Origin of the sequence: Amycolatopsis heterodermiae, assembly GCF_034929455.1 — a bacterium.
Lineage (GTDB): Bacteria > Actinomycetota > Actinomycetes > Mycobacteriales > Pseudonocardiaceae > Amycolatopsis > Amycolatopsis heterodermiae.
On sequence record NZ_JAYFSI010000009.1, the window covers coordinates 283066 to 396687 of the forward strand.

The 113622-nt window shown below is 71.2% G+C and carries 99 protein-coding genes and 1 pseudogene (1 of these 100 only partly in view); 61 read left to right on the forward strand and 39 right to left on the reverse strand.

The genetic code is table 11. The annotated features are described in order from the left end of the window. The 3 genes in view from VA596_RS33565 to VA596_RS33575 are tightly spaced (each overlapping or abutting the next) and all read left to right on the forward strand, a layout consistent with a single transcriptional unit that may run on beyond the window. Positions 1-21: the 3' end of a toxic anion resistance protein gene (locus VA596_RS33565; RefSeq protein WP_323332323.1), read on the forward strand. Its footprint begins 1113 nt before the window's first position; only the last 21 of its 1134 coding nucleotides appear in the window; its start codon lies beyond the left edge, outside the window; its stop codon occupies positions 19-21. Further along, complete coding sequence (locus VA596_RS33570; protein WP_323332325.1) at positions 18-1637, forward strand: vWA domain-containing protein; 1620 nt, start codon at positions 18-20, stop codon at positions 1635-1637. Before VA596_RS33565 ends, VA596_RS33570 begins: the two co-directional genes overlap by 4 nt. Next, entirely contained in the window at positions 1634-2200 is a 567-nt protein-coding gene (locus VA596_RS33575) for a hypothetical protein (RefSeq protein WP_323332327.1), read from the forward strand. The genes VA596_RS33570 and VA596_RS33575 overlap by 4 nt, the downstream gene beginning before the upstream one ends. 106 nt (positions 2201-2306) lie before the next feature. Here VA596_RS33575 and VA596_RS33580 read toward each other — a convergent pair whose 3' ends face one another. The 3 genes and pseudogenes from VA596_RS33580 to VA596_RS33590 form a co-directional block, all read right to left on the reverse strand. Next, on the reverse strand, positions 2307-3107 hold the full coding sequence (locus tag VA596_RS33580; RefSeq protein ID WP_323332329.1) for a hypothetical protein: 801 nt from the start codon (positions 3105-3107) through the stop codon (positions 2307-2309). 1156 nt (positions 3108-4263) lie between these two features. Beyond that, complete coding sequence (locus VA596_RS33585; protein WP_247061574.1) at positions 4264-4518, reverse strand: hypothetical protein; 255 nt, start codon at positions 4516-4518, stop codon at positions 4264-4266. Positions 4519-4685: 167 nt separating this feature from the next. Next, positions 4686-5567, reverse strand: a pseudogene (locus VA596_RS33590) (ornithine cyclodeaminase family protein); the annotation flags it as partial. Positions 5568-5609: 42 nt separating this feature from the next. Between VA596_RS33590 and VA596_RS33595 the strand changes: the two are divergent. Genes VA596_RS33595 through VA596_RS33605 form a run of 3 tightly spaced genes read left to right on the forward strand, consistent with a single transcriptional unit; the run spans position 5610 to position 7562 of the window. Beyond that, positions 5610-6221, forward strand: a complete 612-nt coding sequence (locus VA596_RS33595; protein ID WP_323332331.1) for a pentapeptide repeat-containing protein — start codon at positions 5610-5612, stop codon at positions 6219-6221. A gap of 28 nt (positions 6222-6249) precedes the next feature. After that, positions 6250-6849 (forward strand): sulfite oxidase-like oxidoreductase, encoded by a 600-nt coding sequence (locus VA596_RS33600; RefSeq protein ID WP_323332333.1) that lies wholly within the window; start codon positions 6250-6252, stop codon positions 6847-6849. Next, the gene (locus tag VA596_RS33605; RefSeq protein ID WP_323332335.1) at positions 6819-7562 is read left to right on the forward strand and encodes a ferredoxin reductase; all 744 of its coding nucleotides are present in this window, start codon (positions 6819-6821) and stop codon (positions 7560-7562) included. Before VA596_RS33600 ends, VA596_RS33605 begins: the two co-directional genes overlap by 31 nt. Positions 7563-7999: 437 nt before the next feature. On the opposite strand, the gene VA596_RS33610 is transcribed toward VA596_RS33605, so the two are convergent. Both VA596_RS33610 and VA596_RS33615 read right to left on the reverse strand, forming a co-directional pair. Further along, positions 8000-10399 (reverse strand): helix-turn-helix transcriptional regulator, encoded by a 2400-nt coding sequence (locus VA596_RS33610; protein WP_323332337.1) that lies wholly within the window; start codon positions 10397-10399, stop codon positions 8000-8002. Further along, a complete protein-coding gene (locus tag VA596_RS33615) occupies positions 10396-11541 on the reverse strand; it encodes an Hsp70 family protein (protein WP_323332339.1) in 1146 nt (381 codons plus the stop codon). Before VA596_RS33615 ends, VA596_RS33610 begins: the two co-directional genes overlap by 4 nt. Before the next feature lie 299 nt (positions 11542-11840). Between VA596_RS33615 and VA596_RS33620 the strand changes: the two genes are divergently transcribed. The 5 genes from VA596_RS33620 (at position 11841) to VA596_RS33640 (ending at position 18143) form a co-directional block, all read left to right on the forward strand. Further along, the gene (locus tag VA596_RS33620; protein WP_323332341.1) at positions 11841-12839 is read left to right on the forward strand and encodes an IniB N-terminal domain-containing protein; all 999 of its coding nucleotides are present in this window, start codon (positions 11841-11843) and stop codon (positions 12837-12839) included. Positions 12840-12940: 101 nt separating this feature from the next. Next, on the forward strand, positions 12941-14725 hold the full coding sequence (locus tag VA596_RS33625; RefSeq protein WP_323332342.1) for a P-loop NTPase family protein: 1785 nt from the start codon (positions 12941-12943) through the stop codon (positions 14723-14725). Then, entirely contained in the window at positions 14722-15924 is a 1203-nt protein-coding gene (locus tag VA596_RS33630) for a GTPase (protein ID WP_323332344.1), read from the forward strand. Before VA596_RS33625 ends, VA596_RS33630 begins: the two co-directional genes overlap by 4 nt. A 126-nt stretch (positions 15925-16050) precedes the next feature. Then, positions 16051-17583 carry an acyl-CoA synthetase gene (locus VA596_RS33635; protein ID WP_323332345.1) on the forward strand — a complete coding sequence of 511 codons (1533 nt, stop codon included), beginning with the start codon at positions 16051-16053 and terminating at the stop codon, positions 17581-17583. Further along, on the forward strand, positions 17583-18143 hold the full coding sequence (locus VA596_RS33640) for a TetR/AcrR family transcriptional regulator (RefSeq protein ID WP_323332347.1): 561 nt from the start codon (positions 17583-17585) through the stop codon (positions 18141-18143). The genes VA596_RS33635 and VA596_RS33640 overlap by 1 nt, the downstream gene beginning before the upstream one ends. Here VA596_RS33640 and VA596_RS33645 read toward each other — a convergent pair. Then, positions 18118-18510, reverse strand: a complete 393-nt coding sequence (locus VA596_RS33645; protein ID WP_323332348.1) for a pyridoxamine 5'-phosphate oxidase family protein — start codon at positions 18508-18510, stop codon at positions 18118-18120. The genes VA596_RS33640 and VA596_RS33645 overlap by 26 nt on opposite strands. A gap of 150 nt (positions 18511-18660) precedes the next feature. Here VA596_RS33645 and VA596_RS33650 point away from each other — a divergent pair, with 150 nt between their 5' ends. Then, entirely contained in the window at positions 18661-19866 is a 1206-nt protein-coding gene (locus VA596_RS33650) for a glycosyl hydrolase family 8 (RefSeq protein ID WP_323332349.1), read from the forward strand. 134 nt (positions 19867-20000) lie between these two features. Here VA596_RS33650 and VA596_RS33655 read toward each other — a convergent pair whose 3' ends face one another. Further along, positions 20001-20987 (reverse strand): Gfo/Idh/MocA family protein, encoded by a 987-nt coding sequence (locus tag VA596_RS33655; RefSeq protein ID WP_323332350.1) that lies wholly within the window; start codon positions 20985-20987, stop codon positions 20001-20003. Positions 20988-21782: 795 nt separating this feature from the next. Between VA596_RS33655 and VA596_RS33660 the strand changes: the two genes are divergently transcribed. The 6 genes from VA596_RS33660 to VA596_RS33685 are packed head-to-tail and all read left to right on the forward strand — an operon-like array spanning position 21783 to position 28206. After that, positions 21783-22733 (forward strand): ABC transporter substrate-binding protein, encoded by a 951-nt coding sequence (locus VA596_RS33660; RefSeq protein ID WP_323332352.1) that lies wholly within the window; start codon positions 21783-21785, stop codon positions 22731-22733. Continuing rightward, entirely contained in the window at positions 22720-23598 is an 879-nt protein-coding gene (locus VA596_RS33665) for an amino acid ABC transporter permease (RefSeq protein WP_323332354.1), read from the forward strand. The genes VA596_RS33660 and VA596_RS33665 overlap by 14 nt, the downstream gene beginning before the upstream one ends. Then, positions 23591-24358 (forward strand): amino acid ABC transporter ATP-binding protein, encoded by a 768-nt coding sequence (locus VA596_RS33670; protein WP_323332356.1) that lies wholly within the window; start codon positions 23591-23593, stop codon positions 24356-24358. Before VA596_RS33665 ends, VA596_RS33670 begins: the two co-directional genes overlap by 8 nt. Then, positions 24355-26073, forward strand: coding sequence for an aminotransferase class V-fold PLP-dependent enzyme (locus VA596_RS33675; protein ID WP_323332358.1), 1719 nt, complete (start codon positions 24355-24357; stop codon positions 26071-26073). Before VA596_RS33670 ends, VA596_RS33675 begins: the two co-directional genes overlap by 4 nt. Positions 26074-26125: 52 nt before the next feature. After that, entirely contained in the window at positions 26126-26509 is a 384-nt protein-coding gene (locus VA596_RS33680) for an effector-associated constant component EACC1 (protein ID WP_323332360.1), read from the forward strand. A gap of 2 nt (positions 26510-26511) precedes the next feature. Next, positions 26512-28206 carry a caspase family protein gene (locus tag VA596_RS33685; protein WP_323332363.1) on the forward strand — a complete coding sequence of 565 codons (1695 nt, stop codon included), beginning with the start codon at positions 26512-26514 and terminating at the stop codon, positions 28204-28206. Here the strand turns inward: VA596_RS33685 and VA596_RS33690 are convergent. Then, on the reverse strand, positions 28194-29366 hold the full coding sequence (locus tag VA596_RS33690) for a macrolide family glycosyltransferase (protein ID WP_323332364.1): 1173 nt from the start codon (positions 29364-29366) through the stop codon (positions 28194-28196). The genes VA596_RS33685 and VA596_RS33690 overlap by 13 nt on opposite strands. Positions 29367-29639: 273 nt before the next feature. Between VA596_RS33690 and VA596_RS33695 the strand changes: the two genes are divergently transcribed. The 6 genes from VA596_RS33695 (at position 29640) to VA596_RS33720 (ending at position 35303) form a co-directional block, all read left to right on the forward strand. Beyond that, positions 29640-31217: an alpha/beta hydrolase gene (locus VA596_RS33695; RefSeq protein ID WP_323332365.1), complete on the forward strand. Its 1578-nt coding sequence runs from the start codon at positions 29640-29642 to the stop codon at positions 31215-31217. A gap of 157 nt (positions 31218-31374) precedes the next feature. Further along, entirely contained in the window at positions 31375-32283 is a 909-nt protein-coding gene (locus tag VA596_RS33700) for an ABC transporter ATP-binding protein (RefSeq protein ID WP_323332366.1), read from the forward strand. Then, complete coding sequence (locus tag VA596_RS33705) at positions 32280-33011, forward strand: ABC transporter permease (protein ID WP_323332367.1); 732 nt, start codon at positions 32280-32282, stop codon at positions 33009-33011. The genes VA596_RS33700 and VA596_RS33705 overlap by 4 nt, the downstream gene beginning before the upstream one ends. A 54-nt stretch (positions 33012-33065) precedes the next feature. Further along, positions 33066-33680 carry a hypothetical protein gene (locus tag VA596_RS33710; protein ID WP_323332368.1) on the forward strand — a complete coding sequence of 205 codons (615 nt, stop codon included), beginning with the start codon at positions 33066-33068 and terminating at the stop codon, positions 33678-33680. After that, positions 33677-33988, forward strand: a complete 312-nt coding sequence (locus VA596_RS33715) for a winged helix-turn-helix domain-containing protein (protein WP_323332370.1) — start codon at positions 33677-33679, stop codon at positions 33986-33988. Before VA596_RS33710 ends, VA596_RS33715 begins: the two co-directional genes overlap by 4 nt. Position 33989: 1 nt before the next feature. Continuing rightward, positions 33990-35303 (forward strand): DNA polymerase IV, encoded by a 1314-nt coding sequence (locus VA596_RS33720; protein ID WP_323332374.1) that lies wholly within the window; start codon positions 33990-33992, stop codon positions 35301-35303. A 3-nt stretch (positions 35304-35306) separates the two neighbouring features. Here VA596_RS33720 and VA596_RS33725 read toward each other — a convergent pair whose 3' ends face one another. From VA596_RS33725 to VA596_RS33745, 5 genes are all read right to left on the reverse strand, one after another. After that, on the reverse strand, positions 35307-36389 hold the full coding sequence (locus VA596_RS33725) for a glycoside hydrolase family 88 protein (RefSeq protein ID WP_323332375.1): 1083 nt from the start codon (positions 36387-36389) through the stop codon (positions 35307-35309). 72 nt (positions 36390-36461) lie between these two features. Then, positions 36462-37118, reverse strand: a complete 657-nt coding sequence (locus tag VA596_RS33730; RefSeq protein WP_323332376.1) for a FadR/GntR family transcriptional regulator — start codon at positions 37116-37118, stop codon at positions 36462-36464. Between the two features lie 2 nt (positions 37119-37120). Next, positions 37121-38155: an ABC transporter permease gene (locus VA596_RS33735; RefSeq protein WP_323332377.1), complete on the reverse strand. Its 1035-nt coding sequence runs from the start codon at positions 38153-38155 to the stop codon at positions 37121-37123. Next, positions 38152-39690, reverse strand: coding sequence for a sugar ABC transporter ATP-binding protein (locus VA596_RS33740; protein WP_323332379.1), 1539 nt, complete (start codon positions 39688-39690; stop codon positions 38152-38154). The genes VA596_RS33735 and VA596_RS33740 overlap by 4 nt, the downstream gene beginning before the upstream one ends. A gap of 62 nt (positions 39691-39752) precedes the next feature. Then, positions 39753-40727 carry a substrate-binding domain-containing protein gene (locus tag VA596_RS33745; protein ID WP_323332380.1) on the reverse strand — a complete coding sequence of 325 codons (975 nt, stop codon included), beginning with the start codon at positions 40725-40727 and terminating at the stop codon, positions 39753-39755. Between the two features lie 382 nt (positions 40728-41109). Between VA596_RS33745 and VA596_RS33750 the strand changes: the two genes are divergently transcribed. After that, positions 41110-42246, forward strand: coding sequence for a CapA family protein (locus tag VA596_RS33750; RefSeq protein ID WP_323332381.1), 1137 nt, complete (start codon positions 41110-41112; stop codon positions 42244-42246). A gap of 152 nt (positions 42247-42398) precedes the next feature. Here the strand turns inward: VA596_RS33750 and VA596_RS33755 are convergent, their stop codons facing one another. From VA596_RS33755 to VA596_RS33765, 3 genes are all read right to left on the reverse strand, one after another. Next, complete coding sequence (locus VA596_RS33755; RefSeq protein WP_323332383.1) at positions 42399-43427, reverse strand: family 2 encapsulin nanocompartment cargo protein polyprenyl transferase; 1029 nt, start codon at positions 43425-43427, stop codon at positions 42399-42401. Continuing rightward, entirely contained in the window at positions 43427-44815 is a 1389-nt protein-coding gene (locus VA596_RS33760) for a family 2B encapsulin nanocompartment shell protein (protein ID WP_323332385.1), read from the reverse strand. The genes VA596_RS33755 and VA596_RS33760 overlap by 1 nt, the downstream gene beginning before the upstream one ends. A gap of 178 nt (positions 44816-44993) precedes the next feature. Next, positions 44994-46406 carry a family 2B encapsulin nanocompartment shell protein gene (locus VA596_RS33765; RefSeq protein WP_323332388.1) on the reverse strand — a complete coding sequence of 471 codons (1413 nt, stop codon included), beginning with the start codon at positions 46404-46406 and terminating at the stop codon, positions 44994-44996. A 474-nt stretch (positions 46407-46880) separates the two neighbouring features. On the opposite strand from VA596_RS33765, the gene VA596_RS33770 reads away from it, so the two are divergent. From VA596_RS33770 to VA596_RS33780, 3 genes are all read left to right on the forward strand, one after another. After that, entirely contained in the window at positions 46881-47645 is a 765-nt protein-coding gene (locus VA596_RS33770; protein ID WP_323332389.1) for a bestrophin-like domain, read from the forward strand. Next, positions 47642-48925: a DUF6923 family protein gene (locus VA596_RS33775; RefSeq protein WP_323332390.1), complete on the forward strand. Its 1284-nt coding sequence runs from the start codon at positions 47642-47644 to the stop codon at positions 48923-48925. Before VA596_RS33770 ends, VA596_RS33775 begins: the two co-directional genes overlap by 4 nt. Before the next feature lie 205 nt (positions 48926-49130). Next, positions 49131-50699, forward strand: a complete 1569-nt coding sequence (locus tag VA596_RS33780) for an esterase-like activity of phytase family protein (RefSeq protein ID WP_323332391.1) — start codon at positions 49131-49133, stop codon at positions 50697-50699. A 3-nt stretch (positions 50700-50702) separates the two neighbouring features. On the opposite strand, the gene VA596_RS33785 is transcribed toward VA596_RS33780, so the two are convergent. After that, complete coding sequence (locus tag VA596_RS33785) at positions 50703-51719, reverse strand: autoinducer 2 ABC transporter substrate-binding protein (RefSeq protein WP_323332392.1); 1017 nt, start codon at positions 51717-51719, stop codon at positions 50703-50705. Positions 51720-51941: 222 nt separating this feature from the next. Between VA596_RS33785 and VA596_RS33790 the strand changes: the two genes are divergently transcribed. After that, a complete protein-coding gene (locus VA596_RS33790; protein WP_323332394.1) occupies positions 51942-52397 on the forward strand; it encodes a DUF4396 domain-containing protein in 456 nt (151 codons plus the stop codon). Positions 52398-52430: 33 nt separating this feature from the next. On the opposite strand, the gene VA596_RS33795 is transcribed toward VA596_RS33790, so the two are convergent. From VA596_RS33795 to VA596_RS33805, 3 genes are all read right to left on the reverse strand, one after another. After that, the gene (locus tag VA596_RS33795; RefSeq protein WP_323332396.1) at positions 52431-53666 is read right to left on the reverse strand and encodes a glucuronyl hydrolase; all 1236 of its coding nucleotides are present in this window, start codon (positions 53664-53666) and stop codon (positions 52431-52433) included. A gap of 329 nt (positions 53667-53995) precedes the next feature. Then, positions 53996-55213: a hypothetical protein gene (locus VA596_RS33800; protein WP_323332397.1), complete on the reverse strand. Its 1218-nt coding sequence runs from the start codon at positions 55211-55213 to the stop codon at positions 53996-53998. An 85-nt stretch (positions 55214-55298) separates the two neighbouring features. Further along, positions 55299-58223, reverse strand: coding sequence for an AfsR/SARP family transcriptional regulator (locus VA596_RS33805; RefSeq protein ID WP_323332399.1), 2925 nt, complete (start codon positions 58221-58223; stop codon positions 55299-55301). Positions 58224-58333: 110 nt separating this feature from the next. Between VA596_RS33805 and VA596_RS33810 the strand changes: the two genes are divergently transcribed. From VA596_RS33810 to VA596_RS33820, 3 genes are read left to right on the forward strand one after another with little or no spacing between them, the layout of a single operon-like run. Next, positions 58334-58990, forward strand: a complete 657-nt coding sequence (locus VA596_RS33810; protein WP_323332401.1) for a hypothetical protein — start codon at positions 58334-58336, stop codon at positions 58988-58990. A 33-nt stretch (positions 58991-59023) separates the two neighbouring features. After that, positions 59024-60595 carry an alkaline phosphatase D family protein gene (locus VA596_RS33815; protein WP_323332403.1) on the forward strand — a complete coding sequence of 524 codons (1572 nt, stop codon included), beginning with the start codon at positions 59024-59026 and terminating at the stop codon, positions 60593-60595. 23 nt (positions 60596-60618) lie between these two features. Further along, entirely contained in the window at positions 60619-61245 is a 627-nt protein-coding gene (locus VA596_RS33820; RefSeq protein ID WP_323332405.1) for a TetR family transcriptional regulator, read from the forward strand. 288 nt (positions 61246-61533) lie between these two features. Here VA596_RS33820 and VA596_RS33825 read toward each other — a convergent pair whose 3' ends face one another. Beyond that, positions 61534-62814 carry an MGH1-like glycoside hydrolase domain-containing protein gene (locus tag VA596_RS33825; RefSeq protein WP_323332406.1) on the reverse strand — a complete coding sequence of 427 codons (1281 nt, stop codon included), beginning with the start codon at positions 62812-62814 and terminating at the stop codon, positions 61534-61536. Positions 62815-62900: 86 nt separating this feature from the next. Here VA596_RS33825 and VA596_RS33830 point away from each other — a divergent pair, with 86 nt between their 5' ends. Then, the gene (locus tag VA596_RS33830; protein WP_323332407.1) at positions 62901-64046 is read left to right on the forward strand and encodes an ROK family protein; all 1146 of its coding nucleotides are present in this window, start codon (positions 62901-62903) and stop codon (positions 64044-64046) included. Between the two features lie 294 nt (positions 64047-64340). Beyond that, positions 64341-66272, forward strand: coding sequence for a S53 family peptidase (locus VA596_RS33835; protein ID WP_323332409.1), 1932 nt, complete (start codon positions 64341-64343; stop codon positions 66270-66272). Between the two features lie 48 nt (positions 66273-66320). On the opposite strand, the gene VA596_RS33840 is transcribed toward VA596_RS33835, so the two are convergent. Beyond that, positions 66321-67832, reverse strand: coding sequence for a sensor histidine kinase (locus VA596_RS33840; RefSeq protein WP_323332505.1), 1512 nt, complete (start codon positions 67830-67832; stop codon positions 66321-66323). A gap of 590 nt (positions 67833-68422) precedes the next feature. Here VA596_RS33840 and VA596_RS33845 point away from each other — a divergent pair. The 3 genes from VA596_RS33845 to VA596_RS33855 are packed head-to-tail and all read left to right on the forward strand — an operon-like array spanning position 68423 to position 71507. After that, entirely contained in the window at positions 68423-69796 is a 1374-nt protein-coding gene (locus tag VA596_RS33845) for a purine-cytosine permease family protein (protein ID WP_323332411.1), read from the forward strand. Between the two features lie 44 nt (positions 69797-69840). Further along, complete coding sequence (locus VA596_RS33850) at positions 69841-70515, forward strand: SDR family NAD(P)-dependent oxidoreductase (protein WP_323332413.1); 675 nt, start codon at positions 69841-69843, stop codon at positions 70513-70515. After that, positions 70512-71507 carry an S-adenosylmethionine:tRNA ribosyltransferase-isomerase gene (locus VA596_RS33855; protein ID WP_323332415.1) on the forward strand — a complete coding sequence of 332 codons (996 nt, stop codon included), beginning with the start codon at positions 70512-70514 and terminating at the stop codon, positions 71505-71507. Before VA596_RS33850 ends, VA596_RS33855 begins: the two co-directional genes overlap by 4 nt. Positions 71508-71521: 14 nt before the next feature. Here the strand turns inward: VA596_RS33855 and VA596_RS33860 are convergent, their stop codons facing one another. Further along, positions 71522-71923 (reverse strand): hypothetical protein, encoded by a 402-nt coding sequence (locus VA596_RS33860; protein WP_323332416.1) that lies wholly within the window; start codon positions 71921-71923, stop codon positions 71522-71524. 1 nt (position 71924) lies between these two features. After that, positions 71925-72353 (reverse strand): hypothetical protein, encoded by a 429-nt coding sequence (locus VA596_RS33865; RefSeq protein ID WP_323332418.1) that lies wholly within the window; start codon positions 72351-72353, stop codon positions 71925-71927. Between the two features lie 185 nt (positions 72354-72538). On the opposite strand from VA596_RS33865, the gene VA596_RS33870 reads away from it, so the two are divergent. The 5 genes from VA596_RS33870 to VA596_RS33890 all read left to right on the forward strand — a co-directional run bounded on the left by VA596_RS33870 (position 72539) and on the right by VA596_RS33890 (position 76563). Next, positions 72539-73597 carry an ABC transporter substrate-binding protein gene (locus VA596_RS33870; protein WP_323332420.1) on the forward strand — a complete coding sequence of 353 codons (1059 nt, stop codon included), beginning with the start codon at positions 72539-72541 and terminating at the stop codon, positions 73595-73597. 19 nt (positions 73598-73616) lie between these two features. Continuing rightward, positions 73617-74408 carry an ABC transporter ATP-binding protein gene (locus tag VA596_RS33875; RefSeq protein ID WP_323332422.1) on the forward strand — a complete coding sequence of 264 codons (792 nt, stop codon included), beginning with the start codon at positions 73617-73619 and terminating at the stop codon, positions 74406-74408. Next, complete coding sequence (locus VA596_RS33880; protein ID WP_323332423.1) at positions 74395-75294, forward strand: ABC transporter permease; 900 nt, start codon at positions 74395-74397, stop codon at positions 75292-75294. The genes VA596_RS33875 and VA596_RS33880 overlap by 14 nt, the downstream gene beginning before the upstream one ends. An 85-nt stretch (positions 75295-75379) precedes the next feature. Further along, positions 75380-75757: a DUF1761 domain-containing protein gene (locus VA596_RS33885; RefSeq protein ID WP_323332425.1), complete on the forward strand. Its 378-nt coding sequence runs from the start codon at positions 75380-75382 to the stop codon at positions 75755-75757. Continuing rightward, positions 75754-76563, forward strand: a complete 810-nt coding sequence (locus VA596_RS33890) for an SMP-30/gluconolactonase/LRE family protein (RefSeq protein WP_323332426.1) — start codon at positions 75754-75756, stop codon at positions 76561-76563. The genes VA596_RS33885 and VA596_RS33890 overlap by 4 nt, the downstream gene beginning before the upstream one ends. On the opposite strand, the gene VA596_RS33895 is transcribed toward VA596_RS33890, so the two are convergent. Together VA596_RS33895 and VA596_RS33900 are read right to left on the reverse strand one after the other, a co-directional pair. After that, positions 76550-76909, reverse strand: a complete 360-nt coding sequence (locus tag VA596_RS33895; RefSeq protein ID WP_323332427.1) for a hypothetical protein — start codon at positions 76907-76909, stop codon at positions 76550-76552. The two genes, VA596_RS33890 and VA596_RS33895, sit on opposite strands and share 14 nt — an antisense overlap. Positions 76910-77005: 96 nt before the next feature. Beyond that, positions 77006-78550 carry a DEAD/DEAH box helicase gene (locus VA596_RS33900; RefSeq protein WP_323332428.1) on the reverse strand — a complete coding sequence of 515 codons (1545 nt, stop codon included), beginning with the start codon at positions 78548-78550 and terminating at the stop codon, positions 77006-77008. 236 nt (positions 78551-78786) lie between these two features. Here VA596_RS33900 and VA596_RS33905 point away from each other — a divergent pair, with 236 nt between their 5' ends. Genes VA596_RS33905 through VA596_RS33925 form a run of 5 tightly spaced genes read left to right on the forward strand, consistent with a single transcriptional unit; the run spans position 78787 to position 82780 of the window. Then, positions 78787-80493, forward strand: coding sequence for an acyl-CoA dehydrogenase (locus VA596_RS33905; protein WP_323332430.1), 1707 nt, complete (start codon positions 78787-78789; stop codon positions 80491-80493). After that, positions 80490-80939 carry a nitroreductase family deazaflavin-dependent oxidoreductase gene (locus VA596_RS33910; protein WP_323332431.1) on the forward strand — a complete coding sequence of 150 codons (450 nt, stop codon included), beginning with the start codon at positions 80490-80492 and terminating at the stop codon, positions 80937-80939. Before VA596_RS33905 ends, VA596_RS33910 begins: the two co-directional genes overlap by 4 nt. Then, complete coding sequence (locus tag VA596_RS33915; RefSeq protein ID WP_323332432.1) at positions 80936-81697, forward strand: 2-keto-4-pentenoate hydratase; 762 nt, start codon at positions 80936-80938, stop codon at positions 81695-81697. The genes VA596_RS33910 and VA596_RS33915 overlap by 4 nt, the downstream gene beginning before the upstream one ends. A 45-nt stretch (positions 81698-81742) precedes the next feature. Beyond that, the gene (locus VA596_RS33920) at positions 81743-82357 is read left to right on the forward strand and encodes a VOC family protein (protein WP_323332434.1); all 615 of its coding nucleotides are present in this window, start codon (positions 81743-81745) and stop codon (positions 82355-82357) included. 9 nt (positions 82358-82366) lie between these two features. Then, positions 82367-82780 carry a hypothetical protein gene (locus tag VA596_RS33925; RefSeq protein ID WP_323332435.1) on the forward strand — a complete coding sequence of 138 codons (414 nt, stop codon included), beginning with the start codon at positions 82367-82369 and terminating at the stop codon, positions 82778-82780. Here VA596_RS33925 and VA596_RS33930 read toward each other — a convergent pair. Further along, on the reverse strand, positions 82716-83672 hold the full coding sequence (locus tag VA596_RS33930; protein ID WP_323332437.1) for an AraC-like ligand-binding domain-containing protein: 957 nt from the start codon (positions 83670-83672) through the stop codon (positions 82716-82718). The two genes, VA596_RS33925 and VA596_RS33930, sit on opposite strands and share 65 nt — an antisense overlap. A 116-nt stretch (positions 83673-83788) precedes the next feature. Between VA596_RS33930 and VA596_RS33935 the strand changes: the two genes are divergently transcribed. Continuing rightward, positions 83789-85243 (forward strand): benzaldehyde dehydrogenase, encoded by a 1455-nt coding sequence (locus VA596_RS33935; protein ID WP_323332438.1) that lies wholly within the window; start codon positions 83789-83791, stop codon positions 85241-85243. A gap of 75 nt (positions 85244-85318) precedes the next feature. On the opposite strand, the gene VA596_RS33940 is transcribed toward VA596_RS33935, so the two are convergent. Beyond that, a complete protein-coding gene (locus VA596_RS33940) occupies positions 85319-87718 on the reverse strand; it encodes a Tex family protein (RefSeq protein WP_323332440.1) in 2400 nt (799 codons plus the stop codon). 149 nt (positions 87719-87867) lie between these two features. Between VA596_RS33940 and VA596_RS33945 the strand changes: the two genes are divergently transcribed. The 3 genes from VA596_RS33945 (at position 87868) to VA596_RS33955 (ending at position 92716) form a co-directional block, all read left to right on the forward strand. Continuing rightward, entirely contained in the window at positions 87868-89343 is a 1476-nt protein-coding gene (locus VA596_RS33945) for a chitinase (protein ID WP_323332442.1), read from the forward strand. 185 nt (positions 89344-89528) lie between these two features. Beyond that, positions 89529-91262: a BTAD domain-containing putative transcriptional regulator gene (locus VA596_RS33950; protein WP_323332444.1), complete on the forward strand. Its 1734-nt coding sequence runs from the start codon at positions 89529-89531 to the stop codon at positions 91260-91262. A gap of 26 nt (positions 91263-91288) precedes the next feature. Further along, the gene (locus tag VA596_RS33955) at positions 91289-92716 is read left to right on the forward strand and encodes a hypothetical protein (RefSeq protein WP_323332446.1); all 1428 of its coding nucleotides are present in this window, start codon (positions 91289-91291) and stop codon (positions 92714-92716) included. 15 nt (positions 92717-92731) lie between these two features. Here VA596_RS33955 and VA596_RS33960 read toward each other — a convergent pair whose 3' ends face one another. The 3 genes from VA596_RS33960 to VA596_RS33970 all read right to left on the reverse strand — a co-directional run bounded on the left by VA596_RS33960 (position 92732) and on the right by VA596_RS33970 (position 97023). Next, entirely contained in the window at positions 92732-94390 is a 1659-nt protein-coding gene (locus VA596_RS33960) for a GMC family oxidoreductase (RefSeq protein ID WP_323332448.1), read from the reverse strand. Then, positions 94390-95847 carry a flavin-containing monooxygenase gene (locus VA596_RS33965; RefSeq protein WP_323332450.1) on the reverse strand — a complete coding sequence of 486 codons (1458 nt, stop codon included), beginning with the start codon at positions 95845-95847 and terminating at the stop codon, positions 94390-94392. The genes VA596_RS33960 and VA596_RS33965 overlap by 1 nt, the downstream gene beginning before the upstream one ends. Positions 95848-95931: 84 nt before the next feature. Next, complete coding sequence (locus VA596_RS33970; RefSeq protein ID WP_323332451.1) at positions 95932-97023, reverse strand: winged helix DNA-binding domain-containing protein; 1092 nt, start codon at positions 97021-97023, stop codon at positions 95932-95934. Between the two features lie 79 nt (positions 97024-97102). Here VA596_RS33970 and VA596_RS33975 point away from each other — a divergent pair, with 79 nt between their 5' ends. Further along, positions 97103-98158, forward strand: a complete 1056-nt coding sequence (locus VA596_RS33975; RefSeq protein WP_323332453.1) for an AraC family transcriptional regulator — start codon at positions 97103-97105, stop codon at positions 98156-98158. Here VA596_RS33975 and VA596_RS33980 read toward each other — a convergent pair. Continuing rightward, positions 98079-98750 carry a TetR/AcrR family transcriptional regulator gene (locus VA596_RS33980; protein WP_323332455.1) on the reverse strand — a complete coding sequence of 224 codons (672 nt, stop codon included), beginning with the start codon at positions 98748-98750 and terminating at the stop codon, positions 98079-98081. The two genes, VA596_RS33975 and VA596_RS33980, sit on opposite strands and share 80 nt — an antisense overlap. Positions 98751-98946: 196 nt before the next feature. Between VA596_RS33980 and VA596_RS33985 the strand changes: the two genes are divergently transcribed. Next, on the forward strand, positions 98947-99261 hold the full coding sequence (locus VA596_RS33985) for a hypothetical protein (protein ID WP_323332457.1): 315 nt from the start codon (positions 98947-98949) through the stop codon (positions 99259-99261). Here VA596_RS33985 and VA596_RS33990 read toward each other — a convergent pair whose 3' ends face one another. The 3 genes from VA596_RS33990 to paaI are packed head-to-tail and all read right to left on the reverse strand — an operon-like array spanning position 99262 to position 101542. Continuing rightward, on the reverse strand, positions 99262-99855 hold the full coding sequence (locus VA596_RS33990; RefSeq protein ID WP_323332459.1) for a TetR/AcrR family transcriptional regulator: 594 nt from the start codon (positions 99853-99855) through the stop codon (positions 99262-99264). Beyond that, positions 99852-101129 (reverse strand): phenylacetate--CoA ligase PaaK, encoded by a 1278-nt coding sequence (gene paaK, locus VA596_RS33995; protein WP_323332461.1) that lies wholly within the window; start codon positions 101127-101129, stop codon positions 99852-99854. The genes VA596_RS33990 and paaK overlap by 4 nt, the downstream gene beginning before the upstream one ends. Then, positions 101126-101542, reverse strand: coding sequence for a hydroxyphenylacetyl-CoA thioesterase PaaI (paaI, locus tag VA596_RS34000; protein WP_323332463.1), 417 nt, complete (start codon positions 101540-101542; stop codon positions 101126-101128). Before paaI ends, paaK begins: the two co-directional genes overlap by 4 nt. A 168-nt stretch (positions 101543-101710) precedes the next feature. On the opposite strand from paaI, the gene paaZ reads away from it, so the two are divergent. The 6 genes from paaZ to paaE are packed head-to-tail and all read left to right on the forward strand — an operon-like array spanning position 101711 to position 107338. Continuing rightward, a complete protein-coding gene (paaZ, locus tag VA596_RS34005) occupies positions 101711-103741 on the forward strand; it encodes a phenylacetic acid degradation bifunctional protein PaaZ (RefSeq protein ID WP_323332465.1) in 2031 nt (676 codons plus the stop codon). Then, positions 103738-104670 (forward strand): 1,2-phenylacetyl-CoA epoxidase subunit PaaA, encoded by a 933-nt coding sequence (paaA, locus tag VA596_RS34010; RefSeq protein WP_323332467.1) that lies wholly within the window; start codon positions 103738-103740, stop codon positions 104668-104670. The genes paaZ and paaA overlap by 4 nt, the downstream gene beginning before the upstream one ends. Then, positions 104667-104951, forward strand: a complete 285-nt coding sequence (gene paaB / locus VA596_RS34015; RefSeq protein ID WP_323332469.1) for a 1,2-phenylacetyl-CoA epoxidase subunit PaaB — start codon at positions 104667-104669, stop codon at positions 104949-104951. The genes paaA and paaB overlap by 4 nt, the downstream gene beginning before the upstream one ends. After that, positions 104948-105805 carry a 1,2-phenylacetyl-CoA epoxidase subunit PaaC gene (gene paaC, locus VA596_RS34020; RefSeq protein WP_323332471.1) on the forward strand — a complete coding sequence of 286 codons (858 nt, stop codon included), beginning with the start codon at positions 104948-104950 and terminating at the stop codon, positions 105803-105805. The genes paaB and paaC overlap by 4 nt, the downstream gene beginning before the upstream one ends. Further along, positions 105799-106287: a 1,2-phenylacetyl-CoA epoxidase subunit PaaD gene (gene paaD, locus VA596_RS34025; RefSeq protein ID WP_323332473.1), complete on the forward strand. Its 489-nt coding sequence runs from the start codon at positions 105799-105801 to the stop codon at positions 106285-106287. Before paaC ends, paaD begins: the two co-directional genes overlap by 7 nt. A gap of 1 nt (position 106288) precedes the next feature. Continuing rightward, entirely contained in the window at positions 106289-107338 is a 1050-nt protein-coding gene (paaE, locus tag VA596_RS34030; RefSeq protein ID WP_323332475.1) for a 1,2-phenylacetyl-CoA epoxidase subunit PaaE, read from the forward strand. A 664-nt stretch (positions 107339-108002) separates the two neighbouring features. On the opposite strand, the gene VA596_RS34035 is transcribed toward paaE, so the two are convergent. From VA596_RS34035 to ccrA, 4 genes are all read right to left on the reverse strand, one after another. Next, positions 108003-109109, reverse strand: a complete 1107-nt coding sequence (locus VA596_RS34035) for an adenylate/guanylate cyclase domain-containing protein (protein ID WP_323332477.1) — start codon at positions 109107-109109, stop codon at positions 108003-108005. A 2-nt stretch (positions 109110-109111) separates the two neighbouring features. Continuing rightward, a complete protein-coding gene (locus VA596_RS34040) occupies positions 109112-109564 on the reverse strand; it encodes a universal stress protein (RefSeq protein ID WP_323332478.1) in 453 nt (150 codons plus the stop codon). Between the two features lie 93 nt (positions 109565-109657). After that, on the reverse strand, positions 109658-110854 hold the full coding sequence (locus VA596_RS34045; RefSeq protein WP_410171948.1) for a coiled-coil domain-containing protein: 1197 nt from the start codon (positions 110852-110854) through the stop codon (positions 109658-109660). A 171-nt stretch (positions 110855-111025) separates the two neighbouring features. Further along, positions 111026-112366, reverse strand: a complete 1341-nt coding sequence (gene ccrA / locus VA596_RS34050) for a crotonyl-CoA carboxylase/reductase (RefSeq protein ID WP_323332481.1) — start codon at positions 112364-112366, stop codon at positions 111026-111028. Between the two features lie 203 nt (positions 112367-112569). Between ccrA and VA596_RS34055 the strand changes: the two genes are divergently transcribed. Both VA596_RS34055 and VA596_RS34060 read left to right on the forward strand, forming a co-directional pair. Further along, positions 112570-112938 carry an SPW repeat protein gene (locus VA596_RS34055; RefSeq protein ID WP_323332483.1) on the forward strand — a complete coding sequence of 123 codons (369 nt, stop codon included), beginning with the start codon at positions 112570-112572 and terminating at the stop codon, positions 112936-112938. A gap of 19 nt (positions 112939-112957) precedes the next feature. Then, a complete protein-coding gene (locus VA596_RS34060; RefSeq protein WP_323332485.1) occupies positions 112958-113530 on the forward strand; it encodes a TetR/AcrR family transcriptional regulator in 573 nt (190 codons plus the stop codon). Positions 113531-113622 lie beyond the last annotated feature (92 nt).

The window sequence follows — 113622 nt, forward strand, 5'->3', positions numbered from 1 at the left end:
TCGCACGAGGGGGAAGTATGAAGAAGCTCTTTCTGGTGGCCCTGAGCGCGGTGTTGCTCGCGGGTTGTTCCGACTCCGGCGCTTCGCCGTCCGCGCCGCTGGGGGACCCTGAGCCGGGCACGCTCAGGATTCTCGCGGGCAGCGAGCTGGCGGACATGCAGCCGGTGCTCGACGAGGCCGAGAAGGCCACCGGCGTCAAGGTCAAGTTCACCTTCACCGGCACGCTGGAAGGCGCCGAGTCGCTGGCGAACGGCAGCGTCGACGGCAAGTACGACGCTGTCTGGTTCTCGTCGAACCGTTACCCGGCGGGGATTCCCGAAGCGGCGAAGCGGCTGGGCAACCAGGTCAAGATCATGAGCTCGCCGGTGGTGCTCGGGCTGTCGGCGTCGTCCGCGCAACGGCTCGGCTGGACCGGCAAGCCGGTCGGCTGGGGCGAGATCGCCGCGCAGGCCGGCAAGAAGGCGTTCACGTACGGGATGACCGACCCGTCGGCGTCGAACTCCGGGTTCTCGGCGCTGGTCGGGGTCGCGTCGGCGCTGGCGGGCGCGGGCAACGCGATCGACGCCCAGCAGATCGCCGCGGTCACCCCGCAGCTGACGCAGTTCTTCAGCGCGCAGGCCCTTTCGGCCGGGTCGTCCGGCTGGCTGTCGGACGCGTACACGCGGCGCGCGACCGGCCAGGACCCCGGCCAGAAGGTCGACGGCCTGATCAACTACGAGTCCGTGCTGCTGTCGGCGAACGCGTCCGGGAAGCTGCCCGAGCCGCTCAAGGTGATCTACCCGAGCGACGGTGTCATCACCGCGGATTACCCGTTGACGCTGCTCGCTTCCGCGGGCGACGACGCCCGGTCGGCGCACCAGCGGCTCTCCGACTACCTGCGCACCCCGGACGTCCAGAAGAAGATCATGGACACGACGCAGCGGCGGCCGGTCGTGCCGGGCGTCGTGCTGGGGTCGCAGTTCGCGCAGCGCGACCTCGTCGAGCTGCCGTTCCCGGCGACGCAGCAGGCGGTGGATGCCCTGCTCCAGGCCTACTTCGACAAGATCCGCCGTCCGTCGCGGACCTTGTACGTGCTCGACACGTCGGGTTCGATGGAGGGGGAGCGGATCGACGCGCTGCGCACCGCGCTGGCCGGGCTGACGGGCGCGGACAACTCGCTCACCGGGCGGTACCGGCGGTTCCGGAGCCGGGAGGAGGTGACGATGCTGCCGTTCAACACCGGGCCCCAGGCGCCGCAGACGTTCACGGTGCCGGAACAGAACCCCGCGGCCGAGCTGGCCCGGATCAAGGCGTTCGCCGAAGGGCTCAACGCTCGAGGGGGCACGGCGATCTACGACTCGCTTGCCCAGGCCTACCGCGTGCTCGAGCCGTTGGCGGCGCGCGATCCCGACCGGTTCACCTCGATCGTGCTGATGACCGACGGGGAGAACGCGAACGGCTCGTCCCTGCCGGACTTCCAGGCGTCGTTCGGCTCACTGCCGCCCGCGATGAAGGGGGTGCCGGTGTTCACGGTCCTGTTCGGCGAGGGTTCGAGCGACGAGCTGACGCAGGTCGCGACCATGACCGGCGGCAAGGTGTTCGACGCGCGGAAGGTCCAGCTTTCCGACGTCTTCCAGGAGATCCGCGGGTACCAATGATGCTGCGTTATCTGGGCTCGACCAAGAACCTCGCCGGCTGCGTCGGCGGGCTCGTCGGCCTGGGGCTGTACCTGACCGGCGTGGTCGGCTCGATCTGGCCGGTGGTCGTGATCGCGCTGTACGCGGTGGGTGCGCTGCTCGCGCCGCCGGAGAAGGTCCGGCTGCTGCCCGACACCTCGGGGGAATTGCGCGCGTCGTTGCAAACGCTGGTCTCCTCGGTGTCCTCCCAGGCGTCGCGCATGCCCGCGTCCACTGTGGACACCGTCCGGCGGATCGCGGAGGTGCTGCACGACCTGCTCGCCCAGCCCGCGCGGCTGTCGGCCGATCCGGACCTGCAGCACTCCGTGGTCCGGCTGGTGCGGACCGACCTGCCGCTGTCGGTGGAGACTTTCCTGAACCTGCCGTGGTGGTTCGCTTCCCGGAGGGCCGGTGCGTCCGAAGAACTGGTGGCGCAGCTGGGCTTGCTCGAGGCGGAGACCCATCGGATCGCCGAGCGGTTCTACTCGGCGGACGTCGACCGGCAGGCGGACCACACGCGCTACCTGCGGGACCGGGACGCCTGATTCCCTTGCCGCGTCAGGGTTTCTCGGTTGTACCCGTGTGAGTGATGTGTTCGAACGGACGTTCGAGTACCTTCGTGGGAGTAGGTCGTCTCCGACGAAGGGAAAGCTATGGGCGCGTACCGAGTTTCGGCAGGGTCAGGGTCATCGCCGCGGTGGTCAGCCAGCTCAGCAGGTCGGTCAGGGGAATGCGGGAAAGCCGTTCCGGCCATTCCTCCGCCACGGTGTGGAGCACGAGTTCGTCGTGCCGCGGCTCCACTTTCGTCAGCTTCAGGCCGGGCGGGAGCTCCGGCAGCGGAAGCACGATGGGGCGGAAGCGCGCCGGTGGTTTCAGCTGCCGGCGTCCGATGTGGAGGGTGCGCGGCACGAGCACCACAGCGTCGTCCTCCACCTGGGCCTCCAGGGTCAGGTGGCCCCACTGCGGGCGCTTGGCCCAGTGGATCTGGAGCAGGCCGCTCCCGGCCGGCGCGGCGACGATCCCGGGGCGGACTGCCGCCACCCGTTCGCGCAGCACGTCCGCGGACACGGCGATCCGCAGCTCGACCCGCGCGGGAATGGCGGCCGGAGTGGGCAGCGACCGGAGGCGGACGTCCTCGGCGAGCACGGTGACCCGCTTGAGGAGGATGCTGCTCTGCTCGCCGGCCTCGTTCGGGGGTTCGGGCCAGTCGACGTCCTCGGCGACGATGCGCACGTCGCCGACGCGTCCGGTGGCCAGCCGGAGGGTATCGGCCGGGTAGTGAAGTTCGGTGAGCGTGAGGCCGACCTCACGGCCGTCAACCTTGGCGGTCAGCTGCCGCCCGACAAGCTGCTCGGTGACACTCCGCAGAACAGCGGCGGGCGTGACGGGAACGTTCGGAAGCAGCGAACGCCCAGCCGCAGCCCAGCCGTCGAACCATCTGCCGTCACTCATCCGACCAGTGTCGCCGAAACCCGCCCCGCCCGCTGAAGCCGGGTCACGGCAGAAAGGAGGCAAAGAAGGCCGACGCCGGAATCCGCGGCGCAAAGGGCCTTGATGACCAGCTCGAACGCTCCGGCTGGTGTTGTCGTCGCAACGAACGCTGCGGTCCCGGATGCGTCACACCGCTGGCATTGAGATGACGCGTGCGGCTCGGCTGTTCACCGCCACCCGAAGGTCCCAAAGGAAGGCCATGCTGCGAATTCCGCAGCGCCCAGTTCACCGCACTGCGGCTGTCCGTCATGTACGCGAGTCGCCGTCCGCACCTTGGCGCTGGAGGAGGTCGTCGTCAACAATCCGAACGCCGAGCCCGTCTCAGGCGCGCGATAACGCTGGGTTCTCGTCAACCGTCGGAACGCCGAGCGTGTGTCAAGGCGCGCGATAACGCTGGGGTCCTCGTCAGCGGTCCGAACGCCGTGCCCAGGTCTGGGCGCGATCACCAATGGTGTTGGAGGCCGGCGCCCGCGTGGATGAAGCAATCTGTCGCTGATGCCCGCCGCGGAACGGAGTCGTCCCATGGCAATTCGCTGAGCGATGCCAGTTCGCGGTTTCAGTGCCTCGGGCCACCGCGCTGTGGCTGTCGTCATGCCAGCGAGTCAAGGTCTGCACCCTTGGCGCTGGGGTTTCTCGTCAGCAGCCCAAACGCCGAACCCTGTGCCTAGGCGCGCGCGTCAACGCGTTGGGTACTCGCGTGGGTGAACAGCCTGCTGATGTCCGTCGCGGAACAGTACCGTCCCAAGGTAATTCATGAAGCGAAGCCAGATCACGGATCCCGCGCCCGGCCTACCGCGCTGCGGCTGTTCACGCAAGCAAGTCACCATCCGCACCATGGCGCGGGGACCTCGTCAACAGCCCGAACACCAAGCCCGGTGTCTGGGCGCGACCGCCAACGCTGTTGGGCACCCGCGCAGGTGAAACAGGCCCGCCGCGGAACAGCGCCGTCCCAAGGTAAGTCGTGAGGAGAAACCAGATCGCGAAATCACACGACCCAGCCACCCACACCATCGCCGTCGACCGTCAGGTGGTCACCCAAGTGGGGTGCCACCTGCCGTCACCGGAGGGGGCGGTGACGGCAGGTGGCCGTTCAGGGGTGTCGGCAGGCGACCGCCCATTACCGGCCGGCGAAGCGGGCGATGATGCCCGTGACGACCAGCCAGAACACCGCGGCCAAGCCGAAGTCCAGGATCACGGCGAGGCTGGGGTTGCTCACCGGGAACAGGCCGGGCCAGAACAATGCGAGAGGAACCGCCAGTGACTTGATGAAGACGAAGAAGGAGTTACCGGCATTGGCGCCGGCGAGCACCATGATCATGTAAAGAACTTCGATCCCCGCGAAGATCGCGCCGATCGCCGTGATGACCCGCACGGCCGTGTTCCGTCGAGTGGTGGTTCGCCAAGGAGACATGCCGCGGAAATTCCCGGATGGGGTGACCTGTCAAACGCTTCAAGGCCCAGATTGCGCCGTTTGGCCGCTGTTATTGCTCTCCGCTCGGTAACGAGCACGCTCAGTGAGCCAGGTTCAGCGTGACCTTTTTCGCCGAGCAAGCGCGCGATCGCCCAGTCCTGCACCGCGACCCCGACGGACTTGAACACCGTCCGCCCGCCGACCACCGGAGGCTCCTGAAGCGCCTTTCCCAGCTCCACCAACGAATCCCGCGAAAGCAGCCCGTTGTCCACGGCGTGGATCACCTCGCCGGCCTCCTCGAGGACGGCGTCGATCTGGTCCACCACAACACAGCCGGCCGTCGCGAGCAGCTCGGCGGGAAGCTCCCGCATGGACGGCAGGTACGAACCGATCGCGTTGACGTGGACGCGTTCCGGCAGGGCGTCGACGTCGAAGAGAGGAGTGGCCGATGAAGTAGCACAACACACGATCTCCGCGTCGGAGACCGCGTCCTCGACACTCGCCGCGACCCGCACGCCCGGGAACTCCTCACTCAGCCGGTCGGCGAACTGGGTGGCCCGAAGCCGGGAACGTCCGAACACCGTCACCTGCCGCAGCGGGCGGACCGCCGCCACCGCGCGGATCTGGTCCGCGGCCTGGGCGCCGGTGCCGAGCACGGCCAGCCGGCTCGCGTCCGGTGGCGCCAGCAAGTCGGTGGCGACACCCGACACCGCGCCGGTGCGCAACGTGGTCACCGCGATCGCGTCGGCGACCAGCTGTGCCTCGGGCGTGTTCCACACCAGTGTCCCGAGGATCATCGGGTCGCGGCCGGCGACGAGGCTGAGGGTCTTCACCGCCGTGCGGCCGGTGGGGGTGTGGCAGGCGCTCATGACGAGCGTCGTGCCGCCGTCGAACGACAGGCGTTGCGGCACCTCGAAGCGGCCCGCGGCGAGGTCGAGGAAGGCCTCGCGCACCGCGTCGACGGCGGCGGGCATCGGCACGGCCGCTCGGACGTCGTCGGCGTCCAGCATGCTTCGGCACCCCCTCGTCGTCGTGGCCGCTAGCCTGGCCGAGTGCCCGATACCTCGCAAGATCCACCCGTCGAAGACCAGCGGTTCTTCCGTGACGACTGGTACGGCGAGGAGATCACCGGGCGGCACTACACGCGGTGCGAGTTCCACGAGGTCGACCTCTCCGAGGCCGTCACCCGGAACTCGACGTTCACCGACTGCGTGTTCGGCAACGTGCGCTTCAACGCGTCGCGGCACGCCGACTCGGCCTTCACCGGGTGCGCGTTCAAGCGGTGCAACTTCTTCGACGCCGAGTTCACCGGGTGCAAGCTCGTCGGGGCCACGTTCCGCGAATGCGAGCTGCGGCCGCTGCGGGTGACGGGCGGCGACTGGTCGTTCGCCGGGCTGGCGGGCGCCGACCTCCGGTCGGCCGCCTTCCACGGCGTGCGGATGCGCGAGGCCGACTTCACCGGGGCGAACTGCGCCGACGCGGTGTTCGCCGACGTCGACCTGTCCGGGGCGATGCTGCACGCCGTCAAGCTGTCGCGCGCCGACCTGCGGGGCAGCGACCTGTCGTCGCTCGATCCGGTGAACGCCGAGCTGGCCGCGGCGATCGTCTCGCCGGAGCAGGCTGCGGTGCTCGTCACGTCGCTGGGGCTGCGGGTCCGGGCGTAGGCTCACCTCCAGCAGGAAGGAGTGCCGGATGGGTGTCGTGACACCGGGGTTCCAGGGCCGTGCCCGCAGCGGCAACCCGCGCCTGCCACCCGGCCAGTACCTGGCCGAGGACTTCCCGGTGCTGTCGGCGGGCCCGACACCGCGCGTGCGCACCGAAACGTGGGAGTTCACGGTCACCACCGAGTCCGGCGAGAAGCACGCCTGGAGCTGGGCCGAGCTGATGGCTCTCCCGAGCGAGAAGTTCACTGTGGACATCCACTGCGTCACCCAGTGGTCCAAACTGGACACGAGGTGGCGGGGCGTTCCGGTGGACACGCTGATCGGCGGCCTCGACACCGCGGCCGACTACGTGATGGTGCACTCCTACGGCGGCTACACCACGAATCTGCCGCTGGGTGACCTGCTCGACGGCCAGGCCTGGGTCGCCTACGAGTACGGCGGCAAGCCGCTCACCCCCGAGCACGGCGGCCCGGCGCGGCTGGTCGTGCCGCACCTGTACTTCTGGAAGTCGGCGAAGTGGGTGCGCGGGCTGGAGCTCAAGACCCGGGACGAGCCGGGCTTCTGGGAGAACGTCGGTTACCACGACTACGGGGATCCATGGCGCGAACAGCGGTATCAGGGCGACTAGCCTGGCGGGTCGCCCGCCTGGCCGAGTTCCGCGACGAGACCCCCACGGCCCGCACGCTGGTGTTCGACCTGCCAGGCTGGCCGGGACACCTCGCGGGCCAGCACGTCGACGTCCGCCTGACCGCCGCCGACGGCTACCGCGCGCAGCGCAGCTACTCGCTCGCCGCCCCCGCCGACGGTGACCGGGTTGAGCTGACCGTGCAGCGCGTCCCCGACGGGGAGGTGTCGGAGCACCTCGCCGGCCCGTACGCGATCGGCGACCCGGTCGAGATCCGCGGCCCGGTCGGCGGCTGGTTCGTCTGGCGCCCGGCCGACCCCGAACCGGTACTGCTCGTCGCCGGTGGTTCGGGCATCGTGCCGATCATGGCGATGATCCGCGCCCGTCGCGCGGCGGGCGCCCGCACCCCGTTCAAGCTGATCTACTCACTGCGCACCCCGGCCGAGCTGTACTACGCGGACGAGCTGCGCAAGCCGACCGCGGGCCTGGACGTCACGTACGTCTACACGCGCGAGCTACCGGACGGCCGCGAGGGAATCCCGCGCCGCATCGACGTGGCCACGCTCAACACGGCAGCCTGGCCCGCCGAGTTCGGCGCAACATCCTTCGTCTGCGGCCCAACGGGTTTCGTGGAGACGGTGGCGGACATCCTGGTCGCCCTCGGCCACGACCCCCACCGCATCCGCACCGAACGCTTCGGCCCCAGCCGCGACTGAACCACCGGGCGGGTGACCTGGCCGCGCCGCCACGCTCCCGCAACCGACCCAAGCTGTCAGGGACGCTCGACTAACCCAGCCACAGCAGGGCCAGCCGCGCTGAACCACCCGGCCGGCGCCTGGCCTGAGCGACCTCGCTGCGCCCTCTCTGCCGCGACTGACCGATGCTGTTGGCGCCGTGTGTCGGGGGACTCCCGGGTAATCCCGGTCGCGCCGAGCCCCATCCACGACGGAACCAGGCAGTCGGCGCCGAGGCGAGGGATGGCGAGCGACTTGGCCGCGCCATCACTCCGCCGCGACCGACCTAAGCTGTCAGCGCCGCGCGTCGGGGACACTCGAGTAATCCAGCTCCAGCCGCGACCGAGCAACCCGACAGCGCCGAACGCGCAATGCCCAACCGCAGCCCCAGGCAAGAACCAACCGACCCCCGCGAGCCCCTAGGGAGAATCAGGGCGAGACAGCAGTTCCCGCAGCGTCGCCAGCAGCTCCCGGCGATCCGCCGCGCCCAGTTTTCCGCGGATGCGGGCCATGTGGTGCTCCACCGTCTTGCCCGAGATGAACAGCTTGCTGCCCGCCTGCTTGTACGTCAGGCCCTCGACCACCAGGCGGGCCACCTCTAGCTCGCGCTCGCTCAAAGCCGCCAGGCCGGTGCCCGAGGTCGTCGGTTCCGTGGCTCCCGCCTCGCGGCGGAGGCCGGTTCCCTGGAACTGGCGGGCCGCCTCCAGCAGCTGGACCATCGCCTTGCGGTCGGACGTGCGGATCGCCGCCTGGCCGGCCAGGCGGGAGGCGTCCCAGCACAGTCCCAGGTCGTGCAGTTCCGCCGCGGCCGCCGAGATCTCGTCCGGGTCGAACGTGCCGCCGAGGACGCTGAGCCAGCCCTTCGCCGCCGCGGCCAGGGCGCTCGGGTGGCGGCCGCAGTGGGCGTGCGCGGTCAACGTCGCCAGGTGCGCCTTCGCGGCTTCGGCGTCCTCCAGCGTGATCGCCGCGTGCAGCTCGTGCCAGACCAGGGAAACCGTCCACAGTGGAGGCTCGCCGAGGCGGGTCAGCAGCGCGTGGGCGCGTTCGAGCTGGCCGGCGAGCTTCGCGTGGGTGCCCGTGCGGGCCGCCGCGATCGCCAGCTCGCCCAGCGGCAGCAGGGTGAACAGGTCCGTCTGCTGCCGCATCGACGCCTGGTACGCGCGCGCCCACGACCGCTGCAGCCCGACCAGGTCGCTGGCCCGCCGGGCCAGGCCGAGCTCGAGCGTCGCGAAGAACAGCTCGTCGCGCGCTTCCAGCGGGTGACCCGAGACGGCGTCGCGGTGTTCCGCGGCCGCCGCCAGGTCGCCCGCGGTCATCGCCACCCAGCCCAGCAGCAGCCGGTGCCGCACGGCGAGGAGGTCGCCGCCGATGCGGCCCTGCAGGGCGCGGCTCAGCACCGACTCGGCCAGCGCCAGCTCACCGGTGTGCAGGGCGGCGAGCGCGGCCAGCGCCGCGGGGCTATCCGGCAGCAGCGTGCCGCCCAGCGCCGGTTCCAGCATCGCCGCCGCGCCGAGCAGGGTGGACAACGTCTCGGTCGCGCAGCCGGACACCGAATCGGCGATGCCGCGGGCCATCCGGGTGGCCGCGCCGGCGAACAACGTCGGGGGGAGGCCGGGGGCGGGGGAGTCGAGCAGCCGGCGGGCACCTTCGACGTCGCCCGTGCCGACCAGCGCCGTCGCCGCGAACGCGTCGGTGCCGCCGCGGCCACTTGCGCCGTGGGTCGCGGCCCACTGGTAGAGCTCGGCGCCGCGGGCCAGTTCGCCGCGGTGGGCCAGCACGGTGGCCGCGATCTCGGCGCCGGCCGCGCGGCTCTCGGCGTCGGCCGCGCCGAGCATCCCGTCTCCGAGGCGCAACGCCGTGTCGAGGTCGCCGGACAGGCCGGCCGCGCGGGCCCAGCCCGCCGTGACGGCCGGGCCGCGGTCGCCCGCTTCGGCGGCGGCTTCGAAGAGCTGCGTCGCCAGGCGGGCGTCCGTCGGCAGGGCTTCGGCGGCCGCCGCGGCGAACGCGGCCGCCGCGGACGCGCCGGTGCTGCCGGTGCCGAGCAGGGACCGCGCCAGGTCGAGCACCGGGAGGCCGTTCGCCAGCTGCAGCTCGACCAGCCGCTGGACGGTGGTCAGGCGCCGGGCGGGCGGCCCGAAGTCGCGGACGGCGCCCGAAGCCAGCGGCAGCAGCGTGTCGTCCGGGGCGAGCAGCCCGGTCGCGCGGGCGCCGTCGACGATCCCGGGCAGCTGGTCCGGCGTGCGGTCCAGCAGCGCGCACAGCAGGTCGAGGTTGCGCCCCGCGCCGGCTTCGGCGGCGATCAGGTAGCGCAGGACGTCGTCGTCGAGCTCGTCGAGCTCGGGCCGGAACTCCTCCAGCCGCCCGAGCAGCGCGCGCTCGGCCAGCCGCGGCACACCACCGCTGGCGGCGTGCAGCTCGGCGATGGCGGCCGGGTCGGCGGGCCGGCCGGTCAGCGTCTCGACCAGCCGCGCGACGTCCTCGACGCCGAGCGGGCCGAGCTGCACCAGCGTCCAGCCGGGCGCGATCGCGGCCGGCCGGTGCGCGACGACGATCGGGCCCTCGGCACCCGCCAGGAGCTCTTCGAGCTGGTCGGCGCCGAGCCGGTCGGCGTCGTCGACGAGCAGGGCGTCCGCGCCGGCCTGCTGGTAGACGCGGGCGAGCGCGGCGAGCAGCACGCTCTTGCCGTAACCGCCGGGGGCGACGACGGCGACCCGCAGCGGTACGGCCGGGTCGGCGGCGACCTGGTCGAGCAGCTGCCGGGCCGCCGGGTGCACGGGGACGGGGTGAAGCGGGGCGGCCTGCGTGAGCAGTGTGTTCAACAGTGACCTTCACCGGAGGGGGCGCCGGGAGCGGCGCAGTGACTCGGGGTGGACTGGCTCGGGGCGTGGGACTGGTCGGGGCCGGCGGTGGCTTCGCGGGCGGTGAGGGTGATCAGCACGGCGGAGACGGCCGCGGCGAGCACGAGGACCGCGGCGGCGAGGGGGCGGCGGCGCCGGAACAGGTCCAGCGGGCCGCTGCGCTCGGGCAGTTCGAACGGCGTGATCTCGACCGGCGGCCGGGGTGGCCGCTCGCCGAGCTCACCGAGCGTGTCCACCCGGGGGAGCAGGGTGGTCTCGACGGCCGGGGGCTCCTGGGGGGTGGCCCGGTGGTCCGCGTGCAGCCCGGCGAGGGCGGCCGCGCCGAGCGCGGTGGTGGCCGGCGGAACCGGTCCCGCGAACATCGGGCACGGCGGCCGGGCGGGCAGCGCGTGCGGCGGGACGTCGCCGCAGAACACCACGCCGGCGAGCCCCTTCGGGGACATCGAAGCGGTGCCGGTTAGCGCGAACAGCGTGCTCAACGCGGCAGCCGGGGACACGCCCTCGGCGCTCGCCGCGATCTGCCAGCCGTTCGCGGCGGTCGGCGTCGCGAGGCTGACGTGCACGCCGTCGGTGCCGAACTCGCACACGCCGGCGGCGGTCACGCCCGGGCCGGGCACGGGCAGGTGCGCGCCGAGCGCCGCGATCGAGCCGGGGACCAGCGTCACCGCCGTGAACCCGGCGTCGGCCAAGGCCCTGCGCAGCAGGTCACGGCGGTAACCGCCCCAGTCGCCGGGGTGGGTCAGCACCAGGTGGCGCGGGCGGCCGCCGAACTGGTTCTCGGCGTGCTCCGCGATGCCTTCGACGAGTACCGTGGTCAGCGTTTCGGGCGGGAACGACTCGCCTTCGACGACCATCGGCACGTCGTCGCCGATCCGCCGGTGGAAGCCGGTGAGCAGCCGGGACGGGACCCGGGCGCCCGCCTGGGCCGCCGCGTCGCCGGTGAGCAGGTACCCCTCGTCGTCCAGGAACAGCGCGGACGCCGCGGCGGGGGACCGTTCGCCCAGCCAGAGGAGCTCGGGGTCACTCCAGCCGGTGCCGTGACGGTGGCAGATCGCGGCGTGGGTCCGGCCCTGTGCCACGTCGATCCCGAGGACGTAGGACAACGGCGCTTCCTCCTCACCTCGCGGGGCCGATCGGGGGCTCGAAATCCCCCTAGGGCTCGGGGCATCCTCACCCAAACGGGTTAGTCAATCAAGGGTCTGGAGGGATTTAACCCAACTGCGTGCGTCTCGGATGAGCCCCTAACTCCCTAACGATGACATATCGATCCCCTATCGGCTGAGCCGGTGGCGACTCGGAGTGATCACCGATGTGCGCCGGGGGTCCGCCTCCCTAACTTGGCCATGGACACCGGTCCCAGCGGCCGATGCCGTCCCCCGAACACCGGATCAGGAGAACCCCCATGGACTCCGTGCAGACGTTGCACGACTTCGCCCTCAACCTGCTCAACGACCCGACCGCCCTCGCGGCCTTCGGGACGGACCCGCAGCAGGCCCTCGCCCTCGCCGGCCTCGGCGACGTCAGCGCCGCCGACGTGCACGAGGTCATCCCGCTGGTGCTCGACTACGTGCCGGTCGACAGCCTCCCGGCCGTCGGCGGCCTCCCGCTGGTCGGCGACCTGTCCTCGCTGGGCACCGACACCACCGGCATCCAGGGCGCGATCGACCAGCTCACCGCCCTCACCGCAGGCCTCGGCCTGCCGGCCACCTCGGCGCTGCCGGGTGTCGGCGACCTCGGCGTCGGCGAGCTGCCGGGCCTGGGCGACCTGCCCGTCGGCGAGCTGCCCGTCGTGACCGACGTCACCAACTCCGGCAACGTCACCGCGCTCGCCGGCAACGTGACCAGCGTCATCATCGGCGGCGACCTGGCGAGCGGTCTCGACTCGGCCGCGCTGGCCAACCTGACCGCGGCCCCGGCGTACCTGACCGACGCCAACCAGATCGCGCAGCTGACGACGCTGGCCGAGCAGCCGCTCGTCGGCGGCGTGGGCACCGCCCACACCATCGGCACCGAGGTGCTGAGCGCCGTTTCCGGCCCGGTCGGCGACGTCACCTCGCACACCGGCGACCTGACCGGCGGCGTGTCGAACCTCACCGACGTCGCGTCCCACGTCGGCGACTTCACCGGCATCCTCAAGGGCACGAGCGACCTCGACATCAAGCACGTCACCACCGAGGTTTCGCACGTCGCGCACGGTGTCGGCGACGTCACGAGCACGGTGACCTCGGCCACCGGCCTCAACGTGGACCACAACGTCCTGAGCGGGGTCGGCGACATCGCCGGCGGCAACGGCACGGCCGTCCACGACGTGGTCTCCGATGTCACGGACGTCAGCCACAACGCGCTGGGCAACCTGCACATCGGCGACATCGCGTCCAACGACATCCACCTCGGGCACTGATTCCCGAACCGGTCACCGGTGCCCGTCCCGCGGTCTGGGTGCAGCCGCGGGACGGGCACCCGGTGTGCGTACGGGGAGTAAACCGGGGACACTCGTCCGCTGTGACCGCACCGGCTTGGCTCGAAGTGCTCAACGAGACGTTGGACGCGTGCCGCACCCACGGCCGCGCCGACCTCGCCGAGCGCCTCCGCAGACGTCGTGACGCCCCCGAAGGGCAGATCCGCCTCGGCGTGCTCGGATTCCCCAAACAGGGCAAGGGATACCTGCTCAACGCCATCCTGAACGCGCCGGTGTGCGCGGTCGGCGACGCCGCCACCCCGGCCGTGCCGACCGAGATCGCCTACGCCCCCGAACCCGCCGCGACCTTGGTCGCCCGGTCCCTCGAGCGGATTCCCGTCGCGGTCGACCGGCTGACCGGCGAACTCGGCGCCCGGCCCGCCGGCACGCTCAGCCGGGTCGAGGTCGGCGTGCCCCGCGAGCTCCTCGCGGCCGGGCTCGTCCTGGTCGACACCCCGCCGATCGGCGACCCCCGGTCGCCGCGCACGGCCGCCGCGCTCGACCTGCTGGCCGAAGCGGACGCGGTGATCATCGTCTCGGACGCGACCGCGCCGCTGAGCGCCGCCGAACTCGCGCTGGCCCGGCATGTGCGCACCTGGTGCCCGCACGTCGTGCTGGCGCTGACCAAGATCGACGCCAGCCCGGGCTGGCGCGCCGTCGCCGAGGCCGACCGCAAGATGCTCGCCGAGGCGGGGATCGACTCGCCGGTGCTGCCGGTGTCCGCGGTCGTGCGCCAGGCCGCGGCCAAGACGGGTGACGCGGATCTCAACTCCCGTTCGGGCTTCCCCGAGCTGCTCACCTGGATCACCGAGCAGGCCGCCCGGCCGCCGGAGCAGTCCCGCGCGCTGCTCGCCGCGGTCGGCGTGCGCGCCGCCGCGGCGGAACTGGTGGAGTCGCTGCGCGACCGCGCCGAAGCCGCGGGCCAGGACGCCGGGCTCGGCCAGGCGGCGCTGCTGCAGCGGGCGCAACGCCGGGCCGACGACCTGCGCCGGCAGAACACCCGGTGGCAGAACCTGCTTTCCGACGAGATCACCGACCTGCTGGCCGACGCCGAGTACGACCTGCGCGAGCGGACCCGCAAGATCGTCAACTCCATCGACCAGACCTTCGACGAGGGCGACCCGGCGAAGGTGTGGGACGACTTCGCGCCGTGGCTGGACGACGCGCTCGCCGACGCCGTCGAAACCAACTACGCGTGGCTGACCGACCGGTCCCAGTGGATCGCGCAGGCGGTCGCGACGTGTTTCGGCACGCAGTACGACCAGGCGCTGCCCGACCTGCCGCTCGACGGTTCGGGCATCGAAGACCTCGACGACGTCCGGCGGCCGAAGATCGAGAAGTTCAAGATCGGCCAGCAGGCGTTCACCGGCCTGCGCGGGTCGTACGGCGGTGTCCTGATGTTCGGCCTGGTCACCAGCCTGCCCTGGCTGGGGCTGCCGCTGATCAACCCGGTCTCGATCAGCGCCGGCGCGGCGTTCGCCGTGAAGACGATCCGCGACGAGGGCGGGATGCGGCTGCAGCGCCGCCAGGCCGTCGCCAAGCAGGCCGCCCAGCGGCACGTCGACGACGTCTTCCTGCGCTTCAGCAAGGAATGCCGGGACGCGGTCCGCATGGTGCAGCGGCGCCTCCGTGACCACTTCACCGGCCTCGCCGAGGAGCTCGCGGACGAGCTGACGCACGAGCGCGAGACGATCCTGGCCGGCACGGCCGAGCGCGAACGGCGCACGGTGCACATCCGCCGCGAGATCGACCGGCTCGCCGGCCTGCACCAGCGCGCGGGTGAGCTCGGCACGATCGCCGGACGGCAGCGGCGGGAGCTTTCGGCGTGACCCAGGACGTCCGCGACCTGCTGGCCGCCGCGGCCGGGCTCTACCGCGACGACCCGCGTGCGTCGGCGCTGCTGCTCGACTGCCAGCAGCGGCTGGACCAGCCACTGCGCGTCGCGTTCGCCGGGGCGCCGTCGTCCGGGAAGACGACGCTCGCGGCTACGCTGGGGGAGTGGCCGACGCGGGCGCTGCGCGACCTCGTGCTGCTCGACGACCCCGGCCCGGCCGACGACTTCCCGGACGCGACGGTCCGGCTCGTCCGCCACCTCGAGCCGGACGAGCTCGCCGCGGCGCACCCGCCCGGCGGCTCGGCGTTCGCGCGGCAGAGCGCGGTCAACTCGGTGCTGGTGCTGTCACGCGCCGACGAGGTCGGCGCGGGCCGGATCGACGCGCTGTTGACCGCGAAGCAGCTCGCGCGGCGGGCGTGGCGCGAAGACCCGCTGTGCACCGGGTTCCTGGGCGTGATCGCCGTCGCCGGGCAGCTGGCCTACGGCGGCCGGTCCCTGCGTGACGACGAGTTCGACCTCCTGGCCGCCTTCGCCGCGGTGCCGCGCGAGGAGCTGGAACGGCACGTGCTTTCGGTGGATTCCTTCACCGACCCGGCGTTCCCCGGCCCGATCCCGGTGGAGACACGACGGTCGCTGGTGGTGCGGTTCGGGATGTTCGGCGTCCGCCTGGCGCTGACGCTGATCCGCACCGGCTGCGACGACCGCGTCAAGCTCTCGGCGGAACTGGTCCGCCGCAGTGGCCTCGGCGAGCTGCGGGACACCCTGGCCGGGTGTTTCGTCGCGCGGGCCGAAGCGTTGAAGGCGCGCACGGCGGTGATCCGCCTGGAAGCGTTGCTGGCGGCGCAACCCCGCCCGGGCGGCGACCGCTTGGTGTCGCGAGTGGAGCGGTTCGCGGCGGCCGCGCACGACTTCCGCGAGCTGCGCCTGATCGCCGACATCCGCGGCGGCCGCACGGCGCTGTCCGGCGACCCGGCCGAGGAAGCGGTGCGGCTGCTCGGCGCCCAGGGCACCGCACCGGCCGACCGCCTCGGCCTGGAGCCGGACGCGGACCCGGGCGAGATCTACGACTCGGGCCTCGACGCGCTGCGCCGCTGGCGCCACGAGGCCGAGCGCCCGGACCGCCCGCACGCGGAACGCACCGCGGCGCACGTCGTGGTGCGCTCGACCGAGGGACTGCTGGCCCTGTTCGGCTGACGCGGCAAAGAAAACACCGACCCGTCGCCCTGCCCGGTGGTCCTTGTCCGGTCTTGACGCCCCGCTCGGGAGCGACGCACCATAGAGCGGTCTACGGTCCAGCGTCGGCCCGAAGGGAAACCCGCCATGCCCGAAGACCACCGCCCCCGGGTCCGGCTGTTCGGCGAGGTGCTCGCGCACTGGGCGCGGGAACGGCCCGCGGACACCGCGCTCGTCTACGGCGACCGCACCTGGACCTGGGCGGAGTTCGACGAGCGCGTCCGGCGGCTGTCGGGTGCGCTGGCGGCGGCCGGGGTCGGCCGGGGCGATCGCGTGGCGTTCGTCGACAAGAACCACCCGGCCTGCCTGGAGACGACCTTCGCGGCGGCCGGGATCGGCGCCGCGAACGCCGTGGTCAACTGGCGGCTCTCCGGCGACGAACTCGCGTACGTGCTCGCGGACGCCGGTGCCAAGGTCGTCTTCGTGGGCGCCGAACTCCTGCCCGCCGTCGAAGCGGTCCGGGACCGGCTGCCCGCGGTGGAGCGCGTGGTGGTCGTCGGGGACGAGTACGAATCCCTCCTGACCGCGGAACCCCTGGGGCCACAGGAACTCGACGAGGACGACGGTGTCCTGGTCATGTACACCAGCGGCACCACCGGCTTCCCCAAGGGCGCCGTGCTGACCCACCGCAGCGTCCTCGCCCACGGCATCGCCGCGGGCACCGCGTTCCCGATCGGGCCGGGTGACGTCAATCTCGTCGCGATGCCGCTGTTCCACGTCGGCGGCAGCTGCTACGCGGTTTCCGGCTTCCTGTACGGCGAACCGTCGTACCTGACGCGCGAGCCGGACGCCGCCTCGCTGTTCGCCGCGCTCAAGGCCGGGATCACGCACGCGTTCCTGGTGCCCGCCGTCGTCGCCGGGATCGCGCAGGCCGGCGAGCAGGCGATGCAGGCGTTCTCGACGATGAAGTACCTCTGTTACGGTGCTTCGCCGATGCCGCTTCCTTTGCTGCGCAAGGCGTTGGCCGCCTGGCCGGACGTCAGGTTCGCCCAGGTCTACGGCATGACCGAGCTGTCCGGCGCGGTCACCGCGCTCGACCCGGAGGCGCACCGCGACGAGTCCCACCCGGAGCGGCTGGCCTCGGCGGGCACCGCACTGTCCGGTGTGGACATCCGCATCGTCGACCCGGTCACGCTCGAGGACGCCGACGCTGGCGAGGTCTGGATCCGCACCGAGCAGCGGATGGCGGGCTACCTCGGCAATCCCGAGGCGACCGCGGAGACCATTGTGGACGGCTGGGTGCGCACCGGCGACGTCGGCCGCCTCGACGACGGCGGGTTCCTGTTCCTCGAGGACCGCGTCAAGGACATGATCATCACCGGCGGTGAGAACGTGTACTCGCCCGAGGTCGAGCGGGTGGTCGCGGAGTTCCCCGGCGTCGCCGAGGTGGCCGTGATCGGCGTCCCGGACGAGCGCTGGGGCGAGCAGGTCAAGGCCGTCGTCGCCGGCGAGCAGCTCGACGCCGACAAGCTCATGGAGTTCTGCCGCGAGCGCCTGGCGCACTACAAGTGCCCGCGCAGCGTCGACGTCGTGGAAGCGTTGCCGCGCAACGCGACCGGCAAGATCCTGAAGCGGTCACTGCGCGAGCCGTACTGGCGGGACCGCAGCCGGAACGTCTGATGCCGCCGGTCACGCGGCAGGCCTACTTCGAGGCCGCGCTGGAAGTGCTGGCGGAGCACGGGTTCACCGAGCTGAACGTCGGACGGCTCTGCCGCGACCTCGGCGTCACGAGCGGGTCGTTCTACCACCACTTCGGCGGCTGGCCGGGGTTCGTGGAGCAGCTCCTGGACCACTGGGAGAACCGGCAGGTGCGGATCCTGCGCGAGCGGGACTTCGGCACCGGCGGGCCGTCGGCGGACTTCGCCGCGTTGATGGACCTCACGCTGGGGCTGCACCACGAGGCCGAGGCGGCGATCCGAGCGTGGGCGATGAACGACGAAAGCGTGCGAGCGGCCCAGAAACGCGTCGACGAGGCCCGGCTGCGGACGGTCGGCAAGGCGGTCAAGGGCATCGTCGGCGACCGTGCGCTGGCCCGGACGCTGACGTCACTGGGGATGGCGATGCTCGTCGGGCACCAGCAGCTGACGTCGGCGGGGGAACACAGCGAGCTGACGGCGCTGCTGGCCGAGTACACGGGCCTGGTGCACTCCCGCGCTAAGCGTTGCCGAGAATCCGGTTGACGGCGATTTCGAGGACCACCCGCTGTGGGTTCGGCTTGGGTACGCGATACCGCGCCGCATAACGGTTCTCCGCGTCGCGCACGGATTCCGGATCGTCGCGCAGGATCGCGCGTCCCTCCAAAGTGGACCATGTGCGGCCCTCGACCTGGCAGACGGCGGCCGGGATCCCGCCGTCGCCCGCGGCGCGGACCAGGCGGGCCTTGACCGCCGAGGCGAACGTGATCACGCGGGCGAGGCCGGTCTCGAAGTCCACCGTCACACCGACCGCGGAGACGTGCGGGGTGCCGTCCGGGCGGACGGTCGTCAGGGACGCCAGGCGCCGTTCGGTCCAGAAGGCGCGGAAGTCCGCGTCGCGGTCGATCTCCATGCCCCCACGCTAGTCCGTCCGGGCGATCGGGGAAGGGTGAAACCACTCACGGTAATTGTAAGGAAAGTTTCCTAACAGTCTTGACCAGCTCTTGAACCTTCTGTCACGCTCTGAACCGCCATCGCCGCAGCCAACGATGTCGGAGGATTCATGAAGAAGATCGTCCGGGCGGTGGTGGCCACGGCCGCCTTGGCCGCCGGGCTGCTGAGCGTGCCGGCGACCGCGAACGCGGCCGGCACGCCGTACGTGCCGGGAACCCTGCGGCCCTCGGTCTCGCAGGCCACCCAGGACCAGGTGCTCCAGAAGTACTACGACTTCTGGAAGAAGAACTTCCTGACGACCAAGTGCGGCAGCGGCACCTACGCCGTGCTGTCCAAGGACGCCGACCACTCCTTCGTCGCCGAGGGCGAGGGTTACGGCGTGACGATCTCGGCCATGATGGCCGACAAGGACCCGCAGGCCCGCGCGATCGTCGACGGGATCGTGAAGTTCGTCAAGGCGCACCCGTCGGTCAACAACAAGGACCTGCACGCGGCCGAGCAGGATGCGAACTGCAAGAGCGTCAACGGCAGCGACTCCGCGACCGACGGCGATCTGGAGATCGCGTACGGCCTCCTGATCGCGGACACGAAGTGGGGCAGCACCGGCGCGGTCAACTACAAGGCCGAGGCCGTCCGGATCATCAACGCGATCAAGAAGAGCGAAGTCAACAACAGCACCAAGTTCACGCTGCTCGGCGACTGGGGCAACGACGCGGAGTACAAGAACAGCTCACGCTCGTCGGACTGGATGCCCGGGCACCTGCGGGCGTTCGCGAAGGCCACGGGGGACAGCTTCTGGGACTCGGTGCGGACCCACTCGGAGACCGCGGTGAGCCAGCTGCAGTCGCAGTACGCGCCGAACACCGGGCTGCTGCCGGACTTCGTGGTGAACACCAACTCGACGCCGAAGCCGGCGCCGGCGGACTTCCTCGAGGGCCCGTACGACGGCAAGTACAGCTGGAACGCCTGCCGCGACCCGTGGCGCCTCGGCGCGGACGCGATCACGGCCTCCGGCAGTGCCGCTAAGGCGCAGGTCGCCAAGATGAACACGTGGATCAAGTCGGCCACGGGCGGCGACCCGTCGAAGATCCAGAGCGGCTACTCGCTGTCAGGCACCAAGACCGAGAGCGGCCAGCACCCGTGCTTCACGGCACCGTTCGCGGTGGCGGCGATGACGGACCCGGGCAGCCAGGCGTGGCTCGACAAGCTGTGGACGTCGATCGCGTCGTTCTCCCCGGACTCGACGGACTACTACGGCACGGGCATCACGGTCCAGGTGCTGCTCATCCTGACCGGTAATTACGTGGCTGCTTGATCGTTCCGGCCGTCCCGCACCGGTATTTCGGGTGCGGGGCGGCCGGTTCGTGCTGGTCGAAGCGAGTCCTCTCGACCGGGTGCGGGGAATCGGCCTGGCCGCGGACCATCCGGAGGCCTCGCCGACGTCCGGGCTCAGCTCGGTTCGCGCAGCGGCAGCCCGGCGGCGCGGTAGATCGCGTCGATCACGCTCATCGTCTTCACGGCGTCCTCGGCCGACGTCTTCACCGGCGCGCCTTCGAGGACCGCCGCCGCGAAGGCGTCCAGCTGGTAGTCGTAGGACGCCCGCCGCGGGAGCCGCTCGACGCGGCGGGCGCCGCTGGTTCGGACCGTCAGGCGGTGGTACACCTGCGGCGACGCGGGGTTGAGCACGCTCAGCGACCCCTGCGAGCCGGTGACCTTCGCGCTGATCTTCAGCACGGCCGACGACCACATCGAGCACTGGACCCGGCCTGTGTGGCCGGACGGGTAGCGCAGCTCGGCCGTCATCGCGCGGTCGATCTTCGCGTCACGGAGTTTCGCCTGTGCCGAAACGACTTCCGGGGTCTCGCCGCCGCCGAAGGTGCGGGCCATGTGGACGGCGTAGCAGCCGGCGTCCATCGTCGCACCGCCCGCGAGGTCGTAGTTGTAGCGGATGTCGGAGAACTTGGGCAGCGGGAAGCACAAGGCGGTCTCGACGCGCTGGAGCTCACCCAGCTCACCCGACGCGACGATCTCTTCCACCCGCAGGGCGAGCGGGTGGTAGCGGTAGTGGAAGGCCTCCATCACGACGCGGTCCGAGCCGGCGGCCAGATCGGCGATCTCGCGGGCCTCGGCCGCGTTGGCGGTGAAGGGCTTCTCGCACAGGACGTGCTTGCCGGCTGCCAGCGCCGCTTTGGTCCACCGTCCGTGGAGACCGTTCGGCAACGGGTTGTAGACGGCGTCGACGTCGGGGTCGTCTAGCAGGGCCTCGTAGGAGGAGTGGGTCCGGGGGATGCCGTGCTTGGTGGCAAACGCTTGTGCCCGGTTGGCGTCACGGGCGGCCACTGCCACGACGTCGACGCCAGCGTTGGTTGAAGCGGGCTTGACCAGGGCGGTGGGTGCGATCCGGGCCGCACCCAGGATGCCGATCCGCAGGCTCATGGCGCGAAGCTAGCAGTGGTGGGTTTGGGTCTGGTTGTCAGCTGGGCGAACGGTCCTTTCGTGCTGTTTTGGTCGCGAACGGACCGTTCGTGCCTCGGCCGGGGGTGCGCGAACGGCCCGTTGGTGCGCTTGGGGGCGCGAGCGGGCCGTTCGTGGCTCGGCGGTGATGTCGCCGGTGGCCCGTTCGTGCCTTGGCGGAGCGCACCAACGGCCCGTTGGTGCGCTTTTGCTGCACTCGGATGGGCGCGAGCGGTCCGTTCGTGCCTTGGTTGTGGTCGCTGCTGGCCCGTTGGTGCGCTGGGGGCGGTCGCGAACGGGCCGCTCGTGCCCCTGCGGTGGTTGCGAACGGGCCGTTCGCGCACCCCCGGCCTCACCAGTGGACCGTTCGCGCCTCGCGCCGGTCGCCAACGGACCGTTCGCGCACGCCCGCGATCGCCAGAGGGCCATTCGCTCTCTGGCGGTGGGTCGCCAACGGGCCGTTCGCACCTCGGCGGAGGTACCAAAGGGCCGTTCGCATCCTTGGTGGTCACCAGTGGGCCGTTCGTGCCCGCAGTGGTCGTCATCAAAGGGCCGCTCGCGCCCCAGTGACGGTCGCGAACGGACCGTTCGTGCCGCAGCGGTGTCGCCAACGGCCCGTTCGTGCCCAGTGGCGTCACCAACGGGCCGTTCGAGCATCCCCGGCCGGGCACGAGCGGACCACTCAAGCCACCGTGACCAAGACAGATTTCAACAGCCAGTTGACCTCTTCAACAACGAGTTGTACCGTTCCGCCCAGCCGAACAGTGGAGGTCCGCTATGTCCCGTTCCCGTGCAGTCCAGGCGGTGTTGCTCGCGAGCCTGGCCGTGCTGGTGACCGCCTGTGGTGGTGGCCCCGACGGTGCCGGTGGGACCTCGCAGGCTCCCGGTGCGCCCGCTTCCGGCATTCCCGATACCGCCGCCATCGTCCAGGGTGTGCAGAAGGATGCCCAGCTCAATGCCGCTCTTCCGGCGAACGTCAAGCAGGCCGGGGTGCTGCACCTGGCGTCGAACCTGCAGTCCGCGCCCAGCAACTTCTACGCTGTCGATGGCAAGACGCCGATCGGGTACGAGGTCGATCTCGCCAAGGCGATCGCGGCCAAGCTCGGGGTGACCGTGACGCACCAGGACATGGCCTTCGGCTCGCTCATCACCAGCCTCCAGTCCGGCCGCATCGACCTCACCATGGCCGGGATGAACGACACCAAGGCCCGCCAGGCGCAGATCGACTTCGTCGACTACTTCACCTCCGGCATCACGATCATGACCCGCAAGGGCAACCCGGACGGGATCACCGGGCCGGACACGCTGTGCGGCAAGAACGTCGCCGTCGTGCAGGGGACCAGTCACCAGAAGTTCGCCGCGACGCAGAGCACGAAGTGCACCCAGGCCGGGAAGCCCGCGGTGAACGTCACGGCGACCGACAGCGACAACCAGAACCAGAACCAGCTGCGCACCGGGCGCGTCGCGGCGATCCTCAACGACCTGCCCAGCGCCGTCTACATCTCGCGGACGGCCGGCGACGGCAAGTTCTTCGAGGTCGTCCCCGGTGAGCCGATCGAGGGCGGGCCGTACGGCATCGGGGTCAACAAGCAGAACAAGCCGCTGACGGACTCCGTGCAGAAGGCCCTTCAGGCGCTCATCACCGACGGCACCTACGGCAAGATCCTGCAGGCCTGGGGTGTCGACCAGGGCGCCATCAAGGAGGCCGCGGTCAATGGTGGCTCCTGAACCACTGCCCATTGTCCGGCTCCGCCATTGGGGCCGGTGGGTCGCCGCCGTCGTGATCCTGGCGCTGCTCGTGCTGCTGGGCATCGCGCTCGGCAACGCGCAGATCGAGTGGAGCCAGGTCCCGGACTTCGTCTTCTTCAAGGTGATGGCGACCGGGCTGCTCAACACCGTCGTCCTCGCCGTTCTTTCCCAAGCCGTCGCGATCGTGCTCGGCATCGTCATCGCCCTGCTGCGCCGCAGCGCCAACCCGGTCGCCCGGTGGTTCGCCGCCGGCTACATCTGGATCTTCCGCGGCCTTCCGGTGCTGCTGCAGATCCTGCTCTGGTACAACCTGGCGCTCGTCTTCCCGGTGATCCACATCCCGTTCCTGGTCGACGCGCCGACGAATGTGCTGATCAGCGCGTTCACCGCGGCGTTCCTCGGCCTCGCGCTCAACGAAAGCGCGTACATGGCCGAGATCGTGCGCGCCGGGCTGAACAGTGTCGACAGTGGACAGACCGAAGCGGCGAAGTCGATCGGCATGACGCCCGCCGCGACGCTGCGCCGGGTCGTGCTGCCGCAGGCGATGCGCGTGATCATCCCGCCGACCGGCAACGACTTCATCAACATGCTCAAGGGCACGTCGATGGCGTCGGTGATCGGCGTGACCGAGCTGATCCACGCGGCCAACAACATCTCGTCGAACAACCTGCTCGTGATGGAGACGCTGCTGGCCGCGGCCGTCTGGTACATGGTCGTGGTGACCGTGGCCGGGGTCGGGCAGCACTACCTGGAACGCGCGTTCGGCCAGGCCGATCGCGGGCCGCTCGCCCGCGCCGGCAAGGCGTTGCGCGGCGTGCCGCTGGTGAGGAGTGCCCGTGTCTGAACCACTGCTGCGCGCGGTCGGCGTCCGGAAGTCCTACGGCCACACGGAAGTCCTCGGCGGCATCGACCTGGAGGTCCACAAGGGACAGGTCGTCTGCCTGCTCGGGCCGTCCGGCGCCGGGAAGAGCACGTTCCTGCGCTGCATCAACCACCTGGAGACGATCGACGCCGGCCAGATCTGGGTCGACGGCGAGCCGATCGGCTACCGGCAGCGCGGCGGCAAGCTGTACGAACTGCGCGAACGCGACGTCGCCCGCCAGCGCCGCGACATCGGCATGGTGTTCCAGCGGTTCAACCTGTTCGCGCACCGGACGGCGTTGGAGAACGTCGTCGAGGGCCCGATCCGGGTACTGGGCCTCAAATCGGACGAGGCGCGCAAGCAGGGCCTCGAGCTGCTCGACCGCGTCGGCCTCGCGCACCGCGGTGACGCCTACCCGGCGCAGCTGTCCGGCGGGCAGCAGCAGCGGGTCGCGATCGCGCGGTCGCTGGCGATGAAACCCAAGCTGATGCTGTTCGACGAGCCGACGTCGGCGCTGGACCCGGAGCTGGTCGGCGAGGTGCTCGAGGTGATGAGTACGTTGGCGGGGGAGGGGATGACGATGGTCGTCGTGACGCACGAGATGAGCTTCGCCGCGGAGGCCGCCGACGAGGTGGTGTTCCTGGCCGACGGCGCCGTCGTCGAGACCGGGCCGCCTGATCAGGTCCTGAGCGCGCCGAAGCACGAACGCACCCGGCAGTTCCTGGCGAGGATCCTCGCGTGACGCGGATTTCGCCCCGGTACCTGCTCCAGTTCGACGAGCCCGCCGGCTACCTCGACTTCGCCCGGTTCGGCCCGCCGTCCCACGCGGTGCTCGACACGACGGCCGCGCTGCTCGACCAGGCCACCACGGCCGGCCCGTCCACTGTGGACGAGCTGATGCGGCAGGAGATCCGGGCCAAGGCCGCGGCCGCGCGACTGTCCGGTTCGGACACCGACCACACGGTCCTGTTGCCGCACACCAGCTTGGGCCTGTTCCAGGCCGCGTTCAACAGCAGCGGTGACGTCCTGGTGTCGGCCGCGGAGTTCCCGGCCAACACCTATCCGTGGGCCCGCGCCGAGCAAGCGGGTCGCCTGCGCGTCCGGCGCCTGACCGGCGGTTACGTGACGCCCGAGCGGGTCGCCGAGGCGTTGACGCCCGAGATCACCACCGTCAGCGTGAGCGCGGTCGACTTCCGCACCGGGTTCCGCGCCGACCTCGCCGCCCTGCGCGACGTCGTGGGCGACCGGCTGCTGGTCGTCGACGGCATCCAGGGCTTCGGCGTGATCGAGGCGCCGTGGGAGGTCGCGGACGTCCTGGTCGTCGGCGGCCAGAAGTGGCTGCGCGCGGGCTGGGGCACCGGCTTCGCCGTGCTGTCGGACCGGGCGCTGGACCGGATGGACCCGGTGCTGTCGGGCTGGACCGGCGCGCGTGACCCCGGCCTGTTCGACGACGAGATCCACCCGCCGGACGTCACTGCGCAGGCCTGGTCGATCTCGAACCTCAGCCCGATCACGTCCGGCGCGTTCGCCGAGGCCCTGGAGCTGGTCGAAGACGCCGGGGTCGGGGCCATCGCCGCGCGGATCGCGGAGCGGATCGGCTCCTTCGAGGATGTCCTGGCCTCCTGTGGCGCCGAGGTCGTCTCGGCGACCGAACGGCGTGCCGGGATCCTGGCGTTCACGCTGCCCGGCCACCCGGCCGAGCAGGTCGGCGCGGCGCTGGCCAACGCGGGGATCGCCGCGACCGTGCGGCCCGAGCACGTCCGGCTTTCGCCGCACGCGTCCACTCCGGCCGCCGCCGCGGACCTGCTGCGGGAGGCGTTGGAGACGCTGACCAAGCCGCGGGAACCCCTGGCCGTCCCGGCCGCGGGCGCGACGACGCACGAGGTGCTGACCGCGCTGGTGCCGGCGATCCCGGGGCTCGCGGCGATGCTCGGCCCGGGCAACGAGGTGCTGCTGCACGACCTGAGCCGGCTGCCGGACTCGATCGTCGCGATCGCGGGCGACCTGACCGGCCGCAGCGTCGGCGGACCGATGACGGACCTGCTGCTCGGCCTGGTCCGCCGCGGCACCACCCAGGACCTGACGAACTACCGCACCCACGGCCCGGACGGCCGCGCGATCCGCTCGTCGACGCTCTTCCTGCGCGACGCCGACGGTGTCGCGGTCGGGTGCCTGTGCGTCAACAGCGTCGACACGGCCGCTTCGGCCGGGGGCAACGGAGAGCCGGAGACTTTCCCACCGGACGTCGACAGCCTGCAGCGGTTCCTGGTCGACCGGGCGGTCGGCAAGGCGGGGATTCCCGTTGACCTGATGAAGAAGCGGCACAAGGCCGCGGTGGTGCGGGAGCTCGACGAGGCGGGTTATTTTCTGATCAAGGACGCGGTCGACCACCTGGCCGGGCGGCTCGACGTCACCCGCTACACGATCTACAACTACCTCAACGAAATCCGCGCCTGAGGCTGCCCGATCGGACCTTGTCCGCGCCCGCGGCGTGGCGGACGATGTGCCGATGACCGAACCGGACACGCGGCGGGCGTTGCTGCGGCTGGAGGCGGAGGACGACGCCGACGCCGAAGAGCTGGACCGGCTCGCCCGGCGGTTGCGGGCCGAGCTGGGCGAGCTGGACGTCGACGTGTTCGCCGTCCCCGACGGGGAGCTGCCCGCGGGGGCGAAGGGCGCCGACCCGGTGACGATCGGCTCGCTCGTGGTGGCCTTCAGCGCGGCCGGCGGCGTGTTTCCGGGCCTGGTCGAGACGTTGCGCGAGTGGCTCGGCCGCCAGCCGGGCAAGCACCGGATCAAGGTGACGGTCGACGGCGACACCGTCGAGCTGGAACGCGCCACGGCGGCCGAGCGGCAGCAGCTGATCGACGCCTTCGTCCGCCGGCACGGCTGACCGTGCCGGGGCGGCACGCGCTGCTGATCGCGACCGAGACGTACGCGGACCCGGCGTTGCGGCGGCTGACCGCGCCCGGCGGTGACGCCCGCGCGCTGGCGGAGGTGCTGAGCGACCCGGCGATCGCGGGCTTCGAGGTGACGACGCTGGTCGACCAGCCGCACCACGTCGTCGGCGAGGCCATCGGCGAGTTCTACCGCGGCCGGCGCCGCGACGAGCTGACGCTGCTGTACTTCACCGGCCACGGCGTGAAGGACGACGACGGGAGTCTCTACCTGGCGATGGCCAACACCCGCCGCGAGAGCCTGATGTTCACCGCGCTGGCGGCCGACCAGGTCGAGCGCGCGCTGGCGGGCTGTGCGTCGCGGCAGAAGGTGCTGGTGCTCGACTGCTGTTACAGCGGCGCGTTCCCGGCCGGGAAGCTGGCGAAGGCGGGCACGGACGTGCACACGCTGGAGCGGTTCCAGGGCCGCGGCCGCGCGGTGCTCACGGCGTCCGACGCGACGCAGTACTCGTTCGAGGGTGACGCGGTGGTCGGTTCGGCGGCCCGTTCGGTGTTCACCCGGCACCTGGTGGCGGGGCTGCGCGACGGCAGCGCCGATCTGGACGGTGATGGTGACGTCACGGTCGACGAGCTGTACAGCTACGTCCACGAGCATGTCGTGGCGGAGATGCCGCGGCAGCGGCCGAAGCACCAGTCCGATGTGGAGGGTCGCATCGTGCTGGCGCGCAACCCTCGGTGGACGTTGCCGGAGTACTTGAGGCACGGCTTGGCGAGCCCGATCGCTTCGGACCGGCTGACGGCGCTGGAGGGGTTGCGGCGGCTCAACCGGGTGGGGAACGAGGTGGTCCGGGAGCGCACATCGGCGGAGATCCGACGCTTGGTGGACGACGACAGCCGGACGGTCTCGGCGGCGGCTCAGGCATGGGTGGCGGCTGCTGAGATGTCGGTGGCTGAAATGTCAGTGGCTGAGCAGCCTGGGGTCGGTGGCGCGGCGGTGGCGGACGAGCCGCAGGTGGACAAGCCGTCGGCGGTGGCCCAGGTGTGGGCGACGGCCGGTACTGAGATGTCAGCTACTGAAATGTCAGCGGGTGATGTGCCGGTCACTGAAATGTCAGTGACTGAGCTGCCTGAGGTTGATGGCGCGGTGGTGGCGGACGAACTGCCGGAGAACGAGCCGCCGGCAGGGGACCCGGCCTGGGAGGGGCCCGGTAATGAGATGCCGGCGACTGAAATGTCAGTGAGTGATATTCCAGTTGCTGAAATGTCAGTGACTGAGGATTCAACGGTTGAAGCCTCGGAGAGCCAGGGCAAGTCGCCGGTGGATGTGGTGCCGGCGGCGGAGAGGGCGGTGCCTTCGGCTGTGCCGGTTGCGGAGCCGGAAGCCGTGTCCGAAGTTGCGCCATCCAAGGCAAAGCCGGTCTCGCCACCCGCGGCAAGGGCAACGCCCGCAATGGCCCGGGCGAGACCGGCGGGACCGTCCGGGAAACGGACAGCCCCGCCGGCTCCGGACCTACCCAGTAGCTCGGGTCGCGACACCCGGTTCTACCTGGGGACCGCCGTGTTGACCGCCGTTCTGGCGACCGGGATCCTGCTGAGCTTGCATGTGTTCAACTGGGTCGTCCTGCTCCTGCTGCTGCTTTTCGCGATCTTCCTCGGTCTTGGCCTCGCCGCCATCGGGCGTCAGTCCAAATAGGACTCCACCGCGTCCGCCGCCGCCGAGACTCCGCCGTGGCCGCGGACTTCTGCCTTCAGCGACGCCAGTCGCGCGGCCACCGACGGTGACGACGACACCCCGGTGACCGCTTCGCGCAACGACGCAGCGGTCACCGAAGAAGCCGGCAGGTGCCGTCCGACTCCGAGCGCCTCCAGCTGGGCCGCGTTGCCGAACTGGTCCGCGGCCTGGGGGATCGCCACCGTGGGGACGCCGAACCACAGCGACTCCGTCGCGCCGCCCATTCCCGCGTGCGTGATGAACGCCGAGGCCGCGGACAGCACCGCCAGCTGTGGCACCGAAGCGAACACCTCCACCGAAGGAGGCAATGGCCCGAGCGAAGCAGGTGAGACGTGCTTTCCCAGCGACATCACGACGTGCCAGTCCGCGGCGAACGCCTCGATGCAGGCCCGGTAGACGTCGAGCTGGTCGTTGTACGCCGTCCCGAACGACACCAGCAGCACCGGACGGCCCGACGACGGCGGCTGCCAAGACCGGTCGGCCAGCCGCGCTGGGTCCAGGCAGGGGCCGACGAACCGGACGTGCGGGCCGACGCGGTCCGCGTGTGGCTGCATTGCCCGGGGGATGAGCGACAGGACCCGCGCCGGGTGGCCGAGCCACGCCCACGCGTCCTTGGAGATTCCGTTCGCACGTAACCAAGAATTGTACGTCGCGGCGTAGTCCACTCCGGACGGTGACGCCTTGATCGGGTCCATCACCTCGGCCATGTCCTCGTCGTAGCCCTCCCAGGCGACCAGCGTCGGCGACAGCTGCACGGCGGGGACGCCGTACCGGTGCCCGAGCAGCGGCGCGCCCAGGCCGCCGATGTCGTGCAGCAGCAGGTCGGGCCGGTCTTCGTCGAAGACCGACGTCAAGCGCGGGTGGAGGGCGATCGCCTCGTCGAGGAAGACGCGCATCGCGTCGGCCGGGTCGTCCGGCCACGCGGCGGCCTCGCCGAGCGGGAAGATCGTCGGGTGCTCGACGACCGTGGCGCCGGTCGGGGCGACCAGCCCGGCCAGCGGCGAGCCGACGACGTAGGACACGCGGTGCCCGCGCCGCACCAGCTCGGTGATGACCCCCAGTGACGGGTAGACGTGGCTCGGCGCGGTGCAGCCGACCATGACGATGTGGTTGCGCAGCATGAGTCTCCTTCAGAAAGGACGAAGGGCAGACGGCGCGCAGAGGAGGGGGACCGGCCGGTACGCGGGCGGTCCTGCGGTCACGCCGTCTCAGACGCGGCGGGGGCGCACGAAGTAGATCATGACCGGCACCGTACGGGATGTCCGATTCGGCGCGCCACCCGATTTCCTCCTTTCGTAGGGCATTCGGGGACGGGCAACCGTTCGCGGTACCTCCGGCCCGGGCGCGGGTCTAGGGTTCACCCGCTTTCGTCGGAGCCGAAAAGGGAGAAAACAGTGAGACGTGCCGTAATCGCCGCGGTGGCCGCCGCCGCGCTGGCGTCCGCGCTCGTGGCCGCGCCGGCCGCGACCGCCGCGCCCGCGAGCCCGGCCAAGGCGACGATCGCCTGGGGGCCGTGTACCGATCCGACGCTGGTGGCCGCCGGCGCCGAATGCGGGTACCTGCCGGTCCCGCTCGACTACTCCAAGCCGAACGGCGAGCAGGTCCAGCTCGCCGTCAGCCGCGTCAAGCACAAGGTCGCGGACGCCCAGTACCAGGGCGTCATGCTGACCAACCCGGGTGGTCCCGGCGGATCCGGCCTGCTGCTGGCCACCCGCGGCCCGCGGGTGCCGAACCACGCCGGCGACGCCTACGACTGGATCGGCTTCGACCCGCGCGGGGTCGGCTCGAGCAAGCCCGCGCTGTCGTGCGACCCGAACTACATGACCTACGACCGGCCGGAGTACGTGCCGGTGACGCCGCAGCTCGAGCGCACCTGGCTCAACCGGGCCAAGGGGTACGCCGACGCCTGCGCCAAGAACAACTCGCGCGCGCTGCTGCAGAACATGAAGACGACCGACACGGTCAAGGACATGGACTCCATCCGGAAGGCGCTCGGCCAGAAGCAGCTGAACTTCTACGGCTACTCCTACGGCACCTACCTCGGCCAGGTCTACGGCACGCTGTTCCCGCAGAACGTGCGCCGGATGGTCCTCGACTCGACCGTCGACCCGCGCGGCGTCTGGTACGGCGACAACCTGAACCAGGACGTCGCCTTCGACGTCAACATCCGGATCTGGTTCGGCTGGCTCGCCCAGCACGACGACGTCTACCACCTGGGCAAGACGCAGTCGGCGGTGCAGCACCTGGTGAACGAGCAGCTGCTGAAGCTGGCGCTGCACCCCGCGGGCGGGGTCATCGGCTCGGACGAGCTGATCGACGTCATCCAGCAGGCGTCCTACTACCAGCTGCGCTGGACGCTGCTCGGCGACGCGCTGTCGAAGTTCGTCAACAACGGTGACGTGGCGACGATGAAGTCGCTGTTCGAGGCGTTCGGCGGCCTCGGCGACGACAACGGCTACGCGGTGTACCTGGCCGTCCAGTGCTCGGACGTCCAGTGGCCGAAGAGCTGGAACCAGTGGCAGGCCGACAACTGGAAGACCTTCGCCAAGGCGCCGTACTTCACCTGGCAGAACGCCTGGTTCAACGCGCCGTGCCTGTACTGGCCGGCGAAGCCGGGCACGCCGACGAAGGTCGACGGCCACGGCGTGCAGAGCGTGCTGATGATCGACGAGACCCTGGACGCGGCTACGCCGTTCCCGGGCAGCCTCGAGGTCCGCAGCCGCTTCCCGGGCGCGTCGCTGATCTCGGAGCCGGGGGGCACAAGCCACGCGATCACCCCGCGCGGCAACGCGTGCGTCGACAACAAGATCGCGGACTACCTGGCGACGGGCGCGCTTCCGGCCCGCAAGCCGGGCCGCACGGCCGACGTCGAGTGCGCGCCGCTGCCCCAGCCGACGCCCCCGGCGCCGGCTCCGGCCGCCGCGGCCAAGGCGGACACCCAGGGTCTGGTCTCGGGCCGGTTCGCCGGCTGACCTGCGCAAACCCTGTGTGACGGGGTGTCGGGCCCAGTGCCCGGCACCCCGTTTTTCGTGCTTTCCGACGCCGGGGGCTTTGTTCTTACGCGGACTTTGTGTTACAAAGTGCAGACCGACTTTGCGATGCAAAGTCCACGAACGAAGGGAGAGCGCCATGACCGGGGGACCGGCGTTCACACTCCACGGCCTGACGAAGCGATTCGGTCAGGTCACGGCCGTCGACGGGGTGACCGTCGAGGTGGCGCGCGGTGAGGTCGTCGCGCTGCTCGGGCCGAACGGCGCGGGCAAGTCGACCACCGTCGACATGCTGCTGGGCCTGACCAAGCCGGACGCGGGGGAGGTTGCGGTCGGCGGCGGAAGCCCGCGCGAGGCCGTCGACCGGGGGCTGGTCGGCGCGATGATGCAGAACGGCGCGCTGCTGCCGGACGTCACCGTCGGCGAGATCGTCGCGCTGGTCGTCTCGACGCACGCCAAACCGCTGCCGGCGGCCGAGGTGATCGCCCGTGCCGGGCTCGAGAAGCTCGTGAAACGCCGCTGCGGCAAGCTTTCCGGCGGCGAACGGCAGCGCGTCCGGTTCGCGCTCGCCCTGGCCGGCGACCCGCAGCTGCTCGTGCTCGACGAGCCCACCGCCGCGATGGACGTCGACGGGCGGCGCTCCTTCTGGACGTCCATCCGCGCGTTCGCCGACACCGGCCGCACCGTGCTGTTCGCGACGCACTACCTCGCCGAGGCCGAGGACTACGCCGACCGCGTGGTGCTGATGCGCCACGGCAAGGTCGTCGCCGACGGCCCGGTCGCCGAGGTCCGGGCCGCCGTGTCCGGGCGGGTGCTGAAGGCCGTCGTGCCCGGCGCCGGCGAGTCCGACCTGGCCGTTCTTCCCGGCGTCACGAGCGTGCAGATCCGCGCCGGCCGCGCCGAGCTGGCCTGCGCCGACTCCGACGCCGCCATCCGCGCCCTGCTCGCCGCCCACCCGCTCGCCGCCGACATCGAAATCACCGCGCTCGGCCTGGAAGAGGCGTTCCTCGCCCTGACCGCCGACGAGACCGAAGGAGCCGTCGCGTGAACACGACGTACCTGAGCCTCGAGATCAAGCGGATCGTCCGCAGCCCGCAGTTCACGATCTTCACCATCGGCATGCCGGTGGCCATGTTCCTGCTGTTCGGCTCGATCTTCGGCAAGCTGATCGCGCCGAACGGCCTCCCGGCGGACGTCCAGACCATGATCAACCTCGCCGCGTACGGCGCGAGCGGCGGTGCGCTGTTCACCGGCACGCGGGTCGCGCAGGAACGCACCGACGGCTGGCAGCGGCAGCTGCGCCTGACGCCGATGCGCGGACCCGGCTACCTGGTCGTCAAGATCATCTCGGCCATGGCGGTGGCGCTGCCGGTGCTCGTGGTGGTGTTCGCCGCGGGCCTGGCGACGGGGGTGGAGATGAGCGCCGCGCAGTGGGGGCTCGTGCTGGTGTCGTTGTGGCTCGGGACGCTCCCGTTCGCCGTGCTCGGCCTGGCCATCGGCCTGTTCGGCAAGGGCGACACGGTCGGCGCGGTCACCGGCGCGCTGATGATGCCGCTGGGCATGCTCGGTGGCCTGTGGATCCCGCTGTACGTCCTCCCGGACTGGATGGCCACGCTCGCCCACTTCTTCCCGACGTTCTGGCTCGGCCGCGTCGGCCTGGAACCGCTGGCCCACGCGGGCGGGATGGGCCTGGCGGTGCTGGTGCTCGCGGGCTGGCTGGTCGTCCCGGCCCTGATCGTGGTGCGCCGGTTCCGGCTGGACACGGCGCGGCTGTGAATGCGTGTTAACTTCCGTGCGGTACTGCGGGGTCTGCACGGAGGGGTGAGCAAGGTGGACGACGAACCGTTGTCGGCGGAAGAGTCGCTGAACCTGATCGCCCAGCAGAACCGGCGGATGCGCCGGGAACTGGGCGGGGGCCCCGCGCGCATGCTCGCGGCGTGGGCCCTCGCCTGGATCGTCGGCTGGGGCTTCGCTTACTTCGCGACGCGGACCGGGAGTGTGCCCGGCTGGGTCGCCGGCGTGGTCGTCGCGGTGCTGTTCGCCGGCGCGATCGGCTACACCACCTACGTCAGCGCCCGGAGCGGGCGGGGGATCCGCGGCCCGTCCCGCACCACCGGCGCGATGTACGGCTACAGCTGGGCGCTGTCCTCGATCGGGCTGACCGTGGTCGACATCCGGATCACGCAGTTCGGCTCGCTGTCCTCCGATCAGGTGTCGTTGTTGTGGTCCGGCACCTGGCTGCTGCTGACCGGCGTGCTGTACCTGGCCGGCGGGATGCTGTGGCAGGACAAGCTGATGTACGGCCTAGGCGCGTGGATGATCGTGTCGTCGGCGCTGAGCGTGCTGGTCGGGTTCCCGGCCAACTTCCTCGTGCTGGCCGCCTGCGGTGGCGGTGGGTTCCTGCTCGCCGCGATCGTGTACTTCGCGCGTGAGAAGTCCCGATGAGCGAGCTGCCCCAGCTCGACCCGGTCATCCACGCCCAGGCGCGGCTGCGGGTCACGGTCGCGCTCGCCGGGCTCCACTCGAGCGACCAGATCACCTTCCCGCGGCTGCAGCAGCTGCTCGACATGACGGCCGGCAACCTCTCGACGCACCTGCGCAAGCTCGAGGACGCCGAGTACGTCGAGATCACCAAGGCCTACGAGCACCGCACGCCCGTCACCCTGGTCCGGCTGACCGCCGCCGGGCGGGCCGCGTTCGAGAGCTACACCAAGGCGCTGCACCAGCTGCTGGACGCCACCGGCGGGGACTGACGTGGGCCGCTGGGTGATCCACCTCGACCTGGACGCCTTCTACGCCTCGGCCGAACAGCTCACCCGGCCGACGCTGGCCGGGCGTCCGGTGCTCGTCGGCGGCGCGGGGCCGCGCGGTGTCGTCGCGGGCGCGAGCTACGAGTCCCGCGCGTTCGGCATCCACTCGGCCATGCCGATGGCGCAGGCGCGGCGGCTGCTCCCGGCCAACGGCGTGATCGTGCCGCCGCGGTTCCGCGTCTACGAGCGGCTCAGCCAGGAGGTCTTCGCCGTCGTCACGGCGGCGGCGCCAGTGCTGGAGCGGATCTCCCTGGACGAGGCCTTCGCCGAGCCGCCTTCGCTGGTCGGCGCCTCTCTCGACGCGGTCACGTCGTTTTGTGCGTCGCTGCGGGCGCGGATCCGTGAGGAGACGGGCCTGGTCGCGTCGATCGGCGCGGGCAACGGCAAGCAGATCGCGAAGATCGCCTCCGACGAGGCCAAGCCGGACGGCCTGCTGGTCGTGCCGCAGGGCACCGAACGCGAGTTCCTGGCGCCGCTGCCGGTGCGCGCGCTGTGGGGGATCGGCCCGGTCGCCGAGGGAAAGCTGCGGTTCATCGGCGTCCAGACTCTGGGGCAGCTGGCGGCACTGTCCGAAAAGGACGCCGTCGCGACGCTCGGCGGCGTGGTCGGGCGCGACCTGCGCCGCCTGGCCACCGGCTTCGACGACCGTCCGGTCGCTGACCGCGGCGAGACCAAGCAGGTCAGCGCCGAGACGACGTTCGACGTCGACATCAAGGACCTGGCGACGCTGCGCGAACAGGTGCGGCGGATCGCGGTGGGCGCGCACCAGCGGCTGGTGAAGGCCGAGCGCGTGGCCCGCACGGTGGTGATCAAGCTGCGGCACACCGACATGCACACGGTGACCCGCTCCGAGACGATCTCCGCGCCGACGGACGACCTGGCCGAGCTGTCCGCGACGGCCGAGCGGCTCCTGCTGGACCCGGCGGAGTTCGGCGGCATCCGCCTGGCGGGCGTCGCCTACAGCGGCCTTTCGGTGCCGCACCAGGACGCGCTCTTCACCCTGGCCGCCCCTGCGGCGGCCCCGGCGTCGACGGTGGTTTCCGCGGCCGCCCCGGCACCGGCCGCCGCCCCGTCGGAGTGGCGACAGGGCGACGACGTCGTCCACGAAGAGCACGGCACGGGCTGGGTCCAGGGAGCGGGCCACGGCCGGGTGACGGTCCGCTTCGAGCACCGCACTTCGGGCCCCGGCGCGGCCCGCACGTTCCCCCAGGACGACCCGGCCCTGCGCCGCGGCGAACCCGGTGACTGCCTGAAGTGAGTTCTACTCGGCAGAACAGCCCTGGAGTTTGGCGACTTCCTGACCGGCCAGGAGGAACGCGCCGACGCCGTAAGCCGCGGTGTCGTTCGCCTTGGCCGTGGCGGGGCGGTCGCCAACGCCCTGGACGTAACCCACCAGGCCGCTCGGCTGCAGGGCCTTCGTCGACAGCGCGGTCCACGCCTTGTCGACGACCGGGCGGTACCGGTGGGCGTCGAGGATGCCCGCGTTGACGCCCCAGCCGATGCCGTAGGCGAAGAACGCCGTGCCGCTGCTCTCCGGGCCGCCGTGGTCGAACGGGTTCAGCAGGTCCGAGTTCCAGAAGCCGTCACGCCGCTGCAGCAGGGACAGCGAAAACGCCATCTTCTTGTACACCCGCAGGTATTCCGCGCGGTGCGGGTCGGTGGCGGGGAGGGCCTGCAGCACCTTCGCCAGCGCGGCCAGGGCCCAGCCGTTGCCGCGGGACCAGAACACGCCCGAGCCGGTGAACCGCGCGTCGCGGTACCACAGGCCGGTGAACTCGTTGAACAGCTTGTGTTCCGAGGACTTGAACAGCTGGTCCATCGCGTCCACATAGGACGGATCGTGGTCGATGACGCTCATCCGCGCGAACGACGGCATCGCCATGTTCAGCGCGTCGACGTAGTTCCAGTAGTCCTTGTGCCCCGCCTGCACCGAAGCGACCTCGTCGCGAATCCGCGTGCGGATCGAGTCGAGCGAGATCTCCGGGTGGAAGTACGTGTAGAGGTCCAGGTAGGCCTCGCCGGCCGCCTGGTCGTCCGGGAAGAACGGCCGCTTCGGGTCCTGCGGCAGCTGGTAGTTCGCCGCCTGCGCCCAGGGGAGCGTCTTGTGGTTGGACTGGCCGGTGGTCCGGACCAGCGCGAGGTTGCCGACGTGGAACGTCGCGTTCTGCCAGTCGATCGCGTCGAGGTTCGTGCCGTTGGCGACCCAGTAGTTGCCCGCGGCCACCATCTGGTCGGTGATCGGGCACTCGGCGGGGGCCGCCACCGCCGCCGGAGCGGAGAACAGCCCGCCCGTCACGAGGGCGGCCGCGAGCACGCCGAAACCACGAATACCCGGGAAACGCATGGAAGCGTCCTCCTCAGCACGTCATGGCGGCGGGTGGGTCGCAGCGAGTGTTCAGGGTTCCCGCTGGACGTGTCAAGGTGCCGGTGAGCGGTACTGCGCAACGGTTTCCAGCAACCGGCGCGACGCGGATTCGGCCCCGTCGGCGTTCTTCGCCAGCACCAGCGTGAGCACGCGGGAGTGCGCGACGAGCTCGAGCGGCTCGCCGTGCGCCCGCAGGGCCGCGACGACGGGCACCTGCAGCTGCGCGATGAGCGCGTTGCCGGAAGCGCGGATCAAGGCCGCGTGGAACTCGGAGTCGGCGTCGTGGAAGGCCGCGGTGTCCTGGCGTTCCACCGCGTCCGCCATCAGGGCGTAGGCCGCGGCCATCGCCGAGAGCTCGACCGGACGACGGTGGTGCGCGGCCAGCCGGGCCGCCTGCGGCTCGATGGTCAGCCGCAGCTCCAGCAGCTCGTGCAGGTGCCGGCGGCCGTCGGGCCCGTTGACGCGCCACGCGATGACGTCGGGGTCGATCGCGTCCCACGCCTCCGGGGGCAGGGCCCACGTGCCGACGCGTGGCCGCGCGGTCACCATGCCCTTCGACTCCAGCACGCGCAGCGCTTCGCGGACCACCGTCCGGGAGGCGGAGAAGCGGCGTCCGAGCTCCTCGGGGACGAGCGGCTGCCCGTCCCCGAGGACGCCTTCGACGATGAGCCTGCCCAGCTCGTCCACTATCCGGGCGTGGAGGTTCACCGCTATTCGGGCAGGCCGACGCGGCGCTCTCCGCTGCGCAGCTGCTGCAGCACGACCGCGATCACCAGCAGGGCGCCGTGGGCGACGTTCTGCCAGAACGGGTTGATGCCCAGGCCGGACATGCCGTTGTCGAGCACGCCCAGGATGATCACCGCGAGCACGGTGGAGATGATCGACCCGCGGCCGCCCTTGAGCATCGTGCCGCCCAGCGCGGCGCCGGTGACGGCCTGCAGCTCCAGGCCCTCGGACCCGGACACCGGCTGGCCCGAGCCGGTGCGCGCGGTGATCAGGACGCCCGCGACCGCCGCGACCACGCCGGCGAGGGCGTAGACGCCGATGATGTACCGGTTGATGTTGATGCCGGCCAGCCGCGCGGCGGTGTCGTTGCCGCCGATCGCGTAGACGTTGCGGCCGATGTCGGTGTACTTCAGCAGGAAGTGCAGGATCGCCGCGACGATCAGGAACACCCACACCAGCGACGGCAGGCCGGCGATCGCGCCCTTGGCCAGGAAGATGAACAGGTCGTCGCCGCCGGTGTAGCCCTGCGACTTGCCGTCCGAGATGACCTGCGCGATGCCCTTGTACGTGGCCAGCATGGCCAGCGTCGCGACGACCGGGTTGACCCGGCCGAAGATGATGATCATGCCGTTGATCAGGCCGCAGACGATGCCGACGCCGACCGCGGCGAGGATGCCGACCTCCGCGTTGCCGCTGGAGGTGAACACCATCGCCGAGACGACCGAGGCGAGCCCGGCCATCGAGCCGACCGAGATGTCCAGCGCGCCCAGGATGATCACCAGGGTCTGCACCAGCGCGAGCAGCCCCATGATGGTGATCGCGCTGCCGATCAGCAGCAGGTTGTTGGTGCGCAGGAAGTTGTCGTTCAGGATGCTCAGCAGCACGATCAACGCGATCAGCGTGATGATCAGGCTCGAGTTCTGCACGCCGATGCCGGTCAGCACCCGGCGCACCGCCGAAGGCTGCTGCGGCGCGGCCGGCTCCGAGGACATGGCCTTCTCCTGTGTCGGGGTACTCATGCGCCGATCTCCTGCTGCTCTTCTACTGCGGGTTCGGTTTCGGGGATGGCGAGGGTCAGCACGGCTTCCTCGGTCGCGTCGGCGCTGGCGATCTCGCCGGCCAGCCGCCCGGCGCGCATCACGAGGATGCGATCGGCCAGCGTCAGCACCTCGGGCAGGTCGGACGAGATGACCAGCAGCGCGATGCCCTCCGCGGCCAGGCCGTCGATGATCCGGTAGATCTCGGCCTTGGCGCCGACGTCGACCCCACGGGTCGGCTCGTCGAGGATGAGCAGCTTCGGCCGCCGCGCGAGCCACCGCGCGAGGACGGCCTTCTGCTGGTTGCCGCCGGAGAGCTTGCGGACCTCCTGCTCCATCGACGGCGTCCGCACGCGCAGCTCGCGGATGTACTCCTCGACGAGCGCACGCTCCTTCGCGCGCTTCACGACGCGGAAGCGGCGAAGGCGGTCGAGGACCGAGATGGAGATGTTGTCGCGGACGGACCGCTGCATCAGCAACGCGTCCGTCTTGCGCTCTTCGGGGGCGAAGCCGATGCCCGCCTTGACGGCGACGCCGGGGTTGCTCGCGCGCAGCCGTTTCCCGGCCAGCTCGACGGTCCCGGAGCGGATCGGCAGGTCGCCGACGATCGCGCGGGCCAGCTCGGAGCGCCCGGCGCCGACCAGCCCGGCCAGGCAGACGACCTCGCCCGCGCGGACCTGCAGCGAGATGCCGGTGACGTCGTCGGTCGTGACGTCGTCCAGCTTCAGCACGACGTCGCCGGTGTCCTGCGTGACCCGGCGTTCGAGCGCCGACAGGTCGCGGCCGATCATCATCCGGACCAGGCTGGCCTCGTCGGTGTCGGCGGCCTGCTGGACGCCGACGAGCTTCCCGTCGCGCAGCACCGCGACGCGGTCGGCGAGCCGGAAGATCTCCTTCATCCGGTGCGAGACGTAGACGACCGCGACGCCGTTGTCGCGCAGCCGTCCGATCAGCCGGAACAGCGCGTCCACCTCGTGCTCGGACAGCGACGACGTCGGCTCGTCGAAGGCGATCACCTTCGGCGGGGTCGCCGCGGTGAGCACCCGGAGGATCTCGACGATCTGCCGCTGGGCGGCCGAGAGCGCGACGCCGAGCGTCGCCGGGTTGAGCACGCCTTCGAAGCCGTATTCGGCGAGCGCGTCCTGCGTCGCCTTCAGCAGCGTGCGGCGGTTGAAGACCCGCGCCTTGGCCGGGAGTTCGCCGACGAAGACGTTCTCCGCGACGGAGACGTGCGGGATGATCTCGGGTTCCTGGTAGATCACGCGCACCCCGGCGGCCATCGCCGCGCGCGGGGTGTCGAAGGTGACCTCGGTGCCGTCGAGCAGCATGCGGCCGTCGTCGGGGCCCTGGTCGCCGGAGAGCACGCGCAGGAGCGTCGACTTGCCGGCGCCGTTCTCGCCCATCAGCGCGAGCACCTCGCCGGAGCGGAACTCCAGGGAGACGTCGTCGAGGGCGGTGACCCCGGAGAAGCGCTTGCCGATGCCCTCGACGGCGAGCGCGGGAGCAGAGCTGGACATGATCGCCCTTCGAGCGGTGGAACCCGCGGGCGGCGCGAACCGCACCGCCCGCGGGAGTTCGGTCAGGTGCAGTTGACGCCGGCCTGCTTGTAGTTGTCCTTGTTGACGATCGTGGTCTTCGCGATCGTCTCCGCGGGCAGTGCCTTGCCGTTCTTCACCTTGTCCACCAGCACCTGGATCGCCGAGCGGCCGACCTCGGCGCCGGAGATGTAGAGCGCGGACTTGTTGCCGGTGTCCTTGCCCGCGGCCCAGTCCTTGCAGTCCAGGTACGCGCCGAGCCCGACGCCGATGATGTTGCTCGCCTGCACGCCCGAGTTGGCCAGCGCCGTCACGACACCGGTCTCGTTCTCGTCGTTGCAGCCCCAGACCACCCAGTGCTTGACGCCCGGGTTGGAGCCGATCACCGCGCCGGAGCGGTTCTGCGCGTCGACCGGCGAGTTGTCCGTGCCGACGTCGATCACCGGGACCTCGGCGCCCGCCGCCTTCGCGAACGCCGTCTTCGCGGCGCCGACCCGGTCGGTGCAGACGGTGAGGTCCTGCTTGTAGGCGCTGATGATCTTGGTGTCGGCGGCGGCCCAGCCGGCGGCCTTGAACAGCTTCCCGGCCTCGGTGCCGACCGAGTCGCCCATCTGGCTGCCGTTGAAGCCGACGAACGGGGCCGGCGCGCCGGTGCCGTCCTTGATGATGTCGTCCGAGGCGATGATCGGGATGCCCGCGCCCTTCGCCTTGTCGATCACCTGCGGGCCGATGGCCTGGTCGGGGACGACGATGGCGACGCCGTTGGCGCCCTGGGCGACCGCGGCGTCCAGCTCGGTGATCGCCTTGTTCGCGTCCTGGCCGAGGTTGACGACCTTGAGCTCGACGCCGAGCTCCTTCGCCTTCTCCTGCGCCCCCTGCGCCTGCTCGACGAAGTACTGCTGGTCACCCTGTTTCTGCAGGTAGTACAGGGTGATCTTGCCGTTGGCCGGCGCCTGCTGCGAGGCGGGTGCTTCGGTCTTGCCGGAGGAGCAGGCGGCCAACATGACACCAGCAATCAAACAACAACCAACAACGCTCCAGGTCCGTGACCTGTGCGGGTATGTGGACATCGAGTGCTCCCATGGGGGCCGTGGATGAGTGTTGCGGGCGCGTGAACGCCGTGTGACTGGTATTACAAGACACTCGTTCGTGGGACGTCAAGAAGGTTCTGCCAGGCAGTTAGCGGAGCGAGATCTACTCTGTGTGATCGACCGACTCCGTGGACTCCGCCATTTATCGTATTATTTAGCGTCCAACCTGGGCGTTGACCGGTTTCTGTCTTGTGCGTCTGTGCTGATCGGTGTTGTCGACTGTTGCGCTGGTTCCTGTGTATCGGCGCCCGCGTAATGCCGGATTCGCCCGACTGGGAGGATGGCCGGACGACGACCACTTGGGGGACCGATGTCGCGTACGAGCCACCGCGCCGCCGCGCTCGCCGGCGCCGCCGTCCTGCTGGCCGCCTGCAGCAACCCGCCGCAGCAAGGTCCGGCGCCGACGCCGTTCCCGGAGTCTCCGGGCGCGTCGAGCGCCGCGCCGGCCCCCGACGGCTCGTTCACGGTCGTCGCGACCGGCGACGTCCTGATCCACCCGGCGCTGTCGGACCAGGCCGAGGCCGACGGGCACGGCAAGTTCGACTACCGTCCGTTGCTGGCCGGGATCAAGCCGCTCATCTCCGGTGCCGACCTCGGCATCTGCCACCTCGAGACGCCGCTGGCGCCGGAGGGCGGGCCGTACAGCGGGTACCCGTCGTTCAGCGCGCCGCCGGAGATCGCGGCCGCGATCAAGGACACCGGCTACGACACCTGCTCGACGGCGTCCAACCACACGATCGACCAGGGCGCCGACGGCGTGAAGCGGACACTGGACGCGCTCGACGCGAACGGCCTGAAGCACACCGGCTCGGCCCGGTCGGCCGCCGAGGCGGCGAAACCGCTGATCGTGGACGTCCACGGCGTCAAGGTCGCGCAGATCTCCTACGCGTTCGGCTTCAACGGGATCAAGGTGCCGTCCGGGAAACCGTGGCTGGCCAACCAGATCGACGTCGACGACGTGCTGGCGGCGGCCCGCAAGGCGCGCGAGGCCGGGGCCCAGGTCGTGATCGCGAGCCTGCACTGGGGTGTCGAGTACCAGCACGACGCGACGGCCGAGCAGCGCAGCCAGGCCAAGAAGCTGCTGGGGTCGGACGACATCGACCTGATCGTCGGGCACCACGCGCACGTGGTGCAGCCGTTCGAGAAGGTGGGGGACAAGTGGGTGGCCTACGGCCTCGGCAACAGCGTCGCCCGCCACTCCGACCCGCGCGGGGACACGGAGGAGGGTGCGGCGGCCCGGTTCCGCTTCGTCCGCGACGGCGACCGCTGGAAGGTCGACAAGGCCGAGTACGTCCCGACCCTGATCAAGCTGGACGCCCCGATTCGCCTTCTCGACTTGTCGACATCCCCGGCGTCAACGCAGGTCACCAAGGCCCTGACGGACACGGACAAGAACATCCTGGCCTTGGGCGCCGACAAAGACGGCCTCACCCGCCCCGGAAAATAGCCGTACCCAGACGGACGACACGCGTACCTGGCTGGACGACACACGTACTCAGACGGACGACACGCCGAGCCGGGGCACGTGCTCGCCGTGTCGTCCGCCCAGGTACGCGTGTCGTCCAGTCCGGTACGCGTGTCGTCCGTCCAGATACGGGGTCAGTGGGTGCGGGTGGTGACCAGGCGGGCCAACGTCGTGAGTTCGGCGGCTGGGCGGGGGGCCGGGTTCACCGCGGAGAGGTCGCGTAGCGCCTTCGCCAGCAGGGCTTCCGCTTGGGCCTGGCTCCACTGGCGGCCGCCGGCCTCGTCGACGAGGGTGGCCGCGCGGGCCAGGGATGCCTCGTCGAGCGGGTCCGTTCCGGCGTAGAGGTGGAACAGCTCGGCGCCGGCGGGCGTGCCGGAGCACAGAGCCGTCACCACCGGCAGGGACTTCTTGCGGTTCTGCAGGTCCGAGAACACCGGCTTGCCGGTGACGGCCGGGTCGCCCCAGATGCCGAGCAGGTCGTCGACGTGCTGGAACGCCAGGCCGATCGACCGGCCGAACGCGCCGAAGCGCTCCGCGACGTCCGGCTCGCTGCCCGCCGCCAGCGCCCCGAGCGCGCACGCCGCGCCCAGCAGCGCCGCCGTCTTGCCCTCCGCCATCCGGACGCACTCGCCGGGGGTGACGTCGTCGCGCTGCTCGAAGTCGAGGTCCGCGGCCTGGCCGTCGAGCAGGTCGAGCACCCCGGCCGACAGCAGCCGGGTGCTCGGCGGCCCGCTCGGCGCGAGGAGCTCGAACGCCAGCGACAGCAACGCGTCCCCGGCGAGCACGGCGGCGCCGGTGCCGAACACCGTCCACGCCGTCGGGCGGTGGCGCCGGGTCGTGTCGCCGTCCATGACGTCGTCGTGCAGCAGCGAGAAGTTGTGCACCAGCTCGACCGCGACGGCGGCGGCGACCGCGCCCGCGGGGTCACCGCCCGCCGCCTCCGCGCACAGCAGCACCAGCGCCGGCCGCAGCGTCTTGCCGCCGTCACCCTGGATCGGCTCGCCGTTCTCGTCCCACCAGCCGTAGTGGTACCCGGCGATCCGGCGCATCGACTCCGGCAGCCGCTCGGCCGCCGTCCGCGTCGCCGGGTCGACGAGGCCCTTGCTCCAGGCCAGGACGTCGGTGAGCGAGCGGGCCGCTGTCCGCGTGTCCAAGGTCGTCATCAGCGCCCGACCTCGACGTCGCCGAGCACGCCGAGCGCGTCCGGCACCAGCACGGCCGCCGAGTGGTACGCGCTGACCAGGTACGACGTCACCGCGCGTTCGTTGATGCCGAGGAACCGCACGTTCAGCCCCGGCTGGTACTCGTCCGGCAGCGACGCCGGCCGCAGCCCGATGACGCCGGCGTCGTCCTCGCCGGTCCGCATCCCGATGATCGACGTCGTCCCGGCCTCGGTGACCGGGATCTTGTCGCTCGGCAGGATCGGCACGCCGCGCCAGGCGGTGACGCGCTTGCCGTCGAGGACCGTCGTCGCCGGGTAGATGCCGCGGGCGGTGCACTCGCGGCCGAACGCCGCGATCGCGCGCGGGTGCGCCAGGAAGAACCGGGTCTTGCGGCGCCGGGTCAGCAGCTCGTCCAGGTCGTCCGGGGTGGGCGGCCCGGTGCGGGTGGTGATCCGCTGCTTGAGGTCCGCGCTGTGCAGCAGCCCGAACTCGGTGCTGTTGATCAGCTCGTGCTCCTGCCGCTCCCGCAACGCCTCCACGGTGAGCCGCAGCTGCTGCTCCAGCTGGTTCATCGGCTGGTTGTAGAGATCGGTGACGCGGTTGCCGACGCGCAGGATCGTCTGCGCGACGGCGAGGTCGTACTCCCGCGGCGAAGGGTCGTAGTCGACGTAGGTGCCGGAGAGGATCGGCTCGCCGTCGTGGCCCGCGGACAGGTCGATGCTCGCCTCGCCCCGGGCGTTCTGGGGCTTCCGCTCCTGCCGTGACGCCTCGGCGACGTGCGCCCGCAGCGACTCGGAGCGGCCGTTGAGCCGGGCGTACGCGGCCGCCGGGAGGATCAGCGCGATGACGCGGGTCTTGGCGCGGGCGGTGAACTTCCACGTCGCGTCGTCGCGGGCGAGCAGGTCGGCGCCGAAGTGGTCGCCGTCGGTGGCCGTGCCCAGCAGCGTCTCGTCGCCGTACTCGCCGCGGCCGTGCTGGGTCACCTTGCCGTGCGCGACGAGCACCAGCGTGTCGAGCGGGTCGCCGGCGGTGGTGATCGTCGCGCCCGGTTCGTACTCGCGCTGCTCGAAGGCGTCGGCCAGCGCGGACAGCGCCTGCTCGTCGGCGAACCCGCGCAGCAGCTCGAGCTCGGTCAGCTCCGCGGGCACGACCTGAACGCGCGCGCCGGTGTTGAAGAAGCTGAGCTTGCCGTCGCCGATCGTGTAGGTCAGGCGGCGGTTGACGCGGTAGCTGCCCGCCGGGACCTCGACCCACGGCAGCTGCGAGAGCAGCCACCGCGGGGTGATGCCGCGCATCTGCGGGAGCGACTTGGTGGTCGTGCTGAGCGTGCGGGCCGCTTTAGTGCCGAGGGACAGCTGCGGCGGCGCCGGTTCTTCCGTGACGGTCAAGGTTTCACGCGCCGTTCGGGTTCGGGAGCTTCAGGGGGACGGACGCCCGCGGGCTTCGGCACGATCCGGGCGGCGGCCGTGCCCAGCCCTGTGGGCCCGAAGGCCGACGGGGGCAGGCCGGAGCCCGGACGCGGGGGCTCCGCGTCCGGCTTCCGGGGTGGCGTGGCGGGTTCGGGCATCAGCCCTCCCGGCCGATCTCGGCGCTCTCCAGCACGGCGAGCGCGTCCGGCACGAGGACGGCGGCGGAGTAGTAGGCGCTGACCAGGTAGGAGATGATCGCCTGCTCCGAGACGCCCATGAAGCGGACGTTCAGGCCCGGCTGGTACTCGTCCGGCAGCCCGGTCTGGTGCAGCCCGACGACGCCCTGGGCCTGCTCGCCGGTGCGCATCAGCAGGATCGAGCTGGTGCGGGTCTCGGTGACGGGGATCTTGTTGCACGGCAGGATCGGGATCCCGCGCCACGCCGGCACCTGGTGCCCGCCCATGTCGACGGCGTCCGGGTAGATCCCGGCCTTGCTGCACTCGCGGCCGAACGCGGCGATCGTCTTCGGGTGGGCCAGGAAGAACCCGGGGTCCTTCCACACCAGCGAAAGCAGGTCGTCGAGGTCGTCCGGGGTCGGCGGGCCCGTGCGGGTCGGGACGCGCTGGGCGAAGTCGGCGTTGTGCAGCAGCCCGAAGTCGGTGTTGTTGATCAGCTCGTGTTCCTGGCGCTCCCGCAGGGCTTCCACGGTCAGGCGCAGCTGCTGCTCGATCTGGTTCATCGGCTGGTTGTAGAGGTCCGCGACGCGGGAGTGCACCCGCAGCACGGTCTGCGCGACGCTGAGCTCGTACTCCCGCGGCGCGCTGTCGTAGTCGACGAACGTGCCCGGCAGGGCCGGCTCGCCGTCGTGGCCCGACGCCAGCGAGATCTCCGCCTCGCCGTGGTCGTTGCGGGCCGACGCGCCGCCTTCGACGAACGCGTCCAGGTGCGCCTGCAGGGTTTCCGACCGGTCGCGCACCTCCTGGAACGCCTGGCGCGGCAGGCTCAGCACGGTGCACCGGGTGACGGCCTTCGCCGTGAACTCCCAGATCCCGTCGCCGCTGATCAGCGAGCCTTCACCGAAGTAGTCGCCGTCGGCCATCGTGCCGAGCACGGTCTGGTCGCCGTAGGCGCCGGTGCCGATCTTGGTGATCTTGCCGTGGGCGATGAGGAAGACGTGGTCGGCCTGGCTGCCGAACTCGACGAGCGCGTCACCCGGCTCGTACTCGTGCTGGCCGAAGCGGCCCGCCAGCTCGTTGAGGACCTCTTCGTCGTCGTACCCGCGCAGCGGCGCCAGTTCGCCGAGCTCCGGCGGGATCACGCGGACCTCGGCGCCGGTCGTGGTGAACGTGACCCGTCCGTCGCCGACCGAGTAGCTCAGCCGCCGGTTGACGCGGTACGCGCCGCCGGAGACCTCGACCCACGGCAGCAGCTTCAGCAGCCACCGCGACGAGATGCCCTGCATCTGCGGGACGGACTTCGTCGTCGTCGCCAGGGTCCGGGCCGCGGCCCGGCCGAGGCTCAGAGGTGCCTGTTCCGCGGTCGCGGAGTCCACCGGGTCGGTGACAGTCACAGCGAGAACCACCCAATCGTTCGGAGTCGGTGCGCGTCCGCCCTGGGGCGCGCGGAGTTGTGACCTGCGATTTCTCGTTAATGTGCGGGTTGACGGCGCCGCGAAATCAACATAGCAACCGGGCGGTGCGGCACAATGACACGATCGGGTCACCGGGATATTCGCCGGGCCGCTGTCCGCCCATTCCGGACATCGCCCGCCACGGCCGGTCACGGCGGGTGCGCGCGCGTCACTCGGTCGGGAAAGTTCCCTGCTCGTAAGGGGAATTCGGAGTAGCAGCACGAGGTTGTGGTACGCGCCGCGGACGCGGCCCGCTGGGCCGAACCGGCGATATTCGGAAGGCGGGTGCGGCCACTCGGATGATTCTCACAATGCTAAGTTGTCCGCCCGGAAATGGGTGACTAACTTGAGCTGGCCCCGGTCGCGGAATTCACCGGATGGCTCGTCCCGCGTTCGGCGGGTGAAAGGACTCGGATGAACATCTTCCTGGCCGGCAGTCTGTGGGTGGTCGGCGCGGCGGGCGTGGGCGCCGTGATCGGGTACCTGGTCCGGCGCTTCGGCTGGGACGAAGGGCGGGCCGACAACAACGACGCGGCCGGCCAGGTGTTCACCATCGTCGGCGGGCTGCACGCGGTGCTCGTCGCGTTCGTGCTCATCTCGCTCTACGACTCGGTCGGCGGCGCGACCCAGGACGCGCAGACCGAGGCCGACAGCCTGGTGGCGGCGACCTGGGCGGCCGACGCGCTCCCGGCCGACACCGCGGACCGCGTCCGCCAGCTCGCCGTCTCCTACGCGCAGACGGTCGAGAAGGAGGAGTGGCCGCGCCTGGCCGACGGCGGCGCGATCCCGGCCACCGGCTGGTCGCAGCTGGACCAGATGCGCAAGGCCGTCGCCGCCGCGAACGTCGATGGAGACTGGCAGATCGACCGCAAGACCGAGGCGAGCAACCAGCTCTGGTCGGTGTACCAGTCCCGCACCCAGCGGCTGAACAACGCCGGTGGCGGCGGGGTCGGCGCGGTCGTCTGGTTCGCGTTGATCCTCGGCAGCATCATCACGGCGATCCTGCTGCCCAACCTCTTCGGCGGCACCCGGCTCGCCGCGCACATCATCATCGTCTCGACGCTGGCCGGCACGATCACGTTGCTGCTGTTCGCGATCTACCAGCTGCAGAACCCGTTCAGCGGGGGCGCGAGCATCCCGCCGGACGCGTTCACCTCGGCGCTGGAAAGGCTGGCTTGACCGGCGGGAGGGCCCGCTGGGCGGCGATGCTCGGCGTCGCCGCGGTGGTTTCGGCGCTGCTCGCGGCGACGGGGTGGCTCGCGCCCGGGTCGCCGAAGCGCCCAGCGGCCCAGGAGCAGAACGGCTGCACGATCCTGCAGGCCGAGAACGTACGCGGTGGCGCGCCGACGACGCTGCGCCTGCTGTCCCTGCCGAGCGGGCTGACGAAACGCCTGACCGAGGTCGGGTACTGGATCAACGCGATGGGGTACTCGGCCGCGCAGGACGCGGTGTACGGCGTCGCCGACGGCACCCGCGCCGGCCGCTACCACGACGGCGCGCACGCGGTGCGCATCAGCCGTGACGGTGACGTCACCGACCTCGGCGTGGTCGGCAAGGCGGGCCCGCGGCGTCCGGTGTGGAGCCAGGTCACCGGCGCCACCGCCGGGGCGATCGCCGGGAACCACTGGTACGTGCGGCAGAACAGCGATCTGTACACAGTGGACATCGACCCGGAGAGCGACGACTACGTGCGCGTCGTGCACCGGACGTCGCTGCGGCCGGTGGCGCTGGCCAACGGCGTGGACGACTTCGCCTACGACCCGGCGGACGGGCTGTTCTACGGCGTCTCGACGTCGTCGCGCGGCGACAACGCGGTGGTCACGCTCGACCCGGCGACGGGCAAGGTCGCGGTGGTCCCGGGCCTGCGCTTCCCGGACGGCGGGGCGTACGGCTCGGTGGTCCTCGGCCCCGGCGTGATCTACGCGACGGCCAACCGCGCCGGGCACCGGAGCGTGACCTACCGCCTGCCGCGCGACGGCTCGACGCCGGCCGTCGAGCTGTCGAGCGGGCCCGCGCTGGCCAGTGGCGACGCGGCCGGGTGCTACACGGAGGCGACCCCGCCCCCGCCACCCCCTCCGCCGCCGACCACGACACCGTCGACCCCGCCCCCGCCGACCACCACCCCGACGCCCACTCCGGAACCGACGCCCACGCCGTCTCCGTCGCCGACCCCGACTCCGACGACCCCGGCGCCCGAGCCGCCGCCCCCGTCGCAGCCGCCGCCGGTGGAGGAGCCGGTCGCGGTCGCCCCGGCGCCGATCCCGGCCCCGGCGCCCCGGGAGGAGCCCACGCCCGCCGCTTCGCCGCCGACCACACCGCACGCCCGGCCGACGGAGAAGCCGAAGCCGGTGGCCCAGGACACCGGGATCCGGACCGAGGAGAAGCGCCGCTGGGGCCTGACAACGCTGATCCTGGTGCTCGGCGCCGGAGCCGTCGCCGCGGCCCGCCGGCACCGCTAGGGATCGTGGTCTGCCGCGGCTTGTCGTGAGTGTTTAGGAGGGTTAGAACCCTCCTAAACACTCACGACCGGTGCTTACTCACGACCGGCTGCGGCAGGGCACCTGGCACCGTTAACGCCACCGTCTTCTCGAAGACGGGCGTTGTCCACTTCGGGCACGAAGACTCCTGCTCCGGCGCAGTCACGCGCCGGAGGAGGAGAAACCGATGAAGCGGGTACGAATCGCCCTGGTGGCCACGGTCCTGGCGCTGCCACTGGCCGCCGCGGGGCCGGCCTCGGCGCACGAGCACGGGCCGCGGGCGAAGGACGACCACTACCGCGTCCGCGCGGGGCACGCCCTGCGGGACACCGTGCTGGGCAACGACCACGACGCCACCGCCGTCGTGCGGCACACCGCGGCCGCGCACGGCACCGTCACGATCGGCGCCGACGGCGCGTTCCAGTACACCCCGGCGCCCGGCTTCCACGGCCGTGATTCCTTCACCTACACCGTTTCCGACGCCGTGAAGCTCTACCCGACGAACCTCAAACCCCTCGCCACGATCGGCGGCGTCCCGATCCGGGGCGGCGCCTACGGTTCCGCGCTGACCCCGGTCCCCGGCGAGCGTGACGAGTTCTACGGCCTCACCGACCGCGGCCCGAACGTCGACGCGCCCGACGGCGGCAAGATCGAGCCGCTGCCCGCGTTCACCCCGGCCATCGGGAAGTTCCGGCTCCACGACGGGAAAGCCGTGCTGGAGAGGACGATCCCGTTGCGCGCCAAGGACGGCACGCCCTACAGCGGCCAGGTCAGTCCCCAGGCCGACACCGGCGAGAAGATCGTCGACCTGAACGGGAACGTCCTGCCGAAGTCGGCGAACGGTTACGACTCCGAAGGCCTCGTCGCGCAGAAGGACGGCACGTTCTGGGTGTCCGACGAGTACGGCCCGTTCATCACGCACTTCGGCCGCGACGGCCGGGCCATCGAGCGGCTCTCGCCGTTCGATGGCTCGCTGCCCGCCGAGCTGAAGTACCGCGTGCCGAACAAGGGCATGGAGGGCCTCGCGCTGACCCCGGACGGCCGGACGCTCGTCGGCGTCATGCAGTCCGCGCTGCAGCAGCCGGACCTGACGAAGAAGCCGGGCAACGTCACGACGCTGCGGATCGTCACCGTCGACCTGCGGACCCGCGCCACGCACGAGTACCTGTACCTGCTGGACGACCCGGACACGACGGGCACCGCGGTCAGCGAGATCACCGCGCTGTCGGCCACCCGCTTCCTCATCGACGAGCGTGACGGCAAGCTCGAGCCGGGCGCGTTCAAGAAGCTCTTCGAGATCGACCTGTCCGGCGCCACCGACGTCGGCCCGCAGGCGGCGGGTTACGACGCCGTCAAGGGTGGCGTGCTCGTCGGCGGCAAGAGCATCGACGCCTACGTCGGCAAGGACACCACCGCCGACGCGACCAAGGACCTCGCCGCGGCCGGGATCACGCCGGTGAGCAAGAAGCTGGCGCTGGACCTCGGCGCGCTGGTCACCACACTGGACCCGAGCGGCGGCTTCTTCGGGCACGACAAGGTCGAGGGCGTCGCCACCACCGACGGCGGCCGGACCCTGGTGATCAGCAACGACAACGACTTCGGCATCGACGGCGTCACCAACGCGGCCCCGCCGTACGCGCTGCACGTCAAGACGCTGCCGGACGGCCGCCAGGACGACGGCGAATACCTCGCGGTCGACACGACCCGGCTCCCGGCGGCCACCAGCACCGCGACGGTCACCATCGACGTCCGGTAACCGTCAGTACTTGAACTGGTCGACGTTGTCGGCGGTGATGAGCAGCGGATCGCCCAGCAGGACGGTCTTCGACGTGACGTCGTACTTCACCGCCGGCAACTCCAGGCTCACCCGGTTGACCGGGCTCAGCGGCTTGCCGTCGGCGACCTGCTTGGCCGTCCAGGCGGTCAGCCAGCCGAGCGACTCGACGTTCCACAGCACCGACTGGGAGCACGAGCCGTCGAGCAGGTACGGCTTGATCGACTGCGGCGTGCCGACGCCGACGGTGAAGACCTGGCCGATCTTCTCCGCGTCCTTCACGGCCTTCGCGACGCCGGGAGCCGACGTCGTGCACTCGCCGACCAGGCCGGTCAGGTCGGGGTGGCGGGCCATCAGCTCCCGGGCCATGGTCGTCGCGGTGGCCTCGTCTTCGCCGGCGTAGACGGTCTCGACGAGCTGGGCCTTCGGGTAGTGCGCGGCCGCGTACTCCTTCTGGACCGAGATCCAGGTGTTGAGGTTCGCCGCGGCCGGGCCGCACGACACGATCGCGTACTTGCCGGTGCCGCCGGTCTTCGCCATCAGCGCGTCGGTGAGCGCGGCGCCGATGCCCTCGGCGGTGGCCTGGTTGACGAACACCTCGCGCTGCGTGCCGGGCGCGTCGGTGTCGGAGGTGAGCACGTGGATGCCCTTCGCCCGGGCTTCGGCGATCACCGGCGCGAGCGCGGCGGGGTCGTTCGGGGCGACGACGATGACGTCGACCTTCTGGGCGATCAGGGAGCGCAGGATCGTCACCTGGGCGGCCGGGTCGACGGTCTTCGGCGCACTCGTCGTCCACTGCACACCCAGCTGCTTCGCCGCCTCCACGCCGCCGTTGGTCATCGCCTGGAAGTACGGGATGCCGTCGATCTTGGGCACGAACGCGATCCGCGTCGGCGCCGGCGCGGGCGTGTCGCCCAGCTGTTCCGAGCAGCCGCCGAGCGCGAGCACCGCACCCAGCAGCAGCGTCGCGACCAGCCGGAACGTCTTCGTCGGCCCTCGCATCCCCACCCATTCCTCACGGCTCTCGAACGGTCTGCGCACGGTGGAGACCCACGGCGAACGTAGGGCTCCGCGTAACTGTGGTCAACGGGATGTGCGCAAAGGGTTACGGAAGTGAGTTCTACATCGTGGGTTTCTGGCGGGCGTACACCGGGTGGGTGGAGCCGTCGCCGGGGTGGCCGGTATGACTGGCCACGCGTACCCCCTGGGGGTATGGTCGCTGGCATGAGTGAACAGCACGGGGCTTCGTGGGCGACCGCGGTACAAGCGACGGTGCACTGCCTGACCGGCTGTGCCATCGGTGAGGTGCTCGGCATGGTCCTGGGCACGGCGTTCGGCCTGCACAACGCGGCGACGGTGGTCCTGTCGATCGTGCTGGCCTTCGTCTTCGGCTACGGCCTGACGATGCGCGGCGTGCTCAAGTCGGGCCTGGACCTGGCGGCGGCGTTCAAGGTGGCGCTGGCCGCGGACACGGTGTCGATCGCCGTCATGGAGGTCATCGACAACACGGTGGTCGTGGCGATCCCGGGGGCGATGGACGCGGGGCTGGCCAGCGTGCTCTTCTGGCTTTCGCTGGTGCTCTCGCTGGCGATCGCGTTCGTGGTCACGGTGCCGGTGAACAAGTGGATGATCGGCCGCGGGCTCGGGCACGCGAAGGTGCACGCCCACCACCAGCACTGACCGCCCGGGGAGGTGGCGGCCTCCCCGGGGTCGTCAGAGGCTGGACAGGTCGACCGCGCGGTCGACCTTGGCCCGGTCGAGCACCCGCAGGACGCCTTCCAGCAGGTAGTAGTCGGCGTAGGGGAGCGAGATCTCGACGCCGTCCTCGGCCGGGCGGTTGCGGGTGCAGCGCGCGACACTCGCTTCGGCCCGCGTCGACTTCGTCGTCAGGCACGTCTGGGACGTCGCGGCCAGGATCCGCAGCGCGCTGTCGCGGTACTGCGTGCGGTGCGTCTGCTCGGCCAGGTCGAGCAGGCCGCACGCCATGATCACGCCGGCGGAGGCGTCCTTGACGTCGTTGGGTGCCTGCGGGGCGAGGTAGTCCCACACCGGCACGTTGTCCGGCGTGAGCTTGGACAGCGCGTAGTCCGCGAGGCGCCGGGCCGTCGTCAGGAACTCCTTGTCGCCGGTGCGCCGGTAGATCGTGGTGAACCCGTAGACGCCCCACGCCTGCCCGCGCGACCAGCACGAGGTCGGGCTGTACCCCTGCACGGTGTTCGGTCCGATCGGCGCGCCGGTGACGGGGTCGAAGTCGAACACGTGCGGCGTCGAGCCGTCCGGGCGCACGAAGTTGTTCTGCGCGGTTTTCGCGTGCGCGATGGCGATGTCGAGGTACTGCCGGTCCCCGGTCTGCTTGGTTGCGAAGGCCAGCAGGTCGAGGTTCATCATCGTGTCCATGATGACGCGGCCGGCGTCCTTGGGATCGGTCAGCGCGCCCCAGGCGCGGATGAACTTCCCGGCCGGGTTGTAGCGCTTGATCAGCGACGCCGCGGCCTGGATCGCGCCCGCCTTCCACTTCTCGTCGCCGGTGAGCCGCCACGCGGTGACCCACGACGGGTAGAAGAGGAAACCGAGATCGTGCGTTCCGGTGTCGAACTGGCGCGGTGCGAGTTTGTCCGCGGACGCCAGCGCGAGCGTCTTGAATTGTTCGTCACCGCTGTGCAGGTAAGCCAGCCACAACTGACCGGGCCAGAATCCGCCGACCCAGTCGCCATTCTGCGAATAAGCCCATTTCTCGAACTTCGTCCCGGTCGGAAACGCGGTGACGCCGGGGGCCACCGCGCGAAGCTTGGCCACCGCGTAATCGGCCGCTTGGCGGAGCGTCCGTGTGACGGATGCCTGGTCAGAGACATCAAAGGTGGTCGAGGATGCTGTCGTGGAGGTACTGGCGCTCACCGCCACCGCGGCACCGGCCGCGGTGGTCAGCAGGGTTCTCCGGGTAACGCTCACAGGTGCCCGCCATTCCGTGTGGGGAAATGCTCCAGGTGCCGGAAGTTTTACACAACGGACACGTGGTTGTACACCCGGCGGATAGTCGTTCACGGTTGTGAATTGATGTCCCGGAGAGCGGAATACCTTCGGCTGTTCACGGCGACGGCCGGTGCCGTCGCGCCATGGCCGCCGCGTAAACCGCGTGCGGGATCGGTCGCGCAAGGCCACCGACGTCGGCACCGACCGCTCGGGAAACGGCGAAGGCCCGGCAGGGGAGGCCGGGCCTTCGCGTTATCGCGGGGATGAGGGCAGTCAACCACGCGATGATCAAGGCTGAATCGAGCCGTTCAGCAGAGCGGGGCGACCGGGCTGTCGGAGCCGGTCTGCAGGTAGGTGTCCGACACGTAGTGGCCCGGGCCGATGCGGTCCCAGATGTTGCTCGTGCCGAACTTGCCGGTGACCGAGTCGCCCGTGACGTAGCACTCGATGGTCACCTTGGCGTAGTTCGCCGCGAGGCCCTTGATCGCCGCCGACGTGCTCGCGCTCGCCCGGACGTTCATCGGGTCGCCCGCCGTGCTGACCACGCCGGTCGGGCCGGAGCCGGTCCACAGGTAGGTGACGTTCACGTAGCCGTTGTCGGACATGCCGAGGCCGTCCCAGAAGACGCCGTCGGCGAGGTCGATGCCGGCCGGGTTCTGTACCGTGCGGCCGGAGTCGTCCTTCTTGCCGTTGTAGCCGTCGAGGTAGGCGGCCTGCGCTTCGGGCTTGCCCTGCGGCAGGTCCTTGAACTCCGAGCGGACCGACGCCGGGTTCCAGTAGTCGTCACGCTCGTTCCACGGGCCGATCTCCCACACCGGCGCGTACTCGCACTTGCTGCCGTCGGTGCGGCACACCCGCGCGGTGTAGTTGCCGGTTCCCTTGGGGGACACGGACTTCCCCGACGGGAACGAGACGAAGTGGTCGTGGCTCACGATCTTGTGGCCGTTGGCCGTCGTGCCGCCGACGAGACCCTCGCGGGTGCCGTAGACCTTGTAGGTCGACGCCGTCGTCGCGGCCAGGGCGTTGACCTGCGGCGCGGAGTCCGTGCTGAGCGCGACGTTCCGGACTGCCGGGCGGACGCCGTCGGTGTCGCTGTGCAGGCTGATCCGCACCTGGACCGAGCCGACGGTCGCCCGCAGCGTCGTGCCCGCGGGCGTCCACTCCGTCCAGTCGTTCACGCCGGTCCGGCCGCGGACGTCGACCTCGACGCTCGTGCCCTTCGGCGTGTCCGCGCTCAGCGCGGCGCTGACGCGGTTGGCCGGGGCGGCCAGCGCGTGCTCCGCGAGGAGCAGGCTGCCTTCACTGCCCGCGAACACCCGCGCGGTCCGGTGCCACGCCGCGTCGGCCAGCGTGAGCGTCCCGCCCGCGCCGGTGACGTTGACGTCGTCGCCGTCCACAGTGGACAGATCGGCGGTCCAGCCGTTCGCCGCCGTCGCGGCCTGGGCGGGGGCTCCGGCCAGCGCCGTGACCGCTCCCGCGGCCAGGACCACCGCGGTCACGCGGCCGGTCTTCCTGATCCGGATCATCCCCGGACTCCCTTCGCACTCGTTCACTCGAACGTGGCGAAGACTGCCGGGACGTCATACATGATCCGTACAAAACGGCCCAGGCTCAGGCAGACACGGTGTGCGGCGGGACGGCCGGGTCCGCCGGCCGCGTCGACAGCTCGTGCCACAACGCCAGCGCGCGCTCCGAGTACTCCCGGGACCGGTCCGGCTGGGACAGGGCCCGGTGCAGCTCGCCGAGCAGCTGGGACACCTCCGCCTCCGAGCGGCGGTCGCCGTTGCGGCGGTGCACCGACAGCGAGTTCACCAGCAGCAGCTGCGCGTGCGCGAAGTCGCCGCTGTGCAGGCACAGCTCGCCGAGGTTCTGGTTGGCGTAGCCGACGCAGTGGTCGTCGCCGAGGTCGGTGAAGATCGCGATGGCCTGGTCGACGTGCTCGCGGGCCGCCGCCAGGTCGCCCTGGTGCTGGTGGAGCAGGCCGAGCCGCTTGAACGCGTGGGCCTCGCGGTGCCGGTCGCCGATCGCGGCCGCCAGCTCGAGCGCGTCGGTGAACCAGCGCTTCGCCGCCGCGTAGCAGCCGCGGGACATCCAGACCGCGCCCGCGCTGATCCGGGCGACGGCCTCGCCGTGCGGGTCGTCCGCCTCGGCGAACAGCTTCAACGCTTCATGGCAGTGGTCGAGCGCGCTGTCGTCCGCACCTTCGATGCGCAGGATCGTGGCGAGCCCGGTCAGCGCGATGCCGACCCCCTGGGCGTCGCCGACCCGCTCGAACAGCGCCTTCGACTCCTCGAACGCCACCCGGGACTCGGCGTATTCGTCCTGGTAGAGCAGGTACTGGCCGAGGTTGCGCTGGACGATCGCCTCGGCGCGCAGCGAGCCGGTGCGCCGGGCCGACGCGAGGGCGATGGTGTGCGTGCTGTGCCAGTCGTCCTGGTGGCCGCGCAGGTCGAAGTACGGCGTCAGCGCGGACGCCAGCTGCCAGGCCAGGTCGTGGAAGCCGTGCTCGGCGGCCAGCGAGACCGCCGCGACGCTGGTGTGCCGCTCGGCCGTGAACCACGCCGCGGTCTCGTCCGGCAGGACGTCGGCGGGCAGCTGCGGCCGGGGCAGCTCGTCGTCGCAGTACATGCCGAAGAAGTGGAGCGGCATCCGCCGCGCCGCTTCGAGGGCGAGCGCGAGGTAACCCTCCAGCACCCGCCGGAGCCCGGCGCGGGTCTTCGCGGCGTCACTTTGCTCGGCGAGCTCCACGGCGTACACGCGCAGCAGGTCGTGCAGCCGGTAGCGCGGCTGGCCGGCGGAGTCGGACCCGACCAGCTCGACGAGGTGGCCGTCGACCAGGACGTCGAGCACGTCATCGGCTTCGCGGCGGCCCAGCACCGCGGCGACCGCCCACGCCGGGAACTGCACCGGCCCGAGCAGCCCGAGTCCGCGGAACGCCGTCGCCGCCGACATCGGCAGCAGGTCGTAGGACAGCGTCACGCTCGCGCGGACGGCGAGGTCGCCGACGCGCAGCTCGTCGAGGCGCCGGTGCTCGTCGTGCAGCCGGTCGGCCAGCAGCCGCAGCGTCCAGCCCGGCCGGTTCGTCAGCTTCGCGCCGGCCACCCGGATCGCCAGCGGCAGGTGCCCGCACTGGCGCAGGATCGCCGCGGCGCTCTCCGGTTCCGCCGCCACCCGCTCGGCGCCGACGATGCCCTCCAGCAGGCGCGCGCCCTCGGCCTCGGGCAGCAGGTCGACGTCCACCGGCGTCGCCCCGGCCAGCCCGGGCAGCCGCAGGCGGCTGGTCACCAGCACCGCGCACGCGCCGGCGCCGGGCAGCAGCGGGCGCACCTGGGCGGCGCTGCCGGCGTCGTCGAGCACCACGCACATCCGGCGTCCGGCCAGCCTCGAGCGCAGCAGCGCGGCTCGCTCGGCCAGCTCGCGCGGCAGGCCGGCGTCCGGGATGCCCAGCGCGTGCAGCAGTTCGGCGAGCACGCCCATCGGCGCCCGCGGCGACGAGGACGTGCCGGCCAGGTCGACGTGCAGCTGCCCGCCGGGGAAGTCGTCGCGGACGGCGTGGGCGACGCGGACCGCGACCGCCGACTTGCCGACGCCGGGCGCGCCCGACAGCACGATCACCGCGGGAGTGCCCGAGTCCGCCCGTTCCCGCATCAGCGCGACGACCTCGCGGATGACGTCGTCGCGGCCGGTGAAGTCCGGCAGGTCGAGGGGCAGCTGGCAGACCGGGGCGACGTCCGCGGGGCGCGTGGCCGGCCCGCTCTCGGACACCACTAGCGTCGCGCGCAGCTCCCGCAGCCGGGCGCCGGGCTCGGCGCCGAGCTCCTCGCGCAGCACCCGCTCGGCCGATTCGTACGCCTCGACGGCGTCGGCGGTCCGGCCCGCGGCACGCAGCGCGACGATCAGCTGCGCCCACAGCTCTTCGCGCAGCGGGTGTTCGGTGACCAGTCCGCGCAGCTCGGCGACGGCCTCGCCGCAGCGGCCCAGGTCGATCCGCGCGCGCAACCGCTGTTCCTGCACCGAAAGCCGGAGCTCGGCGAGCCGGGCGACGGTGGCGCCCCAGCTGTGGTCGTGGGGGAGTCCTTCGAGGACTTCGCCGCGCCACAGGGCATCGGCCCGGTCCAGCACCTTGAGCGCGCTCTCGGCGTCCCCGCGGTCGAGCGCTTCCTGCGCTTCGCCCGCCGACGCGGTGAACGCGAGGTGGTCCAGTTCGCCGGGCGACGCGGTCAGCAGGTAGCCGGAGGCCCGGCTGCTGATCCGCTCACCCAGGCCGGGGTCGATCTCGGCGAACCGCCGCCGCAGCGAATGGACGTACGTCCGGATGTTCGCCGCGGCCGAGCGCGGCGCCGACTCCGGCCACAGGACCTCCACCAGCACGTCGGTCGACACGACGACGTTCGGCTGCAGGGCCAGGGCGGCCAGCAGCAGCCGGGGCTTCGGCCCGCCGAGCGGGATCACCCGCCCGGCGGCGGTGACCTCCAGCGGACCGAGGACGCGGATGGTAAGCGAGGTGGCCTCAACCTGCCCGATGAGTTCCCCCATGCCCGGATGTTATTTCTCCACCACCTCGGCCGATAGATCCATTCGGAGTGTCTGCACGCAGGCCAGAGCCTTTGTACGAGACGTGTACGGCCCGAAGTCACGCTGCCGCCATGAAGCGTTTGAACCTCCGGCGTAGCGCCGGGATCGGGGTCGTCCTCGCGGCGATCGGCACGCTCGCGGTCGGCGGTGCGGTGGAAGCGTCGGCCGCGGCGACCGGCACGGTCAAGACCGCGGGGGACCCGCTGAACGTCCGCCGGGCGCCCACCGCGAGCGCCACGGCCGTCAAGACCGTCGCGAACGGCGCGTCGGTGACCATCGACTGCCAGACCGTCGGCACGTCCGTGACCGGGACCTACGGCACCAGCACGTTGTGGGACTACGTGCCCGCGCTCGGCGGCTACATCTCGGACACCTACGTCTACACCGGCTCCGACGCGCGGGTCGCGCCCGACTGCGGCACCGGCACGGGCAGCGGCCAGTGCGCCGGCGCCTGCGCCGGCGAGGGCCAGTACCGCTCGTCCGACTCGCACTTCCTGGTCTACGACACCGATGCCGACGGTTACTCCGCGGTCGTCGCGTACTGGCTCAAGGGCGGCGCCGGCCCGTTCTACGTCTGGAACTCCGGCGGTGAGGGCACGAAGGTCGACAAGGCCGTGACCGTCGACAAGGGCGGCTGGGTCTTCTACAAGGTCTGCGTCGCGAACTACACCACCGGCAAGCCGGACCTGAAGTCCTGCAGCGACGGCATCACCGACTTCGCGGCCTGAGCGCGTCTTCCCCTCCCCGAAAGGACTTCCGACATGAGTCAGGTCAACCGGCGCCGGGTGCTCCTCGGCGGGCTCGCCGCGGTCACCGCCACCGCGGCCTCGGCGGCGCTGCCGTCCTGGGCGAACGCCCGCACCACCGCGGCCGCACCCGCCGTCCACGATCCGTTCCAGCTCGGTGTCGCCTCCGGCGATCCGCTGCCCGACAGCGTGGTGCTGTGGACGAGACTCGCGCCCGCGCCGCTGAACGCCGACGGCTTCGGCGGCATGCCGGACGCGACGTACGCGGTCGACTGGGAGATCGCGAACGACGCCGCGTTCAGCTCGATCGTGCAGAGCGGCTCGGTGAACGCGGTCCGCGCGTCCGCGCACAGCGTCCACATCGAACCGGCCGGGCTGCAGCCCGCACGCGAGTACTTCTACCGCTTCAAGACCTCCGGCTACATCTCGCCGGTCGGCCGGACGCGCACCGCGCCCGCCGCGGGTGCCGCCGTCAACCAGCTCAAGTACTGCTTCACCTCCTGCCAGCACTGGGAGGAGGGCTACTACCACGCGTACAAGGGTGTCGTGGCCGACGACCCGGACCTGGTGCTGTTCCTCGGCGACTACATCTACGAGAAGAAGTCGGGCCGCGCCGCGGCGGAGCGCAACCCGCGCAGCCTCGCCGTCCCCGAGGACACGACCACGCTCGCGCTGTACCGCGCCCGCCACGGCCAGCACAAGACCGACGCCGACCTGCAGGCCGCGCACGCGATCGCGCCGTGGATGGTCGTGTTCGACGACCACGAGGTGATGAACAACTGGAACGGCACCACCTCGCCCGCGTCCACGGCCCGCAAGTCCGCCGGGTTCCAGGCGTTCTACGAGCACACCCCGATCCGGTCCACGGCGAAGCCGAACGGCGCGTCGATCCAGCTGTACCGCCAGTTCGTCTGGGGCAACCTCGCCCGCTTCCACATGCTCGACACCCGCCAGTTCCGCAACGCCCAGGTCGCGGACCCGTCCGGCTCGGCCGGCCCGGCGTGCACCGACATGCGCAGCACCTCGCGCAGCATCCTCGGCACCGCGCAGGAGGCGTGGCTGCTCAAGCAGTTCGAGTCGCACCCGACGACGTGGGACTTCCTCGGCCAGCAGGTCTTCTTCGCCACGCGCGACGGCGACGGCGACAAGGCCACCTGCGAGAGCCCCGACTCCTGGCAGGGTTACGAGGCCTCGCGCGACCGGATCGCGAAGGGCTGGGTCGACCGGAAGGTGGCCAACCCGGTCGTGCTGACCGGCGACGTCCACCGGCACTGGGCCGCCGACCTGCGCCTGGACTACTTCGACCACAGCGACCCGATCATCGGCTCGGAGCTCGTGACGACGTCGGTGACGAGCAACAGCGACACCGCGACCCCGCCCACCGCGGCGTGGCTGGCGAACAACCCGCACGTCAAGTACTGCAAGGGCGAGCGCGGCTACGTCCGCGTGACGACCACGCCGTCGCAGACGCGGGCGGACTTCATGACGACGTCCGACACCAGCGTCTACGACCCGGCGAAGGTGGTCATCAAGAACGACGCCAGCTACGTAGTGCAAGCAGGGGCGCCTGGCCTGCGGAAGGTCTGAGTCAGGACGTTACGCTGTGTGACGTGACCGATGAACTGGGCCTGCGGGAGCGCAAGAAGCTCCGCACGCGGGCGGCGATCTCGACGGCGGCGACCACGCTCTTCCTGGAGCGCGGGTTCGACGCCGTCGGGGTCGCCGAGGTGGCGCGGGTGGCCGAGGTTTCCAAGCGGACCCTCTTCGCCTACTTCCCGTCCAAGGAAGACCTGGTGCTGCACCGGTTCTCCGACCACGAGACGGACGCGGCGGACGTCGTCCGCGCGCGCCGTCCCGGGCAGGGCGCGCTGGCGGCGCTGCGGGAGGCGTTCCTGCGGGACCTCACCGAGCGCGAGCCGGTGACCGGCCTGTGCGACGCCCCCGAGGTCGTCGCGGTGTTCCGGCTGGTCACCGGGACCCCGGCGCTGGTGGCCCGGCTGGCGGAGCTCAGCTCGGCGGGCGAGGCCGCGCTGGCCACCGCGCTGATCGAGGCGGGCGTGCCGGCCCCGGACGCCGACCTGGCGGCGGCGCAGATCGCGGCGGTCCGGCGGCTGCTGGTCGCGGCGAACATGGACGCCGTCGCGGCCGGGATCCCGGCCGCGCAGCGCCATCCGGACGCGGTCGCCGCCGCCGATCGGGCGTTCCTCCTGCTGTCGTCCGGCGTAGGGTTCGCCTAGTGCCCGATTCACGCTGTGGACCATGAAAAATGCGCGTTTGCCAAGGACGTCGCAAAGGTAGACTGCGAAAATCCTGACAGGACACCGGAGTCGGCAGGCTCTTCGGTGTCCGTCCCGGTCCGCCGCCGCGGAAACCGGAGCACCTGCCACACCGAACCTCGGGGGACCCGCACCCGGCTGGGGGTGGTGCGGGTCCCTCGGCCACACCTTGCGCCGCAAGAGGGAAAACGCTTTCCGGTGCCGGGCGGCCCGCCCACCCGCCCCCGACGCGGCTGGGCGGGCCGCCCGTCAGTCCTGTGTGTCCTGTGTGGACATCAGGTCCACGGTGAGCGCCGCGGTCCAGCCGAAGGAGCGGGCGCCGTGGCCGGTGCCGGTGAACGGGTCCGCGTACTCGGCGAAACCCGTGCCCGTGGCGGTTTCGACGAGGTCGTCGCGCAGCCACGCGGCCAGCGCGTGCTCACCGTGGTGCAGCAGGCCCCGCCGGACCAGCCAGCCGACGTTGAACCACGACGGCCCGCGCCAGTAGCGGCCCGGGTCGAAGTCCGCCGCGGTCAGGTCGTAGCTCGGCACGCCGTGCACCTCGCCGAGCCGGAAGCGCGGCCCGGTGGCGGTGGCCACCAGGGCGGGAGCGACGGCCAGGTCCGGCAGCACGAGCGGCAGCAGCCCGGCGCACGTGTACTCGCGGGTGCGCTCGCCGGTGCGGACGTCGCGGGCGAAGAAGAAGCCGGACGCGCTGTCCCACAACGTTTCCTGCAGTGCCTTGGCGACGCGGGCCGCGCTCTCGCGGTGCGTGGCGGCGGCCGCGGGCAGGCCGAGCACGTCGGCGATCTCGGCCAGCGCCAGCTCGGCGTCGGCCAGCAGCGCGTTGAGACCCGGGTCCTCGACGGTGAAACCACCGTCGACGTCGGCCCAGCGCTCGTCGAGGTAACCGCAGTCACGGTAGGCCGAGGCCAGCCGGACGTACCGGCCGTAGTCCTCGTCGCTCGGGCGGTCGGCGGCGTGGCCGTGCTCCAGGTCGCGGCGGACGAAGCCGGCCGGATCCACCGGCGTGACGCGGGAAAGCGGGCCGTCCCACGCCGGGCTGTTGTCCATCCCCGACTCCCACGGGTGCACGATCGAGGCGAGCCCGCGCCCGCCCGCGTCGCGGTAGGTCCGCAGGTAACCGTGCCAGGCCTTGAGCTTCGGGTAGAGCGTGGCGAGGAAGGTCTCGGCGCCGGACCCCGCCGGGTCGGCGCGGTGCACCGCGAGCACGGCGCGCGCGTGCACCGGCGGCTGGATCAGCCCGGACGTCCGCCCGGCGCGCCAGAAGGCGGGGCCGGGGAAGTACGCCTCGGGCGGGGTGTCCGGGTTGAAGAGGATGTGCGGGACGCGGCCGTCGCGCCACTGCGCGGAGAACAGCGTCACCAGCTCACGGCGGGCGCGCTCCGGCGCCAGGTGGCGCAGGCCGAAGGCGATGAAGGCGGAGTCCCAGCTCCACTGGTGCGGGTAGAGCCCGCGCGACGGCACGGTGGACGCGCCGATCCAGTTGTCGGCGAGGACAGCTTCAGCGGACCCCCATGTTACGTCCATGTGTCCAATCTATCTCCTACTTATGTCTTGTCAATGGACAAAAGTACGTCCTGGGATGATGCAGGCCACAGCGAAGGGGGCCCGGGATGACGACGCCGACCAGCGCCGGAGAGCTGTTGCGGCTGGTCCGGACCGGCCAGGCGACCACGCGGAAAGCCCTGCTCACGCGCAGCGGGCTGTCCCGCTCGACGCTGACCGCCCGGCTGGACCTGCTCCAGACGGCGGGCCTGCTGGCCGAGGGCGGGCAGGAGGACTCCACCGGCGGCCGCCCGGCGCGGCAGCTGCGGTTCGACGACCGGCACGCCGTCGTCCTCGCCGCGAGCGTCGACACGATGCACGCCGAGGTCGCGCTCACCGACCTGTCCGGCCGCCGGCTCGCGCACCGCGAGGGCCCGCTGCGCGTCGCCGACGGCCCGGAACCCGTGCTCGGCCGGATCGCGGAGTGGTTCGAGGCGATGCTGGCCGAGGCCGACGTCCCGGTCTGCGGCGTGGGGATCTCCGTGCCGGGGCCGGTCGAGCCGGGCCAGGCGCGGGTCACGCAGCCGCCGATCATGCCGGGCTGGGACCACTACCCGATCGACGAGTACCTGGGCGAGCGCTTCGGCGCCCCGGTGCTGGTCGACAACGACGCCAACCTGATGGCCCTGGGCGAGCACCGCGCGCGGCACCCGGAATCGCGCGCGCTGGTCGTCGTCAAGGTGTCCACCGGGATCGGCGCCGGCCTGGTGATCGGCGGCGAGGTGTACCGCGGCGTCGACGGCGGGGCCGGCGACATCGGGCACATCCGGCTGCCGGGCTTCCCCGAGGCCCGCTGCATGTGCGGCTCCCTGGGCTGCCTGGCGGCGGTCGCCAGCGGCGGCGCGCTGGCCGCGCGCCTGACCGAACAGGGCCTGCCGACGACGTCGGGATCGGGCGTCCGCGACCGCATCCTGGCCGGCGAGCCGGCGGCGGTCCGCCTGGCCGAGTTCGCCGGCCGCCAGGTGGGGGAGGTGCTGGCGACGCTGGTGTCGGTGGTCAACCCGGGCGTCCTGGTGATCGCGGGTGACCTGGCCGAACCGCATTTCGTCGCGGGAGTCCGCGAGGTGCTCTACCGGCGGGCGCTGCCGCGGGCGACGCAGAGCCTGAAGGTCGAGATCGGCGGCACCGGGCTCGCGGTGGGCGGCGCGGTGGCGATGGTGGTGGAGTCGGTGTTTTCCCCGGCCGAGGTGGATCGCCGGCTGACGACGGCCTAAGTGCCGTCATGGCCCGACTGTCCGGAGTGGACGGAGCGACCGACTTTCGTAGGTGGCGAACGCCCACCCGGCGTGGTCCGTAATACGGTCACGAACCGGACTTACCGTGCATTCAGGATCAATCCTCGCGTATTCAGCACGACAAATCGGATTTCCGTACCACGGCCCCGGCCCCGTGAATTCGCGACGAGATAACGGTTCCGCAAGTACTTCCCCGGAAGCGGAACCCCGATCTAGTCTCGTCCGGTGTTCCAGGTCCTTTACTGGGGGCCGATTCAAAAGAGGGAGATTTCTGTGCGAAGAAGCTCCACCCTGCTCCTTTCGCTCGCGGTGGTGGGTGGTCTCACCGCAGCCATGCCCGCCGCGGCGTCGGCGCAGGGGCGTCAGGACATTCCGCAGTCGCACCCGTTGTGGGCGAACGCGCAGGCGAAGGTCGCCGACACGGCGCCCGCGGCGAAGCTGAGCTTCCGCGTCTACCTGAACCAGCGCGACAACGCCGGGGCCGAGGCGCTGGCCCAGGCCGTGTCCGACCCGGACAGCAAGACCTACCGCCAGTTCCTGAGCACCGACCAGGTGCGGGACCGCTTCGCCGCCGGCGACGCGACCGTCAACGCCGTCAAGGCGTGGCTGACCGGCAGCGGCTTCAGCATCGGTGACATCCCGTCGAACCGCGCCTACGTCGAGGCCACCGGCACCGCCGACCAGACGCAGAACGCGTTCGGCGTCAAGCTGGGCAAGTACAAGGTCAAGGGCCAGACCCTCCGCGCCGCCGACAAGAACCTGTCGGTGCCCGCGAACCTGGCGGGCGACGTGCTCGGCGTCGTCGGCGTGGACCAGGCGACGAACCTGTTCAAGCCGGACCACGCCACCGGCTCCGGGACGCCGTCCGACGTCGCGCCCGGCCCCGGCTTCCGCAACGCGAGGCCGTGCAGCGCCTACTACGGCGAGAAGGTCGACACCACCGACCCCGCCTACAACGGCAAGCACCTGCCGTACGCCCCGTGCGGCTACACCCCGGCGCAGCTGCGGTCGGCCTACGGCGTCGACAAGGTCGGCGCGGACGGCAAGGGCACCACGATCGCCATCGTCGACGCGTTCGCCTCGCCGACCATCTACGCCGACGCGAGCACGTACGCGAAGAAGAACGACCCGCAGCACCCGCTGAAGCAGAGCCAGTTCTCGCAGCACATCTTCCCGGCGAACCCGGTTCTCGAGCCGCCGGACCAGTGTGACGCGGCGGGCTGGTACGGCGAGGAGACCCTCGACGTCGAAGCTGCGCACGGGCTCGCCCCGGGCGCGAACATCCTGTACGTCGGCGGGGAGTCCTGCGAGGACAACGCCCTCGACGTGGCGCTGAACTACGTGATCGCCGGCCACAAGGCCGACATCGTGTCGAACTCCTACGGCGACACCGGCGAGGACATCCCGGCCGACGAGGTCAAGGTGTTCAACCAGATCTCGCTGCAGGCGGTGCTCGAGGGCATCGGCGTCTACTTCTCCTCGGGCGACAACGGTGACGAGGTCGCGCGCCTCGGCACGCCGTCGCCGGACTTCTCCGCCTCGGCGCCGTGGATCACCGCGGTCGGCGGCACGTCCATCGCGATCGGCAAGGACGGCAAGCGGATCTTCGAGACCGGCTGGGAGACCAGCAAGTCCTCGCTGACCAACGGCGTCTACGGCCCGGCGGCCTACACCAGCGGTTCCGGTGGCGGCACGAGCCGGCTGTTCACGCAGCCCTTCTACCAGAAGGGTGTCGTGCCGGACGCGCTGGCGAAGAAGAACCAGACCGGGAACACCAAGGGCCGCGTCGTGCCGGACATCTCGGCGATCGGTGACCCGAACACCGGCTTCCTGGTCGGCCAGACGCAGACCTTCCCGGACGGCGCCTACTACGACCAGTACCGGATCGGCGGCACGAGCCTCGCGTCGCCGGTGTTCGCCGGCATCATGGCGGTGGCCGACAGCTTCGACCACTTCCACCACGGCTTCATCAACCCCGTGATCTACAAGCTGACCTCCCGTACCCCGGCGATCAGCGACGTGAAGCACGTGGACGCCGCGGTGGAGCGCGTTGACTACGCCAACTCGGTCGACGCGTCGGACGGCCTGCTCACCTCGGTGCGCACGCTCGACTACCAGGGTCTGACCATCCACACGACCCCGGGCTACGACGACGTGACGGGTCTCGGCACGCCCAACGGGCTGCTGTTCCTGCTGCTCGTCTAGGCAACGCACTGTGAGAGGCCCCCTCGCCTGCCTGGCGAGGGGGCCTTTTCACGTCCTGAGCGGGATGACCGCGCACACCGTGGTCCCGCCGCTGCCGCTGTCGACGCTCAGCTCGCCACCCAGGGCCTGGACGCGGTCGCGCAGCCCGGCCAGCCCCGAGCCCTGGTCGGCGGACGCGCCGCCCACGCCCTGGTCGGTCACCTCGACCCGCAGCTGCCCGCCGTCCACCGCGAGGCGGACGTCCACGTGGTCGGTCCGGGCGTGCTTCAACGTGTTCGTCAGGGCTTCCGACGTCACGTAGTAGGCGGTCGCCTCCACCGCCCCGTCGAGGCGGGGGACCGGGCCCGCCGAGAGCGTCACCCGCATCGGGATCCGGTCGGCCAGCGACCGGACGGCCGCGCTCAGCCCCGCCTCGGTCAGGATCGCCGGCCGGATGCCGCGGGCCAGTTCGCGCAGCTCGGTGATCGCGGTCTGCAGCTCGTCGACGGTGCTCTTCAGCAACGTGCGGACGTCCGGTGGCAGGTCCGCGCGGCGGTCGGCCAGCCGCAGCAGCAGCACGACGCTGACCAGCCGCTGCTGGGCGCCGTCGTGGAGGTCGCGCTCCAGGCGCCGTCGCTCGTCGTCGCCGGCCGCGACGAGCCGGGCCCGCGAAGCCCGTACCTCCGCCAGGCGCTGCTCGAGCTCGGCGGTGAGCCGCTGGTTGTCCAGCACCAGCCCGGCGGCCGCGTTCAGCGCGTCGATCGACCGGCTGTCCTTCCACACCTCGTCGTCCTGCACCAGCGCCGCCAGCCCGGTGCCGTCGCGCTCCAGAAGCAGCCGGATCATCTCGGCGTTGCCGACGCGGGCGCGCAGCACGCCGACCAGGAACGCCAGCGGCCACAGGCAGAACGAGACCCGGTAGATCTGCAGCAGCGGCCCCGAAAGCGGCTGCCCGTCGCCGAGCGCGGTGCCCGCCGCCGACGTCAGCGCGCCGAGCAGGGCGATCGTGATCACCGGGGACAGCAGCCGCCGCTGCGGGAGCCGTCCGGTCAGCCACCGGTACAGGAGCACGAGGACCACGCCGGCGCTGATCACCGCGGCCGCCAGGCCGAGGACGCGGTCGGCGACGCCACGGCCGTTGTGGTCGGCGGAGATCGCCAGCAGGTCGCGGGGGTCGTCGCTGAACAGCAGCCCGAGCACGCCGAGCGCGAGCACGACCAGGTACGACGACGCCACGAGCAGCCGTTCCCACCGCGACCGCAGCCTGCCGTGCGGGAACGCGAGCACCAGGTGCGCGATCACCGGGCTGGACGCGGCGCGCAGCGGCACGGCGATCGTGTACAGCACCGGGTCGTCCGTGAACTGCAGGTCTTCCAGGAACAACGCGACACCGACGAGCGCGATGAGCACGCCGATCGGGTTGGCCGGCCGCCGCACGTGCGCGACCGCGCCGGCGAGCAGGAACAGGCACCCGGTGGTGGTGCTGAGGGTGGTGTCGAGCGCGGGGTGACTGCCGTCGGCGACCTTGAGCGCCAGCGCGGCGACACCGAGCCCGAACCCGGCGGCGAGCAGACCGGTCATCACGACGGTCCGGGGGTGCTGCACCACGCGAACCCCTCCCCGGCCGGCTAATCGCTGATTCGCCCGTTCGGGCCGTCGCGTTACACCGAGCGGATGCGCCTTTAGGGTGATCACGACGCCACCCTCGCCGCGATTCGGTGCCGGGGTGTCGCGCTCGTGGCCGACCGCTCGCGCAATCGGACATTTGCCCGCGCTGCTCTTCGCGGTTGTGCCTGGGTTGGCGCGCAATCGGACATTTGCCCGCGCTGCCTCTCGCGGTGATGCGCGCGCCTGCAGCCGCAATCGGACATCGTCCGCGCTGCTCCTCGCGGCCGTGCCCGCATTGGTGTTGCCCGCGCTGCCCCTCGCGGTGATCGCGCCTGTGGCCGCAATCGGGCATCGCCCGGGGGCTGCTCCTCGCACCCGTGCCCGCGGCAGCGCGCAATCGGACATCCCCCGAGCTGCTACCTCCCACCCGTCCCTGCAGCGACGCCGGCGCCCACTCCCGATCGGCAACCCGCGCCGCCGGGGGTGTGGCGGCGCGCACTCGTGGCCTTCACCTGGGCGTCCGCGTCCTAGGGTTGCCTCGATCAGCCGAGTGGAGGCAGGACATGAGCGGACGCGGTCTCGACGCCGAGGTCTTCGGCGGGCGGATGCCCGCCGGGGGTTCGGACCTGGCGATCGAAACCCACGGCATCACCCCGGTCCCCGAAGGCAACCGGTTCGGGCGGCCGTGGCGGCAGTTCAGCGTGTGGTTCGCGCCGAACCTGACGATGACCGCGGTCTTCACCGGCACGCTCGCCGCGTCGCTCGGCCTCGGCTTCTGGACGGGCCTGGTCGCGATGCTCGCCGGCACCGTGCTCGGCTCGCTGCCGGTGGCTTACCTGTCGACCTGGGGCCCGCGCACCGGCACCGGCCAGCTGCCGCTCGCGCGCCTGCCGTTCGGGGGCGGCGTCGTGCTGCCCGGCCTGGTGCAGTGGCTCGGCTCGATCGCCTGGGACGCGCTCGTCGGGCTGTTCGGCGGTGAGGCGCTGGCCGAGCTGACCGGGCTGCCGTTCTGGGCCGCGGTGCTGATCGTGCTGGTGCTGCAGTGCGCCCTCGGCGTCTTCGGCTACGCGCTGATCCACCGCGTGCAGGCCGTGATGAGCGTGCTGCTGGTGCTCGCGTTCGCCGCGCTCGCCGTGAAGGTCCTCTCCGGGCACCCGATCGCGACGGCCGACACCGCGACCGGCGGCGACCACACCGGCGCCGTCGTACTGTTCTCGACGATCGCGCTGTCGCTGGCGATCTCCTGGGCGCCGTACGCCTCGGACTTCAGCCGTTACCTGCCCGCGGAGACGTCGTCTCGCGGCGTCTTCTGGTTCACGCTCCTCGGGCTGACGGCGTCCTACGCGATCGGCGAAGGCCTCGGGCTCGCGCTCGGGACGTCGCTCGGCGACCAGACGGCGACGGGCGTCGCGACGCTGCTCGGCGGCGGGTTTCTCGGCTCGCTGGCGCTCGCGGTGATCGCGCTCGCGGCGGTGTCGTCCAACGCGATGAACGACTACAGCGGCTCGCTCGCGCTGCAGACCGTCGGCGTCCGGCTGCGGCGCCCGGTGTCGGCGGTGCTCGTCACGGTGCTCGCGTTCGCGCTGATCCTCTGGATGCACAGCGGCGAGCTGGCGGCGAAGTTCCAGAACGTGCTGCTGTTCGTCAGCTACTGGATCCCGCCGTTCCTCGGCGTCGTGCTGCCGGACTGGCTGCGGCGCACCCGCGGTGGCGAGCGCGTCGACGTCCGGGCCGCGACGACCGCGCGTCCCTGGGCCGCCGTCGTGGCGTTCGTCGTGGGCTTCGCCGCGGCGGTGCCGTTCATGAACACCTCGCTCTACACCGGACCGGTCGCCGCGGCCCTGCACGGCGCCGATCTCGCCTACTACGTCGGGCTCGTCGTTTCGCTGGCAGCGTATTTGCTGCTGCGCGGCCGGCATGCGGTTGACCTCAAGTAATGTAGAGGTTCGACGATGGTGTGGTACCCCTGCAAGGAGGAACCATGCCAGTCGCACTGATCACCGGCGCCTCGGCGGGGCTGGGGAAGGCCCTCGCCGCGGCGCTGGTGAGTCGCAAGTGGACGGTCATCGGCGACGGCCGGGACGCGGCCGCGCTGACCGCCGCCGCCCGGGAGGCCGGGTTCACGCCCGTCCCCGGCGACGTCGCCGACCCGGCCCACCGCGCCGACCTCGCCGCCGCTGCCGGGCCGTCGCTCGACCTGCTCGTCAACAACGCCAGCACCCTCGGCGTCAGCCCCCTGCCGCCGCTGGGCCGCTATCCCTTGGCGGAGCTGGAAGACGTCTACCGCGTGAACGTCTTCGCGCCGCTCGCGCTCACCCAGCTGCTGCTGCCCGCCCTCACGAAGACCGGCGGCACGATCGTCGGCGTCAGCTCGGACGCCGCCGTCGAAGCCTACGAAGGCTGGGGCGGTTACGGCTCCGCGAAGGCCGCGCTCGACCAGCTCACCGCCGTGCTCGGCACGGAACACCCGGACCTGGCCGTGTACGCGGTCGACCCCGGCGACATGCGCACCGCGATGCACCAGCTCGCCTTCCCTGGCGAGGACATCTCCGACCGGCCGCTGCCCGGCGCGTCCGTCCCGGCGTTCCTGCGGCTGCTCGACGAACGCCCGGCCAGCGGCCGCTACCGCGCCGCCGACCTGCTGGCGCCCGCATGAGCGTCCGGTTCGACCTGCCCGAGGAGCTCTCGGCGTCGGCGCCCCCGGAGGCCCGCGGCCTGGCCCGCGACGAGGTCCGCCTGCTGGTCGCGGACCCGTCCGGGGTGCACCACACGGTCTTCAACGCGCTGGGTGAGCACCTGCGGGCCGGGGACCTGCTGGTCGTCAACACGTCCGGGACGCTGCCCGCGGCGATCGACGCGCGCCGCGGCCGGCAGCAGGTCGTCGTGCACTTCTCGACCGAGCTCGACGACGGCGCGTGGGTGGTCGAGCTGCGCGCGCCCGGTGGACCGCTGCTCGACGGCCGGCCGGGGGAGCGGCTGGCGCTGCCCGGCGGCGCGTCGCTGGCGCTGCTGGCCGCGTACGTGCCGGGGCAGGCGCGGCTGTGGCGGGCCTCGGTGTCCGTCCCGGTGCCCGGGCTGCTGGCCGCGAGCGGACGCCCGATCCGCTACGGCTACGTCCCGCGCGCGTGGCCGCTGGCCGACTACCAGACGGTGTTCGCCCGCGAGCCGGGCAGCGCGGAGATGCCGTCGGCGGCCCGGCCGTTCACCGACGCGCTGGTCACGCGCCTGGTGACCGACGGGGTGCTGTTCGCGCCGCTGCTGCTGCACACCGGGGTGTCGTCGCTGGAGACGGGCGAGCCGCCGCAGGCCGAGCGCTTCCACGTGCCCGCGACGACCACGGCGCTGGTCGCGTGGGTCCGGGCCCGCGGCGGCCGCGTGGTCGCGGTGGGCACGACGGCGGCCCGCGCCCTGGAGTCGGCCGCCGACGGTCCCGCCGAGGGCTGGACGGACCTGGTCCTGAGCCCGGACCGCCCGGCCCGGGTCGTCGACGGCATCGTCACCGGCCTGCACGCGCCGGACGCGTCCCACCTGCTGCTCCTGGAGGCGGTGGCCGGCCCGGACCTGGTCCAGCGCGCCTACGACGCGGCGGTGCAGCGTCGTTACCTGTGGCACGAGTTCGGCGACGTCTCCCTGCTCCTGCGCCGCTGAAAAGCCGTGAAGGGCTACTGCCGGGCCGGTTCGCGGGCGTCGTCCTGGTGGCGGGCCCGGTAGAGGCCGGCGACGGCGACGGCCGTGATCCCCAGGCCGACGCCGCTGACGATCGAGGCCACCAGGCTCGCCGTGCCGGTCGCCAGGCCGAAGAGCCCGGCCAGGTAGACCGGGATGCACAGGCTCACCGGCAGCCACGTCCGCAGCGCGAACGCGCGGTCCGACGCCAGCCACAGCACCAGCGTCACGGCCGCCGCGGTGACGACCGGGATCGCCCAGACGACCAGGCTCGTCACGGCGTCCATGCCGAGTGACCGGAGCCACTCGAACGACGCCTGGCCCAGCCCGACGAAGAGCACGACCAGCGCCACGCGGATGGTGGCCCCCTGGCCGGTGCGGTGTGCGGTGCTCGTCATGTCATCCCTCCGAATCCGTGGTCACCTCTACCACGTTCGGATGACGCGACTGGTTGCCCGCAGTTCGCAATCGGACGATGAGCAGCAGAAACGCCACGGCCGCCGGGACCGAAAGGAAGATCGACACGAACAGGTGACCCCGGGACGCCGAGCCGGTGACCAGGCCGGTCAGGCCGAGCGCGGCCGTCGGCAGGCTCATCCAGAGCGGCAGGAACCGCAGCCAGCCGGGCCGTCCGCGGCCGGTGAACAGCCAGCGCAGGGCGCCCGCCAGCAGGACGGCGAGCGGAACCGTGGCCACCACCCACACCGCGGCCCACTCGCCCAGGCCGGCCGTGGTCAGCCAGTCGGCCCCGATCGGCCCGAGGGCCCCGAGTGCCCACATGGTGAGCACCGCCGCGATGACCGCCCGGATCTCGTTCGCTGTCTTCATCGGCTCCCCCTCAGAAGTCGTCGGGAGGACCACGCTCGAACCGGCCAGTCGGTTGCACCTAGGCGCCCTCATCACCGATGTCAAGAAATCTCACCGGATTTCCCGGGATGCGGATGGCTATGCGCCCGGGTGGGTGACCGTGCGAACCTCGCCCGGACATCGACCCCGCGAAAGGCGACGCTGACGTGCGCACCCACCACAGAACCCGCTTCCTGGCCTCGGCGCTCGCCGCCCTGACCGTCGTGGGCGTGCTCGCCGGCTGTTCCCGCGCCGCGGAGAACACCGCCCCCGCCGCCAACGCGGGCACCGCCACCGAGGTCCGGCTCGGGTTCTTCCCGAACGTCACGCACGCCCCGGCGCTGATCGGCGTCAAGAAGGACTTCTTCAAGCAGGAACTGGGCTCGACCAAGCTCACCACCCAGACGTTCAACGCGGGCCCCGAAGAGGTCAACGCGCTGCTGGGAAACTCGCTCGACATCGCCTACATCGGCTCCGGCCCGGCGATCAACGCCTTCACCAAGTCCAAGGGCACCATCCAGCTGATCTCCGGTGCCGTCTCCGGTGGCGCGCAGCTGGTCGTCAAGCCGGACATCGCGAGCGTCGACGCGCTCAAGGGCAAGAACATCGCCACCCCGCAGCTGGCCAACACCCAGGACGTCGCGCTCAAGAAGTTCGTCGCGGGCAAGAACCTGACCGGTCAGGTCAAGATCACCAACCTGGACAACTCGAAGACGCTCGACGCGTTCAAGAAGGGCGAGGTCGACGGCGGCTGGTTGCCCGAGCCGTGGTCGTCGCGGCTGGTCCTCGACGCCGGCGCGAAGGTCCTGGTCGACGAGAAGGACCTGTGGCCCGGCGGCCGCTTCCCGACCACCGTGATCATCGTGCGCAGCCAGTTCCTGCAGGAGCACCCGGACACCGTCCGCGCCGTGCTGAAGGGCCAGCTGGCCGCGATCGACTGGGCGAAGACCAACCCGGCGGACGCGAAGACCGTGGTCAACGGCGCGCTGAAGGAGCTGGCCGGCAGCAGCCTGAGCGCGGCCGTCATCGACCGCGCGTTCTCGAACATCGAGCTGACCACCGACCCGATCCCCGCCGAGTTCCCGCAGCTCGCGCAGGACTCGGTGACGGCGGGCGTGGTGAAGTCGGCTGTCGCTCTGAAGGGCTTCGCGGACTTCGGCCCGCTGAACGACGTCCTCAAGGGCCAGAACCAGCCCGCCGTGAACGCCCCCGAACTCGTGAAGTGATCCGGAGAGGCAGCCAACGATGACCACCACCCTCCCGACCGGCCGGAGCAACTACACCGGCGCGACCGCGGTGCGTCTCGACGGCGTCCGCAAGGCGTTCGGCCCGGCCGGCCGCGCGGTGGTCGCGCTGGACGGCGTCGACCTGACGGTCGCGCCCGGCGAGTTCGTCTGCCTGCTCGGCGCGTCCGGCTGCGGCAAGACCACCCTGCTCAACCTGGTCGCGGGCCTGGACGCGCCGTCGGCGGGGGAGATCACGCTCAACACGTCCCGGCCGGCGGTGATGTTCCAGGAGGCCGCGCTGATGCCGTGGCTGACCGCCGCGCGCAACGTCGAGCTGCCGCTGCGGCTGGCCGGGTTCGGCCGGGCCGAGCGCCGCGCAAAGGCCGCCGAGCTGCTGGAACTCGTCCGGCTGACCGGCGCGGGCACCAAGCGGCCGCACGAGCTGTCCGGCGGCATGCGCCAGCGTGTCGCCCTGGCCCGCGCGCTGGCCGCGACCCTGCGGGTCGGCGGCGACCCGGAGCAGGCGCTGCTGCTGATGGACGAGCCGTTCGCCGCGCTCGACGCCATCACCCGCGACGTCCTGCAGGGCGAGCTGCTGCGCGTCTACCGCAGCACCGGCACGTCGGTGCTGTTCGTGACCCACGACGTGCGCGAGGCGGTCCGGCTCGGGCAGCGCGTGGTGCTCCTGTCGTCGCGGCCCGGGCGGGTCGTGCGCGAGTGGACGGACGTGCCGCTGGCCGACGCCGAGGAGCTCACCGAAGAGATCACCGGGCACCTGCGAGAGGTGATCAGCACCCATGCCGCAGCTTGACCGGCCGGCCGGTGACATCGAGGACGTCGAAGACCTCGGTGCCGTCGGTTCCGGACTGGACGCGCTCGACGCTCCGATCGGCGAACGCCGTCCGAGCTTCTGGAAGCGGTTCGCCTGGGGGTTCCTGCCGCCGGTGCTCGCGCTGGTCCTGCTCATCGTCGTCTGGCAGCTGCTGTGGGCCGCGGCGTTCTGGCCGGAGGCGCAGCTGCCCGCGCCGCTCGCGGTGTGGGACGAGTTCTGGAGCCGCGTCGTCACCGGTGAGGTGTTCGGGTTCGTCTGGACGTCGGTGCACCGCGCGGCCCTCGGGTTCCTCGCCGGGGTCGTCCTCGGCACGCCGCTCGGGCTGCTCGTCGCGAAGGTCCGGATCGTGCGGGCCGCGATCGGGCCGCTGCTGACCGGGCTGCAGAGCCTGCCGTCGGTGGCGTGGGTGCCGGCCGCGATCCTGTGGTTCGGCATCAACGACGGCGCGATCTACTTCGTCGTGCTGCTCGGCTCGGTGCCGTCGATCGCGAACGGCCTGGTCTCGGGCATCGACCAGATCCCGCCGATCCTGCCGCGCGTGGGCCAGGTGATGGGCGCGGGACGGCTGTCGTCGGCCCGGCACATCCTGCTGCCCGCGGCGCTGCCCGGCTTCCTCGCCGGGCTCAAGCAGGGCTGGGCGTTCTCGTGGCGCTCGCTGATGGCGGCCGAGCTGATCGCGCTGTCCCCGCAGCTGGGCGTCGGCCTCGGCGCGTACCTGAACCAGGGGTCCTCGCTCAACAGCATCGAGACGGTGATCGCGGCGATCTTCCTGATCCTGCTGGTCGGGGTCGGGATCGAGCTCATCGTGTTCCGCCCGCTGGAGCGCGCGGTGCTGCGGGCGCGCGGGCTGACGTCGTCGCTCTAGAAAGTTTTCCGCCCGGCATGTCGAAGCGGCGCTGACGGCGTCGACGTCCCCTTCGCAAGCAGTCCTGGGTGCGAAGGAGAGTCCGATGGGTGTCGTGGCTGTGCTGGTGGCCTCGGTGGCGGGGTTCGTGGTGAGCTCTGCCTGGTACATGGCGTTCGGGACGGTCTGGGCCGGCCTGAGTACGGCGGCCGTGGAGCGGCCCGCGCCGTGGAAGATGGTCGCGGAGTTCGTCCGGACGCTGCTGCTGGTGACCGTGTTCGCCGGGTTGCTGACCGCGGTGGGCGTCGACGGCGTCGGCGGTGCGCTCGGGCTGGCGCTGGTGCTCTGGGTGGGGTTCCCGGTGCTGATATTGGCCGGTTCGGTGCTGCACGAGAACGTGCCGGTGCGGCTGGCCGCCTTGCACGCGGGCGACTGGCTGGTCAAGATCCTGGTCGTGGCCGTGATCGTGGGGGTGTGGCGATGACCGGGGTGCTGCTCGGCGGGATCGCGTTCGGCGAGTCCCCGCGCTGGCACGACGGCCGGTTGTGGTTCGCCGACTGGCTGGCCCACGAGATCGTCGCGGTCACGCCGGCGGGGGAGCGTGAGGTCGTGTTCCGCGCGGACTTCCCGACGATGCCGATGTGCTTCGACTTCCTCGACGGCGACCCGCTGATCGTCTCGTCCTCGCAGGGGTTGCTGCTGCGGTTGTCCGGGGACGGCACCCTGTCCACCCACGCCGAGCTGGGCTCGACCGGCTTCAACGAGATCGTGGTGGCTTCGGACGGCGGCTGCTACGTCAACGGCGGCGGCTCCGACTTGATGGCGCGGGAGGCCTTCCGGCCGGGGGTGGTCAAGTACGTCTCACCGGCCGGGGAGGTGCGCGAGGTCGCGGACGGCATCGCGTTCGGCAACGGCATGGCCCTGACCCCGGACGGCGCGACGCTGATCGTGGCCGAGTCGTACGCGAACCACCTGACGGCGTTCACCGTGGCCTCGGACGGCTCCCTGAGCGACCGCCGCGTGTGGGCGGACCTCGGCGACGGCGTCCCGGACGGCATCGCCCTGGACGCGTCGGGCGCGATCTGGGTGGCGGACGTCCCGGGCAAGTCGTGCACGCGGGTCCGTGAAGGCGGCGAAGTCCTGGACCGGGTGACGCTGGACAGCGGGTGTTTCGCGTGCGCGCTGAGCGAGGACACGCTGTACCTGGTGACCCAGGAGTGGCACGGCCTGGACGGCGTCGGGACGGGCCCGCGAACGGGCCGGATCCTGACGGTGCCTATTCCTCGGTAGCCACTTCGAGCGAGAGCTGCTGAAGGGCCTCGAGAACGTCGGGCCGGGCCTCGTCCTCCTCGTAGGCCTCGACGATCTTGACGAACCCCATGAGCAGCCCGCGCATGACGGCCTCCTGCCGGTGCGCCAGCTGGTCGACGGCCTGGTTCACGATCTGCTGAACCTCGGCGATGTGCTCTTCGGGGAGGGTGAAGTCGGCCGTCATGGTGAAGTCGAGCGCCCCTTCGAGCAGCTCGGGATACCCGCTGGCACCAGGCTCGCCGGTCCCGTCCCGCAGGTTCTGCCGAAGACGGTAGACCGACGCCAGCAGCCCGATGCCGGTCTGCACCAGTTCCGTGTCCTCCATGCGGGGAGCATGACACGACCAAGCCCCACACGCCGGACCGGCAAACGACACGACCCCGGGCACGCGGCCCGGGGTCGTGTCGTCAGATTGAAGGGGTCAGCGGCCTCGGCGCCCACCCGCGCGGGTGCCCGAGGAGAACGCCGCCGCGCCGCCGCTGGAACGGCCGGCTCCCGCGGCGGGGGCTCCGCCACGACGGCCGCCGCCGGACTTCGCAGCCGCGGCCGGGGCACCGGAACGGCGTGCGCCGCCCGAGCCGCCCGAAGCGGGGGCACCGCCACGGCGGCCGCCGCCGGAAGACCGAGGCTGCTGGTCGTCGCGGCGGGACTGGGCCGCCGCCGCGCGGGAACGCTCGCCGCCGCGGTTGTCCTTCGGCGTCGCCGGGGCGCCGCGGCGGCCGCGGCCGCCGCCCGGTGCCGCGCCCGAGGCCGTGACCTTCTTCGGGCGGTTGTCCACCGGCGGGCGCTTCGGGGACGCCGTGAACGACCGCTCGCCCGGGGCCAGCTCCGCCAGCAGCGGGTGACCCGGGCCGAGCTGGGTGGTGGTCGGCTTGATGCCGGCCTTGCGGGTGAGGTCGCGGACGTCGCGGACCTGCGCGTCGGTCATCAGCGTCACCACCGTGCCGGACGCGCCGGCGCGTGCCGTGCGGCCCGAGCGGTGCAGGTACGCCTTGTGCTCGACGGGCGGGTCGGCGTGGATGACCAGCCGGACGTCGTCGACGTGGATGCCCCGCGCCGCGATGTCCGTCGCGACCAGCGTCTTGGCCGCCCCCGAGGAGAACGCCTCGAGGTTGCGGGTGCGCGCGTTCTGGCCGAGGTTGCCGTGCAGCTCGACGGCCGGGACGCCGGACGCCACCAGCTTGCGGGTCAGCGCCTTCGCGCGGCTCTTCGTCCGGGTGAACACCAGCGTGCGGCCCGGCGCCGCGGTGAGGTCGACCAGCACCGGCAGCCGGTGGGTCTCCTCGAGGTGCAGCACGTGGTGCTCCATCGTCGAGACCGGCGACTGCGCCGAGTCGACGCTGTGCGTGATCGGGTCGCTCATGAAGCGCTTGACCAGCACGTCGACGCCGTTGTCGAGGGTCGCGGAGAACAGCATCCGCTGCCCGCGCGACGGCGTGGCGTCTATGATCCGCCGCACCTCGGGCAGGAAGCCCAGGTCGGCCATGTGGTCGGCCTCGTCGAGCACGGTGATCTCGATGGCGTCGAGCTTCACGTGCCCGGAGCGCATGTGGTCGGCGAGCCGGCCGGGGCAGGCGACGACGATGTCGACGCCGTCACGCAGCCGGGTGATCTGCGGGTTGGCCGAGACGCCGCCGAAGATGGTGGTCGTCTTCAGGCCGAGCGGCTTGGCCAGCGGCAGGATGGACGCTTCGATCTGCGTCGCGAGCTCGCGGGTCGGCGCCAGGATCAGCGCGCGCGGACGGCCGGGCCTGCGCCGCGTCGGGCCCGCCGAGAGGCGCGCCAGCACGGGCAGCACGAAGCCGTAGGTCTTGCCGGAGCCGGTCCGGCCGCGGCCGAGCACGTCACGCCCGGCGAGGGTGTGCGGCAGGGTCGCCGCCTGGATGGGGAAGGGCTCGGTGACGCCCTGGGCGGCCAGCGCGTCCACGAGGGTGGTGGGCAGGCCGAGTTCAGCGAAAGTGGTCATAAGTGCATGCGGGCGCAGGGGCGCCCTGGTCTCCGTTACCTGAGAAGGGTTGTCCTGCCCGGCGCAGACCGGTCAACGGCCGCGGCGCGTGGTAGTCGACAACAGCAGCGGGCCGAGGCAGAACTGAGCGGCCCGCAAGATCAGTGTACCCAACGCGAGTGACGTACCCCTAGTGAGATTGCTTGCACTCCGATCGCCTTGCTAAGTTACCGGTCGGTAATCGAGGAGGCTCACCCATGCTGCTGAACCCGCACGAGTACGACCCGGCCCACTTCGACGCGGAGACGCGCCGGCTGCTCCGGGCCACCATCGACTGGTTCGAGCAGCGCGGCAAGGCGAAACTGACCGAGGACTACCACGCCCGCACCTTCTACGCGGACTTCATCGAGTTCGCCGGCAAGGAAGGCCTCTTCTCGACCTTCCTGACGCCCGCCGCGAACGCCGACGGCAACCCCGACAAGCGCTGGGACACCAGCCGCGTCGCCGCGCTGTCGGAAATCCTGGGGTTCTACGGGCTGAACTACTGGTACCCGTGGCAGGTCACGATCCTCGGCCTCGGCCCGGTGTGGCAGAGCGGCAACGACGTCGCCCGCAAGCGTGCGGCCGACGCTCTGGACGCCGGTGGCGTCGGCGCCTTCGGACTGTCCGAAAAGGACCACGGCGCCGACATCTACTCCTCCGACCTGGTGCTCACCAAGGACGGCGACGGTTACCGCGCCACCGGCTCGAAGTACTACATCGGCAACGGCAACGTCGCCCGCACGGTCGCGGTGTTCGGCCGGATCGACGGCGTCGAGGGCCCGGACCAGTACGTCTTCTTCTACGCCGATTCCGAGCACCCGAACTACCACGTGGTGAAGAACGTCGTGCCGTCGCAGATGTACGTCGCCGAGTTCCGGCTCGAGGACTACCCGGTGCACGCCGAGGACATCCTGCACGTCGGTGCGGAAGCCTTCAGCGCCGCGCTGAACACCGTCAACATCGGCAAGTTCAACCTCTGCTTCGGCGGCATCGGCATGGCGACGCACTCGCTGTACGAGGCCATCACCCACGCGCACAACCGCGTGCTCTACGGGAACCCCGTCACCGACTTCCCGCACGTGCGCCGCGAGTTCGTCGAGGCCTACGCGCGGCTGACCGCGATGAAGCTGTTCTCCGACCGCGCCGTCGACTACTTCCGCAGCGCGCACGCCGAAGACCGCCGTTACCTGCTCTACAACCCGATCACCAAGATGAAGGTGACCACCGAGGCGCAGAAGGTGATCGGCCTGGTCGCCGACGTCGTGGCGGCCAAGGGGTTCGAGGCCGACACCTACCTCGCGATGGCGAAGAACGACATCGACGGCCTGCCGAAGCTCGAAGGCACGGTCGCGGTGAACCTCGCGCTGATCGCGAAGTTCATGCCCGCGTACCTGTTCGCGCCGCAGGAGTACGCGCCGGTGCCGACGCGCACCGACGCCGCGGACGACGCGTTCCTCTTCCGCCAGGGCCCGGCGCGCGGCCTGTCGAAGGTCCGGTTCCACGACTGGAAGGCCGCGTACGCGCAGGTGTCGCACATCCCGAACGTCGCGCTGTTCACCGAGCAGGCCGACGCGCTGCTGGAGCTGCTGACCACCGCCGCGCCGGACCAGGCCCAGCAGGCCGACCTCGACTTCGGGCTCGCGCTCACCGAGCTGTTCACGCTGGTCGTCTACGGCCAGCTGGTCCTGGAGCAGGCCGGCATCACCGGGATCGACGAACAGGTCGTCGACCAGATCTTCGCGGTGCTGGTGCAGGACTTCAGCCTCGCCGCGGTGGACCTGAACGGGAAGCCGAGCTCGACCGAGGCCCAGCAGGCGATCGCGCTGGCGGCGCTGCGCAAGCCGGTCGTCGACGCGGCGCGGTTCGACGCCGTCTGGGCGCTCGTCCGCGACCTCTCCGGGGCCTACGCTATGCACCCATGATGGCCAGGGAATACCGGCTGGGAACGCTGCGGAAGACCGTCAACGCGCTGGTGAAGCCGCTGCTCGCCCGCGGTGTCCCGGCCGCGGGCAAGGGCGGCGTGCTGCTGACCACGAAGGGCCGCAAGAGCGGTCTCGAGCGCACGACGCCGGTGAACGTCGTCGAGGCCGGCGGCGACCGGTGGCTCGTCGCGCCCTACGGCGCCGTCGCCTGGGTGCACAACCTGCGGGCCGACGCCGTCGCCCGGCTGAGCCGGGGCCGCACGGCCGAGACGTGGGAGGTCGAGGAGGCCGACGCCGCGACCGCGGCGCCGGTGCTCCAGGCCTACGTGCGGCAGATCCCGGTCACCGCGCCGTACTTCGACGCCAAGGGCAGCGACCCGGTCGAGGCGTTCGAGGCGGAAGCCGATCGACACCCGGTGTTCCGGTTGGCAAGATCACGGGCGTGAAGCACGAGCGGGCGGCGGAGCTGCTCTGGGACGCGTGGCGGACCGGCGAACGGCTGGACGGGCTCCCGGAGGACGTCCGCCCGCGGGACGCGGCCGAGGGCCGCGCGGCGCAGGCGGCGCTGGCCGAGCTGGCCGGCCCGGTCAGCGGCTGGAAGATCGCCGCGACCACGGCGTACGCCCAGCAGCACCTCGGCGTCCCGGGCCCGTTGCCGGGCGCGCTGTTCGAGCGGTTCCACCAGCTGGAAGGCACCCCGGTGCCGGCCGACACGATGACGATGGGCGTCGCCGAGCCGGAGTTCGCCTTCCGCATGAAGGCCGACCCCGGCCCGGGACCGTCGCTGGGCGGGGTGCTCGACGCGGTGGACACGATGTTCCTCGCGCTCGAGATGCCGGACAGCCGCTACACCGACCACCAGCACGCGGGCGGGCCGCAGCTGCTGGCCGACGTCGCGTGCGCGGGCCGGTTCGTCGAAGGGGCCGCGGTGCCGGACTGGCGCGACCTCGACCTGCCGGGCCACGCGGTGGTCCTGCACGCCGACGGCGCGGAGTTCGCCCGCGGCCACGGCGGCCTGGTCCTCGGCGACCCCCGGCTGGCGCTGCACTGGCTCGCGACGGAGCTGGCCCGCACCGGCCACCGCCTTCGCCCGGGCGACGTCGTCACGACGGGCACGGCGACCAAGCCGTGCCCGATCCACGCGGGCGGCCACGTGGTCGCCGACTTCGGCGCGCTGGGCCGCGTCGAAGCCCACTTCGTGTGACGCCGGGGGAGGGTAATTCGGCGTCTCCGGCGCTATCGTCGGCGCGTGGGCGAGCGCGGCAGGCCACGGCACCCCGACCGGCTGACCCCCGCCGAGTGGCGGGTGGTCGACGCGGTGCGCCACGGCCTGACGAACCGTGAGATCGCGCGCCGCCGCGGCACCAGCCCGGACGCGGTCAAGTTCCACGTCGGCAACGCCGTGCGCAAGCTCGGCCTGACCGGGCGCGCGGACCTGCGTGCCTGGCGGGGTGCGCCTGTGGACAGCGCGCTCAACGGCCGGACCACCGAGGAGGCAGCCGTGCTGGGACCGATCGGGCAGGTTTCGCGGACCGTCGCCGACCTCGGCCGCGCCAAGGCGTTCTACGGTGACGTGCTCGGGCTGCTGCACCTCTACACGTACGGGGACCTGGCGTTCTACGACTGCGACGGCGTCCGGCTGTTCCTGACGTCGGGCGAGCCGAAGGGCGGGGAGTCGGTGCTGTACTTCGGCGTCCCGGACATCAACGCCGCCTACGACACCCTTCGCGAGCGCGGCGTCGAGTTCCTGGGCGCGCCGCACCTGATCTTCCGGCACGAGTCCGGCGTGGAGGAGTGGATGGCGTTCTTCACCGACCCGGACGGCCACACCACCGCGATCATGGCGCGGGCGGATTCTCGCTAGAGTCACCACGTGCTGACGATCCGTGCCGGGTTCCTCGTGCTCGCCGTGGTCGTCGCGGCGCTCGACGCGGGGTTCTGGCTGTTCACCCGCGCCCAGCACCAGACGAGCGCGCGGATCGGGTTCCTCGTCGCGTTCGTCCTGCTGCTGGCCCTGCTCGCGGCGAGCGCGGGCCTGGTGCGCTGGGAGGTCGCGGCGCCACTCGGCGCGGCCTCGACGTCGGGCCTGTTCTTCGTGGGCGCGGCGTCGATCTTCAGCGTGGGCCTGGGCTTCCTGCTGACGGCGGTCGTCGAGGCGGCGCTCGTGCGCGGGATGGTGCTCGACGCGTCCTCCATCGGCTGGCGCGGCGGCACGTGGCTGATCAGCCTGTCGGCGGCCGTGGTCCCGGCGGGGCTGTTCGTGGCCGGCCTGGTCGCGCTGAAGTGAGCCGGAACGCCGACGGGCTCTCCCCGAACTCGGCGCGGAACACCCGGCTGAAGTGCGCGGCGTCGACGAAGCACCAGCGCGCCGCGATCGCCGCGACGCTCCTGTTGGCCAGCAACGGATCCCGCAGGTCCCGGCGGACGGCGTCCAGGCGCAGCCGGCGGATGTGGTCGGTGACCGTGTGGGGCTCGTCCTCGAACAGCCGGTTCAGCGTCCGCGGCGACATGCTGTGCGCGGCCGCGACGGTCGCCCGGGACAGCCGCGGGTCGTCGAGGTGGTGCTGGACGTAGGCGAGCACGCGGGTGCGCAGCGCGTCCGGGATCTCGTCGACGCTCACGTGCTCGGTGAGCGTGCCGGCCAGCAGGCTGAGCCCGGCGTCGCCGAGGCGGCTCGCCGCGGCTTCGTAGAGGTGGCTGCCCTGGGCGACCGACGCCGAGACGAAGTCGGCGAACACCGCGCCGGGCCCGCTGGTGGCGGTGAAGGCGTGCTCCATCGCGCGGGCGGTGGGCAGGTGCAGGACGTCGCGCGGGAAGGCCATCACCGCGGAGATCCACTCGCCCTCGAGCCGCAGCGCGTACGGGCGGCCGGTGTCGTAGAGCGCGAGCTGCCCGGGTTCGACGACGATCTCGCGGTCGCCCTGCACGACCGTCGCGCGACCGCGGACCTGGACGCACACCTTGAGCAGGTCCGACGGGTTCTGCCGGATCGTCCCGCGCGAGCGGCGGACGACCTGCGGGGTGCCCGCGACGGTGTAGACGTGGACGTCGCCGAGCGGGGTCGTGACGACGTCGCCCGAAGGCTCGGAACTGCCGAGGCGCTCGGGGAACAGCTCGCTGAACGCGCCGCCGAGCCGCTCCCGCCAGGCCTCGCCGCGGTGGTACACGGGGAAGGTCATGGTGCCGCCCGGGGTCGTCGCTGACCTGATCAGGCTAACACCGTGACCCGCAGAATCAACGCGCTCGCCGTTGGCGTGAGCAGGCTGGAAGCTCTGTCGGAACGCGGGAGGAACGCATGCTGGACGACGTCGACTGGCGCGGGAAGATCTTTTCGGGCGGCTGGGTGCCGGCCCACGGCGGGACGCTCCCGGTGACCGAACCGGCCACCGGCGACGTGCTCGCCGAGGTCGGCCTGGCCGACGCCCAGGACATCGACAACGCCGTGACGCGGGCTCTCGAGGCCCAGCCCGCCTGGGCGGCGACGCCGGGTCCGGCGCGGGCGGCGCTGCTCCGCCAGGCGGCGCGGGTCCTGGAGGACAACCGCGCCGAGTTCGAGCACTGGCTCGTGCGCGAAGGCGGCGCGATCCCGCCGAAGGCGGCGTTCGAGGTCGACCTGGTGCTGGCCGAGCTGTGGGAAGCGGCCGCGCTGCCGACGCAGCCGTGGGGGCACCTGCTGCCGACCAGCGAGGCCGGGCGCGAGAGCATCGCGCGGCGCATCCCGCTGGGCGTGGTCGGCGTGATCAGCCCGTGGAACTTCCCGCAGATCCTGTCGGTGCGCGCGGTCGCCCCGGCGCTGGCCCTCGGCAATGCGGTGGTGCTGAAGCCGGACGTCAACACGGCGGTCGCCGGCGGCACGCTGATCGCGCGTCTCTTCGAAGCGGCGGGCCTGCCCGACGGCTTGCTGCACGTCCTGGCGGGCGACGCCGAGCCGGGCGCGGCGCTGACGGAACACCCGGGCGTCGCGGCGATCTCGTTCACCGGCTCGACGGCGGTGGGCCGTCGCGTGGGCGAGGCCGCGGGGCGGACGTTGAAGCGGGTCAGCCTGGAACTGGGCGGCAACAACGCCCTGGTGATCCTGGACGACGCGGACCTGGACGTGGCCAGCTCGGCCGGCGCGTGGGGCGCGTTCCTGCACCAGGGCCAGGTCTGCATGACGGCCGGCCGGCACATCGTGATGGAGTCGGTGGCGGACGAGTACCTGGACCGCCTGGCGGCCCGCGCGGCGAAGCTCCCGGTGGGCGACCCGTTCACCGGCCAGGTCGCCTTGGGCCCGCTGATCAACGCCAAGCAGTTGTCCAATGTGGACCGCATCGTGTCGGAAACGGTGGCGGCGGGCGCCACGGTCCGCGCCGGCGGTTCTTTCGAGAAGCTGTTCTACGAGCCGACGGTCCTGGCGGGCGTGACGACGTCGATGCCGGCGTTCCGCGAGGAGATCTTCGGCCCGGTAGCCCCGGTGATCGTGGTCCGCGACGAGGACGAAGCGGTAGCGGTGGCGAACGACACGGAGTACGGCCTGGTGGCAGCGATCCAGACGGGCTCGGTCGACCGCGGCCGAGCAGTGGCGGACCGCCTGCGCACGGGCATCGTCCACGTCAACGACCAGACGTTGAACAACGACGCGTACGCGCCTTTCGGCGGCACGGGCGCTTCAGGCAACGGAAGCCGTTTCGGTTCAGGCCACAGCTGGGACGAGTTCACGCAGTGGCAGTGGGTGACGTTGCGAGAACAGGCCCACGGCTTCCCCTTCTGACCCGCTTGCCCAAAGCCGTGAAGGCCACATCGAGGGACTCAGAGTCCCTCAACGTGGCCTTCACGGACCTCTGTCCTACTTGTTGCCGAACCCGGCCCGGCGAAGCGCGTCCGCCATCGAGCCGCTGCCGCCGGAGCCGCCCGAGTTGCCACCCCGGCCGCCACCGCCCGAGCCGCCGCGCTGACCGCCGCCGCCACCGGAACCGCCTCGGCGCTGGCCGCCACCACCACCGCCGCCCTGCTGGCCCCGGTCCCGACCGCCCCCGCCACCGCCGCGCGAAGCCGACGGAGCGCCCGGCTCGTCGTCCAAACGCAGCGTCAGCGAGATGCGCTTCCGCGGCACGTCGACGTCCAGCACCTTCACCTTCACGATGTCGCCGGGCTTCACGACCTCGCGCGGGTCCTTGACGAAGTTCTTCGACAGCGCCGAAACGTGCGCCAACCCGTCCTGGTGGACGCCCACGTCGATGAACGCGCCGAATGCCGCCACGTTCGTGACCACGCCCTCCAGGCGCATCCCCGGCTTCAGGTCGCCGATCTTGTCCACGCCCTCCGCGAACGTCGCCGTCTTGAACGCCGGGCGCGGGTCGCGGCCCGGCTTGTCCAGCTCGGCCAGGATGTCCGTCACCGTCGGGAGGCCGAACGTCTCGTCGACGAAATCAGTCGGGCGAAGCGAACCGAGGGTCCGCGTGTTGCCGATCAGCGACCGCAGGTCCGTGCCCGTCGTGGTCAGGATCCGCCGGACCACCGGGTACGCCTCCGGGTGGACCGACGACGAGTCGAGCGGGTCGTCGCCGTCCGGGATGCGCAGGAAGCCCGCGCACTGCTCGAACGCCTTCGGGCCGAGCCGCGCGACCTCCTTCAGGGCCGTCCGCGAACGGAACGGGCCGTTCGTGTCGCGGTGGGAGACGATGTTCTCGGCCAGCCCGGTCGTGATGCCCGAAACCCGGGTCAGCAGCGGCGCGGACGCCGTGTTGACGTCGACGCCGACCGCGTTCACGCAGTCCTCGACCACCGCGTCGAGCGAGCGGGACAGCGAGACCTCGGACAGGTCGTGCTGGTACTGGCCGACGCCGATCGACTTCGGGTCGATCTTCACCAGCTCGGCCAGCGGGTCCTGCAGCCGCCGCGCGATCGAGACCGCGCCGCGCAGGGAGACGTCCATGTTCGGCAGCTCCGCGGAAGCGAACGCCGACGCCGAGTACACGGAAGCGCCCGCCTCGGAGACGATCGCCTTCGTCAGGTTCAACGAAGGGTGCTTCTTGATCAGCTCCTGGGTGAGCTTGTCCGTCTCGCGCGAGGCCGTGCCGTTGCCGATCGACACCAGGTCGACCTGGTGCCGCGCGCACAGCGCCGCCAGCTCGGCGATCGACTGGTCCCACTTGTTGGCCGGCTGGTGCGGGTAGATGACGTGGGTGTCGACGACCTTGCCGGTCGCGTCCACGACGGCCACCTTGACGCCGGTGCGGAAGCCCGGGTCGAGGCCCATCGTGGCGCGGGTGCCGGCCGGGGCGGCCAGCAGCAGGTCGCGCAGGTTGGACGCGAACACGCGCACGGCGTCGTCCTCGGCCGCCTGGCGCAGCCGCATCCGCAGGTCGATGCCCAGGTGCAGGAGGATCTTGGTGCGCCACGCCCAGCGCACGGTGTCGTTGAGCCACTTGTCGCCCGGGCGGCCCTCGTTGGTGACGCCGAACTTCGCGGCGATGCGCGTCTCGTACTGGGTCGGCCCGACCTGCGGCTCGTCGGTGGGCTCGTCCGGCGACATCGTGAGGTCGAGGACCTCCTCCTTCTCGCCGCGCAGCATCGCGAGGATCCGGTGCGAGGGGAGCTTCGTGTACGGCTCGGAGAAGTCGAAGTAGTCGGAGAACTTCGCGCCTTCGTCCTCCTTGCCGGAGCGGACCTTGGCCACCAGGTGGCCCTGGCCCCACATCTTCTCGCGCAGGTCACCGATCAGGTCGGCGTCCTCGGCGAAGCGCTCGACGAGGATCGCGCGAGCGCCGTCGAGGGCGGCCTGCGCGTCCGCGACGCCCTTGTCGGCGTCGACGAACACCGCGGCCGCGGCCTGCGGGTCCGTGGTCGGGTCGTTGAGCAGGCCGTCGGCCAGCGGCTCGAGGCCCGCCTCACGCGCGATCATCGCCTTCGTGCGGCGCTTCGGCTTGAACGGGAGGTAGATGTCCTCCAGCCGCGACTTCGTGTCCGCGGCGAGGATCGAGGCCTCGAGGGCCTCGTCCAGCTTGCCCTGGCTGCGGATGGACTCGAGCACCGCGAGCCGCCGCTCGTCGAGTTCCCGCAGGTAGCGCAGCCGCTCTTCGAGCGTGCGCAGCTGCGCGTCGTCGAGCATGCCGGTGACTTCCTTGCGGTACCGCGCGATGAACGGGACGGTCGAACCGCCGTCGAGCAGCTCGACGGTGGCCTTGACCTGTCCTTCGCGCACGCCCAGTTCTTCGGCGATCCTCTGCTCGACCGACACGCTCACTGCAACACGCTCCTGCTTCGCCTTCGGTGGGTCCGATCCTCACATTCTGCCGTTCCGACCACCCCGACTTTCGGATGGGGCTCCTTGACATTGAGATTGGTCTAGTCCATTTTGTGGTGACCTGCCTCACGACCAGTGGAGGTCGCCCCGTGGTCCCCAAAGCCCGTCTAGCCCTTTTGTCGTTACTTTCCGCGGTCGCGCTGTGTCTCGGCGTGACGTTCGTGCTCGCCGGCAGCGCGTCGGCGGCCAACATCCTCGCCAACCCCGGCTTCGAGTCCGGCACCTCGGGGTGGACCTGCACGTCCGTCCCGACCGCGGTGAGCACCCCGGTCCACAGCGGCAGCCGCGCCCTGAGCGCGACGCCGACGTCGTCGGACAACGCCCAGTGCTCGCAGACGCTCACCGTCTCGGCCAACACCGCCTACAAGCTGTCCGCCTGGGTGCAGGGCAGCTACGTCTACCTGGGCGTTTCCGGATCCGCGACCACCAGCACGTGGACGCCCGGTACCAGCGGCTACTCGCAGCTCTCGCTGAGCTTCACGACCGGCGCCAGCACGTCGCTGACGGTCTACCTGCACGGCTGGTACGGCCAGCCGACCTACTACGCCGACGACGTGAACCTCGACGGCCCGGGCACCCCGCCGCCGACGACGCCCACCACGCCGACGACCCCGACCACCCCGCCGACCACCACGACCCCGCCGACGACGACCACGCCGCCGCCGACCCAGGGTGACCTGCCCAAGCACGTCCTCACCGGCTACTGGCAGAACTTCTACAACGGCGCGAAGGCCCTCAAACTGGCCGACGTCCCGACGAAGTACAACATCATCGCGGTGTCCTTCGCGGACGCCACCGGCACGCCGGGCGCGGTGAGCTTCACGCTCGACTCCGGCCTGTCGTCGCAGCTCGGCGGCTACACCGACGCCCAGTTCAAGGCCGACATCCGGACCGTGCAGGCGCGCGGCCAGAAGGTGATCATCTCCGTCGGCGGCCAGAACGGCACGATCAGCGTCGGCGACTCGTCGTCGGCGACCAACTTCGCCAACTCGATCAAGTCGCTGATCACGAACTACGGCTTCGACGGCGTCGACATCGACCTGGAGAACGGCGTCAACGCCACCTACATGGGCCAGGCGCTGCGCAGCATCTACAACGGCGGCGGCAAGGTCATCACGATGGCGCCGCAGACGATCGACATGCAGTCCACCGGCGGCGGCTACTTCCAGCTCGCGCTGAACATCAAGGACATCCTGACGATCGTCAACATGCAGTACTACAACTCGGGCACCATGCTCGGCTGCAACGGCAGCGTCTACGCGCAGGGCACGGTCGACTTCCTGACCGCGCTGGCCTGCATCCAGCTGCAGGGCGGCCTGCGGGCCGACCAGGTCGGGCTCGGGCTGCCGGCGTCGTCCCAAGCGGCCGGCGGCGGCTACCAGGCCCCGGCCAACACGGTGTCGGCGCTGAACTGCCTGGCCAAGGGCACGTCGTGCGGCTCGTTCAAGCCGTCGGCGACCTACCCGACGATCCGCGGCGCGATGACGTGGTCGATCAACTGGGACGCGACCGCCGGGTACGCGTTCTCGAACACGGTGTCGGCCGGGCTCGCCGGCCTGCCGTGACGCACACGCCATGAAGGGGGCCCTTCCGGATCTGGTCCGGAAGGGCCCCCTTCGTGACACCCCCAGCCGGACGCGCAGACCCCCCGGCCGCGCGCCCGTGCCACCTACACTGCAGGACAGCGTGTGCGGGTTCGTTGCGGAAACGTGGAATCCGCAGGTCGGGGCGGGTTCCGGGAGGGAGTGCGATGGTGCGGTTCGGCGTCCTCGGCACCCTCGAGGCCGAATCCGGTGGGGCGGCCCTCGACATCGGCCACGCGCGCCAGCGGTACGTGCTGGCGGCGCTGCTGGCCGACCCGAACCGGCCGGTGCCGCCCGACCAGCTCGTCACCCGCGTCTGGGGCGGGAACCCGCCGCACCGCGCGACGGCGACCCTCCGGAGCTACCTTTCGCGGCTGCGGGCCGCCGGGTGCGCGATCGACCGCACCGCGCACGGTTACGTACTGCGGGCCGATCCGGCGTCGGTCGACCTGCACCGGTTCCGGGAGAAGGTGGCCCGGGCGCGGACGGCGGCCGACGACGTCACGGCGGCGGAGCTATTCGACGAAGCGCTGGCGCTGTGGCGCGGGGAGCCGTTCGCCGGGCTGGACTCGCCGTGGCTGACCGGCGTCCGGGAGGGGCTGGAAGCCGAGCGGCACGCGGCGCGGCTGGACCGTCACGACGTCTCGCTGCGGCTGGGCCGGCACGCGGACCTGCTGGCGACGCTGCCGCAGCTGGCCGCGGCGCACCCGTTCGACGAGCGGCTCGCCGGGCAGCTGATCCTCGCCTACTACCGCAGCGGGCGGCAGGCCGACGCCCTCGCGCACTTCGAAGGCGTCCGGCGCCGGCTCGTCGAGTACCTGGGTGCCGACCCCGGGCCGGGCCTGCGTGACCTGCACCGGCGGATCCTCGCGGGTGATCCGGGGCTGGAGCCGCCGCCGCCCGCGCGGCCGGAGGTGCGGACGGGCTCGCTCATGGAGCTGGCCGCCATCCGCGCCGTCGCGACGTTGCTGATCGTGGCGCGCGAAGGGGACTTCGAGGCCGCGGCCCGGCGGGTGCGCAGCACGGCGGACGCGCTGGAGAAGGAGATCGGCGAGCTGGCGGCCGAGATCGGCGGCCCGCTGGTGGTGCTCGACGACGGCGGCGTCCGCCTGACGGAGCTGGGGGAGCGGCTGCGGACGGGCGCCCGCGCGGGCGTGGCGGAGCTGGCGGCGATCTTCGCCGAGACCCGCGTGTCCGGACGCCGGATCGGTGGCCGGCTGCGCGTCGGTTACGTCGCGAGCCTCGGCGGCGACCTGGTGAACCGCCTGACGGCGGAGTTCGAGCGCCGGCACCCGGCGTGCCGCGTCAGCCTGACCCCGATCCGCATCGGCGCCCGTTGGAACGAGCACGACCTGCTCGAGGAGGGCGACCTCGACCTGGTGCTGCACTGGGCCCCGGGCGGCGACACGCGGTCGTTCGACCTGCCGAACCTGCGCACGGGCCCGCCGCTGCTGTCCAGGCCCCGCGGCCTGCTGATGCCCGAGGACCACCCACTGGCGTCACGCGCGTCGGTGACCCTCGAGGACATCGCGGACTACCGCCTGCTGGACCCGAGCAAGTCCCTGAACCCGGTGGCCCGCGACCAGTGGGCCCCACCGCGAACCCCGTCGGGCCGCCCCATCCCCCGCACGGAGGACGACGTCCCCCACCTGATCGGTCGCACCCGCATCGGCCCCGAAGACATGCTTTCGTTGGTGGCGCGCGGAATCGGCCTGCACATCACGGTGCTCTCTCTGCTTGAGCGCTACCCGTTCCCGGGCCTGAAGGTGGTCCCGGTGACGGACATCCCGCCGATGATCGCGGTCCCGGTGTGGCGGGCATCGGAGGAGAACGAAGCGATCCGCGAGTACGTCGCGGTGACGACGGAGCTGACGGCCGAGAATGCCGGTATCTTTCGGTGAACTGGTGAAACAGGTGCCGAACGCCCATGCCCGACTTCGATGGCTGGGTAGTCGGACTCGCTAGGTCATTCCTGCGTCCGGCCCTGGTGAAAGGCCGGGGAGACATGCCAAGCTCATCCATCGTGACTTCCTCGGATGTGAAACTGAGCGAGTTGGACCCGGCCCTCAGCCGAATCGCTGACCGGGCTTACGCCGCCGGGTTCAAGGTGCAAGTGATGCGTTGGCGCAACCCTGCGACGAAGGATCTGGAAGGCGCTCCGGAGCTCAAGGTCGACTTTCCGGCAGGCCGAGTTAAGCGGGAAGTGCAAATATCGAGTGGCGACGCCGGTAAATGGGCCAATGTCGACTTCGCGCAGTGGGTTTTTCTTGGCGACTACGACGCGATCCTGGACCGTTCGTCAGGCCGGATCGTAGCCGAACTCCACCATCGGGCTGACGGTTTCGGTCTCCGCTGGCAGCAAGTACCGGGCACGGAAGAGATCCCGGAGGACGATCCTGATCTGGTGCCCTTGGACGAGTGGGAAGCAGACTTCGTCACGAGGAACCCGATCAGGATACGTATAGAGCACAAGGCGGTCGAGGGTGTGTCGATCGTCGTCCAGAAACCGCCGCCGGTTCCGCTGAGGATCGCGTGCCGATCGCGCAACTCCTGGGGGCTGGTGCTCACGGGCGTCACCACAGATCGACACGACGAGGCTTTGAGGCTGCTCCAGGAAGTGTCCACATCTCTCTTCGTCGATCTGGACATGAGCTACGGCAACGCGTTCCTTTTGAAGAAGGACGTGCGCGTGGAGTGGGCTCATGATCGAGGCGACGACGAGCTCCCGTCGCAGACGAAGCCCCGCTTCCCGGTCTTGGCGCACAACGACGACGCCGCGTCCTTGTACTTGTACGCGCGAACCCTGGTCCGGGTACCGTTATTGGAGTACCTGGCGTACTACCAGGTGCTGGAGCACTTCATGCCGAAATACGCGAGATTGGCGTCGGTGCAGAAGCTTCGGAATGTCCTCAAGGACCCTCGGTTCAACCACGACGACGACCTCGCGCTCGGCCGTGTCATCGAAATGCTCGCTGACTCGGGTAGAACGTCGGGTACGGAGCGTGAGCAACTGAGGGCAACGATAGTGCACTGTCTTGACCCCACCGCACTCGCTGGCTATTTCGAACTCCACCCACGTGGCGAAAAGGCGTTGGCGGACAAGACAAGGATCGCCGCAGTTCGTCTGCTCAACCCGAAGGACACCAGCGTGACCCCGGTTGAGCAGGTCGCAGACCGGATCTACGACTTGCGGTGCCGTATCGTCCACGGCAAGGACGGCGGTGGCGGCCGGGGCGAGCCGTTGCGGCCCTTCGGCCCGGAGTCGAAACTCCTCGCGCATGACGTAGCACTTATCCGGTTCGTTGCCCAGCGTGTCTTGATCAGCTCGAGCGGCCCGGCCACTTGGTGGCGCTGACAGCGGACTTGCCCCTCACTTGGGCGCCAGAGGCAGCCGCAGTGCGCCCGGTGCGTCGCTTGGTACCGCCGGCCTGCGAGGTGCCACCGCCGCCACCCTCCGGTACTCCGCGCCCAGCGAAGGCCGTGGGTCCGCGTCACCGCAGTTCGGCCAGAAGGCCATGGCCCGCTCTGCCTGGGCCGTGATCGTCAGGGACGGGTTCACGCCCAGGTTCGCCGAGATCGCCGAGCCGTCCACCACGTGCAGGCCCGGATACCCGTACAGCCGCTGATAAGGATCCACCACACCGGTGGACGGCGAGTCCCCGATTGCGCAGCCGCCGATGAAGTGGCCCGTGATCGGGATGTTCGCCAGGTCCGTCCACGCGCCCTGCGGGAGGCCGCCGATCTTCTCCGCTACCCGGCGCGTCACCTCGTGGCCCGCTGGGATCCACGAAGGGCTCGGGTCGCCCGCGCCCTGCTTCGTGGTCATGCGCCGGCCGAACAGGCCGCGTTTCGTGTACGTCGTCACGGAGTTGTCCAGCGTCTGCATCACCAGCAGCCCGATCATCCGCTCCGACCAGCGCCGCGGGTTGTGCAGCTTGACGACGTTCCGCCGCTGCCGCCACAGCTCGCGCGCACCCAGCACCCAGCGGCGCTTGCCGGAAACCGCGTCCACCAGCACCGTTGTCATCAGGCCCATGAAGTTGCTGCCGCGCCCGTACCGCACCGGCTCCACGTGCGTCACCGAATCCGGGTGGATCGACGACGTGATCGCGACGCCGCGCGTGTAGTCCGTGTCGTCCCGCAGCGACCGCGCGGCCAGCACCGCCTCGGAGTTCGTCCGGGCCAGCAGTCCGAGACGCGGCGACAGCGCAGGCAGGGTTCCGTTGTCGCGCAGGCGGTGCAGCAGCCGTTGCGTGCCCAGGGAAGCCGCCGAGAACACCACCTGCGACGCGGTGAACGTCCGGCGCGCCCGGCGCCCGGTGCGGACCGTGTCGACCGCGTAGCCGCCCTCGATCGGCCGGACGGAGACGGCCGTGGTCAGGGGATGCACCACGGCACCCGCCTTTTCGGCCAGGTACAGGTAGTTCTTCACGGTCGTGTTCTTCGCACCGACGCGGCAGCCGGTCATGCATTCGCCGCACAGCGTGCACTTCTGCCGCACCGGCCCGGCTCCGCCGAAGAACGGGTCTACTCCGGACTGTCCGAAGTAGACGCCGACGGGCGTGCGCCGGTACGTGTGCCCGATGCCCATGTCCTCGGCGACCTCGCGAAGGACCCGGTCCGCGGCCGTCGTCGCCGGGTTCTCGACCACGCCGAGCATCCGCTTCGCCTGGTCGTAGTACGGCGCCAGCTCGTCCTTCCAGTCCGTGATGTGCGCCCACTGCGGGTCGGCGTAGAACTTGTCCGGCGGCTCGTACAGCGTGTTCGCGTACACCAGCGACCCACCGCCGACGCCCGAGCCGCTCATCACGAAGGTGTTCTTCAGCAGCGTCAGCCGCTGGATGCCGAAACACCCGAGTTTCGGGGCCCACAGGTACTTCCGCAGCCGCCACGACGTCTTGGCGAACTCGTCGTCGGCGAACCGGCGGCCGGTCTCCAGCACGCCGACGCGGTAGCCCTTCTCGGTCAGCCGCAACGCGGTGACGCTGCCGCCGAACCCGGAACCGATCACGAGGACGTCGTAGTCCATCACGCCACCACCCGGAAGTCCGCGGGGTCGAGCCGCCGGGTCCGGCGGTCGTATTCGGTGACCAGGCCCGGCCAGTTGGTCGTGACCCGGCCGTCGGCCTGGCGGTACCAGCTCGTGCACGCGCTCCACACGCTGTGGCCCAGCCGCGCCTGCACCTCGTCGTCGTAGCGCGCCTCGACCTCAGGGAGAACGTCCAGATAGGACACTCCGGGACGGGACAACTGTTCCACGGCCTGGCGGATGTACCGGGCCTGCCGCTCGATCATGTAGATGATGGAGCCGGCGCCGAGGTTCGTGTTCGGCCCGTAGACGCAGAACATGTTGGGGAATCCGGGCACGGTGATCCCCAGGTAGGCCCGCGCGCCCCCCGACCACGCGTCCTTCAGCGGCCGGCCGTCCAGCCCGCGCACGTCGATCTGCCCGAGGAAGTCGGTCGCGGCGAACCCGGTGCCGTAGACGATGACGTCCGCCTCGTGCTCGACGCCGTCCTCGGTCCGGACGCCGGTCTCGGTGATCTCGCCGATCCGCGCCGTCTCGACGTCGACGTCCGGCTGGGCCAGCGCGGGCAGGTACTCGTTGGTGAACAGGATCCGCTTGCAGCCCAAGGGGTAGTCCGGAGTCAGCTTCGCGCGCAGCGCCGGGTCCTTGATGTGCCGGCGGCGCAGCTGCGCGGCCCGGAGCTCGAACATCTTCGCCAGCACGGGGTGGCGCGTCATCGCGTACGTCGCGTACTCGGCGAGCAGGAAGATCCGCAGCCGGCCGAGCAGCTGCGTCGGCGGCAGGTGCTCGAACAGCCAGTGCTGCCAGCCGTGGTAGGTCGGGTCCGACTTCGCCAGGACGTACGGCGGCGTCCGCTGGAAGACCGTGACGTGCTTCGCCTGCTTGCGCAGCTCGGGGACGAACTGGACGGCGCTGGCCCCGGTCCCGATCACGGCGACGCGCTTCCCGTGCAGGTCGACGTCGTGGTCCCAGCGCGCCGAGTGGAAGGCGGCTCCCGCGAACCGGTCCCGCCCGGGGATGGTGGGCAGGACCGGCCGCGACAGCTGCCCGACGGCCGGGACGAAGACGTCGGCCTCGAACGTCTCGCCGTTCTTGGTCTCGACGCGCCAGACGCCGTCCTCGAACGCGGCCCCGGTGACCTCGGTGCCGTACCGGATGTGCGGCTCGAGGCCGTACTTCGTGATGACGCCGCGCAGGTAGGCCAGGATGTCCGGCTGGTACGAGAACCGCTTGGGCCAGCGGGGGTTCGGCTCGAAGGAGAACGAGTAGAGCGGCGACGGGATGTCGCAGGCGGCGCCCGGGTAGGTGTTGTCCCGCCAGACCCCACCGGGCTCGGCCGCGCTCTCCAGGATGGTGAAGTCGGTGAACCCGGCCCGCTTGAGCTCGATGGCGGTGCCGATGCCGCCGAACCCGGTGCCCACGATCAGCACCGACGGCCCCTTCGCCGAACCAGTCATGCTGAAGAAAGCTACCCATCCGGAGCCTGTGACAACAGGACACGAACGGTCACGCGATCGAGATTTCCGGCCACGGCGGATGCGTCACGCCAGTACGCGCACCTCGTGCGTCTCCGCGCCCGGCTCCGCCCAGCTCAGCAGCCGAGCCGCCGCGCTTTCCAAGGCCTCCAGATCCCGCTTCGGCAGCTTCTCGAACGGCGTCAGCTCCACCGCGGCGGTCTTGCGGGTCGTCCGCAGCTCCCAGAGGCCGCGGACGTACCCACCCGTCAGCAGCGCCCCCTTGACCAGGCCGTTCTGCGTGATCACGCGCTTGCGGTGCTCGTCGCTGATCACCCGGGTGCGGTCCGCGTACGACAGGATCGTCTGGTCGAACGGCCCCAGCAGCCGCGGCGGCGCCGGGACGTCCTCGTCCGGCACGGTCAGCTCCGGCAAGTCGAGCAGCTCGCGGCCGTCCGGGTCGCGGTAGCGGCGCAGGTCCATCTCCGCCGCGACCTCGCCCAGCCGGGTGATGCCCGCCCACGCCTGGACGTCCGCCACCGACGCCGGGCCGAACGCGCGCAGGTACCGCGCGATCACCAAAGCCGGCGACGGCGCGGGCAGGGGAGCGCCCACCCACTCGTCCAGGCAGGCGTACGTCGTCTGCCCGGCCTTGCCCCAGATCGCCCGCGGCGGGACCTGCACCAGCGGCAGCCGCCCCCGGGCGAGGTGGGTGAGGGACGCCGTCGCGACGTCCGGCCACCGCCGCGCCAGCTCGGCGCCCAGCGCGGTGCTCGACAGCGGTGACGCCAGGAGCAGCTCCCGCGCGGCCGCGGCGACGACGTCGTGGTCCAGCCCGGTCAGCGCCTGCGCGTGCAGGGTGTTCTGCTTGAGATCGCGGTCGTAGAGCCCCTGCACCACCGGCCGCCACGCCAGCGCGTCCGCCGCCGTCACCAGGTGGACGGTGCCGCGCATCAGGGCGATCCGGACCACCCGCCGGCTCTCCAGCAGCTCGGCCAGGTCCGCGGGCTTGAAGCCGTGCAGCCGCGCCCACAGCGCGTAGTACGGCGGGAACGGCGCCTGCGCCTGCAGCCCGGCCAGGTGCTCCACCGCGTCGTGGGCGGACAGCTTCGCGCGGCGCAGCAGCAGCTGGCGCTCCAGCGTCGCGCGGTTCAGCGCCCGTCGGCTCAACGTCGTCACAGCGCCACCCTAACGATCACCCCGGACAGTTCCGGTCCTCGATTCGACGCGTCCGGAGCCGTGATCCATACTTCCGGCCATGGCCGAGCTCGCCGCCCCCGCCGTCGGGGACTGGGACTTCCCGCGCGGTACCGCCAGCATCGAGCTGATGACCCGGTTCGCCGCCGACCGCGGCCTGGCTGCCGGACGCCTGCTCTCGGCGACGTCGTTGTCCCCGGACCTGCTCGCCGACCCCGCCGCGCAGGTCGACGCGCGACAGGAGCTCGCCGTCGTGCGCGCGCTGGCCGCATTGGACGGTTCGGACGCGGCGGCGCTCGAGCTGGGGCGCCGCTACCGCGTCACCACCTTCGGGATCTTCGGGTTCGCCTGCATCAGCAGCCCGACCCTGCGTGACGCGATGCTGTTCGCGTTGCGCTACTTCGACCTGAGCTTCGCGTTCTGCATCCCGCACGTCGTCACCGAGGGCGACCGGATCATCCTGGAGCTCGACGACAGCCGCGTGCCGCCCGACGTCGCCCGGTTCCTGGTGCTGCGCGACCTGTCCGCGATCTTCGCCGTGATGCGGGACCTGCTGCCCGAGATCGCGCTGGACGACCTGACCTTCCGTCACGAAGCGTCCACAGTGGACGCCTACGTGACGGCGTTCGGGGTCGAGCCCCGGTTCGGCGCCGACGCCTGCCGCGCCACCCTCGACCCGGCGTTCCTCGCGCTGCCGTTGCCGCAGGCCAACGAGCAGACCGTCGCGCTCTGCGCCGCGCAGTGCGAGGTTCTCGTCGCCCGCAAGCGGCAGCGCTCCGGGATCCCCCAGCAGGTGCGCGAACGCCTGGTGCGCCTCGGCGGTGTCGACGCCGGGATGGACGAGATCGCCCGCCAGCTCACGCTCAGCACCCGGACGCTCCGGCGCCGGCTGGCCGAGGCCGGGACGAACTACCGCGCGCTGGTCGACGAGGTCCGCCAGGCGCTCGCCGAGGAACTGCTCGACACCGGCGTGCTGTCCGTCGAGGACGTCGCGTACCGGCTCGGGTACGCCGAGGCGTCGAGCTTCATCTACGCGTTCAAGCGCTGGACCGGGATGACGCCCGCGGCGTACGCCCGCCGGTTCCGCGCGGCTCGGCAAGCACCGCCGGGTAGGTGAGCTTCAGCAGGTTGAGGATCGAATCGGTGAGGAACACGCGCAACGCCGTCCGGTCCAAAGTGCCCCGGATGAGCCATTCCCGCGACGCCGCCCGCAGCATCCCGCCGAACGACCTGATCATCGCGCGCAGCTCTTCGCGGCCCTCGGTCACATCCGTCATCAACGCGGCTTCGAGCACGCGGTCGGCGGCGATCTCGTCGGCCTCCAGCATGATCCGCTCGATCTCCGGGTCGCGGCCCGCCGACTCCGGCCCGATGGCGGTCAGCCAGGCGTCGCGGTTGCGGTCCACGACGTCGATCCAGCGTTCGACGCCGATCGCCAGCCGCTGCTCCATGGTGGTGTCCGGCAGGGCCTCGGTGACCGGCGCCGGCACGATCATCATCTGCCGCACCACTTCCAGGTACAGCTCGCGCTTCCCGCCGAAGTAGTGGTTGATCAGCGGGCGCGCCACCCCGGCCGCCACGGCGATGTCCGAAGTGGACACCGATGCGTAGCTGCCGGCGCCGAACAGCCGCCGGGCGGCGGCGAGGATCTCGGCGCGCCGCTCGGCCGGTTCGAGCCGCCGTCGCCGTGGCCGCGTTCCGCTGGTCATCCGCTCAGCCTCGCCGGGGAGCGGCACGCTGTCAACAAGTAGTTGACTTCTCGTCAAGAGAGTGACTCCGTTTGCGGGCAACCGAAGTTTCGCGTCAACGACTGTCGTTACGCAACCGGAACAACCCGCCGGTAACTTCCCGGCGCCGGGACGCGACGAGACGGCAGGGGGTCCGTGTGACCGGGGGAAGGAACAGATGACCGAAGACGGCGCGCCGATCCGGCCGGCCGGACGCTGGGTGAGCGTCCGCCTGCAGCATCGTCACGTCAGCTTCGACGACGCCTTCGAGCCCGACGAACCGCTGCCCGACGGCGACTGCGCGGACGAGGCTTCGGTGTCCTACTCGGGCATCGTGATCGCCAGCTACGACGAGGGGACGAAGATCGCCGAACGCTGGATCCCGCTCGGCGTCGACCCGTCCGAAGCCGACGACGAAGAACTCATCGAGCAGCTGCGGGAAGCCCTTCTCTGGCAAGCGGGGCGCCCGCCCCAGGAAGCCTCCGGCGAGTGACTACGTCTCCGTGCGCAGGCCTTCGAACGCCACCTTGCACACCGCGTCCGCCACTTCGGTCGCCGACGAGCCGCGCCGCGGGCGGTACCACTCGATCAGCGAGTTGACCATGCCGAAGATGAGCCGCGCGGTCACCGCCGGGTCGACGTCCGGGCGGATGTCGCCCTCGGTTTCGGCCTGCTTCACCAGGTCCGTCACCAGGAGGTCGAATTCGCGCCGCCGGGCCAGCGCGGCGCGTTCCACCTTCGTGTTGCCGCGCACCCGCAGCAGCAGCGTGACGAACGGCAACCGGTCGGCCAGCACCAGCACGCTGCCGCGCACCAGGTGCTCCAGCCGGTCGACCGCCCGTCCGTCCAGTTCGGTGGCTTCCGCGGCGACGGCGAACAGCCCGTCCAGGGCGCGGTCCACCGACAGCCGCAGCAGTTCTTCCTTGCTGGGCACGTGGTGGTAAATGGCCGACTTCGTGATGCCGAGCTTGCGGGAGAGGTCCTCCATGCTCGTGCCGTCGTACCCGCGTTCGTTGAACAGCTTCACCGCCACCTGCAGCAGTGATTCGAGGTCGTAACCGGGACGCCCGCGCCGGGGTGCCGTCACGGCGTTTCCCGCTGGTCGACGATCCGCCGCATCTTGCCCATCGACCGCTCGAGCGTGTCCGGGTCGACGACGTCGACCGACACCGTCACGCCGACGCCGTCCTTGATCGCCGCGACCAGCGACGACGCGGCCGAGTCCCGTGAAGCAGCCGAAGCGTCGTGCCGGGCTTCGACGAGCACGGTCAGGTGGTCGAGGCGGCCACGGGTGGACCGGACGAGCTGGAAGTGCGGGCTCAGCGCGTCCGTGCGCAGCACGATCTCCTCGATCTGGGTGGGGAAGACGTTGACCCCGCGCAGGATGATCAGGTCGTCGGTGCGCCCGGTGACCTTGTCCATCCGCCGGAACGCCGGCCGCGCGGTGCCCGGGTTCAACGCCGTCAGATCGCGGGTGCGGTACCGGATGATCGGCAGCGCCTGCTTGGTCAGCGACGTGAACACCAGCTCGCCGGTCTCACCGCTGCCCAGCACGTTTTCGTCGAAGGGGTCGATTACCTCGGGGAAGAAGTGGTCCTCCCAGATGTGCAGGCCGTCCTTGGTCTCGACGCACTCCTGCGCGACCCCCGGGCCCATCACCTCGGACAGACCGTAGATGTCGACGGCGTCGATCGCGAACCGCTCCTCGATCTCCGACCGCATCTGCTCGGTCCACGGCTCGGCGCCGAAGATCCCGACCTGCAGGGAACTTGCGCGCGGGTCGACGCCCTGGCGCTCGAACTCGTCGAGCAGCGTCAGCATGTACGACGGCGTCACCATGATGATCTCGGGCTGGAAGTCCGTGATCAGCTGCACCTGCCGCGCGGTCATCCCGCCGGACGCCGGAATCACCGTGCAGCCCAGCTTTTCCGCGCCGTAGTGCGCGCCGAGACCGCCGGTGAACAGGCCGTAACCGTACGCGTTGTGCAGCTTGTGGCCCGGACGGCCGCCCGCCGCGTGGATCGAGCGGGCCATCACCGTGGCCCAGGTGTCGATGTCCTGCTCGGTGTACCCGACGACGGTCGCCTTGCCGGTCGTGCCGCTGGAGGCGTGGATCCGCCGCACCTGGTCCTGCGGCACGGCGAACATCCCGAACGGGTAGTTCTCGCGCAGGTCCTGCTTGGTGGTGAACGGGAACTTCGCGAGGTCGGAGAGTTCCTTGCAGTCGTCCGGGTGGACGCCCGCTTCGTCGAACTTCTTCGTGTACGCGGGCACGTTCGTGTAGGCGTGCCTGAGTGTCCACTGCAGACGCTCGAGCTGCAGCGCGGCCAGCTCGTCGGCGGAGGGGTTCGCCTCGATCATGCTTCGTCCCGTTTCCCGGAGATGACGCGGCTGCGGCCGCGGAATTCGGCGACGACTTCCGGTCCCGCGGGGGTCTCCCGCTGCACGGTGACGTCGTAGATGCCGTTGCGGCCGTAGCGGGTGCGCTCGGTGGCCGTCGCGACGAGGTGGTCGCCGAGCCGGCCGGCGGCGACGAAGGAGATTTCGGCGCCCGCGGCGACGGTGACCGGGCCGTGGGTGTTGCAGGCGCAGGCGAAGGCCGTGTCGGCGAGCAGGAAGACGTACCCGCCGTGCGCGATGTCGTGCCCGTTGACCATCGACGACGTGATCGTCATCGTCGCGACCGCGCGCCCGTCGCCCGCCTCGACCAGTTCGATGCCCAGCGCGCGGGATGCCTCGTCGGCGGCGAACATGGTGTGCGCGGCGTTGGTCATGCACCCTCCGGCTCGACTGACCGAATGGACGGTCACCTGTGGTGCGGCTCAGTAAAGGCAGAGGTCGAGGCCGGTGTCAAGCGCCGGGGCCTTCCGATCTCGGCGGCCAGCGGCTACGATGGAAATACTGAACGTCCGGTAGGTAATTCGGTGGAGAGGTCGGACTCGATGGGTTTGCTGCGCAGCTACGTCTCGGGCGGGTGGCACACGGCGGCGGAAGACGGTGTCCCGCTGCACGACGCCACCACCGGGGAAGAGGTCGCCCGGGTCTCGTCGGCGGGCGTCGACTTCGCGGGTGCCCTGGAGTACGGCCGCCGCGTGGGTGGCCCGGCGCTGCGCGAGCTGACGTTCCACCAGCGTGCCGCGCTGCTCAAGGCCCTGGCGTCGCACCTGCGCGAGCACCGCGAGGAGCTGTACGCACTCTCCGCGCGGACCGGCGCCACGCTGGGTGACTCGAAGTTCGACATCGACGGCGGCATCGGCGTCCTGTTCAGCTACGCGTCCAAGGGCAAGCGCGAGCTGCCGAACGACACCGTCTACGTCGAGGGCAACGTCGAGCCGCTGTCGCGCGAGGGCACGTTCGTCGCCCAGCACATCGCCACCCCGCTGCGGGGTGTCGCGGTCCAGATCAACGCGTTCAACTTCCCCGTCTGGGGCCCGCTGGAGAAGTTCGCCCCGGCGTTCCTCGCGGGCGTCCCGAGCCTGGTCAAGCCCGCGAGCCAGACGGCCTACCTCACCGCCCGGCTGGTCGAACTGATCATCGAGTCCGGGATCCTGCCCGAGGGTTCGCTGCAGTTCGTCGCCGGCAGCGTCGGCGACCTGCTCGACCACGTGACCGCGCAGGACCTGGTGTCGTTCACCGGCTCGGCGTCGACCGCGCAGAAGCTGCGCGCGCACCCGGCGATCATCCGCAACGCCGTCCGCTTCAACGCCGAGGCCGACTCGCTGAACTGCTCGATCCTCGGCCCCGACGCGCGCCCCGGCACCACCGAGTTCGACCTCTACGTCAAGCAGCTGACCTCGGAGATGACGGTCAAGGCCGGCCAGAAGTGCACGGCCATCCGCCGCGCGTTCGTACCCGCCGACCTGCTCGACGACGTCGCCGCGGCCGCTTCCGCGCGGCTCGCGAAGGTGACTGTCGGCAACCCGACCGCCGAGGGCGTCCGGATGGGCGCCCTGGCCAGCCTGGAGCAGCGCGAAGAGGTCCGGCGCTCGCTCAAGGCCCTGCTCGACGCCGGCAGCGTCGTGTTCGGCGACCCGGAGAAGGTCGACGTCGTCGACGCCGATGCCGAGCGCGGCGCGTTCCTCTCGCCGGTGCTGCTGAAGGCCGACCCGGAGCGCTCCGAGCCGCACGAGGTCGAGGCGTTCGGCCCGGTTTCGACGCTGCTGCCGTACACGTCGACCGAGCAGGTCGTCGAGCTGGCGGCGCGCGGCGGCGGCAGCCTGGCCGGCTCGATCGTCAGCGCCGACAAGGAGTTCGTGCGGGACGTCATCCTCGGCGCGGCGCCGTACCACGGCCGGCTGCTGGTCCTGGACGCCGACGACGCCAAGGAGTCCACCGGTCACGGCTCGCCGATGCCGCAGCTGGTCCACGGCGGCCCGGGCCGCGCGGGCGGCGGCGAGGAGATGGGCGGCATCCGCGGCGTGCTGCACCACATGCAGCGCACGGCCGTGCAGGGCTCGCCCGCGGTCCTGAGCGCGGTCACCGGCCGCTGGGTCACCGGCGCGCCGCGCACCGAGGGTGACGTCCACCCGTTCCGGAAGTCCCTGGCCGAGCTGAAGATCGGCGACTCGGTGGTCGCCGGGCCGCGCACGGTCCTGCAGTCCGACGTCGACCACTTCGCCGAGTTCACCGGCGACACGTTCTACGCGCACACCGACCCCGAGGCCGCGGCCGCGAACCCGCTGTTCGGCGGGATCGTCGCGCACGGCTACCTGGTCGTCTCGTTCGCCGCCGGCCTGTTCGTCTCGCCCGAGCCCGGCCCGGTCCTCGCCAACTACGGCCTGGAGAACCTGCGGTTCCTGACGCCGGTCAAGGTGGACGACGCGCTGACCGTGACCCTGACCGCCAAGCAGATCACGCCGCGCATCGACCAGGAGTACGGCGAGGTCCGCTGGGACGCCGACGTGACCAACCAGGACGGCGACTCCGTCGCGAAGTACGACGTCCTGACCCTCGTGTCGAAGGAGCAGCCGTGACCGCTGTCGACTCCCTTAAAGAGCAGTTCGAGGCCGTTATCGAGCGCGACCAGCGCATCGAGCCGCGCGACTGGGTGCCCGAGGGCTACCGCAAGACGATGGTCCGGCAGATCGCGCAGCACGCGCACTCCGAGATCATCGGCATGCAGCCCGAAGGCCGCTGGATCACGCGCGCGCCTTCGTTGCGCCGCAAGGCGATCCTGCTCGCCAAGGTGCAGGACGAGGCCGGCCACGGGCTCTACCTGTACTCGGCGGCGGCGACACTCGGTGCCGACCGCGCGGACCTGACCGACAAGCTGATCACCGGCAAGCAGAAGTACTCGTCGATCTTCAACTACCCGACGCTGACCTTCGCCGACGTCGGCGTGATCGGCTGGCTGGTCGACGGCGCGGCGATCTGCAACCAGGTGCCGCTGTGCCGCAGCTCTTACGGGCCGTACGCGCGGGCGATGATCCGCATCTGCAAGGAGGAGTCCTTCCACCAGCGGCAGGGGTACGAGCTGCTGATGACGATGATGAAGGGCACCCAGCAGCAGCGGGACATGGTCCAGGAGGCCGTGAACCGCTGGTGGTGGCCGTCGCTGATGATGTTCGGCCCGCCGGACGCCGACTCGCCGAACACCGCGCAGTCGATGGCGTGGAAGGTCAAGCGCCACACCAACGACGAGCTGCGGCAGCGCTTCGTCGACATGTCGGTGCCGCAGGCTTCCGCGCTCGGCGTCACGTTCCCGGATCCTGCTCTGCGCTGGAATTCCGAGCGTGAGCACTACGACTTCGGCGCGGTCGACTGGGACGAGTTCAAGAACGTGCTGAAGGGCAACGGCCCGTGCAACGCCTCGCGCGTCGCGCACCGGCGTCGCGCCCACGACGAAGGCGCGTGGGTCCGCGAAGCCGCCGTCGCACACGCCGAGAAGAAGGGTTCGCGATGAAGCACGACTGGCCGTTGTACGAGGTGTTCGTCCGGGGCAAGCGCGGGCTGAACCACGTGCACGTCGGCTCGCTGCACGCGGCCGACGACGAGATGGCGCTGCACCACGCGCGTGACCTGTACACGCGGCGCAACGAAGGCGTGTCGATCTGGGTCGTCCGCGCCTCCGACATCACGGCGTCCTCGCCGGACGAGAAGGACCCGTTCTTCGCGCCGAGCGGCGACAAGGTCTACCGGCACCCGACGTTCTACGACATCCCCGAGGAGGTGCCGCACATATGAGTTTCGACAACGTCTACGAGTCGCTGACCGAGGAGAACGACGCCCGCTGGGCGTTCGGCACCGGCTTCGAGGACCCGCTGTCCGGAGTGGACACTTCGGTACCGTCCGGTGTGGACGGTGCTTCGCTGGCCGCCTACTGCCTGATGCTGGGCGACGACGCGCTGATCTTCTCGCACCGGCTGCAGGAGTGGTGCACCAACGCGCCCGAGCTGGAGGACGAGGTCGCGCTCGCGAACATCGGCCTCGACCTGCTCGGCCAGGCGCGGCTGCTGCTCGCGCGCTCCGGCAAGGCCGACGGTTCTTCGCGCTCGGAAGACTCGTTCGCGTTCGACCGCGTCGAAAACGAGTTCCGCAACGTCCGGCTCGCGGAGCTGGGCGGCGGCCACTTCGGCCACCTGATCGCGCGGCTGTTCGTGTTCTCGACGTGGCGCCTGGCGCTGCTGCAGCGGCTGGTGTCGTCGGTGGACCCGGTGCTGGCGGCCATCGCGGACAAGGGCGTCAAGGAAGTCACCTACCACCGCGACTACGCGGGGCAGTGGCTCGTCCGGCTCGGCGACGGCACCCCGCTGTCGCACGAGCGGATGCAGGAGGGCCTCGACGCGGTCTGGCCGTACGTCGGCGAGCTGTTCCGCACGCACCCGCTCGAGCTGGTGGACGCGGCTTCGCTGCGCCCGGAGTTCGATGCGGTACTGGACCAGGTGCTTGCGGCGTCGACCCTGGCCCGGCCTTCGTCGGGTGACATCGCCGGTGTGTCCGGCCGGACGGGCCGCGACGGCGTCCACACCGAGCAGCTGGGGTTCCTGCTGGCGGAGCTGCAGAGCGTGGCCCGGGCGATGCCGGACGCGCAGTGGTGACCGCGTCGTTGGTCGCCGCGACCGTCACCGACCCCGAGCTGCCGATGCTGACCCTGGCCGACCTGGGCGTGCTCCGCTCGGTGTCCGAAGTGGACGGCCGGGTGGTCGTCGCGATCACGCCGACCTACACCGGCTGCCCGGCGATGGACACGATGCGCGACGACCTGGAGCACGCGCTGGTCGGCGCGGGTTACGCGGACGTCGAGATCCGGACGCAGCTGTCGCCGTCGTGGTCGTCGGACTGGATCACGCCGGAGGGCCGCCGCAAGCTGGCCGAAGCGGGGATCGCGCCGCCGGGAGCGGCGCCGCGGCGGTCGGGCCCGATCCCGCTCACGCTGTCGGCGCCGGTGTCGGCGGTGCCGTGCCCGCTGTGCGGGTCCGCAGACACGGAGGAGCAGTCCCGCTTCGGCGCGACGGCGTGCAAGGCGCTGCGGCGCTGCCGGTCGTGCCAGGAGCCCTTCGAGCACGTCAAGGAGATCTAAGGTGGCGTTTCACCCCCTGAAGGTCGCGGGCATCGCGCGCCTGTGCGACGACGCTGTCGCCGTGACGTTCGACGTGCCCCCGGCGCTCGCCTCGGACTTCGACTTCAAACCGGGCCAGTCGCTGACTTTGCGCCGCTCGGTCGACGGCCGCGACGAGCGCCGTTCGTACTCGATCTGCGCGGCGGCGGGCACGGCCCCGCGAGTGGGCGTCCGCCTGGTCCCGGGCGGCTTGTTCTCGTCGTGGCTGCTGAACGACGTCCGCGCGGGCGACACGATCGAGGTCGCCCCGCCCACGGGCTCGTTCACCCCGGATCTGTCGGAGGGCGGCCACCACGTCCTGATCGCGGCGGGCTCGGGCATCACCCCGGTGCTGTCGATCGTGTCGTCCCTGCTGGCCACGCCGGACGCGACGGTGACGGTCCTGTACGGCAACCGCCGCACGGACACGGTGATGTTCGCGGACGAGCTGGCGGACCTGAAGGACCGCGCGCCGTCGCGCTTGGAGCTGATCCACGTGCTGTCCCGCGAGCCGCGCGAGGCGGAGCTGTTCACCGGCCGCTTGGACGTCCCGAAGCTGCAGCAGCTGTTCTCGTCCCTGGTCCCGGTGTCCACAGTGGACCACTTCTGGCTGTGTGGCCCGTTCGAGATGGTGACGGGCGCGCAGGAGCTGCTGACGTCCCTGTCCGTACCGCGGTCACGGATCCACCAGGAGCTGTTCTACGTCGACACCCCGCCGGAGCCGGTCGCGCACCTGGACCCCGAGGTCGCCGGAGAATCCTCGGAGGTCCGCGTGGTCCTGGACGGCCGCTCGTCGACGATGACGCTGCCCCGTTCCACCTCGGTCCTGGACGGCGCGCAGAAGTTCCGCCCGGACCTCCCGTTCGCCTGCAAGGGCGGCGTCTGCGGCACCTGCCGAGCCCGGGTCACGGAGGGAAAGGTGGACCTACGCCGCAACTTCGCCCTGGAGGACGCGGAGGTGGAGGCGGGTTTCGTACTGACGTGCCAGTCCTACCCGGTCTCGGAGACGATCACGGTGGACTACGACGCCTGAGGCCTGTGCCGTCGTTGTCCACAGGCCCGCTCACTTGTGGACAACTCGGCCCCTCAGGCCCGTTTCCCCGGTTCCGGACGGTGGTCGCCACTAGACTGGACCTGGGGACGCCCCCCTGGGAGTGGCGGGGGAGTTTCGGCGGGGCTCTCGGCTATGGCCCAAAACTTGCGGCGCTGACGAGGGTGCTTGGCTTCGGCGGCGCTGGCCCGGAGGAGGATCTGCCTTCGGCGCCGACCAGGGTGAGCGTGGAGCCGACGACGTCAGCTTCGTCGGGAGCGGTCGAAGTGCTCGTTCGGGTCCGGGATATGCGAGCCGCGTCCAAGACGGGTCGTGGAGGCTCCCACCGCTCGGGTGCCTGGGCCGGCTCGGTCCTCGTCGAGGAAGACCGCCGTTCGTGGACCGCGACCGAATTCGCCGTAGCTCAGGGAGCTTCGAAGTGGATTCAGGCGCCTGGGCGCACATCCGGATCGGCGAACCACTGGGGCGCTCTGGACGAGGCTTCGAGCGCGGCGGCGAGTCCGACGCGGCCTTGCCGAGCTTGAACCGGACATCGCGGAGTCGGCTGGAGCCCGACGGCAGGTCGGGGAGCAGCTGCCGGAGCTTGGCGTCCGAGATGTAGACCAGCTCACGCATGACCACAGCGCGGGCGAAACCGGGGCCAGCTTCAGAGCATGCGGCGACGTCGGCGTCGGCGGGTGGGGCTGGGGTCGGCCGGCTCGATCGCCGGGGCCGGTTCCGTGAGGCCCAGCATCTCCGCTGCCAGCTGCTGCGAGCTGGCGAAAGCGCCCGTCGGAACCTCGCGTGCGCGGCGCAGGGCCGACGGGCGGAGGCGGTTGTAACCCCGGACCGTCACCGGGCGGCGCTGGCGCAGCTCGTACGCCGGTTCCTCCGCCAGCTCCGTCGCCAGCTCGCGGTCGATCAGGATCGTGCCCGGGCGGGCCACCGACGTCAGACGGGCCGCCAGGTTGACCACCGAGCCGTAGACGTCGCCGAAGCGGTTCAGGACGCGGCCCGACGCCATGCCCGCGCGGACCGCCGGGATGCTCTCGTCCGCCGACGTGCGCTCGGTCAGGGCCAGCGCGATCTCCGCCGCGGCCACCGCCGTGTCGGCGACGAACAGGACCTCGTCGCCGATCATCTTGACCACCCGGCCGTGGTGCTCGGCGATCGTCTCCGTCGCGAGCAGCTCGAACGCGTCGAGCACGCGGCTCAGCTCGTCCTCGTCGATTTGGCGCGTCAGGCGCGTGTAGCCGACCATGTCCACGAAACCGACCACCTGGGTGCGCGTCTCGAGGCTCTCGTCCGGCGCGGCGAACGCCCGGCCGGCGTACGCCGCCAGGTGCCGTCGCCAGACGAAGTTCTGCACCTGCTCGAGTTCCGGCAGCAGCCGGTCGACGAGCCGGGCCACCTGGCGCTCGCTGCGGCCCAACTCCGGCTGCTCCTTGATCAGCTCGAACAGCATGTCGACCTGCCACTCGGCCAGCCGCGACAGGTGCTGGCCGAGCGCGCGCGTCACCGCCACCTCGATGCTCGGGTCGATCAGGCCCGACTGCACCAGCTGGTCCGCCGTCCGCATGGCCTCGACGTCGGCGTCGGTGAAGACCACCTCGTCGTCGGCGACGGTCGCGAACCCCAGCGCACGCCAGAGCCGGCGCGACCGGTCGTCGGGCACGCCGGCCTTCTCGGCCACTTCGAGCCGGGTGTACTTCCGCCTGCCGCCGAGCAGGATGCGCTCGAGCCGCTGCTGAAGTTCTTCACTCGAATCGGTCACGCTCAGGTCGTGTGCACGATCAGCACGTCCACACCGGACTTGCGCGCCACCTCCGACGGCACCGAGCCGAGGATCCGGCCCGCGATCGTGTTCAGCCCGCGGTTGCCGACCACCAGCAGGTCGGCCTCGCGCTCGAGCACGACCTTGCGCAGCGAGTCGACCGGGTCGCCCTTCACCGCGATGGTGTCGATCTTCTCGGCCCCCGCGCGCACCGCCCGGTCCCGCGCGGACTGCAGCGTGTCCTCGGCCGGCGCCGAGCCGACGACCTGGTAGGCCTCGTCACCCAGGACGTCCTGGGCCTTGTCGACGTCGGTCTTGCTGGCCGGGTAGAAGGCGCACGCGATGACGAGCGTCGCGCCCGCGTCGCCGGCCACCGCCGCCGCGCGGTCCACCGCCGCGAACGACGACTCCGAGCCGTCCGTGCCCACCACCACGGTCCGATATGCCGCACCCATGCGCAAAACCTCCAGGTGATCCCGCGTGAGCTGGGACGACAGCCGGTCGGAGTCGACCGCGCAGGCTCGTCCGCGCTCGTGTCGGGTGGAAGGTTACTCGCCAGTCGCTTTCTGCGCTCCGCTTGGCCGCGGACTGGGCTTCGGGACGGGCTTGGGCGTGGGCTTCGCGGCGGGCTTCGGCTTGGGAACGTCCGAGGCCCGGATCCGGATGGTCTCCTCGACGTCGCTCACCGGCTTCGTTTTCCCGGTGTCGGATTCGGCCGCCTGCCGGTCCGGTTTCAGGTCCGCGGCCTTCAGGTCGGTCGTGACCTCCGCGGGCACCTTCACGTCGTCGCCCAGGACGGTGTGCGCCTCCGCGAGCACCGCGCGCGCCGCGCGGACCTGCTCGGCCAGCCCGCCACGCACCTTGCGCAGCGAGTCGACGCGTTCGTTCGCCTGGGTGATCCGCCGGTTCGACTCCTCGGTCGCCGTCGTGACGCGGCGCCGCGCCTCGTCGGCGGCCTCCGCGAGCCGGGCGTTCGCCTCGTTGATCGAGTCCTGACGGCGCTTGTTCGCGTCCGCTACCGACTCCCGCTGACGGCGTTCGATCTCCGCCTTCGTGGAGGTCTCCTCCTCGAGGATCTTCGCGCGGATGTCGGCGGCGTCCTGGGTGGCCTCCTGGACGCGGCGCGCGGCCTCGGCCTTGCTCGCGGCCTCCTGCTCGGCCAGCACGCGCATCGCCTCGGTGCGGCGCGAAGCCATCGCGATCTCGAAGTCCTCTTCGACCTTCGTGCGCCGGTCCGACGACTCGGTGTCAAGCTTCGTGCGCTCGGCCTCGGCCTTGTCGGTGATCGTCTTGGCCTCGGCGCGGGCGTCCTCGAGCACCTTGCGGTGCTCCGCCTCCATCTCCTTGCGGCGCAGGTCGAGCTCGGTGAGCAGCTGCTCGTAGCGGGCGCGCATGGCGCTCGCGTCCGTCTCGGCCTTGGCCCGGATGTGGCCGGCTTCGGCCTCGGCGCGGGCCCGCGTGTCCGCGGACTCGTCCTGGGCCAGGCGCAGCATCCGCTGCAGCCGCTCCGAGAGGCCTTCGACGCTGGTGGGCGGCTGGGCCAGCCGGTCGACCTGCCCGCGCAGGTCCGCGATCTCGCCGCGCGCGATCTCCAGCTGCCGGGCCAGGTCGCCGGCCTGCGCGATGGCGGCGTCCCGATCCGCGGTGAGCATCTTCAGGTCGGCGTCCAGCCGTTCGAGGTGCTCGTCGACCTGTGCTCGGCTGTACCCGCGCTTCGCCACGTCGAAGCCGGCTCCCAGCGGCACAAGCTCCCGTTCATCGCCAAGGCTCATGCGCCTACCGTAGTCGCAGCCGGGTCACGGAAGGGTGAGCACCCGGGGCCTGCGCCGAAAGTGCCGCCTGATGCGGCGAAAGGAACTGCCCGGATCGGGCCGGATCCGGGCGGATCCCGACGCCGCGATCCGGGCCCTTTCCGTTCAGGCGCCGCGAAACGCGTTGATCCCTTCGAGGTGCTTCGCGCGCTTCTCTTCGTCGCGGACGCCGAGGCCTTCCTGCGGCGCGAGCGCGAGCACGCCGACCTTGCCCTGGTGCGCGTTGCGGTGGACGTCCAGCGCGGCTTGCCCGGTCTCCTCGAGCGAGTACGTCTTCGACAGCGTCGGGTGGATCAGGCCCTTCGCGATCAGCCGGTTCGCCTCCCAGGACTCGCGGTAGTTCGCGAAGTGGGAGCCGATGATCCGCTTCAGGTTCATCCACAGGTAGCGGTTGTCGTACTGGTGCATGTATCCCGAGGTCGAAGCGCAGGTGACGATCGTGCCGCCCTTGCGCGCGGCGTAGACGGACGCGCCGAACGTCTCCCGGCCCGGGTGCTCGAACACGATGTCCGGGTCCTCGCCGCCGGTCAGCTCGCGGATCTTCGCGCCGAGGCGCTGCCACTCCTTCGGGTCCTGCTCGGTGTCGCTCTTCCAGAACTGGTACGCCTCGGCGCTGCGGTCGATGATCAGCTCGGCGCCGAGCTTGCGGCAGATCGCGGCCTTCTCGGGGCTGGAGACGACGCACACCGGGATGGCCCCGCCGTTGAGCGCGTACTGCGTCGCGTAGGAGCCGAGGCCGCCCGAAGCGCCCCAGATCAGGACGACGTCACCCTGCTTCATGTCCGCGCCGTTGCGCGAGACGAGCTGGCGGTAGGCGGTGGAGTTGACCAGCCCGGGGGAGGCGGCCTCCTCCCAGGTGAGGTGGTCCGGCTTCGGCATCAGCTGGTTCGCCTTGACCAGCGCGACTTCGGCGAGCCCGCCGAAGTTCGTCTCGAAGCCCCAGATCCGCTGCTCGGTGTCGAGCATCGTGTCGTTGTGCCCGTCCGGGCTCTCCAGCTCGACGTTCAGGCAGTGCGCGACGACCTCGTCGCCCGGCTTCCAGTTGTGCACGCCGACGCCGGTGCGCAGCACGACGCCGGACAAGTCCGAGCCGACCACGTGGTACGGCAGGTCGTGCCGCTTCGCCAGCGGCGAGAGCCTGCCGTACTTCTTGAGGAACTTGAACGTGGGGATCGGCTCGAAGATCGACGTCCACACGGTGTTGTAGTTGATCGCGCTCGCCATGACGGCGACCAGCGCCTCGCCGGGGCCCAGCTCCGGGACGGGCACCTCGTCCACGTGCAGCGACTTGCGCGGGTCCTTGTCCCGGCTCTCGAGGCCGTCGAACATGTCGACCTCGTCCTCGTGGACGGTCACCCCCCGGTAGCTCTCGGGCACGGGCAGCGAGCCGACCGCGGCGGACTCGCCGTTCAGGATGGCCTGCTGGATCTCGCCGAGCTGCGTCATCGGTTCCTCCGGAAATGGGGGTCAACGGCGTTGGCGGCAGAAATTACTCGCCGGTAACTCTGGCCTGCAACTGTACGAGACGAGCAGCACGATTACACCCTCAACTGTGACGGACCAATCTTGACCGGCTGGCCAGTCAAAGCGGATGATCGAGGTAGGGAAGACATCCCGACCAGCAGGATCACCTACGGAGGTGAGCACGAATGAGTGAAGTCTCTACGCGCGCGTGGACCCGGCCCCACGACTGGGCCGAGGTCGTCATCGGCGTCGTTGCCGCTCTTTCACCCCTTTGGCTGAGCACGGACAGCACCGTGATGTGGACGATGGTCGTCCTGGGAGCGCTGATCGCCCTCGACGGCCTGGTTTCCCTCGGGGTGCCCGGGGCCGTCTACGGCGAAGGCATCCAGATCGCACTCGGCGTGCTGCTCTTCATCGCGCCGTGGGTGATGGGATACACCGAGTTCAACGGCGCGTCCTGGACGTCCTGGATCGCCGGGGTGCTGACGGTCGTCGCCGGCGCGGCAGCGATGCCGGTCGCGAGCGCCGCGCACCGCACGGCAGGCCAGCACTGAGCGACCAGGAGGCACCGGAATGACCGAGGATTCGGCGAAGGAGCGCATTCTCTGCGCAGCCGAGGCACTCTTCGCCGAATCCGGCTTCGACGCCACCCCGACCTCCCGCATCGCGGAGCGGGCCGGGGTGCCGAAGGGGCTGGTGCACTACTACTTCCGGCACAAGGCGGACCTGCTGACGGCGCTGGTCGAGCGCCTCCCGGACGAGCGCATCGAGCCGGCGGTGGTCGTCGTCCCCGGCGACCTGGCCGGCAGCCTGCGACGGCTCGTCCGCGAACTGGACCACCGCTTCAGCCGGTCACTCGGGCTTTCGCACCTGCTGTGGCGCGAGGCCGACACCCACCACGTCGTCCGCGACGCCCTCCACGAGCGCTTCCAGGTCCTGGTGCGCCAGGTCCGCTCGGTGATCCTGGCGGCCACCGGCGGCGGGTTGCCGGCCGTCGACGTGGACCGAGCGTCGGGCCTGCTCGCCCGCGCGGTCAGCCATCGGCACGCGACGGCGAGGCACGCGGAGAACGACCTCCCCGCCGAGTTCGACGGCGAGCTCACCTTCATCGCCGAATCGCTCGCCGCGAAGGTCGCGCCCGCTTAGGACAGCTGGGGCTTCAATCGGCCGCGACATGCCGGGCCGGTGGCGGCCGTTCGGCGGTGCGGGTCACGCTTCCCCGCCCCCCCCCCCCCCCC

Coding starts and splice junctions, on each gene's coding strand:
- paaI (WP_323332463.1), bottom strand. CDS start 101,542: ATGACCAACGCCGCGCACACCATGTTCGCCGCCGACGAGGCATCCCGC.
- VA596_RS33725 (WP_323332375.1), bottom strand. CDS start 36,389: ATGCGTTTCCCGGGTATTCGTGGTTTCGGCGTGCTCGCGGCCGCCCTC.
- VA596_RS33975 (WP_323332453.1), top strand. CDS start 97,103: ATGGCCGAGCTCGCCGCCCCCGCCGTCGGGGACTGGGACTTCCCGCGC.
- VA596_RS33825 (WP_323332406.1), bottom strand. CDS start 62,814: ATGGACGTAACATGGGGGTCCGCTGAAGCTGTCCTCGCCGACAACTGG.
- VA596_RS33985 (WP_323332457.1), top strand. CDS start 98,947: ATGACCGAAGACGGCGCGCCGATCCGGCCGGCCGGACGCTGGGTGAGC.
- VA596_RS33865 (WP_323332418.1), bottom strand. CDS start 72,353: ATGAAGACAGCGAACGAGATCCGGGCGGTCATCGCGGCGGTGCTCACC.
- VA596_RS33845 (WP_323332411.1), top strand. CDS start 68,423: ATGAGCGGACGCGGTCTCGACGCCGAGGTCTTCGGCGGGCGGATGCCC.
- ccrA (WP_323332481.1), bottom strand. CDS start 112,366: ATGACGCAGCTCGGCGAGATCCAGCAGGCCATCCTGAACGGCGAGTCC.
- VA596_RS33910 (WP_323332431.1), top strand. CDS start 80,490: ATGATGGCCAGGGAATACCGGCTGGGAACGCTGCGGAAGACCGTCAAC.
- VA596_RS33900 (WP_323332428.1), bottom strand. CDS start 78,550: ATGACCACTTTCGCTGAACTCGGCCTGCCCACCACCCTCGTGGACGCG.
- VA596_RS33880 (WP_323332423.1), top strand. CDS start 74,395: ATGCCGCAGCTTGACCGGCCGGCCGGTGACATCGAGGACGTCGAAGAC.
- VA596_RS33840 (WP_323332505.1), bottom strand. CDS start 67,832: ATGACCGGTCTGCTCGCCGCCGGGTTCGGGCTCGGTGTCGCCGCGCTG.
- VA596_RS33650 (WP_323332349.1), top strand. CDS start 18,661: ATGAAGAAGATCGTCCGGGCGGTGGTGGCCACGGCCGCCTTGGCCGCC.
- VA596_RS33645 (WP_323332348.1), bottom strand. CDS start 18,510: ATGGAGATCGACCGCGACGCGGACTTCCGCGCCTTCTGGACCGAACGG.
- VA596_RS33960 (WP_323332448.1), bottom strand. CDS start 94,390: ATGGACTACGACGTCCTCGTGATCGGTTCCGGGTTCGGCGGCAGCGTC.
- VA596_RS33890 (WP_323332426.1), top strand. CDS start 75,754: ATGACCGGGGTGCTGCTCGGCGGGATCGCGTTCGGCGAGTCCCCGCGC.
- VA596_RS33665 (WP_323332354.1), top strand. CDS start 22,720: ATGGTGGCTCCTGAACCACTGCCCATTGTCCGGCTCCGCCATTGGGGC.
- VA596_RS33830 (WP_323332407.1), top strand. CDS start 62,901: ATGACGACGCCGACCAGCGCCGGAGAGCTGTTGCGGCTGGTCCGGACC.
- VA596_RS33800 (WP_323332397.1), bottom strand. CDS start 55,213: ATGATCCGGATCAGGAAGACCGGCCGCGTGACCGCGGTGGTCCTGGCC.
- paaB (WP_323332469.1), top strand. CDS start 104,667: ATGAAGCACGACTGGCCGTTGTACGAGGTGTTCGTCCGGGGCAAGCGC.
- VA596_RS33850 (WP_323332413.1), top strand. CDS start 69,841: ATGCCAGTCGCACTGATCACCGGCGCCTCGGCGGGGCTGGGGAAGGCC.
- VA596_RS33780 (WP_323332391.1), top strand. CDS start 49,131: ATGAAGCGGGTACGAATCGCCCTGGTGGCCACGGTCCTGGCGCTGCCA.
- VA596_RS33895 (WP_323332427.1), bottom strand. CDS start 76,909: ATGGAGGACACGGAACTGGTGCAGACCGGCATCGGGCTGCTGGCGTCG.
- VA596_RS33700 (WP_323332366.1), top strand. CDS start 31,375: ATGACCGGGGGACCGGCGTTCACACTCCACGGCCTGACGAAGCGATTC.
- VA596_RS33715 (WP_323332370.1), top strand. CDS start 33,677: ATGAGCGAGCTGCCCCAGCTCGACCCGGTCATCCACGCCCAGGCGCGG.
- VA596_RS33980 (WP_323332455.1), bottom strand. CDS start 98,750: ATGACCAGCGGAACGCGGCCACGGCGACGGCGGCTCGAACCGGCCGAG.
- VA596_RS33785 (WP_323332392.1), bottom strand. CDS start 51,719: ATGCGAGGGCCGACGAAGACGTTCCGGCTGGTCGCGACGCTGCTGCTG.
- VA596_RS33750 (WP_323332381.1), top strand. CDS start 41,110: ATGTCGCGTACGAGCCACCGCGCCGCCGCGCTCGCCGGCGCCGCCGTC.
- VA596_RS33810 (WP_323332401.1), top strand. CDS start 58,334: ATGAAGCGTTTGAACCTCCGGCGTAGCGCCGGGATCGGGGTCGTCCTC.
- VA596_RS33885 (WP_323332425.1), top strand. CDS start 75,380: ATGGGTGTCGTGGCTGTGCTGGTGGCCTCGGTGGCGGGGTTCGTGGTG.
- VA596_RS33815 (WP_323332403.1), top strand. CDS start 59,024: ATGAGTCAGGTCAACCGGCGCCGGGTGCTCCTCGGCGGGCTCGCCGCG.
- VA596_RS33600 (WP_323332333.1), top strand. CDS start 6,250: ATGGGTGTCGTGACACCGGGGTTCCAGGGCCGTGCCCGCAGCGGCAAC.
- VA596_RS33935 (WP_323332438.1), top strand. CDS start 83,789: ATGCTGGACGACGTCGACTGGCGCGGGAAGATCTTTTCGGGCGGCTGG.
- VA596_RS33855 (WP_323332415.1), top strand. CDS start 70,512: ATGAGCGTCCGGTTCGACCTGCCCGAGGAGCTCTCGGCGTCGGCGCCC.
- VA596_RS33575 (WP_323332327.1), top strand. CDS start 1,634: ATGATGCTGCGTTATCTGGGCTCGACCAAGAACCTCGCCGGCTGCGTC.
- VA596_RS33770 (WP_323332389.1), top strand. CDS start 46,881: ATGAACATCTTCCTGGCCGGCAGTCTGTGGGTGGTCGGCGCGGCGGGC.
- VA596_RS33950 (WP_323332444.1), top strand. CDS start 89,529: ATGGTGCGGTTCGGCGTCCTCGGCACCCTCGAGGCCGAATCCGGTGGG.
- VA596_RS33735 (WP_323332377.1), bottom strand. CDS start 38,155: ATGAGTACCCCGACACAGGAGAAGGCCATGTCCTCGGAGCCGGCCGCG.
- VA596_RS33930 (WP_323332437.1), bottom strand. CDS start 83,672: ATGACCTTCCCCGTGTACCACCGCGGCGAGGCCTGGCGGGAGCGGCTC.
- paaK (WP_323332461.1), bottom strand. CDS start 101,129: ATGATCGAGGCGAACCCCTCCGCCGACGAGCTGGCCGCGCTGCAGCTC.
- VA596_RS33790 (WP_323332394.1), top strand. CDS start 51,942: ATGAGTGAACAGCACGGGGCTTCGTGGGCGACCGCGGTACAAGCGACG.
- VA596_RS33690 (WP_323332364.1), bottom strand. CDS start 29,366: ATGCTGCGCAACCACATCGTCATGGTCGGCTGCACCGCGCCGAGCCAC.
- VA596_RS33805 (WP_323332399.1), bottom strand. CDS start 58,223: ATGGGGGAACTCATCGGGCAGGTTGAGGCCACCTCGCTTACCATCCGC.
- VA596_RS34055 (WP_323332483.1), top strand. CDS start 112,570: ATGAGTGAAGTCTCTACGCGCGCGTGGACCCGGCCCCACGACTGGGCC.
- VA596_RS33680 (WP_323332360.1), top strand. CDS start 26,126: ATGACCGAACCGGACACGCGGCGGGCGTTGCTGCGGCTGGAGGCGGAG.
- VA596_RS33635 (WP_323332345.1), top strand. CDS start 16,051: ATGCCCGAAGACCACCGCCCCCGGGTCCGGCTGTTCGGCGAGGTGCTC.
- VA596_RS33740 (WP_323332379.1), bottom strand. CDS start 39,690: ATGTCCAGCTCTGCTCCCGCGCTCGCCGTCGAGGGCATCGGCAAGCGC.
- VA596_RS33655 (WP_323332350.1), bottom strand. CDS start 20,987: ATGAGCCTGCGGATCGGCATCCTGGGTGCGGCCCGGATCGCACCCACC.
- VA596_RS33620 (WP_323332341.1), top strand. CDS start 11,841: ATGGACTCCGTGCAGACGTTGCACGACTTCGCCCTCAACCTGCTCAAC.
- VA596_RS33860 (WP_323332416.1), bottom strand. CDS start 71,923: ATGACGAGCACCGCACACCGCACCGGCCAGGGGGCCACCATCCGCGTG.
- VA596_RS33640 (WP_323332347.1), top strand. CDS start 17,583: ATGCCGCCGGTCACGCGGCAGGCCTACTTCGAGGCCGCGCTGGAAGTG.
- VA596_RS33605 (WP_323332335.1), top strand. CDS start 6,819: ATGGCGCGAACAGCGGTATCAGGGCGACTAGCCTGGCGGGTCGCCCGC.
- VA596_RS33955 (WP_323332446.1), top strand. CDS start 91,289: ATGCCCGACTTCGATGGCTGGGTAGTCGGACTCGCTAGGTCATTCCTG.
- VA596_RS33660 (WP_323332352.1), top strand. CDS start 21,783: ATGTCCCGTTCCCGTGCAGTCCAGGCGGTGTTGCTCGCGAGCCTGGCC.
- paaZ (WP_323332465.1), top strand. CDS start 101,711: ATGGGTTTGCTGCGCAGCTACGTCTCGGGCGGGTGGCACACGGCGGCG.
- VA596_RS34040 (WP_323332478.1), bottom strand. CDS start 109,564: ATGGGTGCGGCATATCGGACCGTGGTGGTGGGCACGGACGGCTCGGAG.
- paaC (WP_323332471.1), top strand. CDS start 104,948: ATGAGTTTCGACAACGTCTACGAGTCGCTGACCGAGGAGAACGACGCC.
- VA596_RS33580 (WP_323332329.1), bottom strand. CDS start 3,107: ATGAGTGACGGCAGATGGTTCGACGGCTGGGCTGCGGCTGGGCGTTCG.
- VA596_RS34060 (WP_323332485.1), top strand. CDS start 112,958: ATGACCGAGGATTCGGCGAAGGAGCGCATTCTCTGCGCAGCCGAGGCA.
- VA596_RS33905 (WP_323332430.1), top strand. CDS start 78,787: ATGCTGCTGAACCCGCACGAGTACGACCCGGCCCACTTCGACGCGGAG.
- VA596_RS33875 (WP_323332422.1), top strand. CDS start 73,617: ATGACCACCACCCTCCCGACCGGCCGGAGCAACTACACCGGCGCGACC.
- VA596_RS33965 (WP_323332450.1), bottom strand. CDS start 95,847: ATGACTGGTTCGGCGAAGGGGCCGTCGGTGCTGATCGTGGGCACCGGG.
- VA596_RS33755 (WP_323332383.1), bottom strand. CDS start 43,427: ATGACGACCTTGGACACGCGGACAGCGGCCCGCTCGCTCACCGACGTC.
- VA596_RS33570 (WP_323332325.1), top strand. CDS start 18: ATGAAGAAGCTCTTTCTGGTGGCCCTGAGCGCGGTGTTGCTCGCGGGT.